General features: G+C 70.3%; 106 protein-coding genes, 5 tRNA genes, 2 pseudogenes and 1 riboswitch. Of the genes and pseudogenes, 39 read left to right on the top strand and 74 right to left on the bottom strand.

Annotation, left to right across the window (positions count from 1 at the left end):
• Positions 1-182: 182 nt before the first annotated feature.
• Complete coding sequence (locus tag RBJ65_RS24405) at positions 183-869, top strand: glycerophosphodiester phosphodiesterase (protein WP_306318685.1); 687 nt, start codon at positions 183-185, stop codon at positions 867-869.
• A 142-nt stretch (positions 870-1,011) separates the two neighbouring features.
• Positions 1,012-2,172, top strand: coding sequence for a serine hydrolase (locus RBJ65_RS24410; RefSeq protein WP_306318686.1), 1,161 nt, complete (start codon positions 1,012-1,014; stop codon positions 2,170-2,172).
• On the opposite strand, the gene RBJ65_RS24415 is transcribed toward RBJ65_RS24410, so the two are convergent.
• From RBJ65_RS24415 to RBJ65_RS24435, 5 genes and pseudogenes are all read right to left on the bottom strand, one after another.
• The gene (locus RBJ65_RS24415) at positions 2,152-2,700 is read right to left on the bottom strand and encodes an HXXEE domain-containing protein (protein WP_306318687.1); all 549 of its coding nucleotides are present in this window, start codon (positions 2,698-2,700) and stop codon (positions 2,152-2,154) included. The two genes, RBJ65_RS24410 and RBJ65_RS24415, sit on opposite strands and share 21 nt — an antisense overlap.
• A 106-nt stretch (positions 2,701-2,806) precedes the next feature.
• Positions 2,807-3,196, bottom strand: a pseudogene (locus RBJ65_RS24420) (hypothetical protein); the annotation flags it as partial.
• A gap of 192 nt (positions 3,197-3,388) precedes the next feature.
• The gene (locus RBJ65_RS24425) at positions 3,389-4,564 is read right to left on the bottom strand and encodes a spermidine/putrescine ABC transporter substrate-binding protein (RefSeq protein ID WP_372341253.1); all 1,176 of its coding nucleotides are present in this window, start codon (positions 4,562-4,564) and stop codon (positions 3,389-3,391) included.
• A 110-nt stretch (positions 4,565-4,674) separates the two neighbouring features.
• Complete coding sequence (locus RBJ65_RS24430) at positions 4,675-6,000, bottom strand: HAMP domain-containing sensor histidine kinase (protein ID WP_306318689.1); 1,326 nt, start codon at positions 5,998-6,000, stop codon at positions 4,675-4,677.
• A complete protein-coding gene (locus tag RBJ65_RS24435) occupies positions 5,997-6,650 on the bottom strand; it encodes a response regulator transcription factor (RefSeq protein ID WP_306318690.1) in 654 nt (217 codons plus the stop codon). Before RBJ65_RS24435 ends, RBJ65_RS24430 begins: the two co-directional genes overlap by 4 nt.
• Positions 6,651-6,783: 133 nt before the next feature.
• Between RBJ65_RS24435 and RBJ65_RS24440 the strand changes: the two genes are divergently transcribed.
• Positions 6,784-7,281: a hypothetical protein gene (locus tag RBJ65_RS24440; RefSeq protein ID WP_306318691.1), complete on the top strand. Its 498-nt coding sequence runs from the start codon at positions 6,784-6,786 to the stop codon at positions 7,279-7,281.
• Between the two features lie 86 nt (positions 7,282-7,367).
• On the opposite strand, the gene RBJ65_RS24445 is transcribed toward RBJ65_RS24440, so the two are convergent.
• Positions 7,368-7,859 (bottom strand): DUF1990 family protein, encoded by a 492-nt coding sequence (locus tag RBJ65_RS24445; RefSeq protein WP_306318692.1) that lies wholly within the window; start codon positions 7,857-7,859, stop codon positions 7,368-7,370.
• A gap of 16 nt (positions 7,860-7,875) precedes the next feature.
• On the bottom strand, positions 7,876-9,318 hold the full coding sequence (locus RBJ65_RS24450; protein WP_306318693.1) for a gamma-aminobutyraldehyde dehydrogenase: 1,443 nt from the start codon (positions 9,316-9,318) through the stop codon (positions 7,876-7,878).
• A 192-nt stretch (positions 9,319-9,510) separates the two neighbouring features.
• Here RBJ65_RS24450 and RBJ65_RS24455 point away from each other — a divergent pair, with 192 nt between their 5' ends.
• From RBJ65_RS24455 to RBJ65_RS24485, 7 genes are all read left to right on the top strand, one after another.
• The gene (locus RBJ65_RS24455; protein WP_306318694.1) at positions 9,511-10,026 is read left to right on the top strand and encodes an Lrp/AsnC family transcriptional regulator; all 516 of its coding nucleotides are present in this window, start codon (positions 9,511-9,513) and stop codon (positions 10,024-10,026) included.
• On the top strand, positions 10,011-11,390 hold the full coding sequence (locus tag RBJ65_RS24460; protein WP_306318695.1) for an aspartate aminotransferase family protein: 1,380 nt from the start codon (positions 10,011-10,013) through the stop codon (positions 11,388-11,390). Before RBJ65_RS24455 ends, RBJ65_RS24460 begins: the two co-directional genes overlap by 16 nt.
• Before the next feature lie 195 nt (positions 11,391-11,585).
• The gene (locus tag RBJ65_RS24465; protein ID WP_306318696.1) at positions 11,586-12,338 is read left to right on the top strand and encodes an ABC transporter ATP-binding protein; all 753 of its coding nucleotides are present in this window, start codon (positions 11,586-11,588) and stop codon (positions 12,336-12,338) included.
• Entirely contained in the window at positions 12,320-13,480 is a 1,161-nt protein-coding gene (locus RBJ65_RS24470) for a hypothetical protein (protein WP_306318697.1), read from the top strand. The genes RBJ65_RS24465 and RBJ65_RS24470 overlap by 19 nt, the downstream gene beginning before the upstream one ends.
• Positions 13,481-13,510: 30 nt before the next feature.
• Entirely contained in the window at positions 13,511-13,924 is a 414-nt protein-coding gene (locus RBJ65_RS24475; protein WP_306318698.1) for a VOC family protein, read from the top strand.
• Between the two features lie 395 nt (positions 13,925-14,319).
• Positions 14,320-15,501, top strand: a complete 1,182-nt coding sequence (locus RBJ65_RS24480; protein WP_306318699.1) for an LOG family protein — start codon at positions 14,320-14,322, stop codon at positions 15,499-15,501.
• A 139-nt stretch (positions 15,502-15,640) separates the two neighbouring features.
• Positions 15,641-16,306, top strand: a complete 666-nt coding sequence (locus RBJ65_RS24485) for an LAETG motif-containing sortase-dependent surface protein (RefSeq protein ID WP_306318700.1) — start codon at positions 15,641-15,643, stop codon at positions 16,304-16,306.
• Between the two features lie 264 nt (positions 16,307-16,570).
• Here the strand turns inward: RBJ65_RS24485 and RBJ65_RS24490 are convergent, their stop codons facing one another.
• The 5 genes from RBJ65_RS24490 to RBJ65_RS24510 all read right to left on the bottom strand — a co-directional run bounded on the left by RBJ65_RS24490 (position 16,571) and on the right by RBJ65_RS24510 (position 21,973).
• The gene (locus RBJ65_RS24490; protein WP_306318701.1) at positions 16,571-17,608 is read right to left on the bottom strand and encodes an ABC transporter ATP-binding protein; all 1,038 of its coding nucleotides are present in this window, start codon (positions 17,606-17,608) and stop codon (positions 16,571-16,573) included.
• Between the two features lie 5 nt (positions 17,609-17,613).
• Positions 17,614-19,311 carry an ABC transporter permease gene (locus tag RBJ65_RS24495; protein WP_372341254.1) on the bottom strand — a complete coding sequence of 566 codons (1,698 nt, stop codon included), beginning with the start codon at positions 19,309-19,311 and terminating at the stop codon, positions 17,614-17,616.
• Positions 19,287-20,345, bottom strand: a complete 1,059-nt coding sequence (locus RBJ65_RS24500) for a thiamine ABC transporter substrate binding subunit (RefSeq protein WP_306332171.1) — start codon at positions 20,343-20,345, stop codon at positions 19,287-19,289. The genes RBJ65_RS24495 and RBJ65_RS24500 overlap by 25 nt, the downstream gene beginning before the upstream one ends.
• Positions 20,346-20,456: 111 nt before the next feature.
• Positions 20,457-20,561, bottom strand: a riboswitch (TPP riboswitch).
• A 32-nt stretch (positions 20,562-20,593) separates the two neighbouring features.
• On the bottom strand, positions 20,594-21,700 hold the full coding sequence (gene rlmN, locus RBJ65_RS24505; RefSeq protein WP_306318910.1) for a 23S rRNA (adenine(2503)-C(2))-methyltransferase RlmN: 1,107 nt from the start codon (positions 21,698-21,700) through the stop codon (positions 20,594-20,596).
• A 69-nt stretch (positions 21,701-21,769) separates the two neighbouring features.
• Entirely contained in the window at positions 21,770-21,973 is a 204-nt protein-coding gene (locus RBJ65_RS24510; RefSeq protein ID WP_306318703.1) for a gamma-glutamylcyclotransferase, read from the bottom strand.
• 233 nt (positions 21,974-22,206) lie between these two features.
• On the opposite strand from RBJ65_RS24510, the gene RBJ65_RS24515 reads away from it, so the two are divergent.
• Together RBJ65_RS24515 and RBJ65_RS24520 are read left to right on the top strand one after the other, a co-directional pair.
• Complete coding sequence (locus tag RBJ65_RS24515; RefSeq protein WP_306318704.1) at positions 22,207-22,593, top strand: hypothetical protein; 387 nt, start codon at positions 22,207-22,209, stop codon at positions 22,591-22,593.
• 42 nt (positions 22,594-22,635) lie between these two features.
• Positions 22,636-23,346 carry a response regulator gene (locus RBJ65_RS24520; RefSeq protein WP_306318705.1) on the top strand — a complete coding sequence of 237 codons (711 nt, stop codon included), beginning with the start codon at positions 22,636-22,638 and terminating at the stop codon, positions 23,344-23,346.
• Here the strand turns inward: RBJ65_RS24520 and RBJ65_RS24525 are convergent.
• The 6 genes from RBJ65_RS24525 to rpsB all read right to left on the bottom strand — a co-directional run bounded on the left by RBJ65_RS24525 (position 23,338) and on the right by rpsB (position 29,185).
• Entirely contained in the window at positions 23,338-24,000 is a 663-nt protein-coding gene (locus RBJ65_RS24525; protein WP_306318706.1) for a YceI family protein, read from the bottom strand. The genes RBJ65_RS24520 and RBJ65_RS24525 overlap by 9 nt on opposite strands.
• A gap of 157 nt (positions 24,001-24,157) precedes the next feature.
• Entirely contained in the window at positions 24,158-25,384 is a 1,227-nt protein-coding gene (locus RBJ65_RS24530) for a phosphatidate cytidylyltransferase (RefSeq protein WP_372341264.1), read from the bottom strand.
• Between the two features lie 245 nt (positions 25,385-25,629).
• The gene (gene frr / locus RBJ65_RS24535; protein ID WP_306318708.1) at positions 25,630-26,187 is read right to left on the bottom strand and encodes a ribosome recycling factor; all 558 of its coding nucleotides are present in this window, start codon (positions 26,185-26,187) and stop codon (positions 25,630-25,632) included.
• Between the two features lie 147 nt (positions 26,188-26,334).
• Positions 26,335-27,132, bottom strand: coding sequence for a UMP kinase (gene pyrH, locus RBJ65_RS24540; protein WP_306318709.1), 798 nt, complete (start codon positions 27,130-27,132; stop codon positions 26,335-26,337).
• Between the two features lie 183 nt (positions 27,133-27,315).
• Positions 27,316-28,152 carry a translation elongation factor Ts gene (gene tsf / locus RBJ65_RS24545; RefSeq protein WP_306318710.1) on the bottom strand — a complete coding sequence of 279 codons (837 nt, stop codon included), beginning with the start codon at positions 28,150-28,152 and terminating at the stop codon, positions 27,316-27,318.
• Between the two features lie 121 nt (positions 28,153-28,273).
• Positions 28,274-29,185, bottom strand: a complete 912-nt coding sequence (rpsB, locus tag RBJ65_RS24550) for a 30S ribosomal protein S2 (protein WP_306318711.1) — start codon at positions 29,183-29,185, stop codon at positions 28,274-28,276.
• 311 nt (positions 29,186-29,496) lie between these two features.
• On the opposite strand from rpsB, the pseudogene RBJ65_RS24555 reads away from it, so the two are divergent.
• Positions 29,497-29,988, top strand: a pseudogene (locus RBJ65_RS24555) (murein hydrolase activator EnvC); the annotation flags it as partial.
• Between the two features lie 443 nt (positions 29,989-30,431).
• Here RBJ65_RS24555 and RBJ65_RS24560 read toward each other — a convergent pair.
• The 18 genes from RBJ65_RS24560 to proS all read right to left on the bottom strand — a co-directional run bounded on the left by RBJ65_RS24560 (position 30,432) and on the right by proS (position 45,238).
• Positions 30,432-30,989, bottom strand: a complete 558-nt coding sequence (locus RBJ65_RS24560) for a TetR/AcrR family transcriptional regulator (RefSeq protein ID WP_306318911.1) — start codon at positions 30,987-30,989, stop codon at positions 30,432-30,434.
• A 106-nt stretch (positions 30,990-31,095) separates the two neighbouring features.
• A complete protein-coding gene (gene whiG, locus RBJ65_RS24565; protein WP_306318712.1) occupies positions 31,096-31,938 on the bottom strand; it encodes an RNA polymerase sigma factor WhiG in 843 nt (280 codons plus the stop codon).
• Between the two features lie 366 nt (positions 31,939-32,304).
• Positions 32,305-33,462 (bottom strand): DNA-processing protein DprA, encoded by a 1,158-nt coding sequence (dprA, locus tag RBJ65_RS24570; RefSeq protein ID WP_306318713.1) that lies wholly within the window; start codon positions 33,460-33,462, stop codon positions 32,305-32,307.
• Positions 33,463-33,615: 153 nt separating this feature from the next.
• Positions 33,616-35,238: a YifB family Mg chelatase-like AAA ATPase gene (locus RBJ65_RS24575; protein ID WP_306318714.1), complete on the bottom strand. Its 1,623-nt coding sequence runs from the start codon at positions 35,236-35,238 to the stop codon at positions 33,616-33,618.
• Positions 35,238-35,615: a YraN family protein gene (locus tag RBJ65_RS24580; protein WP_306318715.1), complete on the bottom strand. Its 378-nt coding sequence runs from the start codon at positions 35,613-35,615 to the stop codon at positions 35,238-35,240. The genes RBJ65_RS24575 and RBJ65_RS24580 overlap by 1 nt, the downstream gene beginning before the upstream one ends.
• Positions 35,616-35,717: 102 nt before the next feature.
• Positions 35,718-36,026 (bottom strand): DUF2469 domain-containing protein, encoded by a 309-nt coding sequence (locus RBJ65_RS24585; RefSeq protein WP_005311352.1) that lies wholly within the window; start codon positions 36,024-36,026, stop codon positions 35,718-35,720.
• 55 nt (positions 36,027-36,081) lie between these two features.
• The gene (locus RBJ65_RS24590) at positions 36,082-36,600 is read right to left on the bottom strand and encodes an NUDIX hydrolase (protein ID WP_306318716.1); all 519 of its coding nucleotides are present in this window, start codon (positions 36,598-36,600) and stop codon (positions 36,082-36,084) included.
• A complete protein-coding gene (gene lepB, locus RBJ65_RS24595) occupies positions 36,593-37,330 on the bottom strand; it encodes a signal peptidase I (protein WP_306318717.1) in 738 nt (245 codons plus the stop codon). Before lepB (RBJ65_RS24595) ends, RBJ65_RS24590 begins: the two co-directional genes overlap by 8 nt.
• A 93-nt stretch (positions 37,331-37,423) precedes the next feature.
• Positions 37,424-38,389 carry a signal peptidase I gene (lepB, locus tag RBJ65_RS24600; RefSeq protein WP_306318718.1) on the bottom strand — a complete coding sequence of 322 codons (966 nt, stop codon included), beginning with the start codon at positions 38,387-38,389 and terminating at the stop codon, positions 37,424-37,426.
• Complete coding sequence (gene lepB / locus RBJ65_RS24605) at positions 38,271-39,398, bottom strand: signal peptidase I (RefSeq protein WP_306318719.1); 1,128 nt, start codon at positions 39,396-39,398, stop codon at positions 38,271-38,273. The genes lepB (RBJ65_RS24600) and lepB (RBJ65_RS24605) overlap by 119 nt, the downstream gene beginning before the upstream one ends.
• Positions 39,391-40,095 carry a signal peptidase I gene (gene lepB, locus RBJ65_RS24610; protein ID WP_306318720.1) on the bottom strand — a complete coding sequence of 235 codons (705 nt, stop codon included), beginning with the start codon at positions 40,093-40,095 and terminating at the stop codon, positions 39,391-39,393. The genes lepB (RBJ65_RS24605) and lepB (RBJ65_RS24610) overlap by 8 nt, the downstream gene beginning before the upstream one ends.
• A 78-nt stretch (positions 40,096-40,173) precedes the next feature.
• Positions 40,174-40,524: a 50S ribosomal protein L19 gene (rplS, locus tag RBJ65_RS24615; protein ID WP_018531094.1), complete on the bottom strand. Its 351-nt coding sequence runs from the start codon at positions 40,522-40,524 to the stop codon at positions 40,174-40,176.
• A gap of 169 nt (positions 40,525-40,693) precedes the next feature.
• Positions 40,694-41,515 carry a tRNA (guanosine(37)-N1)-methyltransferase TrmD gene (gene trmD / locus RBJ65_RS24620; RefSeq protein ID WP_306318721.1) on the bottom strand — a complete coding sequence of 274 codons (822 nt, stop codon included), beginning with the start codon at positions 41,513-41,515 and terminating at the stop codon, positions 40,694-40,696.
• Positions 41,512-42,069 (bottom strand): ribosome maturation factor RimM, encoded by a 558-nt coding sequence (gene rimM / locus RBJ65_RS24625; protein WP_306318722.1) that lies wholly within the window; start codon positions 42,067-42,069, stop codon positions 41,512-41,514. Before rimM ends, trmD begins: the two co-directional genes overlap by 4 nt.
• 98 nt (positions 42,070-42,167) lie before the next feature.
• A complete protein-coding gene (locus RBJ65_RS24630; protein ID WP_014176063.1) occupies positions 42,168-42,407 on the bottom strand; it encodes an RNA-binding protein in 240 nt (79 codons plus the stop codon).
• Between the two features lie 2 nt (positions 42,408-42,409).
• Entirely contained in the window at positions 42,410-42,829 is a 420-nt protein-coding gene (rpsP, locus tag RBJ65_RS24635; protein WP_306318723.1) for a 30S ribosomal protein S16, read from the bottom strand.
• 201 nt (positions 42,830-43,030) lie between these two features.
• Positions 43,031-43,627, bottom strand: a complete 597-nt coding sequence (locus RBJ65_RS24640; protein WP_306318724.1) for a hypothetical protein — start codon at positions 43,625-43,627, stop codon at positions 43,031-43,033.
• A gap of 195 nt (positions 43,628-43,822) precedes the next feature.
• Positions 43,823-45,238, bottom strand: a complete 1,416-nt coding sequence (proS, locus tag RBJ65_RS24645) for a proline--tRNA ligase (protein WP_306318725.1) — start codon at positions 45,236-45,238, stop codon at positions 43,823-43,825.
• Between the two features lie 286 nt (positions 45,239-45,524).
• Between proS and RBJ65_RS24650 the strand changes: the two genes are divergently transcribed.
• Entirely contained in the window at positions 45,525-46,388 is an 864-nt protein-coding gene (locus RBJ65_RS24650; protein ID WP_306318726.1) for an SAM-dependent methyltransferase, read from the top strand.
• A 92-nt stretch (positions 46,389-46,480) separates the two neighbouring features.
• Here the strand turns inward: RBJ65_RS24650 and ftsH are convergent, their stop codons facing one another.
• Positions 46,481-48,427 carry an ATP-dependent zinc metalloprotease FtsH gene (gene ftsH, locus RBJ65_RS24655; protein ID WP_306318727.1) on the bottom strand — a complete coding sequence of 649 codons (1,947 nt, stop codon included), beginning with the start codon at positions 48,425-48,427 and terminating at the stop codon, positions 46,481-46,483.
• A gap of 123 nt (positions 48,428-48,550) precedes the next feature.
• Here ftsH and yhfZ point away from each other — a divergent pair, with 123 nt between their 5' ends.
• From yhfZ to RBJ65_RS24695, 8 genes are all read left to right on the top strand, one after another.
• Positions 48,551-49,495, top strand: a complete 945-nt coding sequence (yhfZ, locus tag RBJ65_RS24660; RefSeq protein WP_306318728.1) for a GntR family transcriptional regulator YhfZ — start codon at positions 48,551-48,553, stop codon at positions 49,493-49,495.
• Positions 49,496-49,589: 94 nt separating this feature from the next.
• The gene (locus RBJ65_RS24665) at positions 49,590-49,967 is read left to right on the top strand and encodes a PRD domain-containing protein (RefSeq protein ID WP_306318729.1); all 378 of its coding nucleotides are present in this window, start codon (positions 49,590-49,592) and stop codon (positions 49,965-49,967) included.
• Positions 49,968-49,997: 30 nt separating this feature from the next.
• On the top strand, positions 49,998-50,354 hold the full coding sequence (locus RBJ65_RS24670; RefSeq protein WP_306318730.1) for a DUF2620 domain-containing protein: 357 nt from the start codon (positions 49,998-50,000) through the stop codon (positions 50,352-50,354).
• A gap of 16 nt (positions 50,355-50,370) precedes the next feature.
• Positions 50,371-51,717 carry a YhfT family protein gene (locus RBJ65_RS24675; RefSeq protein ID WP_306318731.1) on the top strand — a complete coding sequence of 449 codons (1,347 nt, stop codon included), beginning with the start codon at positions 50,371-50,373 and terminating at the stop codon, positions 51,715-51,717.
• 5 nt (positions 51,718-51,722) lie between these two features.
• Positions 51,723-52,679 carry a phosphotriesterase gene (locus tag RBJ65_RS24680; protein ID WP_306318732.1) on the top strand — a complete coding sequence of 319 codons (957 nt, stop codon included), beginning with the start codon at positions 51,723-51,725 and terminating at the stop codon, positions 52,677-52,679.
• A gap of 2 nt (positions 52,680-52,681) precedes the next feature.
• Positions 52,682-53,887, top strand: coding sequence for an aminotransferase class V-fold PLP-dependent enzyme (locus RBJ65_RS24685; RefSeq protein ID WP_306318733.1), 1,206 nt, complete (start codon positions 52,682-52,684; stop codon positions 53,885-53,887).
• A gap of 5 nt (positions 53,888-53,892) precedes the next feature.
• On the top strand, positions 53,893-55,068 hold the full coding sequence (locus RBJ65_RS24690) for an alanine racemase (protein WP_306318734.1): 1,176 nt from the start codon (positions 53,893-53,895) through the stop codon (positions 55,066-55,068).
• Between the two features lie 25 nt (positions 55,069-55,093).
• A complete protein-coding gene (locus tag RBJ65_RS24695; protein WP_306318735.1) occupies positions 55,094-56,443 on the top strand; it encodes a phosphopentomutase in 1,350 nt (449 codons plus the stop codon).
• A gap of 114 nt (positions 56,444-56,557) precedes the next feature.
• On the opposite strand, the gene ffh is transcribed toward RBJ65_RS24695, so the two are convergent.
• The gene (ffh, locus tag RBJ65_RS24700; protein ID WP_306318736.1) at positions 56,558-58,120 is read right to left on the bottom strand and encodes a signal recognition particle protein; all 1,563 of its coding nucleotides are present in this window, start codon (positions 58,118-58,120) and stop codon (positions 56,558-56,560) included.
• Positions 58,121-58,529: 409 nt separating this feature from the next.
• Here ffh and RBJ65_RS24705 point away from each other — a divergent pair, with 409 nt between their 5' ends.
• From RBJ65_RS24705 to RBJ65_RS24720, 4 genes are read left to right on the top strand one after another with little or no spacing between them, the layout of a single operon-like run.
• Positions 58,530-59,177, top strand: coding sequence for an ABC transporter permease (locus tag RBJ65_RS24705; RefSeq protein ID WP_306318737.1), 648 nt, complete (start codon positions 58,530-58,532; stop codon positions 59,175-59,177).
• Complete coding sequence (locus RBJ65_RS24710; protein WP_306318738.1) at positions 59,174-60,307, top strand: ABC transporter ATP-binding protein; 1,134 nt, start codon at positions 59,174-59,176, stop codon at positions 60,305-60,307. The genes RBJ65_RS24705 and RBJ65_RS24710 overlap by 4 nt, the downstream gene beginning before the upstream one ends.
• Entirely contained in the window at positions 60,304-61,128 is an 825-nt protein-coding gene (locus RBJ65_RS24715; protein WP_306318739.1) for an ABC transporter permease, read from the top strand. Before RBJ65_RS24710 ends, RBJ65_RS24715 begins: the two co-directional genes overlap by 4 nt.
• Positions 61,129-61,158: 30 nt before the next feature.
• Entirely contained in the window at positions 61,159-62,181 is a 1,023-nt protein-coding gene (locus RBJ65_RS24720; protein ID WP_306318740.1) for a glycine betaine ABC transporter substrate-binding protein, read from the top strand.
• 85 nt (positions 62,182-62,266) lie between these two features.
• Here the strand turns inward: RBJ65_RS24720 and RBJ65_RS24725 are convergent, their stop codons facing one another.
• The 4 genes from RBJ65_RS24725 to RBJ65_RS24740 all read right to left on the bottom strand — a co-directional run bounded on the left by RBJ65_RS24725 (position 62,267) and on the right by RBJ65_RS24740 (position 68,211).
• A complete protein-coding gene (locus RBJ65_RS24725) occupies positions 62,267-64,768 on the bottom strand; it encodes a [protein-PII] uridylyltransferase (protein WP_306318741.1) in 2,502 nt (833 codons plus the stop codon).
• 10 nt (positions 64,769-64,778) lie between these two features.
• Positions 64,779-65,117 carry a P-II family nitrogen regulator gene (locus RBJ65_RS24730; protein ID WP_306318742.1) on the bottom strand — a complete coding sequence of 113 codons (339 nt, stop codon included), beginning with the start codon at positions 65,115-65,117 and terminating at the stop codon, positions 64,779-64,781.
• The gene (locus RBJ65_RS24735) at positions 65,114-66,496 is read right to left on the bottom strand and encodes an ammonium transporter (protein WP_306318743.1); all 1,383 of its coding nucleotides are present in this window, start codon (positions 66,494-66,496) and stop codon (positions 65,114-65,116) included. The genes RBJ65_RS24730 and RBJ65_RS24735 overlap by 4 nt, the downstream gene beginning before the upstream one ends.
• A 239-nt stretch (positions 66,497-66,735) precedes the next feature.
• Positions 66,736-68,211, bottom strand: coding sequence for a hypothetical protein (locus RBJ65_RS24740; RefSeq protein WP_306318744.1), 1,476 nt, complete (start codon positions 68,209-68,211; stop codon positions 66,736-66,738).
• A 499-nt stretch (positions 68,212-68,710) separates the two neighbouring features.
• Here RBJ65_RS24740 and RBJ65_RS24745 point away from each other — a divergent pair, with 499 nt between their 5' ends.
• Positions 68,711-69,388, top strand: coding sequence for a bifunctional DNA primase/polymerase (locus RBJ65_RS24745; protein WP_306318745.1), 678 nt, complete (start codon positions 68,711-68,713; stop codon positions 69,386-69,388).
• Positions 69,389-69,517: 129 nt separating this feature from the next.
• On the opposite strand, the gene ftsY is transcribed toward RBJ65_RS24745, so the two are convergent.
• Positions 69,518-70,747 (bottom strand): signal recognition particle-docking protein FtsY, encoded by a 1,230-nt coding sequence (gene ftsY, locus RBJ65_RS24750; protein ID WP_306318746.1) that lies wholly within the window; start codon positions 70,745-70,747, stop codon positions 69,518-69,520.
• 242 nt (positions 70,748-70,989) lie between these two features.
• Here ftsY and RBJ65_RS24755 point away from each other — a divergent pair, with 242 nt between their 5' ends.
• Together RBJ65_RS24755 and RBJ65_RS24760 are read left to right on the top strand one after the other, a co-directional pair.
• A complete protein-coding gene (locus RBJ65_RS24755; RefSeq protein ID WP_306318747.1) occupies positions 70,990-72,444 on the top strand; it encodes a cytosine permease in 1,455 nt (484 codons plus the stop codon).
• A 76-nt stretch (positions 72,445-72,520) separates the two neighbouring features.
• Entirely contained in the window at positions 72,521-73,498 is a 978-nt protein-coding gene (locus tag RBJ65_RS24760) for an LLM class flavin-dependent oxidoreductase (protein ID WP_306318748.1), read from the top strand.
• Between the two features lie 96 nt (positions 73,499-73,594).
• Here RBJ65_RS24760 and RBJ65_RS24765 read toward each other — a convergent pair whose 3' ends face one another.
• The 4 genes from RBJ65_RS24765 to RBJ65_RS24780 all read right to left on the bottom strand — a co-directional run bounded on the left by RBJ65_RS24765 (position 73,595) and on the right by RBJ65_RS24780 (position 80,084).
• Positions 73,595-75,013, bottom strand: a complete 1,419-nt coding sequence (locus tag RBJ65_RS24765) for a sugar porter family MFS transporter (protein ID WP_306318749.1) — start codon at positions 75,011-75,013, stop codon at positions 73,595-73,597.
• A gap of 243 nt (positions 75,014-75,256) precedes the next feature.
• Positions 75,257-78,976 carry an AAA family ATPase gene (locus RBJ65_RS24770; RefSeq protein ID WP_306318750.1) on the bottom strand — a complete coding sequence of 1,240 codons (3,720 nt, stop codon included), beginning with the start codon at positions 78,974-78,976 and terminating at the stop codon, positions 75,257-75,259.
• A gap of 241 nt (positions 78,977-79,217) precedes the next feature.
• Positions 79,218-79,421 (bottom strand): hypothetical protein, encoded by a 204-nt coding sequence (locus RBJ65_RS24775; RefSeq protein WP_306318751.1) that lies wholly within the window; start codon positions 79,419-79,421, stop codon positions 79,218-79,220.
• A 381-nt stretch (positions 79,422-79,802) separates the two neighbouring features.
• Complete coding sequence (locus RBJ65_RS24780; protein WP_306318752.1) at positions 79,803-80,084, bottom strand: acylphosphatase; 282 nt, start codon at positions 80,082-80,084, stop codon at positions 79,803-79,805.
• A gap of 183 nt (positions 80,085-80,267) precedes the next feature.
• Between RBJ65_RS24780 and RBJ65_RS24785 the strand changes: the two genes are divergently transcribed.
• Positions 80,268-81,227 (top strand): CAP domain-containing protein, encoded by a 960-nt coding sequence (locus RBJ65_RS24785; RefSeq protein WP_306318753.1) that lies wholly within the window; start codon positions 80,268-80,270, stop codon positions 81,225-81,227.
• 240 nt (positions 81,228-81,467) lie between these two features.
• On the opposite strand, the gene mutM is transcribed toward RBJ65_RS24785, so the two are convergent.
• The 8 genes from mutM to RBJ65_RS24825 all read right to left on the bottom strand — a co-directional run bounded on the left by mutM (position 81,468) and on the right by RBJ65_RS24825 (position 90,017).
• A complete protein-coding gene (gene mutM, locus RBJ65_RS24790) occupies positions 81,468-82,331 on the bottom strand; it encodes a bifunctional DNA-formamidopyrimidine glycosylase/DNA-(apurinic or apyrimidinic site) lyase (protein WP_306318754.1) in 864 nt (287 codons plus the stop codon).
• A gap of 244 nt (positions 82,332-82,575) precedes the next feature.
• Positions 82,576-83,364: a ribonuclease III gene (rnc, locus tag RBJ65_RS24795; RefSeq protein WP_306318755.1), complete on the bottom strand. Its 789-nt coding sequence runs from the start codon at positions 83,362-83,364 to the stop codon at positions 82,576-82,578.
• A gap of 7 nt (positions 83,365-83,371) precedes the next feature.
• The gene (gene rpmF / locus RBJ65_RS24800) at positions 83,372-83,545 is read right to left on the bottom strand and encodes a 50S ribosomal protein L32 (RefSeq protein ID WP_030676011.1); all 174 of its coding nucleotides are present in this window, start codon (positions 83,543-83,545) and stop codon (positions 83,372-83,374) included.
• 2 nt (positions 83,546-83,547) lie between these two features.
• Positions 83,548-84,192, bottom strand: coding sequence for a DUF177 domain-containing protein (locus RBJ65_RS24805; RefSeq protein WP_306318912.1), 645 nt, complete (start codon positions 84,190-84,192; stop codon positions 83,548-83,550).
• 156 nt (positions 84,193-84,348) lie between these two features.
• Positions 84,349-85,446 (bottom strand): ATP synthase F0 subunit B, encoded by a 1,098-nt coding sequence (locus tag RBJ65_RS24810; protein ID WP_306318756.1) that lies wholly within the window; start codon positions 85,444-85,446, stop codon positions 84,349-84,351.
• A gap of 90 nt (positions 85,447-85,536) precedes the next feature.
• Entirely contained in the window at positions 85,537-86,016 is a 480-nt protein-coding gene (gene coaD / locus RBJ65_RS24815; RefSeq protein WP_306318757.1) for a pantetheine-phosphate adenylyltransferase, read from the bottom strand.
• Positions 86,017-86,042: 26 nt separating this feature from the next.
• On the bottom strand, positions 86,043-86,642 hold the full coding sequence (rsmD, locus tag RBJ65_RS24820; protein ID WP_306318758.1) for a 16S rRNA (guanine(966)-N(2))-methyltransferase RsmD: 600 nt from the start codon (positions 86,640-86,642) through the stop codon (positions 86,043-86,045).
• Between the two features lie 150 nt (positions 86,643-86,792).
• Positions 86,793-90,017 carry a helicase-related protein gene (locus tag RBJ65_RS24825; RefSeq protein ID WP_306318759.1) on the bottom strand — a complete coding sequence of 1,075 codons (3,225 nt, stop codon included), beginning with the start codon at positions 90,015-90,017 and terminating at the stop codon, positions 86,793-86,795.
• A 145-nt stretch (positions 90,018-90,162) separates the two neighbouring features.
• Here RBJ65_RS24825 and RBJ65_RS24830 point away from each other — a divergent pair, with 145 nt between their 5' ends.
• A complete protein-coding gene (locus RBJ65_RS24830; RefSeq protein WP_306318760.1) occupies positions 90,163-90,879 on the top strand; it encodes a sulfite exporter TauE/SafE family protein in 717 nt (238 codons plus the stop codon).
• An 18-nt stretch (positions 90,880-90,897) separates the two neighbouring features.
• Here the strand turns inward: RBJ65_RS24830 and RBJ65_RS24835 are convergent, their stop codons facing one another.
• Together RBJ65_RS24835 and RBJ65_RS24840 are read right to left on the bottom strand one after the other, a co-directional pair.
• Positions 90,898-92,214 (bottom strand): glucarate dehydratase family protein, encoded by a 1,317-nt coding sequence (locus tag RBJ65_RS24835; RefSeq protein ID WP_306318761.1) that lies wholly within the window; start codon positions 92,212-92,214, stop codon positions 90,898-90,900.
• Between the two features lie 105 nt (positions 92,215-92,319).
• Positions 92,320-94,026, bottom strand: coding sequence for a DAK2 domain-containing protein (locus RBJ65_RS24840; protein WP_306318762.1), 1,707 nt, complete (start codon positions 94,024-94,026; stop codon positions 92,320-92,322).
• Positions 94,027-94,319: 293 nt separating this feature from the next.
• Between RBJ65_RS24840 and rpmB the strand changes: the two genes are divergently transcribed.
• Positions 94,320-94,505, top strand: a complete 186-nt coding sequence (rpmB, locus tag RBJ65_RS24845; protein WP_030195073.1) for a 50S ribosomal protein L28 — start codon at positions 94,320-94,322, stop codon at positions 94,503-94,505.
• Between the two features lie 85 nt (positions 94,506-94,590).
• Here the strand turns inward: rpmB and RBJ65_RS24850 are convergent, their stop codons facing one another.
• Complete coding sequence (locus tag RBJ65_RS24850) at positions 94,591-95,571, bottom strand: thiamine-phosphate kinase (protein WP_306318763.1); 981 nt, start codon at positions 95,569-95,571, stop codon at positions 94,591-94,593.
• Positions 95,572-95,813: 242 nt separating this feature from the next.
• Between RBJ65_RS24850 and RBJ65_RS24855 the strand changes: the two genes are divergently transcribed.
• Positions 95,814-96,047 (top strand): Lrp/AsnC family transcriptional regulator, encoded by a 234-nt coding sequence (locus tag RBJ65_RS24855; RefSeq protein WP_016642988.1) that lies wholly within the window; start codon positions 95,814-95,816, stop codon positions 96,045-96,047.
• 20 nt (positions 96,048-96,067) lie between these two features.
• A complete protein-coding gene (locus RBJ65_RS24860; RefSeq protein WP_306318764.1) occupies positions 96,068-96,580 on the top strand; it encodes a DUF3515 domain-containing protein in 513 nt (170 codons plus the stop codon).
• A 16-nt stretch (positions 96,581-96,596) separates the two neighbouring features.
• Here the strand turns inward: RBJ65_RS24860 and RBJ65_RS24865 are convergent, their stop codons facing one another.
• The 3 genes from RBJ65_RS24865 to RBJ65_RS24875 form a co-directional block, all read right to left on the bottom strand.
• Positions 96,597-97,760 carry a D-alanine--D-alanine ligase family protein gene (locus tag RBJ65_RS24865; RefSeq protein WP_306318765.1) on the bottom strand — a complete coding sequence of 388 codons (1,164 nt, stop codon included), beginning with the start codon at positions 97,758-97,760 and terminating at the stop codon, positions 96,597-96,599.
• Positions 97,761-97,841: 81 nt separating this feature from the next.
• Positions 97,842-98,852: an NAD(P)H-dependent glycerol-3-phosphate dehydrogenase gene (locus RBJ65_RS24870; protein WP_306318766.1), complete on the bottom strand. Its 1,011-nt coding sequence runs from the start codon at positions 98,850-98,852 to the stop codon at positions 97,842-97,844.
• The gene (locus RBJ65_RS24875) at positions 98,849-99,634 is read right to left on the bottom strand and encodes a 1-acyl-sn-glycerol-3-phosphate acyltransferase (RefSeq protein ID WP_306318767.1); all 786 of its coding nucleotides are present in this window, start codon (positions 99,632-99,634) and stop codon (positions 98,849-98,851) included. The genes RBJ65_RS24870 and RBJ65_RS24875 overlap by 4 nt, the downstream gene beginning before the upstream one ends.
• 122 nt (positions 99,635-99,756) lie before the next feature.
• Between RBJ65_RS24875 and cofC the strand changes: the two genes are divergently transcribed.
• Positions 99,757-100,392, top strand: a complete 636-nt coding sequence (gene cofC, locus RBJ65_RS24880; protein ID WP_306318768.1) for a 2-phospho-L-lactate guanylyltransferase — start codon at positions 99,757-99,759, stop codon at positions 100,390-100,392.
• Positions 100,393-100,405: 13 nt separating this feature from the next.
• Positions 100,406-100,609: a hypothetical protein gene (locus RBJ65_RS24885; protein WP_306318769.1), complete on the top strand. Its 204-nt coding sequence runs from the start codon at positions 100,406-100,408 to the stop codon at positions 100,607-100,609.
• A gap of 102 nt (positions 100,610-100,711) precedes the next feature.
• On the opposite strand, the gene RBJ65_RS24890 is transcribed toward RBJ65_RS24885, so the two are convergent.
• The 4 genes from RBJ65_RS24890 to leuC all read right to left on the bottom strand — a co-directional run bounded on the left by RBJ65_RS24890 (position 100,712) and on the right by leuC (position 104,085).
• Entirely contained in the window at positions 100,712-101,371 is a 660-nt protein-coding gene (locus RBJ65_RS24890; protein ID WP_306318770.1) for an HU family DNA-binding protein, read from the bottom strand.
• Positions 101,372-101,503: 132 nt separating this feature from the next.
• Entirely contained in the window at positions 101,504-101,743 is a 240-nt protein-coding gene (locus RBJ65_RS24895; RefSeq protein ID WP_266714505.1) for a hypothetical protein, read from the bottom strand.
• 318 nt (positions 101,744-102,061) lie between these two features.
• Positions 102,062-102,655: a 3-isopropylmalate dehydratase small subunit gene (gene leuD, locus RBJ65_RS24900; RefSeq protein WP_306318771.1), complete on the bottom strand. Its 594-nt coding sequence runs from the start codon at positions 102,653-102,655 to the stop codon at positions 102,062-102,064.
• 5 nt (positions 102,656-102,660) lie between these two features.
• Entirely contained in the window at positions 102,661-104,085 is a 1,425-nt protein-coding gene (gene leuC, locus RBJ65_RS24905; protein ID WP_306318772.1) for a 3-isopropylmalate dehydratase large subunit, read from the bottom strand.
• A 191-nt stretch (positions 104,086-104,276) separates the two neighbouring features.
• Between leuC and ndgR the strand changes: the two genes are divergently transcribed.
• Positions 104,277-104,993, top strand: a complete 717-nt coding sequence (gene ndgR / locus RBJ65_RS24910) for an IclR family transcriptional regulator NdgR (protein ID WP_156721319.1) — start codon at positions 104,277-104,279, stop codon at positions 104,991-104,993.
• Positions 104,994-105,150: 157 nt separating this feature from the next.
• Here the strand turns inward: ndgR and RBJ65_RS24915 are convergent.
• The 9 genes from RBJ65_RS24915 to RBJ65_RS24955 form a co-directional block, all read right to left on the bottom strand.
• Positions 105,151-105,223: transfer RNA gene (locus RBJ65_RS24915), tRNA-Glu, on the bottom strand.
• Between the two features lie 4 nt (positions 105,224-105,227).
• Positions 105,228-105,299 (bottom strand) — tRNA-Gln (locus RBJ65_RS24920).
• Positions 105,300-105,337: 38 nt separating this feature from the next.
• Positions 105,338-105,410 (bottom strand) — tRNA-Glu (locus RBJ65_RS24925).
• Positions 105,411-105,441: 31 nt separating this feature from the next.
• Positions 105,442-105,514, bottom strand: a tRNA-Glu gene (locus tag RBJ65_RS24930).
• A 41-nt stretch (positions 105,515-105,555) separates the two neighbouring features.
• Positions 105,556-105,627 (bottom strand) — tRNA-Gln (locus RBJ65_RS24935).
• Positions 105,628-105,715: 88 nt separating this feature from the next.
• Positions 105,716-106,447: an HAD family hydrolase gene (locus RBJ65_RS24940; protein WP_306318773.1), complete on the bottom strand. Its 732-nt coding sequence runs from the start codon at positions 106,445-106,447 to the stop codon at positions 105,716-105,718.
• 79 nt (positions 106,448-106,526) lie between these two features.
• Positions 106,527-108,011 carry a glutamate--tRNA ligase gene (gltX, locus tag RBJ65_RS24945; protein ID WP_306318774.1) on the bottom strand — a complete coding sequence of 495 codons (1,485 nt, stop codon included), beginning with the start codon at positions 108,009-108,011 and terminating at the stop codon, positions 106,527-106,529.
• On the bottom strand, positions 108,004-108,789 hold the full coding sequence (locus RBJ65_RS24950; RefSeq protein WP_306318775.1) for a fumarylacetoacetate hydrolase family protein: 786 nt from the start codon (positions 108,787-108,789) through the stop codon (positions 108,004-108,006). Before RBJ65_RS24950 ends, gltX begins: the two co-directional genes overlap by 8 nt.
• Before the next feature lie 101 nt (positions 108,790-108,890).
• Positions 108,891-109,079, bottom strand: coding sequence for a hypothetical protein (locus RBJ65_RS24955; RefSeq protein WP_306318776.1), 189 nt, complete (start codon positions 109,077-109,079; stop codon positions 108,891-108,893).
• Positions 109,080-109,645: 566 nt separating this feature from the next.
• On the opposite strand from RBJ65_RS24955, the gene RBJ65_RS24960 reads away from it, so the two are divergent.
• Together RBJ65_RS24960 and RBJ65_RS24965 are read left to right on the top strand one after the other, a co-directional pair.
• On the top strand, positions 109,646-113,620 hold the full coding sequence (locus RBJ65_RS24960) for a nitrate- and nitrite sensing domain-containing protein (protein WP_306318777.1): 3,975 nt from the start codon (positions 109,646-109,648) through the stop codon (positions 113,618-113,620).
• Positions 113,621-113,629: 9 nt separating this feature from the next.
• A complete protein-coding gene (locus RBJ65_RS24965; RefSeq protein ID WP_306318913.1) occupies positions 113,630-114,043 on the top strand; it encodes a roadblock/LC7 domain-containing protein in 414 nt (137 codons plus the stop codon).
• Positions 114,044-114,168 lie beyond the last annotated feature (125 nt).

The following is a 114,168-nucleotide window of genomic DNA, read 5'->3' on the forward strand; positions in this document are numbered from 1 at the left end:
CGCCGGATGGGCAACTCAAGCCCCTCCAGCGACCGCCAGGTGGGCAACTCAAGCCCCTCCAGCGACCGCCAGGTGGGCAACTCAAGCCCCTCCGGCGATTGAGGAGCGGGGCCCGGGGCAGAGCCCCGCGACCGGGCACCGGGTGACGCCCACCCGCCCCGCCCCAGGCCACAATGGTGGCCATGCGCACCGTCACCGCCGTGGCCCACCGAGGCGACCCCTACCGCGTCCGCGAGAACACCCTCCCGTCCCTGCGCTCCGCGCTCGAACGGGGCGCGGACGCGGTCGAGATCGACGTCCGCCTGACCAGGGACGCCGTCCCGGCCCTCCTCCACGACGCCACCCTTGAACGCCTGTGGCAGCACGACCGCCCGCTGTCCGCGCTCTCCTACGACGAGGCGCACGGCCTCACGGACGGCGGCGTCCCCACACTGGTCGACGCCCTGGAGGCCTGCCGCGACGCCCGCGTCATGATCGACCTGCCGGGCGCCGACGCGAAGGCGATTCGCGCGGTCGTCGGCACGGTCCACGACTGCGGCGCCGACGACCGCGTCTACTACTGCGCGGGCGCCCGGACCATGCTCAAGGTCCGGGCCGCGGCCCCGTCCGCCGAGATCGCCCTCACCTGGACCTCACTCGCCCCACCCCGCCCCGGTCTCCTCGCCGCGATCACCCCCCGCTGGCTCAACTACCGTTTCCCGCTGGTGAGTCGGGACCTGGCGGCCCGGGTCCACCGCGAGGGCTACCTCCTCTCCGCATGGACCCCCGACACCAGACGCTCGATGCGCCGCCTCCTGGACCTGGGCGTGGACTCCCTCACGACGAACCGCATCGACGTCCTGACGTCCCTGCGCACGGACGAAGGCTGACGTACGCCCGCTTCCCCTAGGGGGAAGCCGGGGCAAGGCCCGGGGTCGGGATCATCCCGCAGGGCGAGCTGTCCGGCCGACGCGCGACCGAGGATGGTCGACGTCGGCCCACTCGGGCCAACTCCCGTACCAGGAGGCCCCCTTGAAGCGCCGTTCCGCCCTCACCCTGGCCCTGCCCACCGCCCTCGCACTCGCCTTCGGCGCCGTGGCCACAGCGGTACCGCCGGCCCAGGCCCACCCGGCCCGGGCCGGCGTGTCCCCCGCGCCCGGCGCCCCCGACGCCCAGGCCCTCACCGCGGCCCTCGCCGGCCTGCCGGACGACGACGCCACCGCCGCCCTCCTCCGGATCGGCGGCACCGGCGGCTCCTGGCACGGGACCGCGGGCGTACGGGATCTGCGGACGCGGGAGAAGGCCCTGGAGCACGCCCGGTTCCGGGCAGGCTCGACGACGAAGGTGGTGACGGCGGCGGCGGTGCTGCGCCTGGCCGCCGAACGAAGACTGGACCTGAACGCCCCCGTCCAGCAGTACCTCCCCGCCCTCTTCCGCGACACGGCCTTCAAACGCCCCGTCTCCGTACGGCAGTTGCTCGACCACACCAGCGGCATCCAGCCCGGGGACGGCTGGGGCGACGCGTTCGAGGACCAGTACGCGCACCGCTTCGACGTCATCACGCCCACCCAGGTCGTGACGTCGGCGCTCGCCAAGGGCCCCGCGTTCGCGCCGGGCACCCGCCAGCAGTACCTGAACATCAACTACACGCTGCTGGGCCTGCTGCTGGAAAGGGTCACGAGCCGCTCCTACGCGGAGGCGGCGAAGGAGCTGGTCCTGCGCCCGGCGGGCATGCGCGACACGTCGTTCCCCGGCACCGACCCCCGTATCCAGGGCCCGCACAACCGCGGCTACCAGTTGGTGGACGGCGAGTTCGTGGACGTCACGGATTGGGTGCAGGCGGACCGCTCGGCCGCGGGCGACATGATCTCGACGACCGCCGATCTGGAACGTCTGCTCACCGCCCTCTTCCAGGGCCGGATCGTGCCCGCCCCGCAGCTGAAGGAGATGTTCAGGCTCCCGGCCCGTATCAAGGGCGCCACGTTCAGCGCGGGCCTGCAACGGATCGAACTGAACGGCCAGGTGTACTGGGGGAAGACCGGCTCCCGCTACGGCTACAGCACGGCCGTCGCCGCCACCCGCGACCTGTCCCGCACGGTGGTCTACTCGGTCAACTCCACGGACGCGAAGGGCGAGCAGATGAACCCCGTCGCCCAGCGCATCATCGCGGCGTCAGTCAGGGACGCGTCCTGACTTCCTGACCAGTCGCCGCGCCACCCCGTGCGACACCGCCGTCGCCGCCCCCGCCCACAGCAGCCCGGCGGCGAGGTCCCGGCCCCGGGTCGGCCGCAGCACCCCGGCGCGGCGCAGCCGGTGGCGTGCCCACAGCGTGAACGGCACGACGAGGGTGGGCGTCGTGGCCACGCCCGGGGTGTAGCCGCGGACGGCGGCAGCCTGGGCCAGGTGCACGAGGCCGTGCAGGCCGAACCCGTCGAGCATCGCCTGGTACGTCGCGGAGCGGCCACCGCTCGCCCATCCGGCGAGGGCGCCGGCGCCGACGATCCCGGCCATCACACCGACGGCGGCGCGGAACTCCCGCTCGTCGACGCCCTCCAGGGACCGCCACACGCCCTCGGGCACCTCGGGCCACCGCTCGCGCAGCTCCGGCAGGTGCCGCCGCAGCCAGCGGGGCGCGGCGAGCACCTCCTCCGTGTCGTGCACCGCCCACGCGGCGAACAGTCCAAGCGTCACCGCCGCCCCGACCGAATCCTTGTTCCCCATGAGCCGATCCTAGAACGGCCTGCGCACACTCGACGCTCAGCGGATCAGCCGCCCGTCCTCGTCGAGGATGCCCGCGCACTCTTTCCGTATCGCCCCGTCCTCAACGCGCGTCCTGGATCGGCGTGGTGTTCCACGTGATGAAGGAGCGCGCGGTGCGCGCGGTGCCGTCGGCGTTCTTCGTGCCCGGGTTGCCGAAGTCGAGTTCGGTGTCGGTGTCGGTGGACCAGTCGACGGTCTCCCCCTGCTGCACGTACGTATCGAAGGTGTTCGACAGCGCCGAGGTGGAGGGGTCGACAGTGACCGAACCGTCCTTGTTCGCCTTGGCCTTGAGGCCCTTGGCCCGTACGGGGAGGGTATAGGCGTAGGGGCCGGCGGCCGGCCTCTTCGCGATCTCGACGAACTGCTCGAAGCCACTGCGGGTGGCCTCGACGATGACGTCGGCGCCGGGCACCGCGTCCGGGTAGCGGGCGCGGGTGCCGTCCAGTTCCGGGGCGGGCCTTGGGTACGACGGTGCCGTCGGCGCCCTCGGTGAGGGTGCCGTCCGGGTTGGCGACGGTGTGGGCGGTGGGCGTCGTCTCGTCGGTGGCGACGACCTTCTTCCCGCTCTTCTTCGCCTGGGCGATCGCCCGGGCCTTCGATCCCTTGGCGTGCTTCGCAGCCCAGGCCAGGTCGGATTCCCAGATCTCCTTCACAGCCCCGCGATCCTGTTCCACCGCTTCGAGAACTCCGTACGCTCCTTGGAGCTGATGTCCCGCGCGATCGCGAGCCGCGAGCGCATCCGGTCGTCCGGGAAGATCAGCGGGTCCTCGGCGAGCGCGGCGGTCTCCTTGTCCTTGGAGGAGGCGAGCACGTCCCGCGCCGCGGGCACCGGGCAGACGTAGTTGACCCACGCGGCGAGGTCGGCGGCGACCTCCGGCTGGTAGTAGTAGTCGATCAGGCGCTCGGCGTTGGCCTTGTGGTCGGCGAGGTTGGGGATCATCAGGGACTCGGCCCACAGTTCGGCGCCCTCCTCGGGGACGACGAACTCGATGTCGGGGTTGTCGGCCTTGAGTTGGATGATGTCGCCGCTGTACGCCTGGCAGGCGAGGACGTCCCCGCTGGACAGGTCCTTGATGTAGTCGTTGCCGGTGAAGCGGCGGATGTGCTTCGCCTTGACCAGCTTCTCGACCTGGTCGCAGACCTGGTCGAAGTCGGCGGCGGTCCACTTGGTGATGTCGACGCCGTTGCCCTGCATGAGCAGCGCGAAGGACTCGTCGAGGCCGGAGAGGAGCGTGACGCGCCCCGCCAGGTCGTCCGCCCAGAGGTCCGACACGTGCTTGATCTCGCGGCCCAGCTTGCGCTTGTTGTAGGCGATACCCGTGATCCCGGACTGCCACGGCACGGTGTACTTGCGGCCCGGGTCGAAGGCGGGCGAACGCAGCAGCGGATCGAGGTACTTCGTGACGTTCGGCTGGTGGGCGCGGTCCATCTCCTGGACCCAGCCGAGGCGCACGAAGCGCGAGCACATCCAGTCGGAGATGACGATGAGGTCGCGGTCGGTCTTCTGGTGGTTCATCAGCGAGGGACTGATCTTGCCGAAGAACTCGTCGTTGTCGTTGATCTCTTCGGTGTACTTGACCTGGATCCCGGTCCGCTTCTCGAACGCGTCGAGGGTGGGCCGCTTGGAGGGGTTGTTGTCGTCGACGTCGATGTAGAGCGGCCAGTTGGCCCAGGTGAGCCGCTTGTCGTCGGCGGACCGGTCCTTGGCGCCGCGGTCACCGGGCGAGACGTACGCGGCGGGCACCCCGCAGCCGGCGGCGAGCGCACCCACCGCCACGGCCGCGCCACCACCGCCCAGGGCGCGCAGCAGAGAACGGCGGGTCACATGGGGGGTTACCGGGTTCGATCTCACCGACTCAGCATGCGAGGGGGCGGGCCGGGCGTTCAATGGACGCTGCGTCGAGCGGGGCGGCCACCAACCGACACCTTGTCGATCTACGTCCGGTCCACGTCGCGGCGCCTCGCTCCACGTGCGGTCCACGTCGCCGGGAACGTCGCCTCGACGACGAGCCCGCCCTCCGCCCCGCCCGGCCGGGCCTGTACGTGTCCGCCGTGCGCCTCGGCGACGGCCTCGACGATCGACAGGCCGAGGCCGAGGCCCTCGCGGCGCCGGGTGCGTCGGGTGCGTTCGGTGCCGAGTCGGCGGAACGGTTCGAAGAGCGGGTCGACCTGGTCGGCGGGGACGTGCGGGCCGCTGTTGCGGACGCGCAGGACGGCGCGGCCTTCGTCCTGCCGCCCCACCCACACCGTGACCCAACCCCCTTCCTCTTCAGGCGAGTTGTGGCGTACGGCGTTGTCGAGCAGGTTGCCGACGAGGCGCTCGACCAGGCGCCGGTCACCGAGCAGCGGCGCCGCCGCCAACTCCGTACGGATGGCGACCGGCACGTCACCGGAGGGCGGCAGCGCCTCCCGTACGACTTCGGCGAGATCCACGTACTCCCGTGTCTCCAGGCCGCGTTGGCCGCGCGCGAGCATCAGCAGCGCCTCGATGATCCGCTCCTGTTCCTCGGCCGCCGTACGCACCCGGCGGCAGGCGTCGCGCAGGGTCTCGGCGTCCGCGTCGGGGTCGTCGAGCGCCACGTCGACGACGGCCTGCTGGAAGGTGATGGGGGTGCGCAGTTCGTGGGAGACGTTGGCGACGAACCTCTTCTGCGCCTCGAAGGCGCCCTGGAGGCGGGCGAGCACGCCGTCGAACGTGTCGGCCAGGTCCTTGAGTTCGTCGCGCGGGCCGCCACTCACCGCGAGCCGTTCGTGCAGGTCGTCGGCGGAGATCCGGCGGGCCTTGTGGGTCATGGTGCGCAGCGGCGCGAGGGCCCGCCCCGCGACCAGCCAGCCCAGGGCGAGGGAGGCGAGCGCCATCAGGGCGAGCGCGATGCCGGACTCGACGAGCAGCCAGTACAGCTGCTCGTCGCGCTGCGCTTCGAGGCTCCGCTCGACGACGGCCTTCACGGCGGGGGCGCCGACGGGCAGCGGCGCGTCCCTCGAAACGGATCCCACCTTGGTCCCGGCCCAGTTCGACGTATGGGCCACCATCGCGTACACGAAGGCCAGCAGCACCCCGGCAGCGAGTACGAACAGGCCGCTGTAGAGGAGGGTGAGCCGCCACCGGACACTGCCGCGCGGCAGCCGCCGGAACCACGGCACTCCGCGCACGGCCGGTGCGCCACTCCCGTCCGGCGCGACGCCCGCCGCACCACCAGCCGCACCACCAGCCGCATCACCCGGCATACCGCCCGATATGCCGCCCGGTATGCCGCTCACACCCGGTACCCCGCCCGGTCGATCGTCTCGATCAGCGGTGGGTCGCCGAGCTTGCGGCGCAGCCTGCTCACGGTCACCTTCACGGTCTGCGTGAACGGATCGGCGGCCTCGTCCCAGGCCCGCTCAAGCAGCTCCTCGGCCGACACGACGGCGCCGCCCGCCGCGAGCAGCAGCTCAAGCACGGCGAACTCCTTCGGGCTGAGCGGGAGTTGGCGCCCGGCGCGGACCGCCTCCCGGCGCCCCGGGTCGAGCCGCAGGTCCCCGTGGACCAGGACCGGCGGCAGTGCGGGTTGCGCGCGCCGCCCCAACGCCCGTACGCGTGCGACGAGTTCGGTGAACGCGAACGGCTTCGGCAGATAGTCGTCGGCGCCCATGCCGAGCCCGGCGACCCGGTCCGCGACGGCCCCGGACGCGGTGAGCATGAGCACGCGCTCCCGCCGCTCCCCGGCCGCGAGCGCCCGGCACACCTGGTCGCCGTGCACGCCCGGCAGGTCGCGGTCGAGCACGACGACGTCGTACCCGTGCACGGTGACCCGCTCCAGGGCGGCGTCCCCGGCGTGCACCACGTCCACGGCCATGCCCTGGCGACGCAGCCCCGCGGCGACGGTCTCGGCGAGCTCTTCGTGGTCCTCGACCACCAGCACACGCATGGCGTCAGTGTGGCGGCGAGCCGGTTACGCGGGGATAAGGGCGGGCGTTCCCGTGCCGTAACCGCCCTACCGGTGAGGTGGATCCGGCGCCGCGGCCCCGTGGCGCACGTACCACTGGAAGGACGAACCCACCATGCGTACACCCGCACTTCGCCGCCGCCACCGCGTGCTCGCGGCCTGCGCGATGATCTCGGCCGTCACGCTCGGCACGGTCGCCGCCTCGTCGGCCTCCGCCACGGCCGGCGGCCACACTCCGCCGGAGCCGCCCGGTAACGCGGGCCCCGCCATCGGCTACCACCCGACGGACGACGCGCCGGACGACCTCAACGCCGCCAACGACACGTACGCCGCCTGCATGCGCGAGCACGGCCGGGCGGTCTTCCCCACCTTCCACGCCGCGAAGGACTCCGGCGGCGGGATCAGCTTCATCGTGAAGGTGCGGGTGCCGCGCGGCGAGAAGCCCGACCTGAACTCGGGCGCCTTCAAGAAGGCGTTCGACGCGTGCAAGGGCCCCTTGGAGAAGGCCGGCGTGACCTTCCCGAAGCAGGGCTTCCCGCAACCGCCCCGGCACCCCGGCAAGCCGGGCATCCCCGAGCAACCCCACGCGAAGAAGGCCGCCCTGAGCATCTGAACCGCCGAACCGCCGAACCGCCGGGCCGCCGAGCACACGGAACGCGACCGGCGGAGAGAGGGAAAACGGCGCGGGAGCGGAGCCCCTCAGGCCCCGCCCCGCGCCGCGATCGCCCGCAAGTACCGCCCGGTCATCCACCTCTGCACGCCCCGCGTCACCGGCCCGCCGAGCCGCGCGTACCAGTTCCCCGGCCGCGAGAACGCCCGCACCCGGAACCACACGGATCCGTCCGGCTCCCGCTCGACGACGAACGCCTCCTCACCGCACTCCGGATGCCCCGGCAGCGTCCCGTACGCGAAGCCGATCCGGGTCTCGTCGCGCACGACCCGTACCACCCGGCAGGGAATCCGCAGGAACAGCAGCCACAGCACCGCGTCCGCGCCCTCCCGGACGTCGTCGCCCGGCGTCACCCGCATCCCCACACCGCGCTGCGCGCCCCACGCGAGAACCGCCGCGCCGGCCCGCTCGAAGCACTCCTGCCCCGAGCCGAGCCGGACACGGCGGTCCATGTGGGCGTACCCCGGCGGCAGTTCACCGTCCGCCAGGGTCGCGCCGACCTCCTCGTACGTAAGACTCACGTCGTACGCGAAAGGCTCACGCGTCCAGCGACGTCATCACGTGCTTGATCCGCGTGTAGTCGTCGAAGCCGTACGCCGACAGGTCCTTGCCGTAGCCGGACTTCTTGAAGCCGCCGTGCGGCATCTCGGCGACGAGCGGAATGTGGGTGTTGATCCACACGCAGCCGAAGTCGAGGGACTTGGAGAAGCGCATCGCGCGGCCGTGGTCCTTCGTCCAGACCGAGGAGGCGAGCGCGTACTCCACGCCGTTCGCCCACTCAAGGGCCTGGTCCTCGTCCGTGAAGGACTGGACCGTGATGACCGGGCCGAAGACCTCGTTCTGGATGATCTCGTCGTCCTGCTTGAGGCCGGAGACGACGGTCGGGGCCCAGAAGTAGCCCTTCTCGCCGACCTGGTGGCCACCGGCCTCGACCTTGGCGTGCGCCGGGAGGCGCTCGATGAAGCCGGAGACCTGCTTGAGCTGGTTCGCGTTGTTCAGCGGGCCGAGGGCCGCGTCCTCGTCGTCCGGCATGCCGGTCTTGGTGTCGGCGGCGGCCTTGGCGAGCGCCTGCACGAACTCGTCGTGGATGGACTCCTGGACGAGGACGCGGGTCGCGGCCGTGCAGTCCTGGCCGGCGTTGAAGTAACCGGCCTCCGCGATGGCCTCGACGGCCTTGGCGATGTCGGTGTCCTCGAAGACGACGACCGGGGCCTTGCCGCCGAGCTCCAGGTGGACCCGCTTGAGGTCCTTGGCGGCGGACTCGGCGACCTGCATGCCGGCGCGCACGGAGCCGGTGATGGAGGCCATCGCCGGGGTCTTGTGCTCGACCATCCCGCGGCCGGTGTCGCGGTCGCCGCACACCACGTTGAAGACACCCTTGGGCACGATCGAGCCGATGATCTCGGCCATCAGGACCGTCGAGGCGGGGGTGGTGTCCGAGGGCTTCAGCACGACGGTGTTACCGGCGGCGAGCGCGGGCGCGAACTTCCACACGCCCATCATCATCGGGTAGTTCCACGGCGCGACCTGCGCGCAGACGCCGATCGGCTCGCGGCGTACGAAGGAGGTGAGGCCCTCCATGTACTCGCCGCCGGAGCGCCCCTCCAGCATGCGGGCGGCGCCCGCGAAGAAGCGGATCTGGTCGAGCATCATCGGGATCTCTTCGCTGCGCGTGAGCCCGAGCGGCTTGCCGCAGTTCTCCGACTCGACGGCGATGAGCTCCTCGGCGCGCTCCTCGAACGCGTCGGCGATCTTCAGCAGGTACTTCTGGCGCTCGCCGGGCACCAGGTCGCGCCAGGCCGGGAAGGCGGCCTCGGCCGCGGCCATCGCCGCGTCGATGTCGGCCTGACCGGACAGCGGCGCGGTCGCGTACGCCTCGCCCGTGGCGGGGTTGACCACCTCGGTGGTCCGTCCGTCGGCGGCGTCCCGGAACTCACCGTCGATGTAGTTGCGCAGACGACGCAGCTCACTCGTGCTCACTGCCAGCCCTCCTGACTGTTCGTGACTGTTCGCTGTCCAAAGCTTGAGAGTCCAAAGCTTGAGACGCCCACCCTAGTCGGTAGACCGACGTTTTCGACACCCCCCACCCCCGCTGAACTACGGAATTAGTGAGTATGACGCTCGTAAACAACGAATTTCATCGGTCTGGGGTTGCGGAACAGACGAGTCCTCGTGCACAGTGAGGCCGTGGCCAGTCGCAGCGCAGACCCCAAGGGACCCAGTTCGAGGAACGGCAGCAATCCGCCGCTCGACTCCGTCTCCCTCGCCATCATCGAACAGCTCCAGGAAGACGGCAGGCGCCCGTACGCCGCCATCGGCAAGGCCGTCGGCCTGTCGGAGGCGGCCGTGCGCCAGCGCGTGCAGAAGCTGCTCGATCAGGGCGTGATGCAGATCGTCGCCGTCACCGACCCGCTCACCGTGGGCTTCAGACGGCAGGCGATGGTCGGCATCAACGTGGAGGGCGACCTGGATCCCGTGGCCGACGCGCTGACGGCCATGTCGGAGTGCGAGTACGTCGTGATGACCGCGGGCTCGTTCGACCTGATGGTGGAGATCGTCTGCGAGGACGACGACCACCTTCTCGAGGTCATCAACCGACGCATCCGGGCCATCCCCGGAGTGCGCTCCACCGAGAGCTTCGTCTACCTGAAGCTCAAGAAGCAGACCTATATGTGGGGAACCCGATAGCCGTGAGCAAGGACCTCAGCCAAACCGCGTACGACCACCTGTGGATGCACTTCACGCGCATGTCGTCGTACGAGAACGCGCCCGTTCCCACCATCGTGCGTGGCGAGGGCACCTACATCTACGACGACAAGGGCCAGAAGTACCTGGACGGCCTCTCCGGCCTGTTCGTGGTGCAGGCCGGTCACGGTCGCCGCGAGCTCGCCGAGGTCGCCGCCAAGCAGGCCTCCGAGCTGGCGTTCTTCCCGATCTGGTCGTACGCCCACCCCAAGGCGGTGGAGCTGGCCGAGCGCCTGGCCCACTACGCCCCGGGCGACCTCAACAAGGTCTTCTTCACCACCGGTGGCGGCGAGGCCGTCGAGACCGCGTGGAAGCTGGCGAAGCAGTACCACAAGCTCAAGGGCAACAACCTCAAGTACAAGGTCATCTCGCGCGCGGTCGCCTACCACGGCACCCCGCAGGGCGCCCTGTCGATCACGGGTCTGCCCGCCCTCAAGGCCCCCTTCGAGCCGCTGGTTCCCGGCGCGCACAAGGTGCCGAACACGAACATCTACCGCGCCCCGATCCACGGCGACGACCCGGAGGCCTTCGGCCGCTGGGCCGCCGACCAGATCGAGCAGCAGATCCTCTTCGAGGGCCCGGAGACGGTCGCGGCCGTCTTCCTCGAGCCGGTGCAGAACGCCGGCGGCTGCTTCCCGCCGCCGCCCGGATACTTCCAGCGCGTGCGCGAGATCTGCGACCAGTACGACGTGCTGCTCGTCTCCGACGAGGTCATCTGCGCCTTCGGCCGCCTCGGCACGATGTTCGCCTGCGACAAGTTCGGCTACGTCCCGGACATCATCACCTGCGCCAAGGGCATGACGTCCGGCTACTCCCCGATCGGCGCGGCCATCGTGTCGGACCGGATCGCGGAGCCGTTCTACCAGGGCGACAACACCTTCTTGCACGGCTACACCTTCGGTGGCCACCCGGTGTCCGCCGCGGTCGGCCTCGCCAACCTCGACATCTTCGAGCGCGAGGGCCTCAACCAGCACGTGCTGGACAACGAGGCGAACTTCCTCAACACGCTGCAGAAGCTGAACGACCTGCCGATCGTCGGCGACGTCCGCGGAAACGGCTACTTCTACGGCATCGAGCTCGTGAAGGACAAGGCCACCAAGGAGACCTTCACGGACGAGGAGTCGGAGCGCGTGCTCTACGGCTTCGTCTCGAAGAAGCTCTTCGAGTACGGCCTGTACTGCCGCGCCGACGACCGTGGCGACCCGGTCATCCAGCTCTCCCCGCCGCTGGTCTCCGACCAGTCCACCTTCGACGAGATCGAGGGCATCATCCGCCAGGTCCTCACGGAGGCCTGGGCGAAGATCTGAGCCCACCCCTTCGGGAAAGCTCAACTGGCTTGATACGCGGCCCGGTTGCACCCATCCGAGTGAGATGGGGGCGGCCGGGCCGCGTCCTTTCTCCGGCCCTCGCCCGGTCGTATCTACGGTGCCCAGTGACCGATCGGCCCCGCCTTCGTTCCCCCGTACGGGGGAAGGCAACTGATCTGAACCGAGGTGTACGCGATGGTGGCCCCACCGGACAACGACGTGCTGTGGGCGCGTGCCCTGCACTACGCGCACGACGGAGCGGAGAGCGGATCCCGCGCCCTCACCGGTGTCTCGCTCGGTGTCCGCGAGGGCGAGATCCTCGCCGTCACGGGCCCGCGCGGCAGCGGCAAGACGACGCTCCTTCGCTGCCTGTCCGGTCAACTCCTGCCGCAGCAGGGCGAGGTGTGGTTCAACAGCACGCCCGTGCACACGATGAGCCCGCTGGTCCGTGAGCGGCTGCGCCGCGACCGGTTCGGCTGGATCGACCCCGAGCCCGTCCTCGTACCCGAGCTGAACGTGTGGGAGAACGCGGCCCTGCCGCTGATGCTGCGCGGCACCCCGCGCCGCGCCGCCAAGGCCACCGCCCAGGAGTGGCTCGACCGGCTCGACGTCGGCCGCCTCGCCCGCAAGCGCCCGCACGCCCTGTCCGTCGCCGAACGGCAGCGCGTCGCCATCGCCCGCGCCCTCGCGCACGCCCCGAACGTGGTGTTCGCCGACGAGCCGACCGCGACCCTGCACCGCGCCGACCGCGCCCACATCCTGCGCACCCTCACCGCCGCCGCCCGCTCGCACGCCATCACCGTCGTCCTCGCCACCCACGACGCCGAGGTCGGCTCGCTCGCCGACCGCACGGAGTCGCTGCTCGACGGGCGGCGCGTGCACACGGTGCCGCTGCCCGAGAAGGCCACCGAAGGGGAAGGCCGGGCCGCGTGCTCGCTCTCCGTCTAGCGCGCGGCGCGCACCCGCTGGTCCAGCTGCGCAGACTCCTCGTCGCCGCCGCGTCCGCGGGCACCGGCTTCCTGCTCCTGTGCACGCTCGGCCACGCCCTCGCCCACCCCGACGGCGCCGCGCACTCCGTGCTGCGCCTGGCCTGGTGCGCGCTGCCGCTCGCCGCGACGGTGTACTTCGCGGTCGCCGTGGCCCGCTCCGACCCCGGTACGAAGCCGCGCGCGGGCCTGTCCGCGGTCGGCCTCGGCCCGGCCCGGCTCACGCTCCTCGCCGCGATCTCCACGGCGATCGCCTGCACGCTCGGCTCGATGCTGGCGCTGCTGTTCTTCCTGCATCTACGAGGCGACCTCTCGGGCCTCCCGTTCGACGGCGCAGCCCGACAACTGCTCGCCGCCGACGAGCCGTTGCCCCTCGCCGCCGTGCTCACGCTCCTGACCTGGGTGCCGCTCACGGCGTCCGCGGCCAGCGCCCTCGCCCTGCGCCCGCGGCTCGCGGCGCCGGTCAAGGACACGGCGGAACCAGCGCAGCCGGCCACGCCCCCGACCGGCCTCCCGTGGGGCTTCGCGCTGCTCGCCGCGGGCCTCGCCGTGGAGACGTACGCGGCGAGCGCGCGCGGCGCCGCCGGGTCCCGGCTGCCGGGCGGCCTCACCGGCAGCCCGACCGGGGTGCTCGCCGGGTGGACGCTGACGGCGCTCGGCCTGGCGCTCGCCGGCCCCGGGCTCACGTACCTGTGCGGCAGGGCGCTGCAGTCCGTACGCCCCTCCGCGGTGCGGCTGCTCGCGGGCCGGGGGCTCCAGGAGGAGGCGCGGCGCGTCGGCCGCCCGCTCGGCGTGGTCTGCGCGGTGGCGTCGGGGGCGTACGCGGCGGGCGTCCTCTACGAGGAGGCCGGGCCCGGAGCCGGACCGCTGGCGACGCTCGGCGCGGTCCTCGTCGTCGGCTGCGCCCTGGCGACCCTGGCGACCGCGTCCTTCGAGGCCCGCCAGGCGCGGCGGCACACGACGGAGGCGCTGCTGCGGATCGGGGCCCCGGCAACGGCGCTGCGCGGGGCGGTGGTGCTCAGGGCGGGCGCGCTGCTGGCCGTGTTCGGTCCACTGACCTGGCTCATCGCACAACTTTCGGCCGCGCCCCTGACATCGCGATGAGTTTCGCCGACACCGGCCGTCTAACCTTGCATGACTCAGTATCAGCAAATGATCTTTCCGAACCTGGCCGTGAACGACCTGGCCGCGTCCACCAAGTTCTTCACGGAGCTGGGGTACGAGCGCAACGCGCAGTTCTCGGACGACACCGCCACCTCCATCGTGATCAGCGACCACATCGTGCTCATGCTGCTCACGAAGGAGAAGTACGCGGCCTTCACGAAGAAGGCGATCGTCGACTCGACGAAGAGCAGTGAGGTGCTGCTCGCACTGAGCGCCGAAAGCCGCGAAAAGGTCGACGAACTCGTCGACCGCGCCATCGCCGCGGGCGGCACCGAAACCGGCGAGAAGCAGGACCACGGCTTCATGTACGGCCGCGCCTTCGACGACCTGGACGGCCACACCTTCGAGGTCATGTGGATGGACCCATCAGTCGTCGAGAACTGACCAGCGACTGCCACCGGGCCACCGGTTGCCGTCGGGGGCCGGACCACCGGTTGCCGTCAGGGGCCGGACCACCGGTTGCCGTCAGGGGCCGGACCACCGGTTGCCGTCGAGGGCCGGCCACCGGTTGTCGCCGAGGGCTGACCGCCAGCCGACGACGAGGGCTGGCCACCGGCCGTGGTCGGCAACCCACCGACGACCGTGGTCGAGAGCGGGCTACAGGCCGTAGTCGCGAGCCCGCCACCGGCCGCCGCCGACAGCCCACCACCGGCCGACGTCAACAGCTGGCCACCAGCCGAGGTCGGCAGTCGGCCACCGGCCGTCGTCGGGAGCCGGTCGCCTCGCGTCGTCGGGAGTCGGCCAACGGCCTTGCGCGGCGCCGTGCTTAGCATGGGCGGGTGCCGACTCCAGAACATTCATCCGACCCGGCCGTACCCGGCACCACCTCCGACCGCGAGATCGAGACGCTCGCGGAGTTCGACGAGGTGGTCGCCGCGCACGGCTCGCTCGCCGGGCACCGGGTGCAGGCCGTCGATCTGACGGCCCGCACCGAACGGCTGCTCGGCGCCGACGTCGAGGGCGCCATATTCCTCGGCTGCCCCATGGACGAGCGGGCCGCGGCCGAAGTCAGAGCGCGCGGCGCCCTGGTCTTCCCGCCGGTCCCCGGCCTCCCCTTCGACCCGTACCGCGGCCACCTCTACACCCCGGACGAGCTCTTCGACGGCCTGTCCGACGAGGGCGGCGGCTACGCGGCAACCCCGGACGCCCGCGCGTACGACTGGTTCCAGCGGACCAAGGCCGACGGCGACGTATTCGCGTCGATGCTGCGCGCCGTGCACGACGACTCCGTCTCCGACGCGCTCGACGAACTCCTCGTCGGCGCACGGGTGGTGGGCGTCATGGGCGGGCACGCGATGGCGCGCGGCACGGACGCGTACGCGGGCGCCGCCCGGCTCGGCCGTACGCTCGCCCGCTCCGGCCTCACGGTGGCGACGGGCGGCGGCCCCGGCGCCATGGAGGCGGCCAACCTGGGCGCGTACGCCGCGCCGCTCGCCGACCCGATGCTCGACGACGCGCTCCAACTCCTCGCGAAATCCCCCTCGTTCACGCCATCGATCACCGACTGGGCGGCGGCCGCCTTCGAGGTACGGGACCGCTGGCCGGACGGCGGCCCGTCGGTGGGCATCCCGACGTGGTTCTACGGCCACGAGCCGCCGAACGCCTTCGCCTCCCACCTCGCCAAGTACTTCGCCAACGCCACCCGCGAGGACGGCCTGCTGGCCCGCTCCAACGCGGGCGTGATCTTCCTGCCCGGCGCGGCGGGCACGGTCCAGGAGATCTTCGACAACGCGACCCCCAACTACTACGAGTCACGCGGCGAACCGACCCCCATGGTGCTCGTCGACCGCACCCACTGGACGGAACGCCTCCCCACCTGGCCCCTTCTCCAGGCCCTCGCCCGCGAGCGCTCCATGGCGGACCGCATCGCACTCGTGGACACGGTCGAGGAGGCGGCGGACACGGTGCTGCGGCTCTCCGGCGGAAGCGCGGGTTCCGGGTCAAGGGCAGGTCAAGCCTGACTCCCTTGGGGGGCTGGGTTATTGACGCTGCGTCACTGGCGCCGATAAACGTGAGGGGACCGTGGGGGTGTTGAGCATTCGAGGTGCCCAAGCACCGTGCCACTCCCCCTCCCTTACGGAATCCCTGTGAAGGACGAACGTGTCCGTAGCCCCCCGCATATCCCCGCGCCTCGCCAGATTCGCGCTCACGACCGGCGCCGCGGCGGCCCTCACCCTCGGCGTCGCCGGCCAGGCGCTCGCCTGCAACATCAGCGAGTTCTCCGCCGAGGCCACCTGCTCCGGTGAGCAGGGCGTCATCACCGTCACCGACAAGGACCCCTCGGGCACCAAGGCGACGGTCTCCGTGTTCCTCAGCACCGACGGCTCGGAGAAGCTCATCGGTACGCAGGACGTGACGGGAACCCGCGAGGGCGCCGTCGTCACGTTCAAGGAGAACTGGCAGCCGAACGCCACCTACCGCGTCCACGTCAAGGCCGGAAACCAGGTCGACGAGGACATCAAGCCGAACGTGACGGCGCCGGGCAAGGCCTGCGCCCCCGAGAAGCCGGCCCCCTCGACGACGCCGCCCAAGCCGGCCCCGTCGACGACCGCCCCCAAGCCGGCCGAGCCGGCCCCCAACAAGACCACCCCCGCGGCGGCGGCCCCGGCCCCGAGCAACTCGGCCTCCCCGGCCGGTAGTTCGGACCTCGCGGAGACGGGTTCGAGCAGCAACACCCCCGTCATCGCGGGCATCGCGGGCGCGCTGGTCATCGCGGGCGGCGCGATGGTGTTCGCGCTGCGCCGCAGGGGCTCGACGCAGAAGTAACCCCCGCACGACCATGTGGCGCCCGCCCGTTCACCTCGGGCGGGCGCCACGCTCCACGGGCCCCGGCCCCACCCCGTCCCACCTCGGGCAATCCGCCGCCAAAGGCGCATCGGCACGCCCCCACCCCACCCCACCCCGCCTTGGGCAATCTGCCGCCAAGGGCGGCAGGGTGGGCAAGGCGGCCCCCGGCGCAGCGCACCCATCACGCCAGGCGCCCACCCCGGCCAGGCCCCGCGCGCCCCGGCCAGACCCCGCGCGCCCCGGCTAGGGCCCGCCCACCCCCAACACCACAACCTCCGCCGCATCGAACACGACCCCAACCACATCCCCCACCCCCGGCGCCGCCCGCAACGCACACGCCGCCTCAAGCCGCACCGCACCCCCGCCCTGAAGGTGCACCGCCACATGCGTCCCCCGGAAGGTCCGCGCACTCACGGTGCAGGTCAACTGCCCCTCCTCGACGGGCACAAGACGTACCCCCGCGGGCCGCACCAGAACCTGCCCCGCCCCCTGCTCCGCCCCCTCCGGCACCGGCACCTTCCCCCAAGGCGTATCCGCGACCGCCCCGGTCACCGTCGCCTCCACCACATTGTCGAACCCGAGGAACCGGGCCACGAACTCGTCGGCCGGCCGCTGCCACACCTCAAGAGGCGTACCGCTCTGCGCGATCCGCCCGTCCCGCATCACCACGACCCGGTCGGCAAGCGCGAACGCCTCCCCCTGGTCGTGCGTGACCGCGAGCACGGTCGTCCCCAACTCACCGAACAGCTCCCGCAGTTCGACGACGAGCCGCTCCCGCAACGACCGGTCGAGCTGCCCCAACGGCTCGTCGAGCATCAGCAACCGCGGCCTCGGCGCCAGCGCCCGCGCCAGCGCGACCCGCTGCTGCTCCCCACCGGACAACGACCCGACGGCCCGCCCCTCGGCCCCGGGCAGCCCGACAAGCGCCAGCAACTCCCGTACCCGCTCGGCCTGTTCACCCTTCCCCACCCCATGCATCCGCAGCCCGAACCCGACGTTGCGCCCCACGTCCCGCTGCGGAAACAGCTGATGGTCCTGGAACATCAGCCCGACGCCCCGCTTGTGCGCGGGCACCCCCGCCTGGTCGACGCCCCCGAGCGACACCCGCCCACCATCGAGCGCCTGCAACCCGGCGACGGCTCTCAGCAGCGTCGACTTACCGCTTCCGCTCGGCCCGAGCACACACACGATCTCGTGCTCGGCGACCTCCAGGCCCACCCCGTCGAGCACGGCGCGCCCACCGAACCGTACGGTCGCGTCGTCCAGCTCCAGCAGCGACATGAGAATCAGAACTCCCCGGTCTGGGCCTTGGCCGGCCGCATACGTTCAAGCACCAGCAGCGCGGTCGCGCACACCACCATCAGTACGGTCGAAAGCGCCATCGCCTGCCCGTAGTTGAGCTCCCCGGCCCGCCCGAGCAGCCGCGCCACGGCCACCGGCAACGTCGGGTTGTCGGGCCGCGCGATGAACACCGTCGCCCCGAACTCACCGAGCGACACGGCGAACGCGAACCCGGCGGCGATCACCAGCGCCCGCCGCACCATCGGCAGATCGACCTCCCGCCACGCCCGCACCGGCGAGGCCCCGAGCACCGCCGCGGCCTCCCGCAACCGCCCGTCGACGGCCCGCAGCACGGGCAACATCGTCCGTACGACGAAGGGAACACCCACGAGCGCCTGCGCGAGCGGCACCAGAATCCACGAGGACCGCAGATCCAACGGCGGCTCGTCGAGCGTAATCAGAAACCCGAACCCGACCGTGACCGCCGAAACCCCCAACGGCAGCATCAACAACGCGTCGAACCCACGCACAAGCCGCCCCGCATGCCGGGTAAGCGCCGCAGCGGCAAGCCCCCCGATCACCACGGCAATGGCGGTGGCGGCCAACGCATACTCCACCGAATTCCATACGGCATCGATCGGCGGCACAAGAAAAGTCCCACCGTCAGCGTCGCCGAGCGCCCGGTAATACCCGAACCCATACCCGCCCGGCGCATCGAGCGACCGCTCCACAAGCACCCCGAGCGGCAACACGATGAGCACAGCGACGGTCAGCAACACGCCCCCCAACAACGCCCATTGCCCACCCCCACGCGGCCGCCGCGACGTATGCGCGGCATCGACGAGCCGCAACGCACTCTCGCGCCGCCGCACGGTCCACGCATGCACACCCAGAATCAGCCCGACAGCGACAAACTGCACAATGGTCAACACCGCGGCGGTGGACAGATCAAAGATCTGCGCGGTCTGCCGATAAATCTCGACCTCAAGCGTCGAGAACCCCGGCCCACCCAAGATCTGCACGACACCAAAAGAAGTGAACGTAAACAGAAAGACCATCAACGCGGCAGCGGCAACGGCCGGCCCGAGCGCCGGCAACGTCACCCGCCGCCACGCCGCGAACCGCGAGGCCCCGAGCATCCGCGCGGCCTCCTCCTGCCGAGGATCGAGCTGCGCCCAAAGCCCCCCGACAGTCCGCACGACAACGGCGTAATTGAAGAACACATGCGCAAGCAGAATCGCCCACACAGTGGTGTCGAGCCGCACCCCCCACACCTCGTCGAGCAATCCCCCGTTCCCGACGAGCGCGAGAAAAGCAGTCCCCACCACAACAGTCGGCAGCACGAACGGCACCGTCACAACGGCCCGCAACACCTGCTTCCCCGGAAACTCGAACCGCGCGAAGACATACGCCCCCGGCAGCGCGATCAGCAGCGTGAGCACGGTCGACGCGACCGCCTGCCACACGGTGAACCACAGCACGTGCCGCACATCGGCCTGCCCGAGCACATCGAGCACCCGCCCCACCTGCCAGCCACCGTCGACGTGCAGCCCACGCTCGACGATGGCGACGACGGGATACGCGAAGAAGACACCGAAGAACACGACGGGCAGAGCCATCAGCCCCAGCCGCGCCGCACTCCCCCCACGCTTCCCGCCGACTGCTCCAGTCACTCCAGTTACTTGAGTACGAGCGACGTCCACGACTTCACCCAGTCGTCACGGTTGTCCGCGATCTTGCGGGGACTCATGGTCTCGGGGTCGTCGACCTTCACCGCGTACTTGGTGTAATCGGCGGGCACGGCGGCATTCTTCGTCACCGGATCGACGAACATGTTCAGCGGCATGTCCTCCTGGAACTTCTTGGACACCAGGAAGTCGAGCAGCGCCTTGCCGCCCTTTTCGTTCTGCGCCCCGTTCAGCAGCCCCGCGAATTCGATCTGCTGGAAACAGGTCCCCTTGGCGACCCCGACCGGCGAAGTCTTCGGCTGCGGATCCGCGAACACGGCCTCGGCAGGCGGCGAGGAGGCGTACGAAACAACAAGCGGCCTCTCACCCCCGGCCTTCTTCCCCCCGGCGCTCCCACTGAACTCCTCGTTGTAGGCCTGGTCCCAACCATCCACGACCTTGACGCCGTTGGCCTTCAACTTCTTCCAGTACGCCTGCCAGCCGTCGTCCCCGTACTTCGCGGCGGACCCGAGCACAAAGCCGAGCCCCGGCGACGAGGTCGACGCGTTCTCGGTGACGAGCAAGTTCTTATAGGCGGGCTTGGCAAGATCAGCAAAAGACGACGGAGGAGCAATCTTGTGCTTCTCGAAATACGCCTTGTCGTAATTGACACAGAGCGCCCCGTTATCAACGGGGGTCACCCGATTCTTCCCGGCATCAAGCTGGTACTGGCTCTTCACCTCGTCCAAGCCCTTGGCCTTGTACGACGAGAAAATCCCATTGTCGAGTGCCCGCGAGAGCAGCGTGTTGTCGACGCCGAAGAGGACGTCGCCCTGCGGATTTCCCTTGGAAAGAATCGCCTTGTTGACGGCCTCCCCGGCATCCCCGTCCTTGAGCACGCGGACCTTGTACCCGGACTTCTTCTCGAAGTCCTTCAGCACGCCCTTCGAGACGGCCCACGAGTCGTGGCTCACCAGGGTCACGGTCTTGGAGTCCCCGCCGGCGGCCCCGGAGCCGCCCCCGGACGCCCCGCACGCGGACAGCGCGACAAGCCCGATCCCCACGCCCACGGCAACGTACGCGCGACCGGCCGGCTTCTTCCTACTTCTCACTACTTCATTCCTCCTGGAGCGGACCAGGAGAAGACGCGGCCCTGCCCGGTGCCGGGCAGGGCGCAACAGCTTGAGTGGTGTCCGAACTTCCTACCCGGAATGACCCGGGCAAGGTCCAGAGGGTCTGCGGCCGTGCCGCACTCTCAGCGCTGTGGCGCTCCCCTGTCGGAAATACAGATGCAGTTGTCGTGCTTACGACAGCCAGGCTACCGCTCGGTGGCCGCCAGCTGTCCACAGGCCCCGTCGATCTCCTGGCCACGGGTGTCCCGAATCGTCACCGGTACACCATGTGCGGCGATGGCCTCGACGAATGCCTTCTCGTCCTCGGGCCGCGAGGCGGTCCACTTCGAACCCGGCGTCGGGTTGAGCGGAATCAGATTCACATGCACGGGCTTCCCCTTGAGCATCCGCCCGAGCCGGTCACCCCGCCACGCCTGATCATTGATGTCCCGGATCAACGCGTACTCGATCGAAAGCCGACGCCCCGACCGGGCAGCGTACTCAAACCCGGCATCAAGCACCTCGCGCACCTTCCACCGCGTATTCACGGGTACGAGGGTGTCGCGCAGCTCGTCGTCCGGCGCGTGCAGCGAGATGGCGAGCCGGCACTTCAGCCCCTCATCGGTGAACCGGTTGATGGCGGGCACAAGCCCGACCGTCGACACGGTGATCCCCCGCTGACTGAGCCCGAGCCCGTCCGGCTCCGGGTCGGTGAGCGCGCGGATGGCCCGGATGACCCGCTTGTAGTTGGCGAGCGGCTCGCCCATCCCCATGAACACGATATTGCTGAGCCGCGCCGGCCCACCCGGGATCTCCCCGTCCCTGAGAGCCCGCATCCCATCCACGATCTGATGCACGATCTCAGCGGTCGACAGATTCCGGTCGAGCCCGGCCTGCCCGGTCGCACAGAACGGACAGTTCATCCCGCACCCGGCCTGCGACGAGATGCACATCGTCACGCGATCCGGATACCGCATCAGCACGCTCTCCACGAGCGTCCCGTCGAACAGCTTCCACAACGTCTTACGCGTGGTGTCACTGTCGGTCGACAGATGCCGCACCACGGTCATCAGCTCCGGCAGCAACGCCTCCCGCAGCTTCTCGCGCGACCCGGCGGGGATGTCGGTCCACTCCGCGGGGTCGTGCGCGAACCGCGCGAAGTAGTGCTGCGACAGCTGCTTGGCACGAAACGGCTTCTCACCGATCTCGGCAACAGCTTCCTTCCGCTCCGCAGGCGAAAGATCAGCAAGGTGCCGCGGCGGCTTCTTGGCCCCGCGGGGGGCGACGAACGTCAGTTCTCCGGGCTTAGGCATAGCGCTTCCAGTGTCGCAGACAAACGACGGTGCCCTGGATCCGTCACCTGGGACGCCTGTCACGGGCCGTCACGCGGGATCCCGCACAGCCTCCAGGTACGCCCACGCCCTCGCTCCCGACACCAGCGTCACTTCGACGCGCGCGTAGTCGTCCACCTCGTAGTCGTCCGCCGCCGCCAGCTCCTCATCGGTCAGCCCCAGCACGGCACCCTCGACCGCGTCGGCCGGGTCGTCCGACGGCACGACGAGCAGGTGTCGATCGGTGCCGCTCACCGCGATGACCTCGGGGTCCGTGATCCGGATCTCCGTCGTACGGAAACCGGGCAGCGCATCACGCCGCCTGAGTTCGTACCGACAGGGAAGACAGAGTGGGCGGCAGGATTAACAAGCCCGGCCACACGCCCAGTCACACGAGCACACGAGCCCGGGAGGACGAGCCCCTCGCCGCCCTGCAGCCCTCCAGCCCTGCAGCCCTGCAGCCCTGCAGCCCATGGCAATATCGCGTGATGCCAAACGAATACGTACGGTTCCAGTCGGCCACACCCGACCAACGAGGCCAGTTCAAGGGCGTGTTCGGGCTGGTCAACAATCTCGCCAGGGACGGACGGCTGACGGCCGAGGAGGACCGGTTCCGCAAGGCGAACAACGCCTGGTACGACGCCGCGTACACGGACCCCTCCACCGTCGACCCGAGCGTGTACGACCAGGTCGTGAACCCCGGAGCCACGGCCTGGTTCAAGCCCTCGGCCGCCCATCTCATCGATCGCGTAGCCGGCTACGTGGCGATTCTCGACGCGCACGGCGTGGACTGCCGCGCCGTGCGTTCGGCCGACCCGGGACGGGTCGTCTACGAGGACGACGTACAGGTCGTGGTCGTCCCTCACGCGCGATGACGAGCGGAAGCGTCCCGGACGAAGCACCCCAGGGTGAGTTGTGTGAACCACCTGCACCGCGACGCATCCACGTTCGATGATGTCGACGTGCAGGAAGCCTTATTGATCAAGCTCATCGGTACGGCTCCGGCCATCCTGTGGGTGGCCTTCGCCTCCGTCGTCTACTTCACGCTCCGCGGCACGATCGTGCAGCGCCTCGTCCCGCGCGTCACCGCCGTACGGGCGCTCGGTATCGAGGTGGAGATGGCCGGAGAGCTGCTGGCGGAGGCCGAGAGCCGCGCCGGTTCGCCCGGACAGGCCGAAGAGGAGCAGGCTCCCCCGGTCGCCCGTACGTCGACACGGCGCGCGGCCCTGGGGCGGCTCGAGCACGCCGCGGAGCTGCTGCAGGGCGGCAGGATCCTGTGGGTCGACGATCATCCGTCGAGCGTCGCCCCGCTCGTGGAGCTGTTCCGCGGCGTGGGAATGACCGTCGAACTCACGGTGTCCACCGACGAGGCCATGCCGCTGCTGCGAAGCCGGCCGTACGACATCTTGATCAGCGACATCGACCGGGGCGGGGATCCACAGGCCGGCATCAGGATGCTCAGGACGCTGGAGAACGACCGCGTCCGGGTTCCCGTGCTGTTCTACACGGGGAACTTCGACCCGGAGCGAGGTGTCGACCGCCGCATCTTCGCGGCCACCACCTCGCCCGTCGAGCTGGTCAACTACGTCATCGACCTCATGGAGCGAGCGCGACTCGCGTCACTGTGACCGCCCCGCCGGCGTACGAATCGCCGCGATGTCGAACTGAAGGCGGACCTTCTCGCTGACCATGTTGCCGCCCTGGGCGAGCCGGGCGTTGTACGTCAGGCCCCAGTCGGTGCGGTTGATGGTGGTCGTGCCGTCGAAGCCGACGCGTTCGTCACCGAAGGCGTCCGTGACGAAGCCGATGTAGGTGAGGTCGAGGGCGACGGGCCGGGCGACGTCCTTGATGGTGAGGTCGCCGTGCATCCGGTAGACGTCCTCGCCCACCAGTTCCACGGCACCGCTCTTGAAGGCCATCCGCGGGAACTGGGCGGCGTTCAGGAAGTCACGGCCCACCACGTGGGCGTCGCGCTGCTCGACTCCCGTATCGACGCTGGCGGTGGCGAGGACGAGTTCGGCGGACGAACGGGACGGGTCCCGGCCGTCGAAGTAGAGGCGGCTCTCGTACTGCGTGAAGGCGCCGCGCACCGTGGTCACCATGGCGTGCCGCACGGAGAACCCGATCCTGCTGTGCGCGGGGTCGACCATCCACTCGCCGGTGAGCGCCGACATGGAGGGGTCGAAACCGGCGGGATCGGGCAAAACCGCGGTGCCGGCGGCCCCCGGAGCAGCGGATCCCTCTGTACGCCGGGATGAGAAGCTGCGACCGAAAATGTTCATGAGGAACGTTGTTACTTCAGCGTAAAGAACGCCCGCAAGCCCCCCTCAACGAACCTGACCACCTTCGCGAACAGGTCTTCACAAGTTGCCGCAGGCACATATACGAAGAGCCCCCGCCCGGTTACGGACGGGGGCACTCGTACGAGTCGCCGTGGGTTCAGGAACCGACGAACAGCACCAGCAGCAGCCACACCACCGGCGCCGTGGGCAGCAGCGAGTCGAGCCGGTCCATGATTCCGCCGTGGCCCGGCAGCAGCGTCCCCATGTCCTTGATGCCGAGGTCCCGCTTGATCATGGACTCGCCGAGGTCACCGAGGGTCGCGCTGGCCGCGACGCAGGCGCCGATGACCAGGCCCTGCCACCACGTACCGCCGTCCACCAGGAACTGCATGCACAGCACGCCCGCCACCATGGCGAACGCCACCGCGCCGAGCAGGCCCTCACGCGTCTTGCCGGGGCTGATGCGCGGCGCGAGCTTGTGCTTGCCGAAGCGCCAGCCGACCGCGTACGCCCCGGTGTCACTGACGACCGTCAGGATCAGGAACGTAAGAACACGCCACGCCCCGTCGTCCGCGGTGAGCATCATCGCCACGAAGGTCGCGAGGAACGGTACGTAGAAGGCGGCGAAGACCCCCGCCGTGACGTCCTTCAGATAGCCCTCGGGCGGCTCGGTCATCCTCCACACGAGGACCGCGAGCGCGGTGAGCGCCATCGCCACCCAGGCGCCCTGGGCGCCGCGCACATACCCGGCCACCACCATGGCCGCGCCGCCGACCGCGAGCGGTACGAGCGGCGCCTTGATGCCCTTGCGCTCCTCGAGCCGCGAGGTCAGCTCCCACAGGCCGACAACGACGGCGACCGCTATCACGCCGACGAACACGGCCTTGACGATGAAGAGCGAGGTGATGATCACCGCACCGAGCCCGACGCCGACACCTATGGCCGCCCCGAGGTCCCGGCCCGCACTCTTCTTCTTGGGCGCGGGCGGCTCGGACTGCGAAGACGGCTGCGCGGACTGCGACGGCTGCACCGGCTGCGCGGGCTGCCGGCGCGGCGCGGCGGGCGCCGACTCCCGCGGCACCTCGTCGCGGAACAAGGGGCCACTCAGCCGAGCGGCCCCCCGGTCGTCCTGATCGTCGCCCCTTCCGTCACCAGAGGGCGTATCGGGCATATCGGGCACGATGGGCATGGGCCGAGTCTCATCGACCGCGTGCCGTTCGTACGCGGGACCCGCCGGAGCGGCCCCTTGCTCGTACGACGGCCGCGACTCGTACGAGCCGTCGTACGACCCTTCTTGACCGTACGGGGGCCGCTGACCGTACGGGGGCTCCTGCCCGTACGACGACGGGTCGTACGAGGCGTCACGCGAGGCGTCGTACGGCAGGCCTTGGCCGTACTCCGGCACCTGCCCGTACGCGGGATCCTGCCCATACGCCGGCGCCTGTCCGTACGCGGGGTCCCGTCCGTACGCGGCGTCCTGCCCGTACGCCGCGGGGTCCTGCCCATACGCGGGGTCCTGCCCATGGGCGGGCCCTCGGTCGTCGCTCGGGCCCCACTGTCCGGGCCCGGTCGGCGCCCCCCAGGAAGAGTCGTTCACGGATTCCTCGAACCTCGATCTTCCGCGCTCGCTCAGACTTCGAGCAGCTCGGCTTCCTTGTGCTTGAGCAGCTCGTCCACCTGGGCCACGTACTTCGAGGTGAGCTCGTCGAGCTCCTTCTCGGAGCGACGGCCCTCGTCCTCGCCGACCTCGCCGTCCTTGATCGCCTTGTCGATGGTGTCCTTGGCCTTGCGGCGCACGGAGCGGATGGAGACCTTGGCGTCCTCGGCCTTGGCCTTGGCGACCTTGATGTACTCCTTGCGGCGCTCCTCGGTCAGCTCCGGGAAGACCACTCGGATGATGCTGCCGTCGTTGCTCGGGTTGACGCCGAGGTCGGAGTCGCGGATCGCCTGCTCGATGTTGCGCAGCGCGCTCTTGTCGAACGGGGTCACCACGGCCATCCGCGGCTCGGGCACCGAGAACGAGGCCAGCTGGTTGATCGGCGTCAGCGCGCCGTAGTAGTCGGCCACGATCTTGTTGAACATCGCCGGGTGCGCACGCCCTGTGCGGATCGCGGCGAAGTCCTCCTTGGCGACGACGACGGCCTTCTCCATCTTCTCCTCGGCCTCGAGGAGGGTCTCTTCGATCACCACTTGCTCCTGCGTGTCTTGAGTGAGGCCCGGCCGGGCACGGGGGCGCGGTCGGCTGCGTCGCGTGTCTTTCCTGCACGGTGTCCGACCGGCAGGACATTGTCCATCCCCCTGGGAACCATCAAGGACCCAGGGGACGGGAGGGGGTCAGGCTCGGGTGCCCTGTTCGCCTACGAGGGTCCCGATCTTCTCACCCTTGACGGCACGGGCGATATTGCCCGACGTGATGAGCTCGAAGACGAGAATGGGGAGCTTGTTGTCGCGGCACAGGGTGATCGCGGTCATGTCGGCGACCTTCAGGTCGCGGGTGATGACCTCGCCATAGCTGAGCGCGTCGAACTTCACGGCCTCGGGGTTGGTCTTCGGGTCCGAGTCGTAGACGCCGTCGACACCGTTCTTGCCCATGAGCATGGCTTCGGCGTCGATCTCCAGGGCGCGCTGCGCGGCGGTCGTGTCGGTGGAGAAGTACGGCATGCCCATACCGGCGCCGAAGATGACGACGCGGCCCTTCTCCAGGTGACGTACGGCGCGCAGCGGGATGTACGGCTCGGCGACCTGTCCCATGGTGATGGCGGTCTGCACGCGGCAGTCGATGCCCTCCTTCTCCAGGAAGTCCTGGAGGGCCAGGCAGTTCATGACCGTGCCGAGCATGCCCATGTAGTCGGAGCGGGCGCGGTCCATGCCGCGCTGCTGCAGCTCCGCGCCGCGGAAGAAGTTACCGCCGCCGATGACGACGGCGATCTGCCAGCCCTCGCGTACGACGGCCGCGATCTCACGGGCGATGGCGTGCACCACGTCGGGGTCGACGCCCAGACCCCCGCCCCCGGCGAACGCCTCACCGGAAAGCTTCAGCAGAAAGCGCCCCGCGACTTTGTCGTCGTCGCGCTTGTCGCGCTTCTCGCTCTTGTCGCCTTTATCAGCAGTGTCGGCCTGGGTGGTGGTCATGGGAATCTCGCCTCTTTTACTTGGCACACATACGAAAGAGGCCACTGCCGGTGGGGTGGTTCGCATCCCATGCGCGGCAATGGCCTCCTCGTCACAACTGCGGTCGCCCTGCGTGTACTCGCGCGAGTACACGGACGACTGCTGTCGACCCTAGCGGGGTCTCGCGTCCGGCGCGGTACGGACTCAGATGCCGACCTTGATGCGCGAGAAGCGCTTCAGGGTGACACCGGCCTCCTGGAGGACCTTCTCGACGGACTTCTTGTTGTCGAGGGCGTACGGCTGACCGAGCAGCGTGGCCTCCTTGAAGAAGCCGTTGACGCGACCCTCGACGATCTTCGGGAGCGCGGCCTCCGGCTTGCCCTCGGCGCGCGTGGTCTCCTCGGCGACGCGGCGCTCGGACTCGACGACCTCGGCCGGGACGTCCTCGCGGGAGAGGTACTTCGGCGCGAAGGCGGCGATGTGCTGCGCGACGCCCTTGGCCAGCTCGGCGTCGGCCTTGTCCAGCTCGACCAGAACACCGATCTGCGGGGGCAGGTCGGGCATGGTGCGGTGCATGTACGCGGTGACGTAGGTGCCGGAGAACTGCGCGAAGCGGTCCAGGACGATCTTCTCGCCGAGCTGGGCGTTGGCCTCGTCGACGAACGCCTGGACGGTCTTGCCGGCCTCGATCTCGGAGGCGAGCAGCGCCTCGAGGTCCGCAGGGCTCGTCTTGGCGACGTGCGCGGCCAGCTCGTTCGCGACGGCCTGGAACTTCTCGCCCTTGGCGACGAAGTCCGTCTCGCACTTCAGCTCGACGATGACACCGGAGGTGTTGTCGTCGGCGATGAGGGAGACGACGGCGCCGTTCTCGGCGGAGCGGCCCTCGCGCTTGGCGACGCCCTTCTGGCCCTTGATGCGCAGCGCCTCGACGGCCTTGTCGACGTCGCCGTCGGCCTCGTCGAGCGCCTTCTTGCAGTCCATCATGCCGACGCCGGTGAGCTCGCGGAGCTTCTTGACGTCAGCGGCGGTGTAGTTCGCCATGATCCTGTTTTTCTCTCTACGAAGTCTGAAGCAGTGTGAGAACGAAGGTGACGGTTACGGGTGAAGGCGGGGGCCGCAGCCGACCCCCGCCGTCACTCGTGAAACGTCAAGCCCGCGCGGGTCAGGCCTTGTCGGCGTCCGCGGCCGGGGCCTCGGCGGGAGCGGCAGCCTCGGCGGCCGGGGCCTCCGCAGCCTTCTCCTCGACCTTGGCGTCGGCGTCGGCCGGCTTCGCCTCAGCCTTGTCGTCGGCCTTCTTCTCGCCCTCGAGCAGGTCGCGCTCCCACTCGGCGAGCGGCTCGCCCTGGGCCTTCTCGCCCGGCTTCTGGTCGCCGGCGGCCACGCCGGAGCGGGCGATGAGGCCCTCGGCGACGGCGTCGGCGATCACCCGGGTGAGCAGGGTGACGGAGCGGATCGCGTCGTCGTTGCCCGGGATCTTGTAGTCGACCTCGTCGGGGTCACAGTTCGTGTCGAGGATCGCGACGACCGGGATGTTGAGCTTCCGGGCCTCGCCGACAGCGATGTGCTCCTTCTTGGTGTCCACGATCCAGACGGCGCTGGGAACCTTGGACATCTCGCGGATACCGCCGAGGGTCTTCTCCAGCTTGGCCTTCTCGCGCGAGAGCACGAGAAGCTCCTTCTTGGTGAGACCGGACGCGGCGACGTCCTCGAAGTCGATCTGCTCGAGCTCCTTGAGGCGCTGCAGACGCTTGTAGACGGTCGAGAAGTTGGTGAGCATGCCGCCCAGCCAGCGCTGGTTCACGTAGGGCATGCCGACGCGGGTGGCCTGCTCCGCGATGGCCTCCTGCGCCTGCTTCTTCGTACCGACGAACATGACCGTGCCGCCGTGGGCGACGGTCTCCTTGACGAACTCGTAGGCGCGGTCGATGTACGACAGCGACTGGAGCAGGTCGATGATGTAGATGCCGTTGCGCTCCGTGAAGATGAAGCGCTTCATCTTCGGGTTCCAACGACGGGTCTGGTGACCGAAGTGGACGCCGCTCTCCAGCAGCTCCCGCATCGTGACGACGGCCATGGCCGTACTCCTCTGGTGTTCTCGGTTGTTTCCTGACGCCCACTGCGTGTGCCTGCCGCGTACGTATGTGCTCTTCGAGCCGTCCGTACGGGACCGATAGGCCACTGACACGAACCCGTGAGGGCCGGTGTCGGGGCGTGCGAAGTCGATCCGGTGGGCCGGATCGCCACATGAAGTGTACGGGACCCGCGAGGTAGCGGGTGACGCCGCTGTCCACAACCGATCGGTAGTCCACGTTTCCCGGCCATGATCCCCGCGGCGGCGCTCCGCGGTGGACGCTGAACGCCATGCGAAAACTACTCATGGTGACGATGGCGCTCGCCGTCGTCCTGCTGCTCGCCTCCCCGTCCTGGGCGGGGGACGCCCGTTTCTGGCCGGTGGGCGACCGGCCCCCGGTGGTCCGCGCCTGGGCCCCACCGGCGACGCCCTACGGCCCCGGCCACCGCGGCGTCGACCTCGCGGCCCCCATCGGCGCCCCCGTACGCGCGGTGGCCGACGGCCGGGTCTCGTTCGCGGGGGAGGTCGCGGGGCGGGGCGTGGTCTCGGTGGAACTCGCCGGCACGGGTGACCCACCTCTGCGCACGACGTACGAACCGGTGACGCCGTCGGTGCGCGCGGGCGCCACTGTCGCCTCCGGCGAGGTACTCGGCGTCCTCCAACTCCCCACGACCCACTGCCCGGCGACCTCCCGCTCCTGCCTCCACTGGGGCCTGCGCCGCGGCGCCACCTACCTGAACCCTTTGACCCTGCTGGATCCGTCGACCCTGGGCCGGGGCCCGTCGAGGTTGCTGCCGGTGTGGGGGTGGGCCCTACGCCCATTACGGCACCTCGCCCCCACCCCCGGGGCTCCGCCCCGGACCCCGCTCCTCAAACGCCGGAGGGGCTTATTTTCCCGACCCCATGACGGCCGACCACGTCCACCACCCCGCGACGGCAAGGCGCGTCCGGCCGTCGGCGCCACCCGCCTTGGGCAATCTGCCGCCTTGGGCGGCAGGGTGGGCAAGGCGGCCTCCCCCGGTGCGGCCGCGCGTCCGGCGGTCGGCGCCACCCGCCTTGGGCAATCTGCCGCCTTGGGCGGCAGGGTGGGCAAGGCGGCCCCCGGTGCGGCGCAACGGGAACGAGGGGCGCCGAGCACGGCGCGGCTCATCACCCCGCGGGCGCGCAACAAGAAGAACAGGGCCCGACCACGGCACGGCCACCACCACCCCGGCGCCGCGCACCACGAAAGACCCGCGCCAACCACGGCTCAGCCGTGAACGCCCCGCAGCACCATCCCCACGGCCGCATCCACAATCACGCCCGGCTCCTCCGCGGCACCCAGCTCAATCCTCCGCACGGCCGCATCCACAACCCCCTGCACCAACATCGCCGCGAGCCGAGGCTGCTCATGCCCCATCCGCTCAAGCGCCTCCACGATCATCGCCACAAGCCCACCGTGCGCGGCACGGATCTTCTCCCGCGCCCCGGCATCCAACTCACTCGCGGAAATGGCGACGACCGCCCGATGCCGTCGATCCCCCACCAGCGCCAACTGCTCCCGCACATACGCCTCGACCTTGCCCTCAGGCGTATCGGCCCGCGCCATCCCGGCCTCGACCTCCGCGGCCCACACCGGGAAATCGACCTCGCACAACTCCTCGACCACGGCCGCCCGCGATTTGAAGTACTCGTAGACGGACGAGCGCGCGAGCCCCGTCCGCTCCGCGAGCGCGGGGAACGTCAACGCCTCCGTCCCACCCTCGGACAGCAGGGAGCGCGCCGCGTCCAGAAGGGCGCCGCGCTGCATCGACCGGTGCTCGGCCACGGAGGCCGCTCGAATCCTAGGCACGTCTCCACTTTACGAAGATGCCGCCCGCGACGGGAGCCGCCGGCACCCCGTACCCCGACCGGAGCCGTACCGCGCCCGGCCCTCAGCGCCCGAAACTCGCCAGCTTCGCCCGCAACTGCAGCACGGACTTCGTATGGATCTGGCTGACCCGGCTCTCCGTGACCCCGAGCACATTGCCGATCTCGGCCAGCGTCAGACCTTCGTAGTAGTAGAGCGTGACGACGGTCTTCTCGCGCTCCGGCAGCGTATTGATCGCCCGCGCCAGGAACCTCCGCAGCTCCCGGTCCTCGGCGACCTCCACCGGATTGTCCGCGGCGTGGTCCTCGAGCGTGTCCAGGAGGCTGAGCCGGTCCCCGCCGCCCTCGCCGCCGACGTGCAGCAACTCCTCCAGCGCCACCACGTTCGCCAGCGACAACTGACTGAAAACCGCGTGCAGTTCCTCCAGCGCGACACCCATCTCCGCGGCCACCTCGCTCTCCGAAGGCGTGCGCCGCAACTGCGCTTCGAGCGTGGCGTAGGCGCGCTCCACGTTGCGCGCCTTCTGCCGCACGGAGCGGGGAATCCAGTCGAGCGCGCGCAGTTCGTCGATCATCGCGCCGCGGATCCGGGTGATCGCGTACGTCTCGAACTTGATCTCCCGCTCGATGTCGAACTTCTCGATCGCGTCGATGAGCCCGAAGACCCCCGACGAGACGAAGTCCGCCTGCTCGACATTGGGCGGCAGCCCCACACTGACCCGCCCCGCCACGTATTTCACCAGCGGCGAGTAGTGCAGGATCAGCTGCTCGCGCAGCCGCTCGTCGCCCGTCGCCTTGTACGACCTCCACAGCTCCTCGAGGGAGGAGGGAGCCGGAGGCCGCACGCTGGAGCCGCGCGCGGCGGGGGGTACCGCCGCTCGGTCGGATCCGGAGGTGTGTTGTGGCATGCGCCGCCTTGTGCCGTTCTGCTGCTGCGTACCCAGGAAACCGAGGGTGCTTGACGTACTGGTCGCTGACGTACTGGTCGCTGTGATCGCTCTGCCTGTGAAGATGCCGTGTTGCCCGTCTGGTGATGACTGGTACCGAGCTACCTGCCTGATCCCGGGTGGGAGGGGACGAACCCGGATCCTGGTGAGCGTAGCGTGACTGGAGCGTCGCAGTGTGCGAAGGGTGCGAGATCACCGTTGCGCAGATACGTTCCCTTCGTCGACTCGCGTGGCCGCTTCCGTCGCCACCGCCGACCGGGCCGGAGCGCCAACTGCCGGAATTGCCAAGGTCATCGGGGTGTCATCCGGACGGCGCAACGGACCGCGTCAGGGCACCTCCCTTCCGGGAAAGACCGATTCGATCGCCTGGCGTGTCAACTGCCAGCCGTCGCCGTGTCGTTCGACGAACCCCAACGAGCGCAGTTCGTACAGCCTCCCGATCGTCTCGTCCTCGCTCGTGCCCGCCTCCCGGCCGGCCTCGGCGACGCTGCACACCCCGCGCGCGGGGAGCGCGGCGAGCACCCGCGCCGCGGCGGGCGGCAGCAGGTCGCGGGGCAGGACAGGGCCGCGTCTCTCCGGCGCGAGCTCGCCCATCCGTCCGACCAGTTCGACGACGTCCTCCGCGTCCGTCACCAGAACCGCTTCCTTGCGCAGCAGGTCGTGCACGCCCGCGGAGACACCGCTGGTCACGGGTCCAGGAACGCCCATCGTGTGCCGCCCGAGGCGCTGCGCCCAGCGGGCCGTGCCGAGCGCTCCGCTGCGATGGGCCGCCTCGACGACGACGGTTCCTCTGGTGAGGGCCGCGATCACCCGGTTCCGGAGAATGAATCTGCTGGCCGTCGGGTGGTCGCCGAGCGGCAACTCCCCGATCACGAGTCCCTGTTCCGCGATCCGGTCGATCAACTGGGCGTGCCCGCGCGGATAGACCCGGTCGATTCCGCAGGCGAGCACGGCCACCGTCGCCCCGGTGGCCCCGAGCGCCCCACGGTGCGCGGCCGCGTCGACCCCGTAGGCCCCACCCGAGACCACGACCCAGCCCCGCTCGGCGAGCCCGGCCCCGAGACTCGCGCCCATCCGTACCCCGTAGTCCGTACAGGCCCGAGCACCCACCACGGCCACCGACCGCAGCGCCCACATCCGCAGACTGGGCCCACCGCGGACCCACAGCCCGACCGGCCGCCCGTCTCCCAGGTCGTCCAACTGCCCCGGCCACTCGCCGTCCCCCGGGCACACGAACCGCACCCCGCTCGCCGCCGCCCGCTCCAGATCCCGCTCGGCAGTCGGCGCGTCCCCGGCCCGCGCGACGAGTCCCGCCCAGCGCCCGGCGCTCACCCCGGGCAGCGGCTCGCCCGCCTCGATGCTCCGCACCGTCTCCACGGGCCCGAACTCCCGCAACCACCGCCCGGCGACCTCCCAGCCCGGCTCCACGATTCTCGCGATCCGCACCCGTGCGAGCCGCACCTCGTCGTCGATCCCGCCGCCCATCACACCCCGCCCTCCCTCAGCACCGCCATGCCGTACCCGTCCTCAGGACGCCCCGCCACCGGCCCTCCCGATCCCCACGACGCACTTCGCCCACGCCCCCGCGCAAAACCCCGGCCCTCGCCCACACGCCGACCGCCCCAACGACGCCCCCACTCACGCCACCGCCCCGATCGTCATCGGCACCCCGCGCGAGATCCCGGTCCGCAGTTGCAGCGCGAGCGCCACGTCCTGGGCGAACGGGCGGTCCCGTCCGGCGAGGTCGGCCACGGTCCACGCCACCCGTAGGACCCGGTCGAGCCCGCGCGCGGTGAGAAAGCCCCGCTCCAGGTCGAGTTCGGCCTCGTCCAGGGCTCCGGGCGCCGCGGGCCAGCGGGTGCGCAGCGCGTGCCCCGGCACCTCGCTGTTGGTGCGCCACGGGGTGTCCGCGTACCGGGCCGCCGCACGCTCCCTGGCCGTACGCACCCGGTCGGCGACGACTCTGGTGCTCTCGCCCCGCGGCCCGTTCCCCGCCAGTTCGTTGCGGGTGACGGCGTCCACCTCGACGCGGAGGTCGACCCGGTCGAGGAGGGGGCCCGAGAGCCTCGCCTGGTAGCGGCGGACCGTGGCCGGAGGGCAGTCGCACTCGCCGCCCAGGGCCCGGTACTGCCCACAGGGGCAGGGGTTCGCGGCGAGCGCCATCAGGAAGCGCGCGGGCAGCCGCACCACCCCCGCGCTGCGGGCGATGGTCACATGCCCCGCCTCCAGTGGCTGCCGCAGCGCGTCGAGCGCCTGGCCGCTGAACTCGGGGGCCTCGTCGAGGAAAAGCACGCCCCGGTGGGACAGCGAGACCGCCCCCGGTCGGGCCACCCCCGGTCCACCGCCCACCAGGGACTGCATGGTCGCCGAGTGGTGCGGTGCGCAGTACGGCGCGGTGTCGATCATCGACTTGCCGGGTGGCAGCATCCCGGCCACCGAGTGGATCGCCGTGACCTCCAGCGCCTCCTCACGGGTGAGCGGCGGCAGGACGGCGGGCAGCCGCTCGGCCAGCATCGTCTTGCCCGCGCCCGGTGGCCCCGACAGCATCACGTGGTGCCCGCCCGCCGCCGCGACCTCGATCGCCGTACGGGCGGAGGGCTGCCCGACGACATCGGCGAGGTCGAGCCCGGGTCCGTCGTGCGCGGGCCCGCCGAGCCCCGCGCCCATGCCGCTGCCGGGCATGCTCAGCCCGGCGAGCATCGGATCGGGGCGCCCCGGCTCTTCCACCGCGTCCTCCTGCGGCACCGGCTCGTCCGTGAGCACGGCGATGAGCTGGCGCAGGCTGCGTACGCCGAGGACGGACACGCCCGGCACGAGGGCCGCCTCCCCCGCCGTGCACTCGGGGACCACGACCTGTTCGTAACCGGCGTCGGCCGCGGCGAGCACGGCGGGCAGGACGCCCCGCACCGGCCGCACCCGCCCGTCCAGGCCCAGCTCCCCGATCATCACGATGTCGGCGAGGATCCGCGGGTCGATCCGCTCGGCCGCGCCGAGCACGGCGCAGGCAACGGCGAGATCGAAGCCCGAGCCGCCCTTGGGCACGGACGCCGGGCTGAGCCCCACCGTGAGCTTCTTCTGCGGCCAGTCGCCCCCGGAGTTCACCACCGCTGCCCTGACCCGGTCGCGGCTCTCCACCAGGCTCTTGTCCGGCAGCCCCACCAGCGTGAACGCGGCGACGCCCGGCTCCAGGCCCGCCTGCACCTCGACGACCACGCCCTCGACGCCCACGAGCGCCACGGAACACGTACGCGCGAAGCCCATCAGGACACCCCCCGCACATGCTCGACGCACGGCGCCCCGCGCTCCGGCAGCAGTACGCCGACGAGGTCGATGCGGACGCCGCCGGGCGGCGCTCCCCCGTGCTCCTGCACCCAGCGCTCGGCGAGATCGCGCAGCCGCGCCGCCTTGACCGGTGTGATCGCGGCCATCGGATGCTCGAAGGCGCCCGCGTCGCCGCTGTGTCCCCTGCGGGTCTTGACCTCGCACACGACGATCGCGTCGCCGTCCCGCGCCACGATGTCGATCTCGCCCGACCTGCCCGCGCGCCAGTTGCGCGCGAGCACCGTCATCCCTGCGTCGGTCAGCCGCCTCGCGGCCAGATCCTCGCCGTACTTCCCCAGTGCACCCCGTGCGTTCACGTCGGCACCACCTCCGGCACCCACGCTGAGGCCTCAGCGAGCAGGAAGTGGATCTTGGTGAACTACCGACGGGTTGTGGATAACTCCGTCACCCGCGGTGCATCAGCTACCGGGAAGCTCCAGGTCGCTCTTGTTGAGCTCCTCGATATTCACGTCCTTGAACGTGAGCACCCGCACCTGCTTCACGAAGCGCGCGGGCCGGTACATGTCCCAGACCCACGCGTCCGCCATCGACACCTCGAAGAAGACCTCACCCTGCACCGAGTGCACCTGCATCTCGTAGTCGTTGGTGAGGTAGAAACGCCGCTCGGTCTCGATCACGTATTTGAACAGACCGACGACGTCGCGGTACTCCCGGTAGAGCTTCAGCTCCATCTCGGTCTCGTACTTCTCGAGGTCCTCGGCGCTCATGGCATGTTCCCCTTCAGCCGTGCGTCCCCCTATTGTGCGCCAGCCCCGTGCGTCTCTAGACGATTTCCGTGTCCAGGACCTCGGGCCGGCTCGGGGGACCTTCGTCGAGCAGCCGCCTCAGCAGCTCGGCGAGTCTGGTCGGATACACCGTCTCATGCGCCTCGGCCAGTTCCCGGTACGTCCACCAGCGCGCTCCCGCGACGCTGCGCCGCTCCAGGTCGGTCAGGCCCGTCCCGTCGATCTCCACAAGCGCCGTCGAGACCGTCCTCGTACGGGCCAGGAAGTACCACTCGTCCTGATCCCAGCGTCGGCCGACGAAGGGGAAGGAACAGATCCGCTGCCACAGCACAGGCCCCAGTTCGACGTCGGTGATGCCGGTCTCCTCTGCCAGTTCCCGCAGGGCGGCCTCCTCACGCGTCTCGGCGCCCTCCAGGCCGCCGCCGGGCGTGAACCACCAGTCGTCGGCGGCATCGCCCGGCTCGTGCCCGTGCAGCAGCAGGATCCGGTCCTCCGGGTCGAGCAGCACGACACGGGCGACCCTGCGCAGCTCGCGGCCCGGTTCGGCCTCAGACACGGACCGGCTCCGGAGCCCGGTCGTGCGAGCGCCGCGAGCGCTTCGCGATCGGCCCGTACGCGGCTCCGCCGAGCACCAGCACGGCGCCCGCCACGACGGCCACGACCATCGGCTTCAGCGGCCCCGGCTGCGAGAGGCCGCCCGGCAGCGCCTCGAACCCGGTGGGCTTCGGCAGCCCGGCCATGGGCCACGCCAGGGCATCCACCCGGCCCTTCACAGCGCCGCGCTCCACCGAGCCGTTCTCGCTGTCGCCGATGTGCGCGCTGGAGTCCAGGGAGTCGGAGCGGTGGTCACCGAGGAGGAAGAGCCGGCCCTGCGGGACGGTCGTCGTCCTGATGCCGGTGAGGGAGGCGCTCTCGCCCTTCGGGAGGTACTGCTCGTCGATCTGCTTGCCGTTGACGGTCAGCTTGTTCTGCGTGCAGCAGGAGACCTTGTCGCCGCCGACACCGACCACGCGCTTCACCATCGGAACGTTTCCCCAGGAGTTCTCCTGGAAGACGACGACGTCACCGCGCTTGACCTCGCTGCCGTCGATCCGCTCCGCGAGCACGCGGTCACCGGCCTTGATCGTCGGGTCCATGGAGTCGGTGGGCACCGTGTACGGCTGGTACACGATGGCGCCCCAGATGAATCCGCCCAGGAAGAGCACACAGCCGAGGGCCACGGCTATGCCGGACAGCGCGCTGCCGACCTTGCCGTGGCCCTCATTCGTACGACGCGTCCTGCTCATCCCAGTTGCTCCCCCGGTTCGGAGAAATCGATCTCGTCGAACCGGCCCCGGAACGGCGCGGACCACGGAAGATCGGCGATCTGGGACGGCACACTACCCCGCGCTACGAGTCGCAGAAACCCTGGTGTTCCCCTCGGTAACGCGCTGATTGATCTTGCGCCGACGCCACAGCACCAGGGGCGCCGCACCCGCGAGCCCGAGCGCGCCCGGAGCCACGTTCGCGACGGCGTTGATGCCCGACTGGTCGAAGGTGTCCGGCACCGGCAGCGTCGACCAGTGGGTGGGCGGCCAGGCCACGACGATGGCGCGTCCTACGACGTTGTCGACCGGCACGAAGCCGTCGTTCTTGTCGTTCTGGTGGTAGCGCGAGTCCATGGAGTCCTGGCGGTGGTCACCCATGGCCCAAACTTTGCCTTCAGGAACCTTCACCTTGAACGTTCCACCGGCGTTGTCGTCGCTGCACGGGGTGTTGCCCGGGTAGACGTACGGCTCGTTGAGCGCCTTGCCGTTGACCTTGAGCGGGCCGGTGCCCTTGCACTCGATGGTGTCGCCGCCGACGCCGACGACGCGCTTGATGAGGTCCTTTTCGTCGGCGGACGGCATGAGGCCGATCCAGCTGAGGACCGTCTGCACGGCGTTCGGCTCCGGCGCGGGCTCGCCCGCCAGCCAGTCCGCCGGGTCGTGGAAGACGATGACCTCGCCGCGCTCGGGCTCCGAGCCGAACCACGGGGTGAGCTTGTCGACCAGGACCCGGTCACCGATCTTCAGCGTGTTCTCCATCGACGCCGACGGGATCGAGAACGCCTGGACCAGGAACGTCTTGATCAGCAGCGCCAGGACGAGCGCGATGCCGATGAGGAGCGGCAGCTCCTTCCAGAAGGAACGCTGCTTCTTGGGCCCGCCGCGCTCGGCGTCACCCGCTCCTGATTCGCCCGGGGGATCAACCGTCGAGGCCTCGTCCGCCTCGGGCGTCCGGCCCGTCGGCCCCGGACCCGCCGCGCCGTCGGATCGCCCGGGCTCCTCTTCGGGTCCATGCCCTGACCGTGCGCCGACCGCCAAGTCCCCCACATCCACTCCTCACTCCGTGCCGCTGCCTGATCCGTATCCGATGCAGGCCCACCACTCCCATAACGAGCGGGAGTTCCGCAGGGGTCGGGAGGGGGATAAATCCGTCCGAATCCGAAGCGTTCGAGCCCGGTCCGGCACCGTACGTGGAGGCCACCCTATGCGACGTTCCTGAGAGGGCGGACGACCCGTCTCCTTGCGCGTCGGCCACGGCGGCGAAGGTCGGCGGCTCCTCCAGCGAGGACCAGTGGCCGATCGGCCAGCCGATGAAGCGGGCCCGCCCCACGACGTTGTCCAGGGGCACGAAGCCGTTGTTCTTGTCGTTCATGTGGTAGCGCGAATCGGCCGAGTTGGCCCGGTGGTCGCCCATCACGAACAGCCGTCCCTTGGGGACCTTCACCGAGAAGTCGAACTTGGAGGGGGCGTTCCCCGGGTGGATGTAGGAGCGCTCTTCGAGCGGTGTCCCGTTGACGGTGACACGGCCCTTCTTGTCGCAGCACTTCACGGTGTCGCCGCCGACCCCCACGACCCGCTTGATGAGGTCCTGTTCGTTGTCGGACGGCAACAGCCCGATCCAGGTCAGGCCTTCCTTGACCTGCTTCACGCCGGCCGGGGGGTCCGCCTTCTGGACGGCCTCCTGCTTGAGCCAGTTGTCCGGGTCCTGGAAGACGACGACGTCGCCGCGCTGCACGTCCGCGCCGAACCAGGGGGTGAGCTTGTCGACCAGGACCCGGTCGCCGATCCGGATCGTCTGCTCCATGGATCCCGAAGGGATCACGAACGCCTGCACAAGGAACGTCTTCAGTACAAGGGCGATGGCCAGGGCCACGCCTATGAGGAGGGGTATCTCCTTGAGGACCGAGCGCCTTCGGCGCCGCTTCACCTTGCGGGCGAGCTTGCGGCGCTCGGCCCTTCCGGGCTGCGCGGGGCCGCTGGTGGGCCTGCTGCCGGTGGGCAGTCGCTCGTCGCCGTGGTGGCCGCGGGACTTGCCGCGCCTACCCATGGGCGCCGCCGGCCGCGGGCACGCGCGCGTAGACGTCCTCGCGCGACAGGGAGTGCCAGTGCCCGGTCGGCCAGGCGATCCACTCGGCCTTGCCGATCACCTGGTCCACGGGGACGAAGCCGCCGCCCGGCGCGCCCAGGTAGTCGCGGGAGTCACGGGAGTCGCTGCGGTGGTCGCCGAGGAGGAAGAGGGTCCCTTCGGGGACCACGATGTCGAAGGGCACCTTCGAAGGCGCGTCCTTGGCGTGCAGCACGGAGCGCTCGTCGACGGACTTCCCGTTCACCTCGATCCTCCCCTTGGTGTCGCAGCAGACCACCCGGTCTCCCCCGGTGCCGACGACGCGCTTGATGTAGTCGCCCTCCCCGAAGTATCCGCTGCCGTCGAAGACGACCACGTCGCCACGGGTCGGCTCGGCACCGAAACGGTACGCCAACTTATTTACGAGAACGCGGTCCCCGACCCTCAATGTGCTCTCCATGGAGCCGCTGGGGATCTGGAAGGGCTGCATCACGAAGACGGAGAAGGCCAGCAGCAGCGCCAGGCACAGCAGCAGGCTCAGGGTGACGCGGCCGCCGGGCAGCCAGTCGACCACCCCGGCAAGCAAAGAGGAGCGCGACCGGTCCTCCTCGCCCTGTGAGGTGTCCTCGTGGGGCTCGGAGGAGCGGTCGCGCTCCTCGTGCTGTGCTTCGGTGTCCATCGAGGCCAGATGCTATCCGGCCGCTCTGTGGACCCCGCAGGCGCGTGGCGCCGACGCCCCCTTGGGGCGCCGAGCGGCTCAGTTCTCGCGCTTCTCCTTGATCTTCGCGGCCTTGCCGCGCAGCTCACGGAGGTAGTACAGCTTGGCGCGGCGGACGTCACCCTTGGTGACGAGCTCGATCTTCTCGACGATCGGCGTGTGCACCGGGAAGGTGCGCTCGACGCCGACGGAGAAGGAGACCTTGCGGACCGTGAAGGTCTCGCGGACGCCGGCGCCCTGGCGGCGGATGACTACGCCCTTGAACTGCTGCACACGGGAGCGGTTGCCCTCGATGACGCGGACGTGGACGTTGACGGTGTCGCCGGGGCGGAAGGCCGGGACGTCGCTGCGCAGCGACGCGGCGTCGACGGAGTCGAGCAGGTGAGACATGATCGTCTGCTTTCTTCGCCGATGCCACAGGTCATCGGCGGGAGGTATGCGATGAGTTTCGGTAGCTGATCGCGTCGGGCCTTGCGTCTGGACCATCCCCGCTGGCGCGAGGAGCAATTCCGGTCGTTCCCCCTGTGGCAGGGGCGCAGGCTGGACGTACAGCAGCGGCCTATTCTTCCACGAGGTCGGGCGTGGGCCCAAATCGTCCGTCGGGGCGGGGGCCCCAGCCCAGGATCGAGAGCATTTCGCGGTCCTTCTTGTCGAAGGCCTTGGGGTCGGTGCGCTCGATCAGATCGGGCCGGTTGTCCACCGTGCGGCGCAGCGCCTCGTCGCGGCGCCACCGGGCGATCTTGCCGTGGTGGCCGCTGAGCAGCACGTCGGGAATGTCCCGGCCGCGCCACTCGGGGGGCTTGGTGTAGACGGGGCCTTCCAGGAGGTTGGCCATGGCGCCGGGCGCGAAGGAGTCGTCCTCGTGCGAGGCGGAGTTGCCGAGGACGCCGGGCAGCAGCCGCGCCACGGCCTCCGTGATGACCAGCACGGCGGCCTCTCCGCCCGCGAGGACGTAGTCGCCGATGGAGACCTCGTAGACGGGCATACGGGTCGCGTACTCGTCGATGACGCGGCGGTCGATGCCCTCGTAGCGGGCGGGCGTGAAGACCAGCCAGGGGCGCTCGGAGAGCTCTACCGCGAGTTCCTGGGTGAAGGGGCGCCCCGAGGGCGTGGGGACGACCAGGGCGGGCGCCTGGGCCCCGTTCTCGTACCCGTCGGCGAGTACGTCGTCGAGGCAGTCGCCCCACGGTTCGGTCTTCATGACCATGCCGGGGCCGCCGCCGTAGGGAGTGTCGTCGACCGTGTTGTGCCGGTCGTACGTCCACTGCCTCAGGTCGTGCGCGTGGACGTCGAGTTGGCCACGCGCGCGTGCCTTGCCGACGAGGGAGACGTTCAGCGGTTCCAGGTACTCGGGGAAGATCGTGACGACGTCGAGCCTCATGCGGACTCCCCCTCGGAGTCCTCGCGCGACGAAGCGATCTCCGCGCGGTCGTCGATGAGACCGGGCGGCGGGTCGATGACCGCCTTCTGCTCCTCAAGGTCGATCTCGGTGACGATCTCCTCGACGAACGGGATCATGACCTCACTGCCGTCGGGACGCTCCACGATGAACAGGTCCTGCGAGGGCAGGTGCGAGATCTCCGTGATCCGGCCGACCTCGGTGCCGTCGACCGTGACGACGTCGAGGTCCATGAGCTGGTGGTCGTAGAACTCGTCCTCTTCCTCGGGGAGTTCCTCGGGGTCCACCTCGGCGATCAGGAGGGTGTTGCGCAGCGCCTCGGCGCCGTTCCGGTCGCGTACGCCCTCGAAGCGCAACAGCAGCCGGCCGGAGTGCACCCGGCCGGACTCGATGGTGAGCGGTCCCGCGGACGCGGGGTCGGTGGCGAGCCGTGCGCCGGGGCCGAGCCGCAGCTCGGGCTCGTCGGTGCGCACCTCGATGGTGACCTCGCCCTTGATGCCGTGGGCGCGGCCGATGCGCCCCACTACCAACTGCACGTCGGAAACTCTCCTGTCAGCCCACCGAGGGGCACAAACGACTCGGGCCGGGGACGGCTCGTAAGCCCTCCCCGGCCCGAGCCGGTGTTCAACTTTTCTCAGCGAACCTGGTCGACGTCGACGAGGTCGACGCGGACACCACGGCCGCCGATGGCACCCACGACAGTGCGCAGCGCGCGTGCGGTGCGGCCGTTGCGGCCGATCACCTTGCCGAGGTCGTCGGGGTGGACCCGGACCTCGAGGACGCGCCCACGGCGCAGGTTGCGCGAGGCGACCTGCACGTCGTCGGGGTTGTCGACGATGCCCTTCACGAGGTGCTCAAGAGCCTCCTCGAGCATGCTCAGGCCTCAGACGACTCGGACGCGGCCTCGGCCTCGTCCTTCTTCTCAGCCTTCTTCTTCTGGGTGATGGCCTCACCCTTGGGCTCGTCCTCGGTGGCCAGCGCCTCGAAAGAGGGGCGGGTGGCCTTCGGCTCGGCGACCTTCATCGGCTCCGGGGCCGGCAGACCCTTGAACTTCTGCCAGTCACCGGTGACCTTGAGGATGGCCGCGACCGGCTCGGTCGGCTGCGCGCCGACACCCAGCCAGTACTGGACACGCTCGGAGTCGACCTCGATGCGCGACGGGTTCTGCACCGGGTGGTACAGGCCGATCTCCTCGATCGCACGGCCGTCACGGCGGGTGCGGGAGTCGGCGACGATGATGCGGTAGTGAGGCGAACGGATCTTGCCCAGACGCTTCAGCTTGATCTTGACTGCCACGGGAGTGGTGTCTCCTGGTCTTGACGTGGGTGGGCACGGCGAGATTGCCGCGTGGGGTTGCGGTACCCGAGTGCCCGATGGACGCGTCAGCCGGAGGAGAGAGGGGTCCTGTGCGACTGTCGAGTACAGCTAGCCATTGTGCCACAGGTCTCCGGAGCGGCCGAACCCGGTGCACGACCGCCCCCACCAGGAGCGGCGCGCTCACCCCACCGCGGCACCGACGACTTCCGGAATACGGAACGGCTTTCCGCAGCCGCCGCACATGATGGGGGCTTGCGCGAGCACCGACGGCACGACACGGACGTTGCGGCCGCAGTCGCAGACCGCCTTGACGCGGACGCCGCCCCCGGAGGAGCCGTGCCGCGCGGCGGGGCCGCGGAAGCTGCGCTTGGTGTCCGCGGCGGTCGCCACGGTGTGCGCCTTGAGGGCGCGCTGGATCCGCTCGATGGTCTGCCGGTAGCGCTGCTTCGCCTCCGGGTTGAGCGTGACCAGCGAGAAGCCGCTGCTGGGGTGCGGCTCCTCGGGATGGTCGAGGCCCAACTCCTCGGCGATGGCCAGGAATCTGCGGTTGTGATAGCGGCCGGCGCGCGAGGTGTCGCGGATTCCGCGCGCGGCTGCGATGCCGTGGACTGCCTCGTGAAGGAGTCGTTCGAAGGAGAGCTCGCGTCCGCAGGCGGACGAGGACTCGCCGATCAGGGATTCGGGCGCGGCAAGATCCGGCAGCTCGGGGTGGTGCCGCTGAATGTCGGCCCACGCCCCTGCCAGCTCTGCGGCGAGAACAGGTGGTGTCGTGCTCACGTCGTGACAACGAGCCGGGGTGCCTCCGTGTTCCTATTCCGGGGCATCCCAAATAATTTGCACGTACCAGTCAGTTGCCGCTGATGCGTCCCGACGAGGGCGGGTGCGCCGATCTATGGAGAAGACGCACAGCTCGCAACAAGGTGGTGCGTAGCACTACGTACGCCCATGAGGCGCGCCTCCCGGCAGCCGCGCCTAGTAGGCGCGGGCCACGACGGCGACGTTACCGGCCGCGTCGTCGGCGTCCGGCACCGCCCCTTCGGGAGTGAGCAGACACCGTACGGAGACGCCGTGTCCGGCGAGTTCGTTCTCGCCCGCCTCGCCGAGCGTCGCCCACGGGATGCGGGCCCAGCCGCCCGCGGAGGTCGCCTCCAGCGCCTCGGCGACCGTGGTCACGTCGGTGGTCCGCAGCTGTCGCCGCTCCCGTGACTGCGCGAGCAGCAGCGCCTGGTCCTCCTCCAGGATCCTGGGCAGCACCGCGGGCAGCGCCTCCAGGGCGACCGGGGTCTTGCCGCCGGGGATGCGCCGGGCGAGCATCGCGGTGCCGTTCTCCAGGTCGCGGGGCCCGACCTCGACGCGTACGGGGACGCCCTTCAGTTCCCAGTCGACGGCGCGGCGTCCGAAGGGGGTGTCGGTGCGGTCGTCCACGTGGACCCGGATTCCCGCCTTCTTAAGGAGGTCGCCGATTTCGCGGACCTCGCGGAGCACCGCTTCGTCGTCCTTGATGGCGAGCACGACGACCTGGGTGGCCGCGAGGCGGGGCGGTACGCGCAGCCCGCTGTCGTCGCCGTGCATCATCACGAGGGCGCCGATCATGCGGGTCGTGGAGCCCCAGGAGGTCTGCCAGACCAGTTCCTCCGTGCCGTCCTTGGACAGGTAGCGGGTGTTGAAGGCCTTGGCGAAGTTCTGGCCGAGTTCGTGGCTCGTGCCCATCTGGAGGGCCTTGCCGTCGCCCATCATCCCTTCGAGGGTGAGGGTGTTGATGGCGCCCGCGAAGCGCTCCCGGGGCGTCTTGCGTCCCAGGAGGACGTCCATCGCGAGGACGTCCTCCATGAAGTCCGCGTAGACGTGCCGGTGGATGCGGGCGGCGAAGTCGCGCGCCTCTTCGTAGGTGGCGTGTGCCGTGTGGCCCTCCTGCCAGAGGAACTCCGTCGTACGGAGGAAGAGGCGGGGCCGCAGCTCCCAACGGACCACGTTCGCCCACTGGTTGATGAGCAGCGGGAGGTCCCGGTAGCTCTGCACCCACTTGGCGAAGGAGGCGTTGACGATCATCTCGGAGGTGGGGCGGACGACGGCGGGCTCCTCCAGCTCCTTGCCGCCTCCGTGCGTGACCACGGCCAGTTCGGGCGCGAAGCCCTCGACGTGGTCGGCCTCCTTGATGAGGTACGACTGCGGGATCAGGAGGGGGAAGTACGCGTTCTGCGTGCCCGTCTCCTTGATGCGGTCGTCCATCTCCCGCTGCATCCGCTCCCACAGGCCGTAGCCGTACGGTCGGATGACCATGGTGCCGCGCACCGGACCGTTGTCGGCCAGTTCGGCCTTGGTGATCAGGTCCTGGTACCAGCGCGGAAAGTCTTCCGACCGGGGCGTGAGAACGCGGGTTTTGGCCATGTCGCGGATGCTACGACGCGGGCTGCGGGCCACTCGAATCCTTTTCGCCCGGATGCCGGAACGCGCCCGCGTGCACCCGTCATATGACCCTTTGGGGGCGCACGACGGTGCACACGCGCATTGTCGCCGCGCCTGCCAAACACCCCCTAGACGGGACCGACTGAGCGGAGTTCTCTGGCATACGGGGGGAGTGCGAGCGGCGCGCGAACACGGCCGGACGCCACGCAGACAAACACACGCCACAGCGACAACTCTCGACACCTCTCGGCGGATTGGGGCAGTTTCGATGACACCTACGCTCGTGCGGCGGCACCTCCCTCACGCGGCACCCGAGCCGCAGGCGGACTTGTGCGCACGCGCGCGTGACTGGGCGGAGATCCAGGAACGGATGCTGGTGCCGCTCTACGAAGCGGTGTACGAGCGCCTTGAGGTCGGTCCCGGTACGCGGCTCCTCGGACTCGACTGCGGCGCGGGGCTCGCCCTCCTGATGGCGGCGTCCCGCGGCGCGGCCGTGACCGGCGTCGAGCCCGCGGACCCGGAACGCCTCGCCCTCGCCCAGGAACGGCTGCTGCCCGACGCCTCGCAGGCCCGGGAGGCCGCGGACGCGCGGCTCACGACGGCCGACGCCACCGACCTCACCGCGACCGATCCCGGCGGAGCCCCGTACAACGTGATCACCGACTTCCAGCCGATCGGCTGTGTGGCCGGGGACTCCGAGGGGCTTTCGACGCGCCTGGAGAGCGTGGCCCCGCTGGCGGGCCGGGGCGCCGCGGTGGTGCTGGTCGGCTGGGGCCCTCCGGAGCGCTGCGCCACGTCGTCCGTCCTACGGGTGGCCACAAAACTCGCCGACCCACTCCGTAGTTCGGGCAGTTGGCGTCCGGCGCTCCGTGACGACCTGGAGGAGGTCGCCCAGCGGGCGGGGCTGCGGCCCGACGGTTCGGGCCGGGTGGCGTGCCCCTTCGGGTACGCGGACGCGGAGAGCGCGGTGCGCGGTCTGCTGTCGACGGGCCTTTTCGACGCCGCCGTGGGCGCGACGGATCCGACGCAGGTCGACAAGGAGGTGTCCGAGGCGCTGCAGACGTATGTGCGCGCCGACGGCACCGTATGGATGCCCAATGTCTTCCGGTACCTGATCGCGCGTACACCCTGAGGCCGCGTACACCCTGAGGCCACGCAATCCCTGAGGCCCCGCACGCCGAAGGCCCGCCCACCGCGCGGTGAGCGGGCCCGAAGGGTGCCGGTTCAGTCCTTGGTGAACCGTGTGACGCCGGCGATCCGGTACGCGTCCGACTCCTCCAGCGTCTCGCTCTCCAGGAGCGCGGACGCCAGGGCGTCGAGCTTGTCCATGTTGTCGCGCAGCTTGCGGCACGCCTCCTCGTAGCACTCGTCCACGATGCGGCGCATTTCGCCGTCGATCGTGTCGAGGGTGTCCGGGGCGGCGGACAGCCCGTAGGCCTGTTGGGCGTCGTTCGGGAGGGCGGACAGGCGGCCGACCTTCTCGCTCATGCCCCAGCGGCCGACCATGCCGCGGGCGATGTTGGTGACCTGCTCGAGGTCGTTCTCGGCGCCGGTCGTGATGACTCCGTAGACGACGTGTTCGGCGGCCATGCCACCGAGGGCGCCGATGATGCGGCCGCGCAGATACTCCTCCGTGTACGCGTACTTGTCGGAGTCCGGGGTGGAGAGCGTGACGCCGAGGGCCCGGCCGCGCGGCACGATCGTGATCTTGCGGACGGGGTCGGCGCCGGGCTGCAGCATGCCGAGAAGGGCGTGGCCGCTCTCGTGGTAAGCGGTGCGGCGGCGCTCCTCGTCGGGCATCACCAGGGGCCGCTCGGCGCCGAGTTGGACCTTCTCCAGCGCTTCGGAGAGGTCGTACTGGGTGATCTGCTTCTGTTTGCGCTTGACCGCGAGCAGGGCGGCCTCGTTGGCGAGGTTGGAGAGTTCGGCGCCGGTCATGCCCGGCGTCGTACGGGCGACTTGGGCGAGGTCGACGTCGGGGGCGAGCGGCATGCCACGGGTGTGGATCTTGAGGATGGACTCGCGGCCGTTTCGGTCGGGCGGGGAGACGTTGACGATGCGGTCGAAGCGGCCCGGGCGGGTCAGCGCCGGGTCGAGGACGTCGGCGCGGTTGGTGGCGGCGATGACGATGACGCCCTCCGAGCCGCTGAAGCCGTCCATCTCGGTGAGGATCTGGTTGAGGGTCTGCTCGCGCTCGTCGTGACCGCCGACGCTGCCACCGCCGCCGCGGGCCCGGCCGATGGTGTCGATCTCGTCGATGAAGATGATCGACGGGGCGACCTTGCGGGCCTCGGCGAACAGCTCGCGTACACGGGAGGCGCCGACGCCGACGATCATCTCGATGAACTCCGAGGCGGAGGCCGAGAAGAACGGCACCCCGGCCTCGCCCGCGACCGCGCGGGCGAGCAGCGTCTTGCCGGTGCCGGGCGGGCCCGCGAGGAGCACGCCGCGGGGCATCTTGGCGCCCATGGTGCGGTAGTCGTCGGGGTTCTTGAGGAAGTCGACGACATCGCTCAGCTCGCCCTCGACCTCGTCGATGCCGGCGACGTCCTCGAACGTGGTGCGCTTCTTGCCGGGTTCCAGCTCGACCGGCTTGGGGGGCTGCTTGCGGCCGCCGAGCATGCCGCCCGCGCCGCCGCCCATGCCCTGGCTCATGCGGCGCGCGATGAACACCCACAGCGCGACGAGGAGGAGCATCGGGGCGAGCGAGATGAGGAGGTTGGAGAGGAAGCTGCGTTCCTGGACGACGGGTTCGGCCGTCACCGTGACGTCGTGCTTCTCCAGGTTGGCCCAGAGGTCGTCGTCGGCGAAGGCGGGGCGCTGCGTCGTGAACTTGGTGTAGTTCTTGCGCTTGCTGTCGCTGTCGTCGGGGGTGGGCTTCTCCTTCTTGAGCTGGCCCTGGATCGCGTCGCCCTTGGAGTAGATCTTGGTGACGTTGTCGGCCTCGACCTGCTTGCTGAATTCCGTGTACGAGACCGTGGGCTCGTCGCCCTCGTTGAAGAACGACAGCACGAGGTTCGCGACGAGGTAGACGATCAGGGCCGTCAGGATGAGGCCGCCCCAGCCGCCGGGCATCTTGCGCTTGGGTCCCTGCGGGGGCGGCGGAGGGGGCGCTCCCTCGGACCGCCAGGGCTGATCCGTCCGATCACGCGGGGGTACGGGGTTCGCCACGCCTGCCTCTCCTCCTGCCGCCTGCCGTCGTCAAGCGCTTGTCCGGCCCGTGAGCCATGGGCCCATAAGCGCACAGATCCGACACCCTTGCCAGTATCCAGAATCCTGGTTACTGTCTTAGTCGTGAACGGTTTCGACGATCGCTTCCTCACGCGGAACGGCCTCGCGGCACGTCGGCTCGCGGTCCTCCTGATGGGACACGAGCCGGAGACCCGGCTGCCCCGCGTGAAGGACCTGGCCCAGGAGCTGGGCTGCGGGAACGGGACAGTGCAGGCCGCGCTGCGCCTGCTGGAGGAGTCCGGCGCCATCGAGACCTCGGCCCGGGGCCACCTCGGTACCTTCCTGACCCACGCGGAGCGCGCCATCCTGTGGCAGCTCTCCGGCCTCGGCACCTTGCTGGCCGCGATGCCGCTCCCCTATTCGCGCCGCTACGAAGGCCTCGCCACAGGACTGCGTGCCGCCTTCGAGGAGGCCGGCACACCGTTCGCCATCACTTTCATGCGCGGCGCGGGCGCGCGTACCTCCGCACTGCTCGAAGGCAAGGTCGACCTCGTGGTCCTGTCGCGGCTCGCGGCGGACGGCCTGGTCGAGCAGCACAAGGACGACCTGGCGCTCGTCGCCGACCTCGGACCGGCCACCTATGTGGGCGCGCACGGCTTCCTGGTGCGCAAGGGCGCCTCCCTGGACGCCGCCGGGCTGCGCGTCGCCGTCGACCACACGTCCGAGGACCACCGGATGCTGGCGGAGCGCGCCTTCGCCGGGCACAAGGACGTCCAGTGGGTCGAGTCCTCGTACATGCAGCTGCGTGACCTGTTCGCCCAGGACCAGGTCGACGCCACCGTCTGGAACCTCGACGAGGTGCAGGGGCGGCTCGGCATGGAGGTGGACGTACAGCCGCTGGGGGACGAGGTCACCCGTGATCTGTCGTTGCGCAATTCCAGCGCGGCGATCATAGGCAGGACCGAGGGCGCGAAGGCGCTGTCCGCGGTGCGCGACGCCCTCGATCTGTCGCAGGTGGCCCAGCTCCAGTCCGAGGTGCTGCGAGGCGATCGCATCCCCTCCTACTGACCGACCCTGCCGCGAGACCCCGACACGGGACCCGCGGCTCGGCTCAAAATCCAGAATCCCGGTTACTGTCTCACTGTCTTGTTCGGGAGGTCCGATGGACGACCAACTAGCCCTCCGCATCCAGCTGTTCCGTGAGGGCGGCCAAGTCAGGCCCGAGGTCGCCGACTTCGTGGCCTCCGAACTGGCCGCTCTGGAGGACGCGGGCCACTCCGTGACCGAGGAGAGCGCCGGGATGCTCACCAGCCATCTGATGATGGCGCTCACCCGGCTGCTCGACGGCGCGCCCATCGACCAGTTCCTCACGGACGAGCAGCTCGCCGCCGAACTGGCCGATCAGCCCGAGGCAGTCGAGCGCGCCCGCCGCGTCTCCGCGCGCGCCCATTCGGAACTCGGCGCCTCCCTGCCGGAGTCCGAGGTCAACTTCCTCGCCCTGCACCTCGCCGTCCTGGCGCGGCAGCACACCACCAACTGAGCCCACTGAGCCCAAGAGAAGGAACCAGCCATGACGAAGATCCTCACCGGCGGCGTCGGCAAGGTCGAAGCCGCGAACACGGTCAAGGAGTTGGGGCTCGACGGCGTCGAGGTCACCGTCTCCAGCGACATGGACGCCGCGATGAAGCTGCGCGCCGGACAGGCCGACTACTTCCTCGGCACCTGTCACACCGGCGCGGGCGCCTCCCTCGGCGTGCTCGTCGGCCTGATGGGGCAGGCCGCCTGCCACACCTTCGGCCGCTCCGTGCCGACAGCGGAGGAGGTCGAGGCCCTGCTGGCGGACGGCAAGAAGGTGTTCGGCTTCTCCATGGACCAGATCGAGCAGGTCGCGCCGCTGATCGCGCGCGCGGTCGCCGCCCGCTCGTGAGCCCCCGGTACAGGCCATGAACACCTCCCCCGGCACCGTCCTCGCCGCCGGCGCGAGCCTCGACTTCACGCTCGCGCAGCAGCTCACCGTGATCGCCCTGTGCGCGTTGACCGCGTTCATCTCGCACATGGCCCTGGCCGTCTTCAACGACGGCGTACGCCCCTTCATGCTCGACTTCATCCAGGGGCGGACCACCCGCAGCGCCACCACGGCGGTCTCCTTCGGGCTCTCCGCCGGATTCATCTTCGGGCTCGGCGCCCCGATGGCCCTGGCCTCGGGTGTCCTCAACCCGTGGCTGCTGTTCCTGCCGACCGACATCCTCGGCCTGCTGTCGCCCAAGAAGTGGCTCGCCCCGATCCTGGGCGCGGGCTGGGGCGCGGTCGTCGTCTTCGGTCTGAACGGCGCCAACAACGTGGCGCACGATCTGCCCGTCGACTTCCTGACGGCGATGCAGGAGATGTCGACGCCGATCCTGTTCCTGTTCACGCTGTTCCCGGTGCTCGCCATCACCAAGCAGTTCGGGCGCAAGTGGGGCGCGATCGCGGGCGTCGTGGAGCTCGCGCTCGTCGTGATGACGATGAAGCTGTGGCCCACCGTCTTCGCGGGCGCCATCGCCATGGCCGTCGGCGTCCTGATGCTGATCGGGCTCGCCATCGCCAAGGACCTCAAGCAGCGCAAGGCGGACAGGGCGAACGGGGTCGAGGAGCTCGCCCCGGCCGACGACCCGATGGCCTCCCTGTTCAGCGCGAGCGCGGCCCGGCTCCGGCGGTATCTGCCGCTGTTCATGGTGCTCGGCGCGGGCGTCTGTCTGCTGGCGCAGATGCACATATTCGGCGGCGGCGAGGCCACCAGCTTCCTGGTCGCCAAGGGGAACTACAGCGAGGCCGCGCAGGTCGACTTCTACCGCGTCTTCGGCTTCATCCCGCTGATCGCGACGACGGCCCTGGCCTCCGGCGCGTACGGCATCGCGGGCTTCACGCTCGTGTACCCCATCGGCTATCTGATGCCGAACCCGATCCTCGCGGTGATCGTCGGCGCGCTCGTCTTCGCGGTCGAAGTACTCGCCCTGTCGTACATCGGCAAGTTCCTCGGCAAGCTGCCGAGCGTGCGGGACTCCTCGGAGCACCTGCGCAGCGCGATCACCGACTCGTTGCAACTGGCGATCCTGTTCGGCTCGTTGATGGCGGCGAACGCGATGGGCGCGGGCCTCGGCATCCTCATCGTGGGCGGGCTGTACCTGCTCAACGAGGCGATGGGCCGGCCCGTCGTACGGATGGCGGCGGCTCCCGCCGCGGTGATCGTCGGCGGCATTCTGCTCAACGTCCTGTACTGGCTGGACCTGTTCACGCCGGTCAAGGGGTGACCACCATGCGCACCAACACCACCCTCCGCACCGTCAGCGGCCCGCTCTCCTACGAAGCCGTACGCGGCCCCGCTCTCGCCCATGAGCACCTCGTGCTCGACCTGGACCTCAAGGGCGACGGCGGCGCCGTCCTCGACGCGCGGCGGCACGGCCCCTCGGTCGCCTCCGAACTGGCCGCGCTGCGCGAGGAGTTCGGGCTCGCGCTCGTCGTGGAGCTGACCTGCCGCGGCATGGGCCGCGACCCGGGCGCGCTCGCCGCCCTCGCGCGCGAGACCGGAGTCGCGGTCGTGGCCGCCACCGGCTGGTACTACGAGCCGTTCCACACGCCCGAGTTGGCGGACACGAGCGTCGAGCGGCTCACCGAGACCCTCGTGCGGGAGATCGAGGACGGTTTCGACGATGGCGCTACGGGGATCAGGCCCGGCGTCCTCGGCGAGATCGGCAGCCACGGGGACGTGCCGAGCGAACCCGAGGTCCGGTCGCTGCGGGCCGCCGCGCGCGCCGCGAGCGCCACCGGGCTCTCCGTCGCGACCCACGCCCAGCTCGGGCACGGCGGCCTCGCCCAGCTGGAACTGCTGACCGCGGAGGGGCTGGCACCGGAGCGCGTCTCCGTCGGCCACCAGGACCTCCTGGACGACCCCGGCGTGCACAAGGAGCTGGCCGCGAGCGGCGCGTACGTCGCCTTCGACACGGTCGGCAAGGAGAGCTACCAGAGCGACGACACCCGGCTGCGGCTGCTGCTGAGCCTGATCGAGGCGGGGCACGCCGACCGGGCGCTGCTCAGCTGCGACATCTCCCGGCACGGCTATCTGCCGGCTGAGGGCGGCCAGGGCTACGGGCACCTGTTCCGGTCCTTCCTGCCGAGGCTGCGGGCGGCCGGGGTCGACGAGGACCTCATCGATCTGATGACGCGGCGCAATCCGCTGCGCTTCCTGACCGGTGCGAGCGTGGAGGAGATCTGACCATGACGACTTCGAGGAGCGGGCACACCACGGGAGACACTCCTGTGGACCCGCCGTCGCTGCCGACCACGTACCCGCTGGCCACCGTCCCCGTCGAGGACGCCGCCGCCCGCCAGTTCCGGCTCCTGGAGTGCACGGCCGCGCGCTTCGAGGGCCCCGAACTGTTCGCCGCCGACGCGGGCGTGGTGCCGGGCCTCGGCAGACCCCGCACCACCGCCCAGGTGGAGGCCGTGCTCGCCGAGTACTTCGGCGCCGAGGACGCGGCCCTCGTCCAGGGCGCGGGCACCGGCGCGATCCGGTCCGCGCTGAACGCGGCGGTGAGCGCGGGCGACCCGCTGCTGATCCACCGCGCGCCCGTCTACCGCACCACCGAGGTCACCCTGCGCGGCATCGGCGTGCGCACCCACGAGGTCGACTTCAACGACCTGGACGCGCTCCGCGCCGAGCTGGCCTCGGGCCGGTTCCGCTGGGCGTATGTGCAGCACACCCGGCAGCGGCTCGGCGACTCCTACGATCCCGGGGCGGTGCTCGCCGCCTGCCGCGAGGCCGGGGTGCGCACGATCGTCGACGACAACTACGCGGTCATGCGCGTGCCCGCCGCCGGGGTCGAGCTGGGCGCTGACGCCTCGTGCTTCTCGCTCTTCAAGCTGCACGGCCCGGAGGGCGTCGGCGCGGTCGTCGGCTCCCGCGACCTCGTCGAGCACGTGCGCGCCGACAACTACTCGGGCGGCGGCCAGGTCCAGGGCCACCAGGCGTTGGACGCGCTGCGCGCCCTGACCCACGTACCGGTGATGTGGGCCCTCCAGTCGCGGGTGGGCGCCGAGGTCGCGGAGCGGCTGGCGGCCGGTGAGGTGCCGGGCGTCGCCGAGGTCCGGATCGCCAACGCGCAGGACCGCTGCCTGCTGGTGCGGCTCGACCGGCCGGTGGCCCGCGAACTGCCCACCGTGGCGGCGCGCTTCGGGGCGGCGCCCTACCCGGTGGGCTCCAATTCCCGGTACGAGATCGCGCCGCTCTTCTACCGGATGTCCAGCTCGGCCCTCGACGACGCACCCGACCTCGCCGACTGGACGGTCCGGATCAACCCGATGCGCGCGGGCGCCGACCTCGTCGTCGACATCCTGCGCCGCTCACTGCACGAACTCAGCGGCACGAACAAGCCGCACAAGCCGCACAAGCCGAACAACCTGAACGAACTCAGCAAGGACTGACCGCCGTGTTCCTCGACAGTCTGCTCACCCGCAACCCCGAGCTGGCCGACGCCGCGGCGGACCTGCACCGACGGGGCGAGATCCCCCCGGACACGTACGTCATGGACCTCGACGCCATCGAGGCGAACGCCGCACTGCTGGCCGCCGAGGCGGACCGGCTCGGCCTGAGCCTGTGGTTCGTCGTCAAGCAGTTGGGCCGCAACCCCGAGTTGATCAGGGCGATCGCCCGCCACATCCCCCGCTACGCCGCCATCGACCCGCCCGAGGCCCGCACCCTGCACGCGGCGGGCGCGCAGGCCGGGAACCTCGGCCACCTGGTCCAGATCCCGTACCGCGCCCTGCCGGAGATGCTGGCCTGGCGCCCCGAGACGGTCACGGTGTACGACCTGGCCAACGCCCGCGCCGTATCGGACGCGGCCCGTGAACTGGGCTTCGTACAGGACGTGTTGATCAGGCTGGAGGGCGCGGAAGGTTCCGTCTACCCCGGGCAGGAGGGCGGGGTTCCGTTCGCCGGGATCGACGCCTTCGCGGCCGAGGCCGAGCGGCTGCCGGGGGTGCGGATCGCGGGCGTCACGGCGTTCCCGTGCGTGCTGTGCGACCCGGTAACCGGCGAGCCCTCCCCCACGCCGAACTTCGAACTCGCCGTCAAGGCGCGCCAGACGCTGGCCGCGCGCGGGCACACCGGCCTCAAGCTCAGCGCCCCCAGCGCCACCTCCATGGCCACGCTCCCGCTGCTCGCCGAACTCGGCGCCACGCACGGCGAGCCAGGACACTCCCTCACCGGCACCACACCGCTGCACGCCCACGACCTCACGCAGCCCGAGAAGCCCGCGTACGTGTACGTGTCCGAGGTCGCGCACACGCTGAGCGACGGCCGACCAGCCGTCTACGGCGGCGGCTTCTACCCGCGCTCGGGCATCAAGACGGCGCTGCTGCCCCGCACCGGCGAGCGCCTGCGGGTCCAGGACGCGCCCGCCGAGAACATCGACTACTACCGGCTGCTCGACGCCCCCGAGCCCGGAGTCGGCGGCGGCGCGGGCGTCGAGGTGGGCGACACCGCGCTCCTCGCGTTCCGTACGCAGATCTTCGTGACGCGCTCGACGGTCGCGGTGGTGGCGGGCCTGGCCGACGGGGCGCCGCGCCTCCTCGGCCTGTACGACGCGCAAGGAAGGGCCCTGTGATGAACGAGCAAGGGAAGGCCCTGTGATGAGCAAGACCGTGATCGTGGTGGTGGACGGGTTCGGGGTCGGCGCGATGCCGGACGCCGGGGCACTTCGCCCCGGTGACCTGGTGGCGGACACCTGTGGGCACGTGCTGGACCGGTGCCGGGAGGCGTTCGGCCGGCCGTTGCGGCTCCCGGTGCTCGGGGCGCTCGGCCTCGGCCTGGTGCACCCGCACCCGGACCTGGCGCGGCACACGCACCTGCCGGTCGCTGCGGGGCGGGCGGCGCTCGGCTACCCGGGCGCGGACACGTTCGCCGGGCACCAGACGATGATGGGCGCGGACTTCAGCCGGGTGACGGTGGCCCGGCTCGCGGACCACCTGGACGAGGTGACGCGGGCCCTCACGGACGCGGGTCACCGGGTCGAACTCCTCGACGGCAAGCCTCTGTTGGTGGTTGACGGCGTGGTCCTCGTGCACGACAACCTGGAGGCGGACCCCGGCATCAACTGGAACGCCTCGGGCCGCTTGGACGACGTCGACCTCGACCTCGACCTCGACTCCGGCGCGCCCTCCGGCTCCGGCCACGCCCCCGACACCGGCCCCAGCCACTCCCCCGCCTCCACCTCCACCTCCGCCCCCACCTCCACCTCCGGCTTCGACCGCATCCTCGCCATCGCCCGCACCGTACGGACCGTCGCCCCCGTCGCCCGCGTCATCGCGGTGGGCGGGCACGCGGACGGGCCGCTGCCCGGCTTCGTACGGGACGGGGACGGCGGCACGGTCGGCCTGGACACCCCGGCGACCGGGTTCTACCGCAACGGCGGGCTGCAAGTGCAGCACTTGGGCGCCGAGTTGGACCACACCCGGCAGCTGCCCGACCTCGCCGCCCGCGCCGGGATCCCGGTCACCCTCGTCGGCAAGGCCGCCGACATCCTCGCCTGCGAGGCGGCGGTGCGGCGGCCCGCCGTGGACACCGCCGAGGTGCTCGCACACACCCTGGAGGCGGTGCGGACCGACGGGGACGCGCTGGTGGTGGCGAACGTGCAGGAGTCGGACCTCGCCGGGCACCAACAGGACGTCGAGCGGTACGGCCGGATCCTGGAGCAGGTCGACGCGGGGCTCGCGGCGCTGCTGTCCCTGCTGACCGGGCCCGGCGACCGCCTGATCGTCACGGGCGACCACGGCAACGACCCGACGATCGGGCACGCCTTCCACACCCGCGAGTACGTGCCGGTGCTGATCCACCGGCCCGGGGCGCGGGGTGTGGAGCTGCTGCCGGACGCGTCGAGCCTGGCCGACGTGGGGGCCACCGCGGCGGCGGCGCTCGGCCTCGACCCGGCGGGCCTGGCCAACGGCACGGAGATCCGCGAGGCGGCGGCGCGGGCGGCCTGACCGCCGTACGCACAGCACATATACGCACAGCACATAAGGGCATGTGTAAGGGGCGCCCACCATTGGTGGGCGCCCCTTACACGCTCAAAGAACCCGCGGGCCTCTGCCTCAGCCTCAGCCCATGAACTTCTTGAACTCGTCGGGCAGTTCGAACTTGCCGTCCTGCTGGTCCGCGTCGGCGCCGGGCAGGCCGAGCGCGCCGCCGGCCTCGGCGGCGGCCGCACGCCGTGCGGCCTCCTCCTGCTCCTGCTGCTTGCGCTTCATCGGGTTGCCGGAGCGCTGCTTGCCCTTGGCCTTCTTCGGCTGCTTCTTCTGCCGGCCGGGGCCGCCGCCCGAGCCCGGCATCCCCGGCATCCCGGGCATGCCGCCGCCCTGGGCCATGCGGGACATCATCTTGCGGGCCTCGAAGAACCGCTCGACGAGGTTCTTGACCGCGCTGACCTCGACGCCGGAGCCCTTGGCGATACGGGCGCGGCGCGAGCCGTTGATGATCGTCGGCTCCGTGCGCTCGGCCGGGGTCATCGACTTGATGATGGCGGCCGTGCGGTCGACGTCACGCTCGTCGAGGTTGGCGATCTGGTCCTTCATCTGCCCCATGCCCGGCAGCATGCCGAGCAGCTTGGACATCGAACCCATCTTCCTGACCTGCTCCATCTGAGCCAGGAAGTCGTCGAGCGTGAAGTCCTGGCCCTTCTTGGAGGCCAGCTTGGAGGCCATCTTCTCGGCCTCTTGCTGCGAGAAGGTCTGCTCGGCCTTCTCGATCAGCGTGAGCATGTCGCCCATGCCGAGGATGCGGGACGCCATGCGGTCCGGGTGGAACGCGTCGAAGTCGTCCAGCTTCTCGCCGTTGGAGGCGAACATGATCTGCTTGCCGGTGACGTGGGCGATCGACAGGGCCGCACCACCGCGGGCGTCACCGTCGAGCTTGGAGAGCACCACGCCGTCGAAGCCGACGCCGTCGCGGAAGGCCTCGGCCGTGTTGACCGCGTCCTGACCGATCATGGCGTCGACGACGAAGAGGACCTCGTCCGGCGAGACCGCGTCGCGGATGTCCGCGGCCTGCTGCATCAGCTCCTGGTCGATGCCGAGACGTCCGGCGGTGTCGACCACGACGACGTCGTACACCTTGGACTTGGCGTACTCGATGGAGTCCTTGGCGACCTTCACCGGGTCGCCCACGCCGTTGCCCGGCTCCGGCGCGTAGATGCCGACGCCGGCGCGCTCGGCGACGACGCTCAGCTGGTTCACGGCGTTCGGGCGCTGGAGGTCACAGGCGACGAGCAGCGGCGAGTGGCCCTGGGACTTGAGCCAGCGGCCGAGCTTGCCCGCGAGGGTGGTCTTACCGGCACCCTGCAGACCCGCGAGCATGATCACGGTCGGGCCGGACTTGGCGAAGCGCAGCCGGCGGGTCTCGCCGCCGAGGATGCCGATGAGCTCCTCGTTGACGATCTTGATGACCTGCTGGGCGGGGTTCAGCGCCTGGGAGACCTCGGCGCCGAGGGCGCGCTCCTTGATCTGCTTGATGAACGCGCGGACGACGGGCAGCGCGACGTCGGCTTCAAGGAGGGCGATCCGGATCTCGCGCGCCGTGGCGTCGATGTCCGCCTCGCTGAGGCGCCCCTTGCCGCGGAGGTTCTTGAATGTCGCTGCGAGGCGATCGGAGAGAGTGTCGAACACGGCGGTCGCGAATCCTCGGGTCGGTGGCTTTACGGACAGGTCGCCCTCCAGGGTATCCGCCCGCACGGCCATGGTCAGTGGCCCGGTCCCGTAGCGGTTCGCGGACCCCTGGTCCGGCCGCCAATTACGATCCCTGCGGTTCCGGAAATCCGCACACATCAGTGGCGTCCGGCTGGGTAGACGCCTTCAGGTTTCGTCGCCGCCCCTCACCTTCGCCCCGTGCCGGGGCATGCCCGGTCGCGCCCGGAACCGTCGCACCACACGTACCCAAGGAGTCCCCACAGATGACCTCCCCGCGTAGTTACCGGCCGCCGCGGCCGGTCCGCAGGCCACCGGCACCACCGGCACCACCGGCACCACCCGCACCACCCGCACCACCAGCCACACCGGCCCCCCAGGGCAGGCCCGCGTGAACTTCTTCGACTACCTCCAGGGCAACTGGCCCGATGTGCTCGACGCCGCGCTCGCCCACATCCTGCTCGTCCTCGAAGGGCTCGCCCTCGCGGTGCTGATCGGCGTGCCGGTGGCGATCCTCACGTACCGCACGCGCGCGCCGCGCGCCGCCGTGCTCGGGGCGGCGGGGCTGCTTCTGACGATCCCGTCGTACGCGCTGTTCGGCCTGCTGATCACGCCGCTCGGCCTGGGCACGGGCCCCTCGATCGTGGCCCTGACGCTGTACGCGCTGCTGCCCGTTATACGTAACACCGTTGTCGGCCTGCGCGAGTTGGACCCGGCGGTCGTCGAGTCGGCGAACGCGATGGGCATGACCCGCCTGAAGGTCCTCGCCACCATCGAGTTCCCGCTGGCCTGGCCCGTCGTCCTGACCGGCCTGCGGCTCGCGACGCAGATGCTGCTCGGCATCGCCGCGATCGCCGCCGCCGTGAACGGCCCCGGTCTCGGCAAGCTCATCCTCGACGGGCTGAACGCCGCGGGCACCCCGTTCGCCATCTATCTGACGTTGGAGGGCGCGCTCGCCATCGTCGTCCTCGCGCTGCTCTTCGATCTGCTCTTCGCCCTGCTGAACCGTCTGACCACTCCGAAGGGGGTCACCCGATGATCCGGCTCGACCGGCTGACCAAGTCCTACCCCGGCCAGGAGCGTCCGGCGGTGGACGAGCTGACGTTGGAGATCCCCGAAGGGCAGATCGTCGTCTTCGTAGGCCCGTCGGGCTGCGGCAAGACCACGACGATGAAGCTGATCAACCGGCTGATCGAGCCGACGTCCGGCCGTATCCACCTCGCCGACGAGGACGTCACCTCGATCCCGGTGCACGAGCTGCGCCGCCGCATCGGCTACGCGATCCAGCAGTCGGGGCTCTTCCCGCACCAGACGGTCGCCCAGAACATAGCCACCGTGCCCGGCCTGCTCGGCTGGGACAAGAAACGCGTCCACGCGCGCGTGGACGAGCTGCTCGACATGGTGGGCCTGGACCCGGACACGTACCGCGGCCGCTACCCGAAGCAGCTCTCCGGCGGTCAGCAGCAGCGCGTCGGCGTCGCCCGCGCGCTCGGCGGCGACCCGCAGGTGATGCTGATGGACGAGCCGTTCGGCGCGATCGACCCGCTCAACCGCGAGGCGCTCCAGAACGAGTTCCTGAAGATCCAGGCCAAGCTGCGCAAGACGATCGTCTTCGTCACCCACGACATCGACGAGGCCGTGAAGATGGGCGACAGGATCGCCGTCTTCGCCGAGCACGGGAATGTCGTCCAGTACGACACCCCGGAGAAGATCCTCGCCGAGCCCGCAAGCGAGTTCGTCACGGACTTCATCGGCGCGGGCGCCGCCGTACGCCGCCTCTCCCTGACCCGGCTCGGGGACGTCGACGTACCGCTGTGGTCCACCGTCGCCGATTCGGCGAGCGCCGAGGAGCAGCGGGACGCCGCCGACCACTGCGACCGCGAGTTCGTCGTCGTACTCGACGAGGACCGCCGCCCGGTCGGCTGGCTGCCCGCCGACGGCGGCTCGCGGATGCCGCTGATCTCCCCGCTCGGCCCCGAAACCAGCCTGTACGACGCGCTCGACGAGCTGCTCGCCGTGAACGCGTCCGCGCTGGCGGTCGTGGACGACATGGGCCGCTATCGCGGGGTCGTCGCCCTGGACACGCTGCGCACGCTGATCCACGCCAACGGCGGCTCCGGTCTGGTGCCGAGGCAGGGACAGGGGCAGGGACAGGGGGCCCGGCCGTGACCCAGGCACTCGTCGAGGACGCCCACGACCCGTCCGCCGCGCAGACCGCACAGACCGCACAGACCGCACAGGCCACGGAACGCACCCGTACGCTGCCGCCCCTGTGGCGCCTCGCCCTCACCCCGCTCGCCCTCGCCGTGGTCCTCGGCCTCCTCGCCTGGTACGTCACCGGGCAGGACCTGGACCAGATCGAGCGGCGCAGCCTGAACGCGGACTACCTGCTCAGCCGCACCCTCACGCACCTCGAACTGACCGCCGCCGCCACGGTGTTGATCCTCGTGATCGCCATCCCGCTCGGCGTGCTGCTGACCCGCCGCAAGGCCCGCGCCCTCGCCGGGCCCGTCCTCGCGATCGCCAGCATCGGGCAGGCGCTGCCCTCGCTCGGCCTGATCGTGCTGCTCGCGGTGGCCTTCGTCAGCCTCGGCGTGACGCAGATCGCGCTGATCGCGTTCGTCGCGTACGGAGTGCTGCCGGTGCTGCGCAACACCATCGCGGGCCTCCAGCAGGTCGACGAGTCGATCCTGGAGTCCGCGCGGGGCATGGGCATGACGCCGTGGGAGGTGCTGCGCCGGATCGAGCTGCCGCTCGCGGTGCCGGTGATGCTCGCCGGTATCCGTACGGCACTGGTGGTCACGGTGGGCACGGTCGCGCTCGCGACGTTCATCGGGGCGGGCGGCCTCGGCGACGTGATCTCGAACGGGATCAACTCCAGCCGGGACCTGGTCCTGATCACCGGCAGCGTGCTCGTCGCCGTCCTCGCGCTGCTCGTGGACTGGGTCGCCGGGATCGTCGAGAACCTGCTGCGCCCGCGCGGTCTGTGAGAAGGGGCCAGAAGAAGAGTGAAGACATCCATGTCACCCAAGTCGTCCATGACCGCCGCGCTCTGCGCCGCCCTGCTCGCCGGCACCGCCCTGACCGGCTGCACGAGCACCGTCGGCGCTGGCGGCACCGGCGGATCCGCCGACAACCTGCCACGCAAAGCCAGCCGGCAGCAGCTCGACAGCGGCTCCATCGCCAAGGACGTCGACCTGAAGGGCGCGCGGTTCACGGTCGGCTCCAAGGAGTTCACCGAGCAGCAGATCCTCGGCAAGATCACGAAGTACGCCCTTGAGGCGGCCGGCGCCAAGACCAAGGACCAGACGGGCCTCCAGGGCACCACGATCGCGCGCGGCGCGCTGGAGAGCGGCGACATCGACATGTACTGGGACTACTCCGGCACCGGCTGGACCCAGTTCCTGCAGCACGACACGCCCGTCCAGGGCAGCGCCGCGCAGTTCGAGGCGACGTCGACCGAGGACCTGAAGAAGCACAAGATCAAGTGGCTGGGCCCGGCGAAGTTCGGCAACCAGTACGCGATGGCGCGCGCCGCCGACGCCCCGGGCCGCGCGGGCAAGGTCGACTCGATCAGCGACCTGGCGAAACTGGCGAAGGAGCACCCCGAGGACGCCACGCTCTGCGGCGCGTCGGAGTTCCTGGACCGCGAACTGTCGGCGATGGAGAAGAGCCCGTACAAGCTCAAGTTCCAGGCGCCGCAGGTCTACCAGAACGCGCTCGCGCTCGACTACGTGAACGTGGCGAAGAGCAGCCCCTGCTCGTTCGCCGAGGTGTTCACCACGGACGCCCGCCTGAAGTCCCTCGACCTGAAGGTCCTGGACGACGACAAGGGGCACTTCACGACGGAGCTGGCCGCGCTGACCGTGCGCGACGCGACCGCGAAGAAGTACCCGCAGCTCACGAAGCTGGCGAAGAAGCTCGGTGACGCGCTCACCGAGCAGGCCATCATCAAGCTCAACGGGATGGTCGACCTGGAGGGCAAGAGCGCCGACCAGGCCGCGCTGTACTTCCTGCGTACGAACGGTTTCATCGGCAAGTGACGCGGCCGGGGCCGGGGTCCACCTCCCCGGCCCCCGCTCCCCCTACTCCCTCCTCACCCACCCGCTCCCCCTACTCCGCCCCCACTCACCCCTGCAACACGGTCTCCACCCGCCGCGCCACCGCCACCGCGTCCTCCGAGGCCAGCGGCCCCCCATCGCCCCCGGCCACATAGAACGCGTCGACCGCATTGGCGCCCAGCGTCGACACATGCGCGGAGCGCACCCGCACCCCGGCCACCTCCAACGCCCGCCCGATCCGGTGCAGCAGCCCCGGCACATCGTGCGCCCGCACCTCGATCACCGTCGCCCGCCGCGACCCCGCCGACGCCACCGTCACCCGGGCCGGCGGCGCCACCACGCCCCGCCTGCGCGGATACGCGGCGTCCCGCTCGGCGAGCCGCGCCGCGATGTCGAGCGAGCCGTCGAGGGCCCGTACGAGATCGGCCCGCAGCCGCGCGGCCTGCGGCAGCGAACCGTACTCGGCGGCGACCCGCCAGTTGAGGACCAGCGCGTCCCCCTCCACCTCGCTCAGCCTGAGCGCCCGCAACTCCGCCGTCCGTACGGTCAGCCGATGCATGGCGAGCACCCCGGCGACGGCGGGCAGCACCCCGTCCTGCTCGGGCACCGCGATCACCAACTCGACGCCGAGCGGCTCCGGTTCACCGCCGTCCGCGCCCTCCGCCTCCGCCTCCGTCGGCACGGCATCCGTCTGCGCCCGCAGCGCGAGCACAGGCCCGCCCGTGCGCAACGCCTCCACCGCGAGCCGCTCCTGCTCGGCCGTCGGCTCGGCCTCGTCCGGGTCGACCGGCTCGTCCCCCGCGAGCACCGCCGAGGCCCGCTTGACCAGATCCGCCACCAACGAGCCCCGCCAGGACGACCACGCGGCGGGCCCGGTGGCCAGCGCGTCCGCCTCGGTCAGCGCGTGCAACAGCTCAAGCGTCCCGACCGACCCGACCGCATCGGCGACGGACCGCACGGTCGCCGGATCCTCCAGGTCACGCCGCGTCGCGGTCTCGATGAGCAGCAGATGGTGCCGTACGAGGGAGGCCAGCACGGCCACATCGGCCCGGTCGAAGCCGATCCGCGCGGCCACGTCCCGCGCGATGATCTCCCCGGCCACCGAGTGGTCCCCCGGCCACCCCTTGCCGATGTCGTGCAGCAGCGCCGCGACGAGCAACAGGTCGGGCCGCCCCACCCGCCGCGTCAACTCGGCTGCCCGCACGGCTGTTTCGACGAGGTGACGGTCAACGGTCCACGTGTGCACGGCATTTCGCTGCGGCCGGCACCGCACCCGCTCCCAGTCCGGGATCAGCCGGGTGATCAGCCCCTCCGCCTCCAGCGCCTCCCACACCTCGACGGTCGGGCGGCCCGCGCCGAGCAGCGTGACCAGCTGTTCCCTCGCCTCCGCGGGCCACGGCGCGGGCAGCGGCCGGGCGGCTGCCGCCAGCCTCCGCACGGCGTGCAGCGACAGCGGAAGCCCGGCCTGCGCGGCAGCGGCGGCGGCGCGCAGCGGAAGCACCGGGTCCCGGTCGGGCTTGGCGGCGCGGGCGAGCACCACCTCGCCGTCCATCTCCACGACCCCTTCGGCGAGCGGCGACCGCTCGACCGGCGCCGCCTTCCCGCCGCCGAGCAGGGACCGCAAACGGGGCCTGCCCGCACGGGACTTGAGCACCCGCCCCACCTCGCGCCAGGTGACGTCACTGGCGTACGCGACCGTGCGCGCGGCCTCGTACACCTGCCGCAGCAGCGTATCGGCGTCCAACAGGCCGATTTCCGCGGCGACTTGGTCCTGTTCCTGGAGCGCGAGCCGGTCGGTGGCGCGACCGGTGGTGAGGTGCAGGGCGTCCCGTACGTCGAGGAGGCGGCGCCGCGCCTCGTCAAGTCCCTCGCGCGGCGCGTCCGCGAGCCAGGAGGCGGCGACGGCGCGCAGCGCGGTGGCGTCACGGAGCCCGCCGCGCGCCTCCTTCAGATCGGGTTCGAGCAGGAACTGCAACTCGCCCTGCCGCGCGGCCCGTTCCTCGCACAGCTCGCGCAGCTCCGGGAGTCGTTTGGGCGCCTGATTCCGCCAGTCCGCGAGCACGGCGGTGCGCAGCCCCGCCGTCAGCCCGAGGTCACCCGCGATGTGCCGGGCGTCCAGCAGCCCCAACTGCACCTTGAGGTCGTCGCCCGCGGTCTTGCGCGCCTCCGTCGGCGTACGCACGGAGTGGTCGAGGGCGAGGCCGAGGTCCCAGACCGGGTACCAGATGCGGTCGGCGAGGGCCGCGACCTCGTCGGAGTCGGCCGAGCCGTCGTGCAGCAGGAGCAGGTCGAGGTCGCTGCGCGGGGAGAGTTCGCCGCGCCCGTAGCCGCCGACGGCGACGAGCGAGACGCCCGCCGCTCCGCCGCCGAAGAGGCCGGCGAGCCAGTCGTCGGTGAGTTCGGCGAGGGCGGTACGGCGCGGCGGCCCGGACCGCGCGTCCCCCTGGAGGAGGCGCAGCCGGGCCGCCGCGTAGCCGCCGGGTGCGGAGTCCTCGTTGTCGTCCGAGTCCTCTGATTCAGCACGTACGTCGTTCACACTCGTCACCCGGCGACTCCCGCCTACGTTCATGAATGATCGGTTACAGCGCGTCAGGCCCGCGTTCACCGGTGCGCACCCGCACGGCCGTCTCGACGGGGACCGCCCAGACCTTGCCGTCGCCGATCTTGCCGGTCCGCGCGGCCTTCACGACGACATCGAGCAGTTGCTCGGCGTCGTCGTCCTCGACCAGGACCTCGATACGGATCTTGGGCACCAGGTCGACGGTGTACTCGGCGCCACGGTAGACCTCGGTGTGCCCGCGCTGGCGGCCGTAGCCGCTGGCCTCGGTCACGGTCAGGCCCTGGACCCCGAAGGACTGGAGGGCTTCCTTGATCTCGTCGAGCCGGTGCGGCTTGACGACGGCGGTGATCAGCTTCATGCGTCGACCTTCTTGTCCTTCGTGCCCTGGGACTTGCCCTGGGACTTGTCCTGGGAGACCTGCGTGGCGGCCGGTGCGGGGACGGCCTGCCGGGCGAGGGCGCCGCCGCCCGCCCCGCTGTAGTCGTAGGCCGTCTCGGCGTGTTCGGCCTGGTCGATGCCGGAGACCTCGTCGTCCTCACTGACCCGCATGCCCATCGTCTTGTCGATGGCGAAGGCGAGCACCGCGGAGACGATCAGCGAGTAGGCGAGGACGCCGCCGACGCCGGCGCACTGCTTCCAGAACTGGTCGAGGCCGCCGCCGTAGAACAGGCCCGCCGCGTCGGACTGCCCGCCACCGGTGGCGAAGAAGCCGACGAGCAGCGACCCGACGACACCGCCGACCAGGTGGACACCGACGACGTCGAGCGAATCGTCGTACCCGAAGCGGTACTTGAGACCCACCGCCATCGCGCACAGCACGCCCGCGACGACACCGATACCGATCGCGCCGAGCGGCGAGCATGAACCACCGGAAGGAGTGATGGCCACAAGACCGGCGACGGCACCCGACGCGGCGCCGAGCGAGGTGAACGCGCCGTGCCGGATCTTCTCGTACGCCAGCCAGGCCAGCATCGCGGCGGCGGTCGCGACCTGCGTGTTCACGAACATCAGCGCGCCGACGCCGTCGTCGTTGCCGAGCCAGGACCCGGCGTTGAAGCCGAACCAGCCGAACCACAGCAGTCCGGCGCCGAGCATCGTCCACGGCAGCGAGTGCGGCCGCATCGGGTCCTTCTTGAAGCCGACGCGCTTGCCGATGACGAGGATCACGCCGAGGGCGGCGGCACCGGCGTTGATGTGCACGGCCGTACCACCGGCGAAGTCGATCACGCCGAGGTCGAAGGCCCAGCCGCCGGTCCCCCACACCCAGTGCGCGACCGGGAAGTAGACAATCGTCGCCCACAGCGCGATGAACAGCGCCCAGGCGCTGAACTTCACGCGGTCCGCGAGCGCGCCGCTGATCAGGGCGGGGGTAAGGACCGCGAACATCAGCTGGAACACGGCGAATACGTAGATCGGGATCGTGTAGCCGTCCCAGAGTTCGGTGAGGCCGATCCCGCTGAGCCCGACGAAGTCGCCGTCCCAGCCGATGACCGAGCCCTTGTCGGTGCCGAACGCGACGGAGAAGCCGTACAGCACCCACAGGATCGTCACGATCCCGAGGCTGATGAAGCTCATCATCAGCATGTTCAGGGTGCTCTTGACGCGGACCATGCCTCCGTAGAAGAAGGCCAGGCCCGGCGTCATGAGCATCACCAGGGCGGAACAGATCAACATGAAGCCTGTGTTGGCGGGCGACAGTGTGGGTGCGTCTGCCGCCAGCGTGATGGCTGCAGCCATCGGCGTCTCCTCGTCATGGGGCCGGTTATGCGCCATGACATTGGCGCAGCACCGTTTCCGTTCGGGCCCCTCGATGTTTCGCCGCAGTGACGAAGAGCGTCCGGGTGTTACGGGTGAATGAAATGCCGGAAACGGGCCGGCCACGGCCTCCGTCCGCGATGACCTGGCGTAGGGGAGCCGAGTCGGGCTGTTTCGGGACGGTGGCCGTGGCCGGGGTTTTCGGGGGTGCTCCCCCGCCGTCAGACCGCGGCTTCGGCGGTCTCGGGCAGGTGGAGCGCGAGCTGTTCGGTCAGATCGATGACCTCGGCGACGTCGCCGAAGTCCCGCGTCGCATTGTCGACAGTCTTACGGATCCGGGTGTTGACCCGCTCCGAGCGCACCTTCCTGGCGATTTCCAGCGCCTGCCCCGCGAGCACCGTGGACTGCTCGGGCTCCTTCTGCAGCAGGTGCACCGTGGCCATCCCGATCAGGTTCAGCGCGTACGAACGCTGGTGCTCGGCGTCCTTCCCGAACAGCTCGACGGCGCGCTGCATGACGGGCTCGGCCATCGACGCGTACGTGGGGCTGCGCCCGGCGACATAGGCGAGATCCCGGTACGAGTGGCTGTTCTCGCCGTGCAGTTCGGCCTCGGAGAAGAAGCGGATCCAGTCGGGGTCCGGGTCGTCCCAGTCGTCGGCGTCGGTGAAGGTGTCCTCGGCCATCCGCACGGCGCGCTTGCACTTGCCGGGCTGCCCCATGTTCGCGTACGCGCGGGCCTCCATCGCATACAGCATGGACTGGGTGCGCGGGCTGGCGCAGTCCCGGCTGCCGTACTGGGCGAGGTGGATGAGTTCGAGGGCGTCGTCCGGGCGGCCGAGGTGGATCATCTGGCGGCTCATGCTGCTCAGTACGTACGAGCCGAGGGGCTTGTCGCCCGCTTCCTTGGAGGCGTGCAGGGCGAGCACGAAGTACTTCTGGGCGGTGGGCTGGAGGCCGACGTCGTAGCTCATCCAGCCGGCCAGCTCGGCGAGTTCGGCGGCGACCTTGAACAGGCGGCGCGTGGTCTCCTCGGGCTGCGGCTCCTGCAACAGGTCGGTCACCTCGTGGAGTTGGCCGACGACGGCCTTGCGGCGCAGTCCGCCGCCGCACTGGGCGTCCCACTGGCGGAACATCACCGTGGTCGACTCCAGGAGGTCGAGCTCGGGCTTCGAGAGGCGGTTGCCGCGGCGGGCGACCGGCTCCGGTTCGGCCTTGGCGGCGGCGCCGGGGGTGGGCACAAGCCAGCGCTGCATCGGCTCGATGAGCGAGGGGCCCGCCGCGAGCGCGAGGGAGCTGCCGAGGAAGCCGCGGCGGGCGAGCATCAGGTCGCTGCGCGAGAACTCGCCGATGAGCGCCACGGTCTGGGGGGCGGTCCAGGGCAGGTCGACGCCGGACACGGAGGGCGCCTGGTGCGCGGCGCGCAGGCCGAGGTCCTCGACGGCGACGACACAGCCGAAGCGCTCGGAGAACAGCTCACTGAGGATCCTGGGGATCGGCTCGCGCGGGTTCTCCCCGTCGAGCCATCGGCGTACCCGCGAGGTGTCGGTGGAGATGTGGTTCGCACCCAACTGCCGGGCCCGCCGGTTCACTTGCCGTGCCAGCTCGCCCTTCGACCATCCGCTGCGCACGAACCACGAACCGAGCAGCTCGTTCGGGCGCTTCTCGGCGTTCGTGACGCCACCGCCGCTGCCGCCCACTGGAACGCCCCCATCCCTGAAGCCTTCTAAGACTGTGCCTTCTAAGACTGTGCGTGAACTTCCGTCGGCCACTTCCGCCGACCCTCTTGTCCACACTCTTGCCCGCAAGCCCTACCAGGATGCCGTCAAATACGGCTCCCCGTCCGGCAGTTGTCACTCCTCGAACAGGAAACCGACTTGCCTCCGGCATACCCACGAGTGCACACACCCTCAGAGCTCGTGCACTGAAAGTAATCCTACGATCACCCCTCCGGCGAGGGCGAACCCGGAAACGCCACCATTCGCCACCCCTTCGAATGAACTCAGTAGCGGCCCCACACGATTCACTTGACACAGGACAGCCGGAAGTAGGCGGACCAGGGTGGACGGGGGCGCGCGACACGGGGCGCACCACCCCTGGACGCGACTCGGCTCCGGCCGCGCCGGGGTAGCGTGCGCATCGGGTAACGATCCGATTCCGCCACGTAACCACCGGCGCGCAGGATGTGTTGGAGGGGGCATGGGCTTCACGATCGGCGGCATTCGCGAGATGCGCACCGGCTCACGTCGTCGCGGCCGCACGTCGGGCCGCACGTCGGACTGCACCACGGTGGCGGAGTTCACCGGCCTCTGGGGCTGGGACGTAGTACCCGGAGCCCGCGCCGCCGGCACGGCGGACCCCAGGTGCTCCTGCGGCAAGGCCGACTGCCCGGCCCCCGGAGCCCACCCCCTCGACCCGGCCGCGCTGGTGCCCGCGGGGGCCACGCTCGACGAAGTGACCGAGTCCTGGGGCCGGTTCCCCGGCGCGGCGGTGCTGCTTCCGGTGGGCCGGGCCTTCGATGTGATCGACGTTCCCGAGTCGGCGGGCCGCCGCGCCCTGATCCGCCTGGAGCGCATGGGCCTGCCGCTCGGCCCGGTCATCGCCACCCCACAGGGCCGCGCCCACTTCTTCGTGGCCCCGGGCGCCGCCACCGAACTCCCCACGCTGCTCTACCGCATGGGCTGGGACGACGCGGCCCTCGACCTCCACGCCCTGGGCACCGGCACCTACGTCACCGCCCCACCCTCGGACCGCGGCGGCCAGGGCCCGACGACATGGCTCCGCCCCCCATCCCTGGACACGGCGACCCAACCCCCACAGGCCCGCCTCCTGTTGGGAACTCTGGCGTACGTAGCGCATCGCTCAGCGAGCCTGTAAGGGGGCCTGGGCAGCAGCGCCCCATCAGGGCGCGGGGAACTGCGCGAACGCAACCACAAAAAAGACCGCAGCCGCGCCACTCACGAATGAGCAGCCACAGCCGCGGCCTCCCGCACCAAAGCGGAGCGTCTACTCCCCGATAAGCGCATCCACGAACGCCTCCGGCTCGAACGGCGCCAGATCATCCGGCCCCTCCCCGAGCCCGACCAACTTCACCGGCACACCCAGTTCCCGCTGCACGGCCACGACGATGCCGCCCTTGGCCGTACCGTCCAGCTTGGTCAGCACGATGCCCGTGATGTCGACGACCTCGGCGAACACACGGGCCTGAACGAGCCCGTTCTGCCCGGTCGTCGCGTCGAGCACAAGCAGCACCTCGTCCAGCGGCGCCTGCTTCTCGACGACCCGCTTGACCTTGCCGAGCTCGTCCATGAGCCCGGTCTTGGTGTGCAGCCGCCCGGCGGTGTCGATGAGGACGACGTCGGCGCCCGCCTCCACACCCTCCTTGACGGAGTCGAACGCGATGGAGGCCGGGTCACCGCCCTCGGGGCCGCGCACGGTGCGCGCGCCGACCCGCTCGCCCCAGGTCTGCAACTGGTCGGCGGCGGCGGCGCGGAAGGTGTCCGCGGCGCCGAGCACGACGTTCTTGCCGTCGGCGACGAGCACGCGGGCGAGCTTGCCGGTGGTGGTGGTCTTGCCGGTGCCGTTGACGCCGACGACCATCACGATGCCGGGAGTCGTGCCCTCGCCGGACAGGGACTCCGTCTTCACGGTGCGGTCGAACTCGGGCACGACGAGCTTGAGCAGCTCCTCGCGGAGCAGGGCGCGCAGCTCGTCCGGCGTGCGCGTGCCGAGCACCTTCACGCGCTCGCGCAGGTTGTCGACCAGCTCCTGGGTGGGCTGCACGCCGACGTCGGCGGTGAGCAGCGTGTCCTCGATCTCCTCCCACGTGTCCTCGTCGAGGTGCTCGCGGGACAGCAGGGTGAGCAGGCCCTTGCCGAGCGCGTTCTGCGAGCGGGACAGGCGGGCGCGCAGCCGCACCAGGCGGCCCGCGGTGGGTTCCGGAACCTCGACCTCGGGGGCGGCGGGCTCCTCGACGGCCTCCGGCTCGGCGGCCTCGGGCTCGGCCTCCGGCTCGGCGGCCGGGAGATCGACCTCCTCGATCGTGCGCCGCGCTTCGTCGCGCGGCGTCTCGGCCTCTTCGCCGACGTGCGGCTCGGTGGGCGGGGCGGCGGTGATGTCGGGCGTCGAGGGCGGGGGCGGGGGCAGCTGCTTCTTCTTGCGGCTGCCGACCACGAGCCCGCCGAGCGCGCCGATCACGACCACGGCGATGACTACAGCAAGGATGACGGTTTCCATAACCCGTCCAGTATCAGTCATGGGGCCCGCCCCGGCCGTGCTCGTACCTTCCTCCAAAGGACAAAGGGCTCTGACGGGTCGGACTCGGACTAAAGTACGATGGCAGTCGCCGCATCAACGCGCGTAGAGTCCAACGCGATCACGGCAACCGCCAGCTGGGCCCTCCTGCGGGCCCGTCACCCCCCACCGGCGCCCGTCGTCCCGCACGACGGAGCCGAGCGAGAGGCACGGAACCCCACCGCATGAGCAAGACCGCCGAAGCCGAAGGCGCGCTGGAGACACGCGGCATCGAGCCCGTCCCGGACGCCGAGCGCACCGCCAAGACCCGCGAGCTCTTCCCCACCTGGGTCGCCGCCAACATCAGCGTGCTGTTGCTCACGATGGGCGCGAGCCTCGTCGTGACGTACAAGCTGAACTTCTGGCAGGCGATCATCGTCGCCATCGCCGCGCCGATCGTGTCGTACGGCCTCGTGGGCCTGATCGGCATCGCGGGCAGGCGCGGTGGCGCACCCGGCATGGCGCTGTCCCGCGCGGTGTTCGGTCAGCGCGGCAATCTGCTGCCCGGTTCGCTGATCTGGATCGCGCGCTGGGGCTGGGAGACGATCAACGCGGTGACCGGCGCGTATGCCGTGCTCACCGTCCTGGACATCCTGTTCGGCATCAAGCAGAACAACTTCCTGGTGATCGTCACCCTGCTGCTGTTCGTGTGCGCCACGTTCGCGATCTCGGGCCTCGGCATCAACGTCGTACAGAAGTGCAACAAGTACGCGACGTACCTCTTCGGAATCTTCTCGGTCCTGGTCCTTGTCTACCTGATCATCAACACCGACTGGTCCGAGGTCTTCGGCCGGCCCGCCGGGCAGACGTCCCTGATGGTCGCGGGCATCGGCATGATCGCCGCGGGTGGCGTCAGCTGGATCCCGTCCTCGCCCGACTTCACGCGCTACCTGCCGCGCACCGCCTCGACGAAGGGCATCATCGGCAACTCGATCGGCGGCGCCGGCATCGTCGTGCTGCCGATGGTCCTGATGGGTGCCGTCATGGCGGTCTCCACCCCTGACCTGGCCTCCGCCCAGGACCCGGTCTCCTTCCTCGGCGAGATCCTGCCGATGTGGATCGCGGTGCCGTACCTGCTGATCGCCCTGGTCGGCATGCTGCTGATCAACGCGATGTCGATGTACTCGGCCGGCTTCACCGCGCAGACCCTCGGCTTCAAGGTGCCGCGGCACTGGGCCGTCTCGATCAACGCGATCATCTCGCTGGTCTTCGGCGCCGTCCTGATGCTGGTCGCGACGAGCTTCATGAGCTCGTTCATCTCCTTCCTCTCGCTGCTCGCCGTGGCCTTCTCCGCCTGGGTCGGTGTCTTCGGGGCGGACATGTTCACGCGCAAGCACTACGACGGCGAGGCCCTGATCGACACCAGCCGCGGCAGCGCCTACTGGTACAAGGCGGGCTTCTCCCCCGCCGCGTGCATCGCCTGGGCGGTCGGCCTGGTCGTCGGCCTGCTGTTCACGTCGTCGACGTGGTTCAGCGGACCGCTCGCCACCAACAACTTCATCGGCGAGTACGGCCTCGGCTGGGTCGTCACGATCGTCGTCTCCGGGCTGCTGTACCTGGCGCTGCCCAAGCCGGCCGACACCACGACGGCCCCCGAGGCCCCGGAAGAGCCCAACACTGCCGAGGCCATGGCCTCCTGACGCTCCGTCAGCTAACGTCCCCCTCCACGAAACCGGCTCCACACCGGCTCCACGCCTCGCGGAGGGGGACTTTTCCATGCCCGTGTCCGTCGTACGGTTCAACCTCGTCGACCCCGCCGGCACACCCGAGACGCTCGCCGCCCGCTATCAGGCGGCCGTCGAGATGGCGCGCTACGCCGACGACCAGGGCATCGACACGGTGCAGACCGAGGAGCACCACGGCGTCGCCAACAACTGGCTGTCCTCGCCGTTCACCTTCGCGGGAGCGGTCCTCGGCGCCACGAAGCGCATCGCGGTCACCGTCTCCGCGATCATCGGCCCGCTGCACGACCCGCTCCGCCTCGCGGAGGACATCGCCGTGCTCGACCTGGTCAGCGGCGGCCGCCTGGTGACGGTCTCCGGGATCGGGTACCGGCCCGAGGAGTACGCGCAGTTCGACGTGGAGTGGAAGCGGCGCGGCAAGCTCCAGGACGAACTCCTTGAGACCCTGCTCAAGGCATGGACCGGCGAGGAGTTCGAGTACCGGGGCCGCCGGGTCCGCGTCACGCCCCGCCCCTTCACCCAGCCCCACCCGCTGCTCCTGGTCGGCGGCTCCTCGCAGGCCGCCGCGCGCCGGGCGGCCCGCCTCGGCCTCCCGTTCTTCCCGAGCGCGCATCTGCCGGAGATCGAGGCGTACTACAAGGAGAAGCTGAAGGAGTACGGCACCGAGGGCTGGACCATGATGCCGGGCAAGGTGACCCCGCTCCTCCACCTGTCCGAGGACCCGGACCGCACCTGGGCCACGTACGGGAAGCACTTCCTGCACGAGGCGCGGACGTACGCGTCCTGGCAGTCGGGAGACATCAAGTCGGCGGTGAAGTCCGGCGCGGGAACGGTCGAGGAGCTGCGCGCGGAGGGCGTCTACCGGGTGCTCACGCCCGACGAGTGCGTGGCGCAGGGGCTCGACAACTACATCCTGCACCCGCTCTCCGGCGGCATGCCCCTGGACGAGGGCCGCCGCAGCCTCCAGCTGTACTGCGAAAACGTACTGCCCCGGCTGAAGGACCAGTCGTAGGTCGATCAGCCGGGGCAGTGACGGCAACGGGGAGATGGCAGCGGGGACTTGATATCCATCTCCCCGGGTCTTGGGGAGGAGGGGAAGGGGCGGTCGTCAGACGACCGTTTCCGCCTCCTCCAGGGTCTTGCCCTTGTACTCCTTCACGAACTTCAGGGTGAAGGGGATGGAGAGCGCCGCGAACACGGTGTAGATGATGTACGTGCCGCCCAGGTTCCAGTCGGACAGGGACGGGAACGTCGCGGTGATCAGGTAGTTCGCCAGCCAGTTGAACATCGAGGCGACGCCGATCGCGGTGGCTCGGATCTTGGGCGGGAACATCTCGCCGACCATGACCCAGAGGATGACGCCCCAGCTCATCGCGAAGAAGAAGACGAACCAGTGGGCGGCGATCAGGGCGACCCAGCCCTGCGTGGTCGGCAGCTGGCCGCCGACCAGGTCGGAGGAGAACGCCCAGGCCTCGCAGGCGAGACCGATGACCATGCCGACGGAGCCGATGAGGGCGAGCGGCCTGCGGCCGACCCGGTCGATCAGGAGCATCGCCACGACGGTACCGACGATGTTGATGATCGACGTCGTGAACGAGTAGAAGAACGAGTCCGTCGGGTCGACGCCGACCGACTGCCACAGCGTCGAGGAGTAGTAGAACGCGACGTTGATGCCGACGAACTGCTGGAAGACCGCGAGGCCGATGCCGACCCAGACGATCGGCTTGAAGATGAAGCTGCCCCTGAGGTCCTTGAACGTCGACAGGCGCTCGTTCTTCATGCCGTGCTCGATCTCGGCGATGCGGACCTCCGCGTCCGCGCCGTCGCCCTCGACCTGCCGGATGACCCTGCGGGCCTCGTCGACCCGGCCCTTGCCGAGCAGGTAGCGCGGCGACTCCGGGATCATGAACGTGAACAGGCCGTAGACCGCGGCCGGGATCACCATGATCCCGAGCATGACCTGCCAGGCCTCCAGGCCGAGCAGCGTGCCGCGCTGGTCACCGCCGGCCGCGTTCAGCAGGCCGTAGTTGACCAGCTGCGAGATCGCGATGCCGAGCACGATGGCGGCCTGCTGGAAGGAGCCGAGCCGGCCGCGGTACGCGGGCGGCGCCACCTCGGCGATGTACGTCGGGCCGAGGACCGAGGCCATGCCGATGGCGAAGCCACCGATGATGCGCCACAGCATCAGGTCCCAGAGCGCGAACGGGAGGGCCGAGCCGATGGAGCTGATGATGAAGAGCACGGACGCGATCTGCATGCACCGCACACGGCCGATCCGGTCGGCGATGCGCCCGGCGGTCGCGGCGCCGATCGCGGAGCCCAGCAGCGCGATGGCGATGACCTGGGCGAGCGTTCCGGAGCCGATGTCGTACCGGTCCCGGATCGCCTCGACGGCTCCGTTGATCACTGAGCTGTCGTAGCCGAAAAGGAAGCCACCCATGGCGGCACCCGCCGCGATGAAGGTGACACGTCGGAGATTGCCCGGCTCTTCCTGCCGGGCTCCCGCTACTGGTGCCGCACTGGTCACATGTACTCCTCGGGCCACCGGCTTCGCTGCCGGGGGTGGGGGCGAGCCCTTCAGATGTGATTCCAGTGGCGCACAACTTCACGCCACCCACCACCTGAAGGTAAAAGCAACGTTGCAGAGACTATGCCTTCATGTTTTGAAGTCAATACTTCGGGTGGTGTGAATTTGAGGCATGGGTGTGTCGCGATGCGTTCAAGACTTGAACGCTGATAGAGGGGGCGGGCCCGGAGCCTGGGCCTAGGCCTAGCTCAGCCGCTGGCTGATGACCTTCGACACCCCGTCGCCCTGCATCGAGACGCCGTACAGCGCGTCGGCGACCTCCATCGTGCGCTTCTGGTGCGTGATCACGATGAGCTGCGAGGCCTCCTGCAGCTCCTGCATGATGCGGATGAGCCGCTGCAGGTTGGTGTCGTCGAGGGCCGCCTCGACCTCGTCCATCACATAGAACGGGCTGGGCCGCGCCTTGAAGATGGAGACCAGGAGCGCCACCGCGGTCAGCGAGCGCTCGCCACCGGAGAGCAGGCTCAGCCGCTTGACCTTCTTGCCCGGCGGGCGGGCCTCGACGTCGACACCCGTCGTGAGCATGTTCTCGGGGTCGGTCAGGACGAGCCGTCCCTCGCCGCCCGGGAACAGCCGGCTGAAGACGCCCTCGAACTCGCGGGCCGTGTCCCGGTACGCCTCGGTGAAGACCTGCTCGACGCGCTCGTCGACCTCCTTCACCACTTGAAGCAGGTCCGCGCGGGTCTTCCGCAGGTCCTCCAGCTGCTCGCTGAGGAAGTTGTGCCGCTCCTCGAGGGCGGCGAACTCCTCCAGGGCGAGCGGATTGACCTTGCCGAGCTGCTGGTACGCGCGCTCCGCCGACTTCAGCCGCTTCTCCTGCTCCGAACGGACGAACGGGCGCGGCTTGTTCCGCGGGTGCTCGGGGTCCTCCGGCAGCTCCTCGCCCTCCGCGGGGAGCGAGGGCGGCACGAGCTGATCGGGACCGTAGTCCGCGACGAGCCCCGCCGGTTCCACACCGAGCTCCTCCAGCGCCTTGGTCTCCAGCTGCTCGATCCGCAGCCGCTTCTCGGCGCCGAGCACCTCGCCCTTGTGGACCGAGTCCGTCAGCTTGTCGAGCTCTTCCTTCAGCTCGCGGCCCCGGGCCCGCTCGGTGGCAAGGTCCTGCTCGCGCGCCGCCTTGGCCCGCTCGGCGAGGGTGCGCTCCTCGTCGGCGCGGGTGATGGACACCTCTACGTGCGCGAGCAACTGCCGGGCACCGGAGGCGACGGCCTCGGCGACGGCGGCCTCGTACTTGCGGCGGGCGCGCTGCCGCTCGGCACGCGCGCGTGCGTCGCGCTCGGCGCGGGCGGCGCGGTCGAGCGAGTCGGCGCGGCCCGCGAGTCCCTTGACCCGCTCCTCGTGCGTACGTACCTGGAGACGCGCCTCCATCTCCGTCTGCCGCGCGTTGGCGCCGTCGGCGGAGAGGCGGTCGCGTACGGAGGTGTCGGGTTCCTCGTCGGCGGGCTGTTCCTCGGCCACGGCGAGCCGCTCGGCGAGTTCTTCGGCGTCCTGTACGGCCTTCTCCAGGGCGTCCTGCGCCTTGGCCGCGGCGGCGGCGCTGCGCTCGGCCTCACCGGCGGCGCCGCGGGCCTGACCTGCGAGTCGGCCGAGCTGCTGGGCGCGGCCGGAGCGCTCCCGCTCTATGGCCCGCTGTTGCTGGCCCAACTCCTCGACGAGGGCGGCGCATTCGGTGCGGCGGTCGGCGGCGGTGTGCTGGGTCTCGGCCCACTCCTCGCACTGTGCGGCCAGCTCCTCCAGCTCGGCGGCGGCCTCGTCCACAGATGCCTGCACCTCGAGGAGGCTGGGGGCGCCGGCCGAGCCGCCGTGCGCGAAGTGCGCGCCGAGCAGGTCGCCTTCGGCGGTGACCGCGGTCAGCTCGGGGTGTGCGTATACGAGGTCCTCGGCGTCCTCGAGTGTTCCTACGACAACGATGCCGTGCAGCATCCGCTGGACGGCGGGGAGGAGTTCGGCGGGGCCGTGGATCAGGTCGGCGGCGGGGGGTGGGCCTTGAGGTTCAGGGTGCGCGGAGCCGCTGGGGCGCTGCCCCAGACCCCGCGCCTCAATCGCCGGCGAGGCTTGATTGGCCGGAGCCGCTTGATGGGCCGGCGAGGCTTGATTGGCCGGAGCCGCTTGATGGGCCGGAGCCGCTTGATGGGCCGGAGCCGCTTGATGGGCGGGGGCGTCCGTTGGCAGGCGGGTGTCGGTGTCGCCCGTGAGCAGCAGCGCCGCGCGGCCCGCGTCCTGTTTGCGCAGCAGGCGGATGGCGTCGGCCGCCGCCGTGGGGGTGGTCACGGCGATCGCGTCGGCCGCCGCGCCGAAGGCCGCCGCGACCGGGACCTCGAAGCCCGGCGCCACGGACAGCAACTCCGCCGCCGGGCCGAGCAGCCCGGTCAGCCGGTCCTTCGCGGCGAGCAGCGCGCCCGTGCCGTCCTTGCGCCGCAGTCCGAGCGCGAGCGCGTCGTGGCGGGCCGCGAGCGCCGCGCGCTTGCGTTCCCCTGACGTGGCGGCCTCCCGCGCGGCGGTGAGCGCGGCCTCCGCCTCGGCGAGCGCGGACTTGGCCTGCTCGTGCCGCGCGGACAGCTCCTCGTCACCGGCGTCGAGCCCGTCGACCTCGGCCTTGAGCTGCTCGTACTCCTCCCGCGCGGCGACGGCCCGCTGCTGCGCCTCGTCGCGGGAGGCGGCGAGGCGGTCGATCTCGGACTGCGCGGAAGCGGCCCGCGAACGGGCGGCGTTGACCTGGCCCTGGAGGCGGGCGAGGCCCTCGCGCCGGTCGGCGATGGCCCGCGCGACGTCCTTGAGCCGGCGCTCCTCGACGGCCAACTCCCGCTCAAGATCTGCCCGGTGGGAGACCGTCTCGTCCAGAGCCACCTGCGCCGCTTCGAGCGCGGCCTCCAACTCGGCCTCCTGCTCCCGCACCCGCGCCGCCTCGCGCTCCAGGTCCTCGGGGTCACGGCCGCGCCGCTCCTCTGCGGGCGCCGACGTGGCGCTCTTGACCCGCGCGTCGGCCAGCGAGACCGTGCCACGCACCCGCTCGGCCAGCTGCGACAGCTCGTACCAGGTCGTCTGCGCCCGCTGCAGCCGGGGCGTCAACTGCCGGACCGCGTCCTCCAGATGCCCCTCGCGCAACTGCGCCTTCTTCAGCTCCTCCTCGGCCGCGCCCTTGCGCCGCTTCAGCTCCGCCTCGTCGGCGACCTCGGCGCTGAGCGCCGCACGGTGCCGTACGAGATCGTCGGCGAGCAGCCGGAGGCGCGCGTCGCGCAGGTCGGCCTGGATGACGGCGGCCCGCCGCGCGACGGCGGCCTGCCTGCCGAGCGGCTTCAACTGCCGCCGCAGCTCTTCGGTGAGGTCCTGTACGCGGGAGAGGTTGGCCTGCATCGCGTCCAGCTTCCGCAGCGCCTTCTCCTTGCGCTTGCGGTGCTTGAGGACGCCCGCGGCCTCCTCGATGAAGGCGCGTCGCCCCATGGGATCGGCGTGCAGCACGCCGTCGAGCTGGCCCTGTCCGACGATGACGTGCATCTCGCGGCCGATGCCGGAGTCCGACAACAGCTCCTGGATGTCGAGGAGTCGACATGTGTCGCCGTTGATCTGGTACTCGCTGCCACCGTTGCGGAACATGATCCGCGTGATGGTGACCTCGGCGTACTCGATGGGCAGCGCGCCGTCGGAGTTGTCGATGGTGAGCGAGACCTCGGCGCGGCCCAGGGGCGGACGGCCCGTGGTGCCGGCGAAGATGACGTCCTCCATCTTGCCGCCGCGCAGCGATTTGGCACCCTGCTCGCCCATGACCCAGCTCAGCGCGTCCACGACATTGGACTTGCCGGAGCCGTTGGGACCCACGACACAGGTGATGCCCGGCTCGAACCGCAACGTGGTGGCCGAGGCGAACGATTTGAACCCGCGCAGGGTCATGGCCTTGAGGTGCACGCCGTCGGACTCTACCCGGCACCCATGTCTCACTCCATGAACCCACGGTTTCGCCCATGAACATGCAGGGCACATCAGACGTATAGAACGTCACGGATGTGGGTGCGCGGGGGCACCGGAGTAACGCGAAGCGAGAAGTAATAAGACGCGAAGTAAGAAGGGACGCCGAAGCGTCCCTTGCGTAACTCGGTCTAGCGGCTGGTTACGGGGGCGGCCCGACCACCTGCGTCGCTGGGGGTGGTCAGGTGAGCGCAGGCTCCGCCTGGGGTACGTCGATACCCTCGATGAGGGAGTCGTGAGAAGCGGCAGCCGCGAGCGCGTCGTTCTCGGCCTGAATGCGGCCGAGCTCGGATTCGAGATCCTGAACGCGCTGCTGGAGCCGTCGCATCTCGGCGAGAAGTCGCGGGTCGCTGCCGCCGACGTAACCGAGAAGCGCCTTTGCCATGATGGATGGTCCTCCACACTGAGTGACCGACCGAAGCGGTGTGGGTCGTGAGGGAATCGCACCCGCGGTGCTTGGCACTTCTTGTTTTGCTGCCGTTCTTACATGCCAAACAGCTAAGGTGCGCGGGGACTTCCAGAGTCTCACCAAAAAGTTTGACGGTCAACACGATCACGCCCCGTATTGGCGGGCAAACCGGGGGCCTCGCGCCGCAGAAACTGCGGGACGGGCTCGCCTTCGGCGCCCGGGGGCGTGGAGATCATCCGTTGCTCGGGAGCCTGCCACGACTCCCCGTTCTTGGCAACCACCAGGGCATTTCTGCCATCCGCAGTTGCCCGCGACACCTGCGTCACCCCTCACCACGCGCCCGCCTGCGGTGACGGCTCAGCGAATGGCAAACCCGTCGTAGCCGCCGCGGGGCGTGTCCCAGATCTCAGTCACACCGTCGACCCGGCCGGGTGTGTCGTCGCCGTGCAACCAGTCGAGCAATTCCTGGCATCCGCCGCGCGGTCCTTCGGCGACCACTTGGACACGCCCGTCGTCGAGATTGAGAGCAAAGCCACTCAGGCCGCCGATCTCCAGGGCACGTGCACGGGTGAACCACCGGAAACCCACACGTTGGACCCGCCCGCGCACCCAGGCGGTGAGCCGTACTTCTTCGTTCATGGGTGCACGCTAACCGGCCAAAACCACTCGGAGCACTTCGCCCCCTTGGGAGTTGGGGTACCGTCGCCGACCACAAAGTCTCACTCGTACGGGTGAGAAACATGCACAACTGTGACGACCACGTGAACCCGAGGACCCCAGGACCTGAGGACCCCAGGACCCGAGGACCAGGAAGGCCAGGACATGGGACGCCACCGCCGCTCCGCCGCCGGCCGCCCGCACGCGAGCGACTTCGCGCAGGGCTACGCGGAGTACCCGCCGCCCCCTTCGTCGCCGCCGCGCCCCGGCGCCTCCCACCACCGCAAGAAGCGCGACGGCGTCCCCCTGCGCACCGGTCTGCTCGGTGCCTCGGCGGCGGTCGCGATGGGCGCGGTCGCGGTGACCTCGGGCCTGATCCCGGGTGGCGGCGGCTTCAAGCTCGGCGGCGGTGGGGGCGGCGACAAGGTGCAGGCCGCCGACTCCCCCGACGTCACCGCGCAGGGCAGCACGGAGGGTTCGGTGAACGACCGGGCGCCGTCCTCGGCGAGCCGCGACAAGGACCGGTCCACGCCGTCCGCCTCCCCTTCGCGGTCGGCGTCGAGCGCCGCGCCCTCCGCCGAGCCGTCGAAGCCGCCGCGTACGTCCCGGTCCGCCGCCGGCTCCGGCGACGGCGCGGGCGACAGCGGTACGCGGACGAGGAGCGCGAGCCCGTCGACCTCCGCCCCGTCCTCGCCGACGAAGACGCGGGCGCCCGCCGGGAGTGGCGGCGGCTCCTCGACGGCGTCGGAGAAGGCGGCCCAGGCCCAGGTCCTCTCCCTCGTCAACCAGGAGCGCTCCAAGGCGGGTTGCTCGCCCGTGACGTCGGACAGCGGGCTCACCTCGCTCGCCACGGCGTTCAGCGACGACATGGCCGCGCGGGACTTCTTCGACCACACGGACCCGGACGGCGCGTCGCCCTGGGACCGCGCCAAGGAAGCGGGCATATCCGATCTCGGCGGTGAGAACATCGCCCGCGGCCAGGCCAACGCCCAGTCGGTCATGGACTCCTGGATGAACAGCCCCGGCCACAAGGCGAACATCCTGAACTGCGACTTCAAGACCTTGGGCGTCGGCGTGCACTTCGGCTCGGGCGGCCCGTGGTGGACGCAGGACTTCGGCTACTGAGCCCCTAGGTGTGCTGTTCCGACACGTTGGTGACGCGGCTGGCGGGTGTATGCAGCTGCAAGGCGGAGGAGGGCGTCAACGCGAGGGGGGCACCTCCCACCCGAGCCGTCGCGAAGCGCGGTTCGAGGGTGGGGGAGTTGGCAACCGACGACAACGCCGAGGGGGGTACCCCCTGCTCCTTAAGAGCTTGGGGGAGCGCGCACCAGGGCCCGCGACTCCGGCAAGATCCGTCAGAAGGCCCTAGGCCGGCACTGCGCGCGGCGGGCGCTGGCAGCGCGGGCAGTAGTAGCTGGACCGATTCATCCACGGGCGCCGCCGCATGGGCGTCCCGCATCGCCGGCACGGCAGCCCCTCACGCCCGTACGCGTCGAGCGACCGCTCGAAGTACCCAGACTCCCCGTTCACATTCACGTACAGGGAATCGAAGCTCGTCCCGCCGACACTCAGCGCCGCGTTCATCACATCCCGTACGTGGCCCAGGAGTTCGGCCGTACGGGGGCGGGTGAAGGTGCCCGTGGGGCGCTCGTAGTGCAGCTTCGCGCGCCACAGCGCCTCGTCCGCGTAGATGTTGCCCACGCCGCTGATGAGCGACTGGTCGAGCAGTGCCCGCTTGATCGTGGAGCGCTTGGCGCGCAGCGCGGTGTGGAACGCGGCGTCGTCGAAGAGCGGGTCGAGGGGGTCGCGGGCGATGTGCGCGATGACGTCGGGCAGGCCGTTGTCGTCCGTGTCGTGCAGCGAGAGCCCGCCGAAGGTGCGCTGGTCGACGAAGCGCAGCTCCGTCGCCAGGTCGTCGGCGAAGCGCACGCGGATGCGCAGGTGCTTCTCGTCGGGGGCGTCGTGCGGCTGCACGAGGAGCTGTCCGCTCATGCCGAGATGGGCGAGCACGGAGGCGTGTGCCCCCTCCAACGGCAGCCACAGATACTTCCCGCGCCGACTCGGCTCGCCGATGATCTGCCCCTTGAGCCGGGACGCGAAGTCCGCTCCGCCCGCCAGGTGCCGCCGCACGGCGCGCGGATGCAACACCTCGGCCTCGGCGACGGTCCGCCTCGCCACCCACCGGGCCAACCCCCGCCGCACAACCTCGACTTCGGGCAACTCTGGCACGGGTGACCTCCGGTCGTGTCAGTTCGATCCCCTGCGGCACTTGAGCAGCGGGGCCCGGGGCAGAACCCCAATCCTTCCAGCCCCACCGGCGCTTGAGGCACGGGGTCCGGGGCAGAGCCCCAATCCTTCCAGCCCCGCCGGCGTTTGAGGCGCGGGGTCCGGGGCGGAGCCCCGTGGCGTGGGGAAATGCGAAGCCCGCCCCCGCCGGGTGGACCGGCAAGGACGGGCTCAGGAAGCGGAGCGGTTACGCCGGGTCGGCGGCCTGCGCCGCCTCGGCCCGCTCGTCCGCGGCAGCGCGAATCGCACGCCACGCGGACTCAGCGGCCTGCTGCTCCGCTTCCTTCTTGCTGCGGCCGGTGCCGGTGCCGTACGAGACGCCTCCGACGCGGGCGGCAGCAGTGAAGGTCTTCTCGTGGTCGGGGCCGGTTTCGGTGACCAGGTACTCGGGCACGCCGAGTCCCTCCGTCGCCGTCAGCTCCTGGAGACTGGTCTTCCAGTCCAGGCCGGCACCCAGATTCGAGGACTTCTCGATCAACGGGTCGAACAGACGGTGGACGAGTTCGCCCGCCGCGTCCAGACCCTGGTCCAGGTACACCGCACCGATCACCGCTTCAAGGGTGTCGGCGAGGATCGACGCCTTGTCCCGGCCGCCCGTGCCCTCTTCACCCCGGCCGAGCCGGATGAAGGAGCCCAGGTCGAGCCCGCGGCTGACCTCCGCAAGCGCACGCGAATTGACCACCGCGGCCCGCAGCTTGGCCAGTTGGCCTTCCGGCAGGTCCGGGTGGGTGCGGTAGAGCGTGTCGGTGACCACCAGACCGAGCACCGAGTCCCCGAGGAACTCGAGCCGCTCATTGGTCGGCAGGCCGCCGTTCTCATACGCGTACGAACGGTGCGTCAGCGCGCGCACCAGAAGGGCGGACTCGAGCTTGTACCCGAGCCGCCCTTCCAGAAGCGTGTGGGACGAGGCTGTGGTGTCCACCTTTTTCTTGGCGTCGTCCGACGCCTTCTTGGGGCTCGACACTGTGCCTCTCACCAGCCGCTCAGACCTCGAGGACCTGGCGCTTGTTGTAGGTGCCGCAAGACGGGCACGCGATGTGCTGCTGCTTGGGCTCCTGGCACCGCTCACACGAAACCAGGGGGGTGACCGCAGCCTTCCACTGCGACCGGCGGTGGCGCGTGTTGCTGCGCGACATCTTCCGCTTCGGAACAGCCACGGCTACTTCTCCTGCTTCTCGTCGACGCCCGCTTCCGCTTCGGCGCCGCTCATCTCGTCCTTCTCGCCGTCCTGGATGGATTCAGCGAGTCCCTGCAAAGCCGCCCAACGGATGTCGACGGCGTCGTGGTGGTGGCCCGGTTCGTCCGCGAGGCGCACTCCGCACTGGGAGCACAGACCTTCGCAGTCTTCCTGGCACACCGGCTGCATCGGCAGTGCGAGCACCACCGCATCACGCAGCACCGGCTCGAGGTCGAAAAGACCGTCCTCGAGAAAGAGCCTGTCCTCGTCGTCCTCGGCGTCGTCGCCGGCGTCGTCCTTGGGACGGCCCCGGTCGTCGGCGTCAGGGTACGAGAACATCTCCTGGAAGTCCGCGTCGACCTCATGGTCGACCGGCTCCAGACACCTTACGCACTCCCCCTTCGCCGATGCACGGGCGGTGCCTGTGACAAGCACCCCTTCCATGACCGACTCCAGACGGAGCTCGAGCTCCACCGGGGCGCCTTCCGGCACCTCGATGACCCCCAGGAGACCGAACTCCTTGGGGGCGTCGATCGTGCGGGACAGCCGCTGCATGGCACCAGGACGCCGACCCAGCTCGTGCGTATCGAACACGAACGGGTTGCGGTGGTCGAGATGCGTGCTCAGGGCTGGTCCTGCTTTCGTTCTTCGAAGCTCATGGGGGGTTGCCGCCCCGATTTTCCGGGCAGCTCGGAACGCACGTGTACGCGCGACCGAAGAACCAGGGTACTGGACCTTTCGCTCACGGCCCAATCTGCCCCCTGGGCCTGCTCAGCGGCCCGCTCAGCGCCCCTGTTCGTACTGCCGCATCTGCTCCAGGCTGATCATGCTCGTGTCGAAGAGACTCGTCTCGTCGAGCGCGCTGTCCTGGGCCTGCTGTTGCTGCGGATCCTGCTGAGGCTGCTGGTACGCCGCGTACGGGTCCGGCTGCTGCTGGAGCTGCTGCTGATACGCGTACGGGTCCTGCTGGTACGCCGCCGCGTACGGGTCCTGCTGCTGGTAGGCGGCGTAGGGGTCCTGCTGGCCGTAGGGCTGCTGTTGGTAGGCGCCGTACGGGTCCTGGTCCTGCTGCGCGTATACGGGCTCGGGGGCCTGGGACGGGATCTGCGGGATCTGCGGGACCTGTGAGATCTGTTGGGCGGGCTGCGGCTGCTGGCCCTGGGCGCCGATCTCGGCGAGGCCCGCGAGGTAGTCGGCGTCGCTGGTGTGCGGCTGGCCCTCGTCGTCCATGGTCAGCGTGCCGAGGTCGTCGCTCGCGATGCGGCCGTGCAGCTTCTGGCGGCCCTTGCCGACGGCCTCCAGGGTCTTGGCGAGCACCGCCTCGAAGGCGCCGAGCTTGGTGTCCACATAGCTGTCGGCGTCGCGCCGCAGCGTCTCCGGGTCGTGGCTGCGCTCCGGGGCGTCCTCGTCCTCGTAGCCCTCCGCGTCGACGCCGGGCCCGGTGCCGAGGAGCTTTTCGCGGCCGCGGCCGACCGAGCCGAGCGTCTTGTTGAGGACGACCTCGAAGTTGGCCAGCTTGGAGTCGACGTAGTCGTCGGCCTCCGCGCGGACCTCCTCGGCCTCCTGGCGGGCCTCGGTGAGGATCCGGTCGGCCTCGGACTGGGCGCGGCGGGCGATCTCCGTGTCGGCGATCAGGGTGCCGCGCTCGGCCCGCGCGCTCTCGATGATGCGCTCGGCCTCGGCGTGGGCCTGCTCGACCATCTGCTCGCGGCCACCGAGCAGCTCCTGGGCCTGCGCGAGGGAGCCGGGCAGCGCCTGGCGCACCTCTTCGAGCATCGCGAGCAGGTCGGCGCGGTTGACCACGCACGAGGCCGACATGGGCATCGAGCGCGCGCCACCGACCGTGGCGACGATCTCGTCGAGCTTCTTCTGCACGTCCACCGTGTGCTCGCCACTCTCTCGTCTAGACGCCGGTTCGACCGGGTGTTGGTGCCGGACAAGGCGACTGTAAGCCCAACGAGCGCGTGCGTGTCACTTCTTGGGAAGGCGCTCCGTCAGTGCCTCGTGCACCCGCGGCGGAACCAGGTGCGAGACGTCGCCGCCCCAGGCCGCGACCTCCTTGACCAGGGAGGACGACAGGAAGCTGTACGTCGGGTTGGTCGGCACGAAGAGGGTTTCCACGCCGGACAGGCCGTTGTTCATCTGGGCCATCTGCAGCTCGTAGTCGAAGTCGCTGACGGCGCGCAGGCCCTTCACGATGGCCGGGATGTCGCGCTGCTTGCAGAAGTCGACGAGGAGTCCGTGGAAGGCCTCCACCTCTACGTTGCCGAACTCGGCCGTGACCTCGCGGATCAGCTCGATCCGCTCGTCGACCGCGAACAGGCCCTGCTTCGACTGGTTGATCATCACCGCGACGTGCACGACGTCGTAGAGCTTGGAGGCTCGGGCGATGATGTCGAGGTGGCCGTTGGTGATGGGGTCGAACGACCCCGGACAGACTGCGCGGCGCACGGGAAGTCCCTCGCTCTCCGGTCCGGTCATCGTGCGTCGTCGCACGTGAGGGTGGTGTTCAAGGCGGCGCGACCGTACCAAAACGTGCCTTCGCCGTAGCGACGGGACCTCAGGCCCTCGAAGCCGTCCGGCCACCGGAATTCGCCGCCTCTGGTGCTGCGTTCAACGGTGACGAGCGCTTCGTCCGCGAGCCAGCCCTCCGTACGGAGTGTGAGCAGTATCTCCCGAAGATCGTCGTCGGAGACGGCGTACGGGGGGTCCAGAAACACCAGGTCGTAGGGGGCAGTTGGGGCCGGGCCCGCGACGATTTGCTCCGCTTTTCCGGTACGTGCCTCGGCTCCGGGGAGGCCGAGGGTGCGGATGTTGTCGCGGATGGTGCGGGCGGCGCGGGCGTCGGCCTCGACGAGGAGGGCGTGGGCGGCGCCGCGGGAGAGGGCCTCCAGGGCGACGGCGCCGGAGCCGGCGTACAGGTCGGCGACGCGGGTGCCGGTGAGGCTGCCGCCGAGGAGCGCCTGCCAGGTGGAGAAGAGGCCTTCGCGTGCGCGGTCGGAGGTGGGTCGTGTGCCGTTGCCCGGGGGCACGGCCAGTCGTCTGCCTCCGGCGGTTCCGGCGATCACGCGGGTCATCGCGTTCCTACGTCCTTGTCTTCCGTACGTGCTGCGTTGTTGCGGGTCCAGTCTGTCAGGGCGGCGCCCGCCGGGCGCGGTCGGCCGTCCCTACGCCACGGGGCTCCGCCCCGGACCCCGCTCCTCAATCGCCGGAGGGGCTTGATTGGGTCAGCCCTTGTCGAGGTACTGTTCGCGGTCCTCGTCGAGGAGGGCGTCCAGGGCCGTGCGGAGGGCGGGGATGTGGTCGAGGTCGGGGTCGGCCGAAACCACCTTGGTCGCCTCGTCCCGCGCCTCCGCGATGATCTCCTCGTCCTCGATCACGGCGAGCATCCGCAGCGAGGAGCGCACACCGGACTGGGCCTGGCCGAGGACGTCGCCCTCGCGGCGCTGTTCCAGGTCGATGCGGGAGAGCTCGAACCCGTCGAGCGTGGACGCGACCGCGCCGAGACGGGCGCGGGCCGGGCTCGCCTCCGGCATCTCGGTGACCAGGAGGCACAGGCCCGCCGCCGAGCCGCGCCCCACCCGCCCCCGCAACTGATGGAGCTGCGAGACGCCGAAGCGGTCGGCGTCCATGATCACCATCGCCGTGGCGTTCGGCACGTTCACACCGACCTCGATGACGGTCGTCGCCACCAGGACGTCCGTCTCCCCCGCGGCGAAGCGACGCATCACGGCGTCCTTGTCGTCGGGCTGCATCCGCCCGTGCAGGACCTCCACCTTGAGCCCGCGCAGCGCCCCGTGCGTCAGCTCATCCGCCACGTCGAGCACCGCCAACGGCGGCCGCTTCTCCGCCTCGTCCTCGGCGGACTGCTTCTTCGCGGCGCCCTTCTTGGGCTTCTCGTCCTCGTCGTCGCCAATGCGGGGGCAGACGACGTACGCCTGGTGGCCGTTGCCGACCTCCTCCCGTACGCGCTCCCACGCGCGCGCGAGGAAGTGCGGTTTGTCGGCGGCCGGGACGACGTGGCTGGAGATCGGTGAGCGACCGGCCGGAAGCTGGTCGAGGACGGACGTCTCCAGGTCGCCGAAGACCGTCATGGCGACCGTGCGCGGAATCGGCGTCGCCGTCATGACCAGGAGGTGCGGCGGCTGTTTGCCCTTGGAGCGCAGGGCGTCGCGCTGTTCCACACCGAAGCGGTGCTGTTCGTCGACCACGACCAGGCCCAGGTCGTCGAACTGCACCTTGTCCTCGATCAGCGCGTGCGTACCGATGACGATGCCGGCCTCGGCGGTCGCCAGGTCGAGCAGCGCCTGGCGGCGGGCGGCCATGCCCATGGAGCCGGTCAACAGCACCACCTTGGTGGCGTGCTCGGACCCGCCCAGCATCCCGCCCTCGGCCAGCTCGCCCATCATCTCGGTGATGGACCGGTGGTGCTGCTGGGCCAGCACTTCGGTGGGCGCGAGCATCGCGGCCTGCCCGCCCGCGTCGACGACGGCGAGCATGGCGCGCAGGGCCACCATCGTGTTGTGGGTCACCGTGAAGTTGTCGGTCACGTAGGCACGGCTCTGATGAGCGACGCTGATGCACTGGACCGGCTTGCGCCCCACGAACTCAACTGACCGAATTCCCCGCCGGAACGTGTTGTACTTCGGCCGAGGCCGCACGCGTTCGGCTTTGCGCGTCAGCCTGAAGGGCGCGTACTCGTCGGGGAGAGCCACCGAAACGTTGAACGCGTCCCGCTTCGGCAGCACCCGTGCCCGCCCACCCAACGAGCGAACCAGCCAGGCAACGTCGTCCGCCAGCCTGCGCGAAGCCGAGCAGAGCGAGATGCTCATGCCATCCGCGTGAATCGTGCCGCCGGTGTCCAAGAGCCCCTGCAAGAGGGCCAGACGGTTCTTGATCGAAGTGTTCTTGAAGTCATCGGGCACGAACTTTCCATGTGACGTCGCACCCCAGAGATTCAGATCTCGTAGGACCTGGATGACGGGGTTGCGCATCCCTCCCGCACGGTGCGTCAGCTGAATCGTGAAATCGCAACCCTCGCCCTTCACCGGAACCAGTCGGCATTCGGGAGCCGCGGCCTGTGCCGCGGCATCTCGGATCTCCTCGTCGATCGTGGACAGGCGGAGGTTGTACCGAAATGAGCCGTCTCCCAAGAGAAGACCGAACAGATACGGATCAAGAGGCAGCGGCGCGTCCCCTCCGATGTCGACCGGAGTGGCTGCCGGCAGGTACCACTTGGAGGATCCGTTGGCCTTGAACAGGTCGAGGCGGATCTCTCTGGTGGTCATGACCTTGGGGGCCTGCCCTCGGTGCCATCCACAGCTCGTGCCGACGATCCACAGATGTTCGTCGTCACACTCGACGGAGCTTCCATCAGACAGGACCAGGCGCCAGACGTCCCGCTCCCCTTGTGGAAAGACTCCGTCGATCGCCGCGATCTCGCCGTTGGGCACCACAATGTGGTCTCCCACCCGGAGGTCACCCATGCGGCGAAAGCCGTCTGGAGCAAGGACGAGCGAATCGAGCGGCTGGGCTTTGCCCGAGCCCACCTCCCCCTGAAGCAGCCTGTGCATCGGATGCTCCGTGGCCAGGTCGTCGAAGATCTCCCGGGAGACCTTCTGCTGGCCGTCCGTGAGCGTGAACGGGAGCTTCGCGTCGAAGGCGGTCAACAGGCCGTCCTCCTTCGGCACCCGCGCGACCGCCGTCAGCTGTGTCTCCGCGAAACGGCGCCTGGCGAGGGCCACTTGGAGGACGAAGGCCTCGTCCCACTTGAGGCGGGCGCGGGCGTCGGCGATGTCGGCCTTCGTGTGCGGCCGGTGGATCTTGAGCAGGGCCTCGGGGAGCGGGACGAGGCCGCGCCCCTCGCGCAGCGACTCGGGCAGCGGGTCCTCGGCCTCGCGCGCGCTGGGCAGCACCAGGTCCACGGCCTTGGCGATCTTCCAGGACTCCAGCTTGGCCGTGGCGGGGTAGATCGGCAGCAGGGCGCCGGCCCACGAGCCGACGGCCTCGGCGGCGTCCTCGGAGGACTCGGCGTTGAGCAACTGGTAGGCGGGGTGCGCCAGTTGCATCTTCCGGTTGAAGACGGAGACCTTGCCCGCGAACATCGCGCGCGTACCCGGCAACAGGTCCTTGTGCGGCTTGTGGATGCCGCGGCCGAAGAAGACGAGCTGGAGCTGGCCGCTGCCGTCCGTGATGGTGACTTCGAGGCGCTGGCCCCTGCCGCCGTTGAACTTCAGGATGCGGGCGGTCGCGACCTGGGCGACGACCGTGACGTGCTCGTCGAGCGGCAGCTCCGCGAGCCGGGTCAGCTCGCCCCGCTCCGCGTATCTGCGCGGATAGTGGTGCAGCAGGTCACCGACGGTGTGCAGGCCGAGATGCTCGGCCATCACCTTCGCGGTGGCGGGTCCGAGCAGTTTCTTGAGCGGTTCTTCGAGCGCGGGCACGAGATCCATTGCACACCACGGCACTGACAATCACCTTGACCGCCTCCTCGACCCGATCTACGTTGCGTCCACAAATCGAAACGTGATCTACGTTTGTGGACGGCGCAGGGCTGCACGGGACAGCGCAGGACTGCACAGGACGGCGGAGGACCCCATGACGCTCACCGGCTATCTGGTCGTCGCGGGCGCCCTGACCGTGGCGGCCTGTCTCCAGGCCTCGATCGGCTTCGGCATGGCGATGCTCGCCGCTCCGGTGGTCGCCGTGATCGACCCGTCCCTCGTACCGGGAACTCTGATCGTCCAGGCGACCGTGCTGAGCCTGCTCGTGACCGTGGCCGACCGGCAGCACATAGACCTGCGGGGCACCGGCTGGGCACTGGTCGGACGGGTGCCGGGGACCGTCGCGGGGGCGCTGCTCGTGGCGACGCTGCCGCAACAGGGGCTCGCCCTGATGCTGTCCGCCGTGGTGCTCCTCGGCGTCGTACTGACCTGCTTCGGCTGGGCCCCGCGCCCGCACCGGCCCGCCCTGGTCCTCGCCGGTTCCGCGTCCGGCCTCTTCGGCACGGCCACCTCGATCGGCGGCCCGCCGATGGCGCTGGTGTGGCAGGGCAGGGACGCCCCGGTGGTGCGCTCCACCATGAGCGGGTTCTTCCTGGTCGGCTCGGTGCTCTCCATCGCGACGCTCGCGTCCACGGGCTCGATCGGTACGCACACCCTGGCGATGTCCGCCGCACTCGCCCCCGCGTCGGTCCTCGGCTACGTACTCTCGCGCTACGTCAACCGCTTCATGGACGCGCGACGGCTGCGCTGGGCCGCGATCGGGGTGTCCACGCTGGGGGCCGTACTCCTGATCGGCCAGCAACTGCTGTGAGGCGGGCGGCCGACCCGCTCACCACCTCGGTACCCCCGGGTCGAACTCCGGCCGGAAGCGCCGCATGTACGCCGTGTCGTCGCGCTCCCGGATGCCGCACGTGACGTACTGCTCGTGCAGCCGCGCGAGCGCGTCCCGGTCGAGTTCGACGCCGAGACCGGGGGCGGTGGGCACGGCGACGGCGCCGCCCTGGAAGGTGAGCGCGCCCGGCGCGACGACGTCCTCTGCGGGGTCCTTCCACGGCCAGTGCGTATCGCAGGCGTAGTCGAGGTTGGGGGTGGCGGCGGCGAGATGGGTCATGGCCGCGAGGCTGATGCCCAGGTGCGAGTTGGAGTGCATGGACAGGCCGAGGCCGAACGTCTCGCAGATCCCGCCGAGCCGCTGCGAGCGACGAAGCCCGCCCCAGAAGTGGTGGTCGGACAGCACCACTTGGACGGCGCCTTGCCGCACGGCGGGCGGCAGGTGGTGGAAGGCGACCACGCACATGTTGGTGGCGAGCGGCATCGGCACCTCGCGCGCGACGCGGGCCATGCCCTCGATGCCGGGCGTCGGGTCCTCCAGGTATTCGAGTACGCCGTCGAGCTCCTGCCCCACTTTGATGGAACTGGCCGTGTTCCAGGCCCCGTTGGGGTCGAGCCGCAGCGGGAGCTCCGGGAAGGCGGCGCGCAGCGCCCGTACCGCCTCGATCTCCTCCTCGGGCGGGAAGACGCCACCCTTGAGCTTGATCGCGCCGAACCCGTAGGCGTCGACGATCCGCCGCGCCTGCCGCACGAGCCCCTCCGGGTCGAGCGCCGCGCCCCACGCGTCGTCCTCCTGTCCGGGGTGGCCGGCCCACTTGTAGAAGAGGTACGCGCTGTAGGCGACGCGGTCGCGGACGGCGCCGCCCAGCAGGTCGCTCACCGGGCGACCGACGATCTTGCCCTGTAGGTCGAGCGCGGCCACCTCGAAGGGCGAGACGACCCGGTCGGCGAGCGAGCTGTCGGTCACCATCCCGCTCATCCCGTGCCCGCCCGCACCACTGTCGGAGACCAGCGACTCCCCGACCGCCCGCCAGACGCCGTTCAGGTCGAAGACGTCGACGCCGACCAGGTGCCGACCGGCGCGTTCAAGGCGGCGCAGATGCGGCAGGTCACCGTAGGACTCACCGAGCCCGCACAGCCCGCTGTCGGTCACCACCTCGACGACCGAGCGCAGCGCGAACGGCTCGTGCACGCCTACGGAGTTGAGGAGCGGAAGGTCACGGAAGGCCACCGGTGTCACGCGTACTTCGGTGATCCGGTGCTTCTCGGCTGCGGCGGCTGCGGGTGCGATGTCGGGCGCGGCGGGATCAGGCATGCCGGGATGCTGACACGATCTACGTATGTAGACAAGGCTTCCGTACGTGAATCAGGCCGAAGGCAGGCCCCGCCTCCGGCAACCGTGAGAACCGTGAGAACCGTCCTACTCGACGCCGATCAGCATCAGCGCCGACTGCCGCCCACCCCGGTACACCACGGTGTCCACGGCCAAGTGCGACTCGCGCACATGCTGTTCGAGCCCGGCCGCGACCTCGTCGGAGACCTCCTCGCCGAGGACGAGCGTGACGAGTTCGCCGCCCGCCGCGAGCATCCGGTCGAGGACGGTGCGCGCCGTGGCGGGGACCTCGCCGCCGATGACCGCCACGTCTCCGTCGATGAGGCCGAGCACGTCCCCGGCCTGGCAGATGCCCGCCATGGTCCACGACTGCCGCTCGGCGACGAGGAGTTCGCCGTACCGGGTCGCGCCCGCGGCCGACGTCATCGCCACGACGTCCTCGTCGAAGCGCCGGTCGGGCTCGTGGACGGCGAGCGCGGCGATGCCCTGGACCGCGGAGCGGGTCGGGATGAGCGCGATCCGGATGCCTTCGGAGCGGGCCTGCTCGGCCGCCGCCGCGGCGGTGTGCCGCAGCTCCGCGTCGTTCGGCAACAGCACCACCTCGCGCGCGTGGGCACGCCGTATCGCGTCGACGAGCTCCCCGCTGGCGGGCGGCTCACCGGGCCGGTCGGGCACCGTCGTGGCACCCGCCTCCGTGTAGAGGTCCGCGAGCCCGTCGCCCGGCACGACCGCTACGACGGCCCGCTGCGCGCGCTCGCGCGGCGGCGCCGAGCCGTGCCCCGCGTGCACGTCGCCGAGCCCGAAGTGCGTGATGCGGATGCGGTACGGGCGCCCGGCCTCGACGCCCGCCTCCACGGCCGCGCCCGCGTCGTCGACGTGCACGTGGACGTTCCACAGCCCGTCCCCGCCCACGACGACCAGCGAGTCCCCGAGGGCGTCGAGCCTGGTCCGCAGCCGGGCCACGGCCCGGTCGTCCGCCTCCAGCAGGTAGATGACCTCGAAGGCGGGCCCCGCGGCGCCGTCGTCCTCCGGGCATTCGAGCAGTACGCCCTCGGGGACGGCGTCCACGCGCGCGTGCCGGTCGTCCGCCGCTACGCGCGCGTGCCCGCCATCGCCACCTCGTCGTACCGGAGCCTCCCCGCACACGGCCTCGCTCAACGCGCCCAGGACGGCCACGAGCCCCCGCCCACCCGCGTCCACGACCCCTGCGCCGCCCAGGACGGCGAGCTGCCCCGGCGTCGCGTCGAGCGCCACGCACGCGCCTTCGTAGGCGGCACGGACGACGTCCCCGCAGTCCCCGTCGACCCCGGAGGCGGCCCGCGCGGCCGCCGTCGCCACGGTCAGGACGGTGCCCTCCACGGGATGCGCGACCGCCTCGCGCGCGGACTCGGCGGCCCGGCCGAGCGCGAGCCGCAGCGCGCCCGCGTCGACCCCGGCAGCGTGATCTCCCTCACCCGGTCCGCCGTCGGCGAGCACCTGCGCCATCCCCCGCAGCAGCTGCGCGAGGATCGTCCCGGAGTTGCCGCGGGCGCCGATGAGGGCACCGTGCGCCATGGCGCGCAGCACTTCCGGGAGCGCGGGGGCGGCCGGCTCGGGCCCCACCTCAAGGCCCGCGAAAACCGCCTCGACGGCCTGGTGCGCGGACTCCACGGTCAGATACAGATTGGTGCCGGTGTCCCCGTCCGCGACGGGATACACGTTGATCGCGTCGATCTCCGCGCGTTCGCGGCCGAGCGCCTCCAGAGCCAGTGAGCACCAGGCGCGCACCGCGATCACGTCGAGCACCTGCGGCACCTGTGCCTCCTTGAGCGGCTGGACTGGCACCGCAGAGTAGACCCCGGAAGGTGACCGTCCGGAAAGAGGGCCCGGTCACAAGCGGGGCCGGGGCAGGGCGCCCGGAGCCCGGGCAGGGGGCCCGACCAGCCATGGTAGTTTCGTTCTACCGACGCAGCCGTTGTATGCTGCTCGGGTTGCCCGATATCCGTCGGGACACCCCTGGCACCGCCACCCAGATCCTCGATCCTCCGATCTCGATCTCGGCATGCCGGGATCAACCGTAAGTGCATCTGAAGTCTTTGGAGTGACCCGTGGCTGCCAACTGCGACGTCTGCGGCAAGGGGCCGGGCTTCGGCAACAACATCTCGCACTCGCACCGCCGTACGCCCCGTCGCTGGAACCCGAACATCCAGCGTGTGCGTGCAGTGGTCGGCGGGACGCCGAAGCGCCTCAACGCCTGCACCTCGTGCATCAAGGCCGGCAAGGTCTCGCGCTGACGTAACGCTTAGCGCGGCCACCTCGCTGGTTGCTTGAAAGAGCCGGTCCCCTCGGGGACCGGCTCTTTTCTGTGCCCAGGCGTGCCTACTCGATCTCGCCTCCGGCGCCACCGGCCCCGAAGTGGTCCCAGCCACCCTGATTCGTCCAGGGCGCCCCGTCCACGGTCACCTGGGGCAGCGCGGAGGGGCCGAGGACCTCGCCGATCACCTTCCAGCGCGCGGGCAGCTTCACGTCCGGCGGGAAGGTCGCCACGATCGCGTGGTCCTCTCCCCCGCTCAGCACCCACTGCAGCGGGTCGACGCCGACGGCCTGGCCGATGTCGTTCATCTGCGAAGGCACGTCCACCTTCCCGGACTTGATGTCGATACGGACCTTGCTCGACTCGGCGATGTGGCCCAGGTCGGCGATGAGTCCGTCACTCACGTCACACATGGCGGTGGCACCGAGCCCGGCCGCGGCGGGACCCGCGTCGTACGGGGGCTCGGGACGGCGGTGCGCCTCCACGAAGGCGCGCGGCGAGCGGAAGCCACGGGAGAGCACCGCGTATCCGGCGGCGGACCAGCCGAGCCAGCCGGTCACCGCCACGACGTCACCGGGGCGGGCGCCGCCCCGGGTCACCGGGTCGTGGCCCTGCATGTCGCCGAGCGCGGTGATCGCCACGGTGATCGTGTCTCCGCGCACGACGTCGCCCCCGACCACGGCGGCGCCCGCCACCTGGCACTCGTCGCGCAGCCCGTCCATCAGCTCCGATGGCCAGGACGCGGGGAGTTCGGCGGGGACGACGAGGCCGAGCAGCAGCGCGGTCGGCACGGCGCCCATGGCCGCGATGTCGGCGAGGTTCTGCGCGGCGGCCTTGCGCCCGACGTCGTACGCGGTGGACCAGTCGCGCCTGAAGTGCCGGTTCTCCAGCAGGACGTCGGTGCTCGCGACGACCCTGCGGTCCGGCGCCGCGATCACGGCGGCGTCGTCTCCGGGGCCGATGCGTACGGCCGGGGTGGTGGTGAGCCGCGAGGTCAGCTCTCGGATGAGGCCGAACTCCCCCAACTCGCCGACGGTGCCCTTCATGCGCGTGCTGCCCTTTCTGCCCCGGTTCGCTGGCTCCCGCCAGGGCCGTCTGCCCCGGCCCGCTTGCGGTCGCGGGCCGTCTCTGTCATGGGTACGGTTCTTGTCACGGGCCTGCCTTCCACGTCCGTCGGGCGCCACAGCCGCCACCGGGTCTCCCCGCGACGAGCGGTGACGCGATAACGTGGCGTCCCTTCTCCCCACATGATCCTCGTGATGATCCTCGTGGCCGCCCTGGAGGTTCCGTGGTACAGGCGTACATCCTGATCCAGACCGAAGTAGGCAAGGCGTCGACCGTCGCCGAGCTGATCGGGAAGATTCCAGGAGTGATCCAGGCCGAGGACGTCACCGGCCCCTACGACGTGATCGTGCGCGCGCAGGCCGACACGGTCGACGAGCTGGGTCGCATGGTGGTCGCCAAGGTGCAGCAAGTGGACGGCATCACGCGCACCTTGACCTGCCCGGTCGTCCACCTGTAGCCCCCGTCTACCCTGTGCCGGTGAAGTCATATCGTCACCGGCTCCGTCATGGCCGACTCAGCCGCCTGTCCATAGTGGTGCCCTCGCTCTTCCTGCTGATCGCCACCGCGGGCTGCGCGGCGACGGACGACGCCCCCGAGGCACCGGTCCCCACTCCGGACGCGAAGGCCGCCAAGCTGTGCCGGAACCTGGACGAGGCCCTGCCGGAAAAGGTCGACGGACTCGAGCGCAACGATCCCGAACCCGGCTCGGAGCTCACCGCGGCATGGGGAAGCCCCGCGATCATACTGCGCTGCGGCGTGCCGTGGCCCGACGCGGCGGTGAAGGCGAAGAGCAACACGGCGACGATCGACGGCGTCGGCTGGGTCGCGGAGCAACTCGACAACGGCGCACAGCGCCTGACGACGGGCGGACGCCTCGCCTACGTAGAGGTGACGATCCCCAAGGACGAGGTCGCCAAGAGCGGGGCGGGCTCCCTGGTCGACCTCGCGAAGCCCATCAAGAAGGCGATCCCCGAAGGGATCGCCGACTAGAGGTGCCGCATGGTGCTCAGCGCAGCCCGGTCGAGCGCCGCAGCGCGGCCTCGATGAGCCGGTCCACCAGCTCCGGGTAGCCGACGCCGCTCTCCTGCCACATGCGCGGGTACATGGAGATCGGGGTGAAGCCCGGCAGCGTATTGATCTCGTTGATGACGAACTCCCCGTCCTCGTCGAGGAAGAAGTCCGCGCGGACCAGGCCCTCGCAGGACATGGCCTCGAAGGCGTCGACGGCGAGCTTGCGGACCTCGGCGGTCTGCTCCTCGGTCAGCGGCGCGGGCACGATGCCGGCGGCGGAGTCGATGTACTTCGCCTCGAAGTCGTAGAACGCGTGGGAGTCGGCCGGGGGGATCTCGGCCGGCACGGAGGCGCGCGGACCGTCCTCGAACTCCAGGACCCCGCACTCGATCTCGCGCCCGACGATGCCCGCCTCGACGATCACCTTCGGGTCGTGCTCGCGGGCCGTCTCCATCGCCTCGTCGAGCCCGTCGAAGGAGTCGACCTTCGTGATGCCGATCGAGGAACCCGCGCGCGCGGGCTTGATGAACAGCGGCCAGCCGTGGTCCCCGACGAAGTCGGCGATGCGCCGCCGGGCGCCGTCCCGGTCCTGCTCCCACTCGCGCGGACGCACGACTACGTACGGGCCGACCTTCAGCCCGAAGGACGTGAAGATCCGCTTCATGTACTCCTTGTCCTGGCCGACGGCCGAGGAGAGCACACCGCAGCCGACGTACGGGGTTCCGGAGAGGTCCAGGAGGCCCTGGATGGTGCCGTCCTCGCCGTACGGGCCGTGCAGCACGGGGAAGACCACGTCGACCTCGCCGAGGGCCTTGGGGACCGATCCCGGCTCGTTGTAGACGACTTCGCGGGAGCCGGGGTCGACCGGGAGCACCACGCCGCCCTCGGCCGACTCGGCGAGATCGGCGACGTCCGGCACCTGACGGTCGGTGATGGCCATCCGCTCCGGGTCGTCCGCCGTCAGCGCCCAACGCCCCTCACGCGTGATGCCGACCGGCAGCACGTCGTACTTGGAACGGTCGATGGCGCGCAGCACGGCACCCGCCGTGACCACGGAGACGCCGTGCTCGGAGCTGCGACCACCGAAGACGACGGCCACACGCGGCTTGGGCCCACCTGCGGTGGACGCCGGGCTCTGGGGGAGGTTCTCGCTGCTCATATCGCGTTGAGCGTACCTGCTGGTAGTACGAGAGTCAGCGCCCGCAGAGCCTGGGGCCTGTCGTCAAACTCCCGTCGTCGCTCAGCGTCGTTCCGGCTTGGCGGAGCGCGACATGAGCTCCTTCACCGCGACGACCGGGGACTTGCCCTCGTGGACGATCGCGACGACGGTCTCCGTGATCGGCATGTCGACGCCGTGCCGGCGCGCCAGATCGAGCACCGACTCGCAGGACTTGACGCCCTCCGCGGTCTGCTTGGTGACCGCGATCGTCTCCTGGAGGGTCATGCCCTTGCCGAGGTTCGTACCGAAGGTGTGGTTGCGCGAGAGCGGCGAGGAGCAGGTGGCCACCAGGTCGCCGAGGCCCGCGAGTCCGGAGAACGTCAGCGGGTCAGCGCCCATGGCGAGCCCGAGCCGGGTCGTCTCCGCGAGCCCGCGCGTGATGAGCGAGCCCTTCGTGTTGTCGCCGAGCCCCATGCCGTCCGCGATGCCGACGGCGAGCCCGATGACGTTCTTGACGGCGCCGCCGAGCTCGCAGCCGACCACGTCGGTGTTCGTGTACGGCCTGAAGTACGGGGTGTGGCTGGCGACTTGGAGGCGCTGGGCCACGGCCTCGTCGCGGCAGGCGACGACCGCGGCGGCGGGCTGCCGGGCGGCGATCTCGCGCGCGAGGTTGGGCCCGGTGACGATCGCGATGCGGTCCTCGCCGACCTTCGTGACGTCCTCGACGACCTCGCTCATGCGCATCGCCGAACCCAGCTCGACGCCCTTCATGAGCGATACGAGGACGGTGTCGGGGGCGAGCAGCGGGGCCCACTCCGCCAGGTTCTGGCGCAGCGTCTGAGAGGGCACGGCGAGCACCGTGAAGTCGGCGCCGGCGGCGGCCTCGGCCGGATCGCTGGTGGCCCGTACGTTCTCGGGGAGTTCGACGCCGGGCAGGTAATCCGGGTTCGTACGCGTGGAGTTGACGGCCTCGGCGAGTTCGGCGCGGCGGGCCCAGAGGGTGACGTCGCAGCCCGCGTCCGCGAGCACCATCGCGAAGGCGGTGCCCCAGGAGCCGGTGCCGAAGACGGCGGCCTTCACGGGTCGGGTCACTTGCTGTTCTCCTCGGTCGTACCGCCGGAAGGCGCTGAACTCTCCTTGCCCGCCTGCAACTTGCGGCGCTGCTCGATGCGCGCCTCACGCGGGTCGTAACGCTTCTGCGGGGCCTGCTCGCCGCGCAGCACCTCCACCTCGGCGGTGATCGCGGTCATGATGACCTCGGTCGCCTCCTTGAGCAGCTCCGGCGTGATCTCCCGGTCGTAGAACGCGGAGAGGTCGACGGGTTCACCGGCGAGCACGTGGTGCGTCTTGCGCGGGAAGAAGTGCGGCTTCTTGGAGTACGGCGCGAGCGCTTCCGTGGCGCCCCATTGGCCGACCGGAATCACCGGGCACTTGGTCTGCAGCGCCACGCGCGCGACGCCGGTCTTTCCGGTCATCGGCCACAGTTGGGGATCGCGGGTAAGCGTTCCTTCGGGATAGAAGGCGACGCACTCACCGCGCTCCACGGCGTCGATCGCGGCACGGAAGGCGCTCAGCGCGTTCGTGGACTCGCGATAGACGGGAATCTGTCCGGTGCCGCGCATCGCGGCGCCCACGAACCCCTTCTTGAAGAGGCCGTGCTTCGCGAGGAAACGCGGGACCCGTCCCGTGTTGTACTGAAAGTGGGCGTAGAGGAACGGGTCGAGATGCGAATTGTGGTTGACCGCGGTGATAAAGCCTCCGTCGGCCGGAATGTTCTCCATTCCACGCCAGTCCCGCTTGAACAGAACCACCAGCGGTGGTTTGCAGAGGACCGCGGCGAAGCGGTACCAGAAGCCGATTCTGCGGCGGGACACTCGGACACCTTCCTCTAGGGGGTCTACGGGCCGCACAAGTGTCGCCCCGGACCACCGGTCTGTCGAGAACACCGTACGCCCGCGCGGACAGCCGCACCTCATGCACAGGTCACAATGGGCGCGTGCAGTGGACCCTGGTGATACCGCTGAAACCGCTGGTGCGGGCCAAGAGCAGGCTGGCCCCGACAGCGGGACCCGCCCTGCGCCCGGGCCTGGCCCTGGCGTTCGCCCAGGACACCGTGGCCGCGGCGGGGGCCTGTGCGGCGGTGCGGGATGTGGTGGTCGTCACGGACGACGCCCGCGCGGAACGCGAACTCGGCGCCCTGGGCGCCCACGTCGTCCCGGACACCCCGCAGGCGGGCCTCAACGCCGCTCTCGCGCACGGAGCGGCGTCCGTACGCTCCGTGCGCCAGGACGCCGCCGTGGCCGCCCTGAACGCCGATCTGCCGGCGCTGCGCCCCTTGGAATTGGCCCGTGTTCTCGCGACGGCCGCCGCATTTCCCCGCGCATTTCTGCCCGATGCCGCCGGAATCGGCACAACACTCTTGTCCGCGACCCCCGGAACGGAATTGCGCCCCGCATTCGGCGGGGCCTCTCGCGCCCGCCATGCGGCGTCCGGCGCAGCGGAACTCCCCTGCGAAGGCGTCGACTCCGTACGCCAGGACGTCGACACCGGCGAGGACCTGCGCACGGCCCTGGCCCTTGGGGTGGGCCCGTACACCGCGAAGGCCGCGGCCGGGCTCCTGATCCCCGACTGAGTACGCTGCCCGTATGCAGGCCACCGCGTACACGTACGACTCCGAAACCCGTTCCGGGAGCGTCCTCCTGGACGACGGGACCCCCGTCCCCTTCGACGCCGCCGCCTTCGACGCGGGCGGCCTGCGGCTGCTGCGGCCGGGGCAGCGGGTGCGCATCGAGGTCCAGGGCGAGGGCGAGGCCCGGCAGATCACGCTCGTGACCCTGCAGACCTTCTGAATACGGGTTCCGTACAGGGTCTGCGGACACACCGCGGGCCGGTCTCCCCGGAGGGAGCCCGGCCCGACGCGTGAGCAACCTTGGCGTACGCCCAGAAGCGACTTACTTCTTGCGGGCGGTGGCCTTCTTGGCGGTGGTCTTGCGCGCCGTCGACTTCTTGGCGGGTGCCTTCTTGGCCGTGGCCTTCTTGGCGGGCGCCGTCTTCTTGGCCGTGGCCTTCTTGGCGGGGGCCGCCTTCTTGGCCGTGGCCTTCTTGGCGGTGGTCTTCTTCGCCGGAGCCGCCTTCTTGGCCGTGGTCTTCTTCGCCGTGGTCTTCTTGGCGGTGGTCTTCTTCGCCGTGGCCTTCTTCGCCGGCGTGGCCTTCTTCGCCGCCGCCTTCTTGGCCGTGGACTTCTTGGCCGCCGCCTTCTTGACCGTCGCCGAAGCGCCGCCGCTCAGGCTGCCCTTGGGCGCCTTCTTGACCGCGACGTCGTTCTTCGGGAGCTTCTTCGAACCCGCGACGAGGTCCTTGAAGCCCTGGCCGGCGCGGAAGCGCGGCACGGACGTCTTCTTGACCCGGACGCGCTCCCCGGTCTGCGGGTTGCGGGCGTAACGGGCCGGGCGGTCGACCTTCTCGAACGAACCGAAGCCCGTGACCGAGACGCGGTCACCGCTGACCACGGAACGGACGATGGCGTCGAGTACGGCGTCGACGGCGTCAGCGGCCTGCTGACGGCCACCGACCTTGTCGGCAATGGCTTCTACGAGCTGCGCCTTGTTCACGTCTTCCCCTTCGGAGACATTGCCGGAACGAATCTCTTTCGCACCGGCTTTTTCGCACGTTAGGCAGATATATACCGCAAATCAAACGCGAAACGGGCTAATCACCCTTGTGCCGCAACGAACTGGACAGTCTCAGAGTTCCTCTTCAGTGATGGAGCCCTCTTCGAAGTCGTCGAGGTCCGCCATGAATCGCTCCAGACGCCTTGCCGCACCGGCGAGATCGTGTTTGGCCGCGGCCGTGACGGCCAGCAGCTTCCGGGTCAGCGCCATCCGTACGCCCTCCGGGACTTGCAGTGTGCGCACTCGGGCGTGCGCTTCCTTGAGTTGGTCCGCGACTGCCGCGTACAGCTGGAGTTGGCCGTCGTGTTCCATGCACAGATTGTGCCATCTGGGGCGAGTTGTCGCCTCCGCAGGGTGCAACTCCCGCCCCACAAGCCACTTATGGAGCCTCGCACGACGGGCCCGCCGAGCGTGCCACCGACCCACGCGTACCCCAGGAACACCCTTGTCATTCAAGGGAGTTGAGGCCTCGCACCGACCACTCGCCGAGGGTGTCGGGCGGCCTCTGGACCCCGACACAGAAGTACCCCCAACCGGTGCACGATTGGGGGTACGGGCCCTGCTGATGTGGCTCGAATAAGCCTTGTCGAACTGCGGATCCGGTAGGGATCCGGCGGTGGTCCGCCGGGCTCAGACCTGGACGGTCTGCGGCTTGAAGGCCGGGCGCTTCGCCTCGTAGGCGGCGATGTCGGACTCGTTGCGCAGCGTGATGCTGATGTCGTCGAGGCCGTTCAGCAGCCGCCAGCGGGAGTTCTCGTCCAGTTCGAAGGACGCGGTGACGCCCTCGGCCCGAACTTCGCGCTCCTGCAGGTCGACCGTGATCTCGGCCTGCGGGTCCTTCTCCACCAGCTCCTGCAGCGCGTCCACGACCTTCTGGTCCAGAACGACGGTCAGCAGACCGTTCTTGAGGGAGTTGCCGCGGAAGATGTCCGCGAAGCGGGAGGAGATGACGGCCTTGAACCCGTAGTTCTGCAGCGCCCAGACGGCGTGCTCGCGGGACGAGCCGGTGCCGAAGTCGGGGCCGGCCACCAGGACCGTGGCGCCCTTGCGCTCGGGCTGGTTGAGCACGAACTCGGAGTCCTTGCGCCAGGCCTCGAAGAGCCCGTCCTCGAACCCGTCCCGCGTCACCTTCTTGAGCCAGTGGGCGGGGATGATCTGGTCGGTGTCGACGTTGCTGCGGCGCAGCGGGACGGCCCGGCCGGTGTGGGTGGTGAATGCTTCCATGACTCTCAGACTCCAGCGGCGACGGGAACGTCGGACAGGTCGGCCGGCGAGGCCAGGTGACCCAGGACGGCGGTGGCGGCGGCGACCTGGGGCGAGACCAGGTGCGTACGGCCGCCCTTGCCCTGCCGGCCCTCGAAGTTGCGGTTGGAGGTGGACGCGGAGCGCTCGCCGGGAGCGAGTTGGTCCGGGTTCATGCCCAGGCACATCGAGCAGCCCGCGTACCGCCATTCGGCGCCGGCCTCCTTGAAGACCTTGTCCAGGCCCTCCTCGACGGCCAGCAGGCCCACCCGGGCGGAGCCCGGCACGATCAGCGCCCGTACGCCGTCGGCGACTTTGCGGCCCTTGAGGATCTCGGCGACGGCGCGCAGGTCCTCCATGCGGCCGTTGGTGCAGGAGCCTACGAAGACCGTGTCGACCTTGATCTCGCGCAGCGGCTGCCCGGCGGTCAACCCCATGTATTCCAGGGCCTTTTCGGCGGCGTAGCGCTCCGAGGCGTCTTCGTACGAAGCCGGGTCGGGGACGCTCGCCGAAAGCGGCGCTCCCTGGCCGGGGTTGGTGCCCCAGGTGACGAACGGGGCCAGCTCGTCGGCCTTGATGAAGACCTCGGCGTCGAAGACCGCGTCGTCGTCCGTCTTCAGCGTCTTCCAGTACGCGACGGCCTCGTCCCACTCGGTGCCCTTCGGGGCGTGCGGACGGCCCTCCAGGTACGCGAAGGTGGTCTCGTCGGGGGCGATCATGCCCGCGCGGGCACCGGCCTCGATGGACATGTTGCAGATGGTCATCCGGGCTTCCATCGACAGCTTCTCGATGGCGGAGCCGCGGTACTCCAGGATGTAGCCCTGGCCGCCGCCGGTGCCGATCTTCGCGATGATGGCGAGGATCAGGTCCTTGGCCGTGACGCCCTCGGGCAGTTCGCCGTCGACGGTGATGGCCATCGTCTTCGGGCGGGCCATCGGCAGCGTCTGGGTGGCCAGCACGTGCTCGACCTGCGAGGTGCCGATGCCGAACGCCAGGCCGCCGAAGGCGCCGTGGGTGGAGGTGTGGGAGTCGCCGCAGACGACGGTGGTGCCGGGCTGGGTCAGGCCCAGCTGCGGGCCCACGACGTGCACGACGCCCTGCTCGACATCGCCCAGGGAGTGCAGGCGGACGCCGAACTCGGCGGCGTTCTTGCGCAGCGTCTCCAGCTGCACGCGCGAGACCGGGTCGGCGATCGGCTTGTCGATGTCGAGGGTCGGGGTGTTGTGATCCTCGGTGGCGATGGTGAGGTCGGTGCGCCGCACCTTGCGGCCCGCCTGCCGGAGGCCGTCGAAGGCCTGCGGGCTGGTGACCTCGTGCAGCAGGTGCAGATCGATGAAGAGGAGGTCGGGCTCGCCCTCGGCGCGCCGGACGACGTGGTCGTCCCAGACCTTCTCCGCGAGTGTCCTACCCATCGCTTTCCCTCCGGCCGGCTTGAGGAGCGCCGGCCCAACTAGAGATTTCGGGATCGCCGACGCCCGTACCCCTCGTACCGGACGTCAACGGCCGGGCCCGTTTCGTGCACGGGCCGGTGTGACGTACAGAGTGGCAAGTTCCACGGAAAATTGAACTTGCGTTTCACAGAGTGAGACGGGAGTATCGACGCATGGACAACAGTAGCGGCGTCGGCGTTCTGGACAAGGCAGCCCTTGTCCTGGGCGCCCTGGAGTCCGGACCCGCGACCCTCGCAGGCCTTGTCGCGGCCACCGGACTGGCAAGACCGACGGCCCACCGCCTGGCGGTGGCCCTTGAACACCACCGCATGGTGGCGCGTGACATGCAGGGCCGTTTCATTCTCGGCCCGCGCCTCGCGGAGCTCGCGGCGGCGGCGGGCGAGGACCGCCTCCTGGCGACGGCGGGGCCCGTGCTCACGCATCTGCGGGACGTCACGGGCGAGAGCGCGCAGCTCTATCGCCGCCAGGGCGACATGCGCATCTGCGTCGCCGCGGCGGAGCGCCTGTCCGGCCTTCGGGACACGGTCCCGGTCGGTTCGACGCTCACGATGAAGGCGGGCTCCTCCGCGCAGATCCTGATGGCCTGGGAGGAGCCGGAGCGCCTGCACCGCGGCCTCCAGGGCGCCCGCTTCACGGCGACGGCCCTGTCGGGCGTACGGCGCCGCGGCTGGGCCCAGTCGATCGGCGAGCGGGAGCCGGGCGTCGCGTCCGTCTCCGCGCCCGTCCGCGGCCCCTCGAACCGCGTGGTGGCGGCCGTGTCCGTCTCGGGCCCGATCGAGCGTCTGACGCGTCACCCGGGCCGGATGCACGCCCAGGCGATCATCGACGCCGCGGGCCGCCTCTCGGAGGCCCTGCGCCGCACCGGCTGATCCGGCCGCGCCCAACTCCCTTACGTTTCCTGCCCGTTCCCGGCCGGTCGCTCCAACGCCGCAGCGACCGGCCGGAGTTGTACGCACACGCTTCGGCCCTGCCTCGGTACACGAAAAAGGCCCTTCCCGACTTGGGGAAGGGCCTTGATCGTTCGCGTACCCCCGACCGGATTCGAACCGGCGCTACCGCCTTGAGAGGGCGGCGTGCTAGGCCGCTACACAACGGGGGCCAAGCTGGTCTACCAGGACTCGAACCTAGAATGACGGTACCAGAAACCGTAGTGTTGCCAATTACACCATAGACCACTGAAGTTCAAGACCTTGCGGCCTGCGAACTCAATGCGTACCCCCGACCGGATTCGAACCGGCGCTACCGCCTTGAGAGGGCGGCGTGCTAGGCCGCTACACAACGGGGGCCCTAGCGTGACCTCGGACTGGCCGAGATCAGTACCCCCGACCGGATTCGAACCGGCGCTACCGCCTTGAGAGGGCGGCGTGCTAGGCCGCTACACAACGGGGGCTTTGTGGACGCCATATCCACGATGCAGATGAGCTCTGCGAGCTGGCCTACCAGGACTCGAACCTAGACTAACGGAACCAGAAACCGTCGTGCTGCCAATTACACCATAGGCCACCGAAACTCAACCCCCGAAGGGATCTTGCTTGGCTTGCGCTTCCGGGTCCCGGGCTTTCGGCCCGCTCCCCTTGGCGCAGAAAGAACATTACCCGAAGGTGGACTGCGCTCCAAAACGGGTATCCCCCGCCAACAGCGCAGGCAGTTGCTCGAGCCCTGTGATGCGTACGAGTTCGGGTCGGCCGCCCAGTTCCGCGCGGTCCAGCCAGATCCCGCTCAGGCCCGCGTCGACGGCTCCGCGCGCGTCCGTGTCCGGCTGGTCACCGACGTACGCGATCTCGTGCGGCGCGAGGGCGAGCTGCTCGCAGACGGCGTGGAAGGCGGCCGCTTCGGGCTTGGCGACACCGAGTTCGGCGGCGCACAGGACGGCCTCGAAGCGGTCGCGTACGCCGAGGGCGCGCAGTTTGCGGTCCTGGTTGTGCAGCGAGGAGTTGGAGAGGACCGCGTGCCGGTAGCCGTCGGCGAGGGCGTCGAGGGTCGGGACTGTGTCGGGGAAGAGGCTCCACGCGGCCTCGTAGTGGGCGAGGTAGCGGGCGAACCAGCCGTCGGCCTCGTCGTCCTCCATCGCTCCCCCGACGAAGCTGCGTACGCGGTCCCTGCGCTGTCCCTCCCAGTCGGCCTCCCCCGCCTCGAAGCGCGCCCAGTGCTCGCGCGTGGCGGCCCGCCACCGCACGAGCGCCTCCTCGACGCTCCCGAAGCCGTCGAGCAGGCCCTCCACGGTGAGGTGCTCGCGCATGCCGACGGTGTCGGCGGTCGCGTAGTCGAAGATCGTGTCGTCGATGTCCCAGACCACGGCCTTGATCCCAGTGCTGTGCGGCATGCCTCGACCGTAATCGCGAAAGCCCCGGAAGCGGGTCGCTTCCGGGGCTTTCGCGTGGCTACGCGCGCGTGGTTAGTGGCTACGCGGCGAGCTTGGCCAGGGCCGCGTCGATGCGGGCGAAGGTCTTCTCCTTGCCCAGGATCTCCAGGGACTCGAAGAGGGGCAGGCCGATGGTGCGGCCGGTCACGGCGACGCGGACCGGGGCCTGGGCCTTGCCGAGCTTGAGGCCGTGGGCCTCGCCGGCGGCGAGGACGGCTTCCTTGAGGGACTCGGGGGACGACCAGTCGGCCGCGTCGAGCTTCTCGCGGGCCGTGGCGAGGAGGGCGTCGGAGCCCTCCTTCATGGCCTTGTTCCAGCTGGCCTCGTCGAAGACCGGCTCCGCGAGGAAGAGGAAGTCGACGTTGTCCGTGATCTCGGAGAGGACCTTGAGGCGGGTCTGCGCGTGCGGCGCGATGGCCGCCCACTTCGCCTCGTCGAAGTCCTCCGGGGCCCACGGCGCGAACGGGGCCTTCAGCCACGGGGCGCAGCGCTCGGCGAAGTCCTTCGGGTCGAGAAGCCGGATGTGGTCGGCGTTGATCGACTCGCACTTCTTGAGGTCGAAGCGGGCCGGGTTCGGCTGGACGTCCTTGACGTCGAACGCGGCCACCATCTCGTCGATGGAGAAGATGTCGCGGTCGGCGGAGAGGGACCAGCCGAGGAGGGAGAGGTAGTTGAGCAGTCCCTCGGGGAGGAAGCCGCGCTCCCTGTAGAGGTTGAGGCTGCTCTGCGGGTCGCGCTTGGAGAGCTTCTTGTTGCCCTCGCCCATCACGTACGGCAGGTGGCCGAACTCGGGCACCAGCTTGGCGATGCCCAGTTCCTGGAGCGCCCAGTAGAGGGCGATCTGGCGCGGGGTGGAGGAGAGCAGGTCCTCGCCGCGCAGGACGTGGGTGATCTCCATGAGGGCGTCGTCGACCGGGTTGACGAGCGTGTAGAGCGGGGCGCCGTTGGCGCGGACGATGCCGTAGTCCGGCACGTTCTCCGGCTCGTACGAGATCTCGCCGCGGACCAGGTCGTTGAACGTGATCCGCTCGTCCGGCATGCGGAAGCGGGTGATGGGCTTGCGGCCCTCCGCCTCGTACGCGGCCTTCTGCTCGGCGGTCAGGTCGCGGCAGTGGCCGTCGTAGCCGGACGGCTTGCCGGCGGCGCGGGCGGCCTCGCGGCGCTCGTCGAGCTCCTCCGTGGAGCAGTAGCAGGGGTACGCCTTGCCGGCCTCGACGAGCTTGTCGGCGACGTCCTTGTAGAGGTCCATCCGCTGGGACTGCCGGTACGGCGCGTGCGGGCCGCCGACCTCGGGGCCCTCGTCCCAGTCGAAGCCGAGCCAGCGCATCGCGTCGAGGAGCTGCTCGTACGACTCCTCGCTGTCGCGGGCCGCGTCGGTGTCCTCGATGCGGAAGACCAGGGTGCCCTGGTTGTGGCGCGCGAAGGCCCAGTTGAACAGGGCGGTGCGGACCAGGCCCACGTGCGGGTTACCGGTGGGCGAGGGGCAGAAACGGACGCGGACGGGGGACGAGGGTGCGCTAGCCACGCTTGACAACCTTGTTGGTGAGAGTGCCGATGCCTTCGATGCTGACGGCGACCTCGTCGCCGACGGCGAGCGGGCCGACCCCTTCCGGGGTGCCCGTGAGGATGACGTCGCCGGGGAGCAGCGTCATGGCCTCGGAGATGTTGACGACCAGGTCCTCGATGGACGTGATCATCTGCGACGTACGGCCGAGCTGGCGCTGCTGGCCGTTGACCGTGCACTGGATGGTGAGGTCGGAGGCCGCTTCGAGGGTCAGATCCGTCTCGACCCAGGGGCCGAGCGGGCAGGACGTGTCGAAGCCCTTGGCGCGGGCCCACTGCTTCTCGCGCTTCTGTACGTCGCGGGCGGTGACGTCGTTGGCGGCGGTGTAGCCGAAGATGACGTCCTTGACGCGCTCGCGCGGGACCTCGCGGCACATGCGGCCGATGACGACGGCGAGCTCCGCCTCGTGGTGCAGCTCCTGCGAGAAGCCCGGGTACTGGATCTCGCCGTCGGGGCCGATCACCGACGTGGAGGGCTTGAAGAAGGCGAAGGGGGTGTCCGGAACCTCGTTGCCCAGCTCCTTCGCGTGCTCCGCGTAGTTGCGGCCGAAGGCGATCACCTTGTTCGGGAGCACCGGGGGCAGCAGCCGCACCTTGTTGAGCGGGACCTTCGTGCCGCTCAGTTCGAAGTCCGCGAACGGGATGCCCTTGATGATGTCGAGGACGAGCTCGTCAGGCTTGTCGCCCTCGACCGCGCCGAAGGCGACGTTCCCGTCGATGGAGAATCTGGCGATGCGCACGGTTTGCTGCGCCCCTTATTTTCTGGATTTCCGGCGTTGGCCCGGGTGGGATGTGACCGACCCAGGCTAACGCGGTGGGGCCGACGCCGTCGGCCCGGTTGTTACGCCGCCGGGGCGGTCTCCGGGGCGACCATCAGGATGGTGCGCTTCGGGTTGGCGGTGTTCGTGGGGAGCGCGGCCGAGTGTTCCGGGACGGCGGGCGCGGCCTGGATCTCTTCGCCGTCCGCGAGGTGCGCCAGCGTCGTGCGCCGCGGGTTGGCAATGTTCTGGAACATCATCGTCTTCGTCATGACAGCGCTCTGGAACCTTCTCCGTAGTGTGTGAGGGGGGGCCATCCCTGTAATGCGTCAGGCTAAACATCTGATTCCCGCCGAAAGCCGGGAAGTTGCGATGGGCGGCGTGTGAGTTTCCTCACGGGAGCCTGTGCAAATGGGGCACTTCGGGCCTTCAACTCCCGCCCGTGAAACGGACATTGCGTAACTGAAGCCACTATTCCGCTCCCGATCATGGCGACTGGGACACCCCCCAGGCGTACGCGGAAAGTCCCGTATTGGGCGGGTTGGAGCAGGTCGGATTCGGCGTCTCGTGACTCTCCTCTTACGTCGCGTCACACTGGGTGCGGCAGCTCCCTCGGGCCTTGTTGGAGATCCTGCACTGTGCTGGAATCGCGTGGACCGCCGCGGGTACGAACCGGCGCGCACGGGCGCAACGCAGCGCCGAGCAGCGGCGGGAGGGGGTAGCCAGCGCCGGTCACTCACGACCACAGGGGGGCGTTTCAGGTCGCCCTCCGAACGACGCCGACACCGTCTTGTCCGCGCACGCGGGCGGGGCGCCTGGTCCAGAGGTTGCGACGCTAGTGCAGGGACGTAAGAACAGGGATGGCAGCGCTGCGGCGGAGCCGGAGCCGCGCGGCGGGACCGGCCCGACAGCCGGTGGCAGCCGGCCCCCGCACGCCCAGAACCCGGGACGCACCGCGTCCGTCGAGACCTCGGAGACCGACGGCCGCGGCGGTGCGTCGGGCTCGGCCGCGCCGTCTCCGGCGAAGCCCAAGGGCCCCACGGGCCCCGGTTCCCGGATGGCGCTGCGCAACTGGCGCATTTCGACGCGTCTCGTCTCGCTGCTCGCGCTGCCCGTGGTCGCGGCGACCTCGCTGGGCGCGCTGCGTATCGCCGAGTCCCTGAATGACATCCAGCAGCTCGACAACATGAAGCTGCTGACCGAGATGACCAAGCAGGCCACCGAGCTGGCCTCCGCGCTCCAGGAGGAGCGCGACCAGGCGGCGGGCCCGCTGTCCAACGGCGCGTCGGCGAGCGACTTCAGCGTCAAGTCGACGCGGGAGAAGACCACCCGCGCCAAGAACGCGTTCCTGCAGAGCACCACCGACATCAAGGCCGACGGCGACACCGGCGGCCTGAACGGTGTGCGCGAGCACGCGGTGCAGATCGCCAGCGAGCTGATCTCCCTCGGCAAGATCCGGCAGGAGGCGTACGCGGACAAGTCGAACGCGTCGCAGACCGTCGACTCCTACAGCCGCATCGTCAACGAGCTGCTCTCCCTGTCCACGGACATGGCGCAGGCGACCAGCAGCCCCGAGATGATCCAGCGCACCCGCGCGCTCGCGGCCTTCTCCTCCGCCAAGGAGTACGCCTCCGAGCAGCGCGCCATCATCGCGTCCGCCCTGCCGCCCAACAGCTCCCGCTTCGGCAAGCTCTCCGAGACCGACCGGCAGTACGGTCTCGCGGCGGCGGAGAACCAGAAGTCGCAGCTCCAGTCCTTCAAGGCCGTGTACGGACCCGTGCCCGCGCAGGAGCTGCTGAAGCCGATCGAGGAGAACAACTCCACGATCAAGGCCGCGGACAACTACGCGAACCGTGTGCTGGCGAAGACCGACGGCATCAGGACCCAGGACAAGCGCTCGTACAAGGACTGGGTGGACGCGGACACCACGCGCATCCAGGAAATGTCCAAGATCGAGCTGACGCTGCTCAACCAGATGGAGCAGCAGGCCCGCGAGCTGCGCAACGCCTCCGAGCAGTCGGCGATCATCAACGGTGCGCTGATCCTGCTCGTGCTCGGCGTCTCGCTCGTCGGCGCCTTCGTCGTGGCCCGGTCCATGATCCGTTCGCTGCGCCGCCTCCAGGACACCGCCACCAAGGTCGCCCAGGACCGGCTGCCCGAGCTGGTCAAGGAGCTCTCCGAGTCGGACCCGCAGGACGTCGACACGTCCGTGGAGTCGGTCGGTGTGCACTCGCGCGACGAGATCGGCAAGGTGGCCGCGGCCTTCGACGACGTGCACCGCGAGGCGGTCCGCCTGGCCGCCGAGCAGGCGCTGCTGCGAGGCAACGTCAACGCGATGTTCACCAACCTGTCGCGCCGTTCGCAGGGCCTCATCCAGCGTCAGCTTTCTCTTATTTCCGAGCTGGAGTCGCGTGAGGCTGATCCTGATCAGCTGTCGTCGCTCTTCAAGCTCGACCACCTCGCCACGCGTATGCGCCGTAACGGTGAGAACCTGCTCGTTCTCGCGGGTGAGGAGCCGGGTCGCCGGTGGACCAGGCCCGTTCCGCTCGTCGACGTGCTGCGTGCCGCCGCGTCCGAGGTGGAGCAGTACGAGCGTATTGAGCTGGCCGCCGTGCCCGCGACGGACGTCGCCGGTCGCGTCGTCAACGACCTCGTGCACCTGCTCGCCGAGCTGCTCGAGAACGCGACCTCGTTCTCGTCGCCGCAGACCAAGGTGAAGGTGACCGGTCACGCGCTGCCCGACGGGCGAGTGCTGATCGAGATCCACGACACGGGCATCGGCCTGTCGCCGGAGGACCTCGCCGCCATTAACGAGCGGCTCGCGTCCCCGCCGACCGTGGACGTGTCCGTCTCGCGGCGCATGGGTCTGTTCGTGGTCGGCCGTCTGTCGCAGCGCCACGGCATCCGCATCCAGCTCCGGCCCTCCGACTCCGGTGGTACGACCGCGCTGGTCATGCTGCCCGTGGATGTCGCGCAGGGCGGTAAGAAGCCTTCCGGCAAGGGCGGTCCCGGTGGTGGCGGTGGCCCCGCCGCAGCGCAGGCCGCGGCCGGTGTCGCCGCCGCGCGGCGCGGCCAGGCGCCCGGCAACGCCGGTGGCGCGGCCGGTCTCCTCGGTGGCGGTTCCGGTGCGCCCGGTGGCGGGCGTCCGCAGGTCGGTGCCGGGAGTGGGCCGCGTGCGGCGCTGCCCGGGCGTGGTGGCCCGCAGGGTCCGGCCGGGGCGGGTGCTGGTGCCGGTGCTGCCGGGTCCGGCGGTTCCGACATGTTCGGCAACCCGCAGGCGCCCAGCGGCCCCGTTCCGCCGCAGCAGCGCACCCACAGCGACCCGAACGAGCAGCAGGGCGGGCGCCCGGTGCTGCCCCCACGCGGCGGCCCCCGTGCCGAGCTGCCGGGCGGCAACCCGCAGCCCCGTACGCCGAGTTGGGGCGACGAGAACGCGCAGCCGAACCTCGACGCGCCGCGCCAGCACGACGAACCCGACTCCACGGCCCGCTTCCCGCGCGTCCGCGGCGACCGGCAGGGTCCGCCCGCCGGGCAGCCGGGGCAGCCGGGGCAGCCGGGGCAGGGCGGTCGTGGCCGCGGCCCGGCGCAGGACTCCGGCCAGTTCGTCCGCTCGGACGTCTTCGGGCCGCGCGACGGCAGCGGTGCGGGTGCGCCTGGCGCGGGTGCGCCGGGTGCCGGTGGACCGGGTGCGAACGGTTTCCGGGACGGCGGCCTCACGGGTCGTCAGGACCCGTCCGGTACGGGCCAGTTCGAGCGCCCGCAGGCCGACAGGACCGGCAACGACCGGTTCGGCAACGACATGCTCGGCAACGACCGGCCGCAGGACCCGGGCACCGCTCAGTTCCCGCGCGTCCAGGACCCGTCGTCCGCCACCGGTCAGTTCCCGCAGTCCCCGCAGCCTCAGCAGTCGCAGGGTGGTCCGGCGGACACCGGCGCGTTCCAGCGTCCGCAGGACCCGTCGTACGGCTCCGGCCAGTACAACCGGCCCCCGAGCGACCCGGCGAACACCGGGCAGTACGCGCAGCCCACGCAGCCGACACAGCCCGCGCAGCCCCAAGGCCGTTCGGCCACCGGCCAGTTCGAGTTCACGCCCCCGACGCCGCCCCGGCGCAACGGGATGCAGGACGCCCCCCGGCCCGGCGGCCAGGACCAGGGCATACCGGAGCAGCCCTCGCGCCAGGACTACCTGCCGCCGAGCCCGGCCGACACGTCGGGCGGCGACACTCGTACGCCGCTGTACGACACGTTGGAGACGAACTGGTTCCACGGCCAGAACCAGCACCAGAGCCAGAACCAGCACCAGAACCAGCACCAGAGCCAGAGCCAGGGACCGGGCCAGAACCAGAACCAGGGCCAGTACCAGAACGGTGCCGCCCAGAGCGGTCAGTCCCAGGGCCTGCGCTCCCCCTCCGGTGGGCGCCCCGACCAGGGCCTGCCGCAGCGCCCGCAGGCGCAGGCCCCGCAGGCACAAGCTCCGCAGGCACAGGCCCCCGCCACGCCCGCCGCCTCCCCCGACCCCACCGAGGTCAACTGGCGGCAGTCCCCGAACGACGACCTGATGCGTCAGGCCGAGCGGGTGCGCAAGCCCGCCGCGGGCGGCGTCACCCACTCCGGTCTGCCGCGGCGTGTGCCGAGGGCGAACCTGGTGGCGGGCACGGCGCAGGAGCAACAGACTCAGACCGGTCCCCAGGTCTCGCGCGCGCCGGACGAGGTGCGCGGTCGGCTGACCAATCTCCGTCGGGGCATCCAGCAGGGCCGGCAGGCCGGTAACACCGGTAGCTATCCCCGCCCCACTCACCAGCAGGAGCGTTAGTTGAGCCAGATGAGCCAGGCGGCACAGAACCTGAACTGGTTGATCACGAACTTCGTGGACAACACGCCGGGTGTCTCGCACACGGTCGTGGTGTCCGCGGACGGGCTGCTGCTCGCGATGTCCGAGGGGTTCCCGCGCGATCGCGCGGACCAGTTGGCGGCCGTGGCGTCGGGTCTGACCTCGCTCACGGCCGGCGCGTCCCGGATCTTCGAGGGCGGCCCGGTGAATCAGACGGTGGTGGAGATGGAGCGCGGCTTTCTCTTCATCATGTCCATCTCGGACGGCTCGTCGCTCGCCGTACTCGCGCACCCGGACTGCGACATCGGCCTCGTCGGCTACGAGATGGCGCTGATGGTCGACCGGGCGGGCTCCGTGCTCACCCCCGACCTGCGCGCAGAACTCCAGGGCAGCCTTTTGCACTGAGGCGGGTAACGGCCGGTAACCCCGGCCGCCCCCGCAGTCTGCTGCATCAGCGGCCCCGGAATCCAGTCAGCGCACGCAATCCGCACACCCGAAGCTCCGCCGTCACAATCCCCCCACCGGCCCAC

Origin of the sequence: Streptomyces sp. KL109B (assembly GCF_030766935.1) — a bacterium.
In the GTDB taxonomy this organism is placed as follows: domain Bacteria; phylum Actinomycetota; class Actinomycetes; order Streptomycetales; family Streptomycetaceae; genus Streptomyces.

Coding starts and splice junctions, on each gene's coding strand:
- RBJ65_RS24405 (WP_306318685.1), top strand. CDS start 183: ATGCGCACCGTCACCGCCGTGGCCCACCGAGGCGACCCCTACCGCGTC.
- RBJ65_RS24415 (WP_306318687.1), bottom strand. CDS start 2,700: ATGGGGAACAAGGATTCGGTCGGGGCGGCGGTGACGCTTGGACTGTTC.
- RBJ65_RS24435 (WP_306318690.1), bottom strand. CDS start 6,650: ATGCGTGTGCTGGTGGTCGAGGACCACGAAGAGCTCGCCGAGACCGTC.
- RBJ65_RS24440 (WP_306318691.1), top strand. CDS start 6,784: ATGCGTACACCCGCACTTCGCCGCCGCCACCGCGTGCTCGCGGCCTGC.
- RBJ65_RS24465 (WP_306318696.1), top strand. CDS start 11,586: ATGGTGGCCCCACCGGACAACGACGTGCTGTGGGCGCGTGCCCTGCAC.
- RBJ65_RS24475 (WP_306318698.1), top strand. CDS start 13,511: ATGACTCAGTATCAGCAAATGATCTTTCCGAACCTGGCCGTGAACGAC.
- RBJ65_RS24490 (WP_306318701.1), bottom strand. CDS start 17,608: ATGTCGCTGCTGGAGCTGGACGACGCGACCGTACGGTTCGGTGGGCGC.
- rlmN (WP_306318910.1), bottom strand. CDS start 21,700: ATGCCTAAGCCCGGAGAACTGACGTTCGTCGCCCCCCGCGGGGCCAAG.
- RBJ65_RS24515 (WP_306318704.1), top strand. CDS start 22,207: ATGCCAAACGAATACGTACGGTTCCAGTCGGCCACACCCGACCAACGA.
- RBJ65_RS24525 (WP_306318706.1), bottom strand. CDS start 24,000: ATGAACATTTTCGGTCGCAGCTTCTCATCCCGGCGTACAGAGGGATCC.
- pyrH (WP_306318709.1), bottom strand. CDS start 27,132: ATGACCACCACCCAGGCCGACACTGCTGATAAAGGCGACAAGAGCGAG.
- tsf (WP_306318710.1), bottom strand. CDS start 28,152: ATGGCGAACTACACCGCCGCTGACGTCAAGAAGCTCCGCGAGCTCACC.
- rpsB (WP_306318711.1), bottom strand. CDS start 29,185: ATGGCCGTCGTCACGATGCGGGAGCTGCTGGAGAGCGGCGTCCACTTC.
- whiG (WP_306318712.1), bottom strand. CDS start 31,938: ATGCCACAACACACCTCCGGATCCGACCGAGCGGCGGTACCCCCCGCC.
- dprA (WP_306318713.1), bottom strand. CDS start 33,462: ATGGGCGGCGGGATCGACGACGAGGTGCGGCTCGCACGGGTGCGGATC.
- RBJ65_RS24575 (WP_306318714.1), bottom strand. CDS start 35,238: ATGGGCTTCGCGCGTACGTGTTCCGTGGCGCTCGTGGGCGTCGAGGGC.
- RBJ65_RS24585 (WP_005311352.1), bottom strand. CDS start 36,026: ATGAGCGCCGAGGACCTCGAGAAGTACGAGACCGAGATGGAGCTGAAG.
- lepB (WP_306318717.1), bottom strand. CDS start 37,330: ATGAGCAGGACGCGTCGTACGAATGAGGGCCACGGCAAGGTCGGCAGC.
- lepB (WP_306318719.1), bottom strand. CDS start 39,398: ATGGGTAGGCGCGGCAAGTCCCGCGGCCACCACGGCGACGAGCGACTG.
- lepB (WP_306318720.1), bottom strand. CDS start 40,095: ATGGACACCGAAGCACAGCACGAGGAGCGCGACCGCTCCTCCGAGCCC.
- rplS (WP_018531094.1), bottom strand. CDS start 40,524: ATGTCTCACCTGCTCGACTCCGTCGACGCCGCGTCGCTGCGCAGCGAC.
- trmD (WP_306318721.1), bottom strand. CDS start 41,515: ATGAGGCTCGACGTCGTCACGATCTTCCCCGAGTACCTGGAACCGCTG.
- RBJ65_RS24630 (WP_014176063.1), bottom strand. CDS start 42,407: ATGCTCGAGGAGGCTCTTGAGCACCTCGTGAAGGGCATCGTCGACAAC.
- proS (WP_306318725.1), bottom strand. CDS start 45,238: ATGGCCAAAACCCGCGTTCTCACGCCCCGGTCGGAAGACTTTCCGCGC.
- RBJ65_RS24650 (WP_306318726.1), top strand. CDS start 45,525: ATGACACCTACGCTCGTGCGGCGGCACCTCCCTCACGCGGCACCCGAG.
- RBJ65_RS24665 (WP_306318729.1), top strand. CDS start 49,590: ATGGACGACCAACTAGCCCTCCGCATCCAGCTGTTCCGTGAGGGCGGC.
- RBJ65_RS24670 (WP_306318730.1), top strand. CDS start 49,998: ATGACGAAGATCCTCACCGGCGGCGTCGGCAAGGTCGAAGCCGCGAAC.
- RBJ65_RS24675 (WP_306318731.1), top strand. CDS start 50,371: ATGAACACCTCCCCCGGCACCGTCCTCGCCGCCGGCGCGAGCCTCGAC.
- RBJ65_RS24680 (WP_306318732.1), top strand. CDS start 51,723: ATGCGCACCAACACCACCCTCCGCACCGTCAGCGGCCCGCTCTCCTAC.
- RBJ65_RS24685 (WP_306318733.1), top strand. CDS start 52,682: ATGACGACTTCGAGGAGCGGGCACACCACGGGAGACACTCCTGTGGAC.
- RBJ65_RS24695 (WP_306318735.1), top strand. CDS start 55,094: ATGAGCAAGACCGTGATCGTGGTGGTGGACGGGTTCGGGGTCGGCGCG.
- RBJ65_RS24710 (WP_306318738.1), top strand. CDS start 59,174: ATGATCCGGCTCGACCGGCTGACCAAGTCCTACCCCGGCCAGGAGCGT.
- RBJ65_RS24720 (WP_306318740.1), top strand. CDS start 61,159: ATGTCACCCAAGTCGTCCATGACCGCCGCGCTCTGCGCCGCCCTGCTC.
- RBJ65_RS24725 (WP_306318741.1), bottom strand. CDS start 64,768: ATGAACGTAGGCGGGAGTCGCCGGGTGACGAGTGTGAACGACGTACGT.
- RBJ65_RS24730 (WP_306318742.1), bottom strand. CDS start 65,117: ATGAAGCTGATCACCGCCGTCGTCAAGCCGCACCGGCTCGACGAGATC.
- RBJ65_RS24735 (WP_306318743.1), bottom strand. CDS start 66,496: ATGGCTGCAGCCATCACGCTGGCGGCAGACGCACCCACACTGTCGCCC.
- RBJ65_RS24745 (WP_306318745.1), top strand. CDS start 68,711: ATGGGCTTCACGATCGGCGGCATTCGCGAGATGCGCACCGGCTCACGT.
- ftsY (WP_306318746.1), bottom strand. CDS start 70,747: ATGGAAACCGTCATCCTTGCTGTAGTCATCGCCGTGGTCGTGATCGGC.
- RBJ65_RS24755 (WP_306318747.1), top strand. CDS start 70,990: ATGAGCAAGACCGCCGAAGCCGAAGGCGCGCTGGAGACACGCGGCATC.
- RBJ65_RS24760 (WP_306318748.1), top strand. CDS start 72,521: ATGCCCGTGTCCGTCGTACGGTTCAACCTCGTCGACCCCGCCGGCACA.
- RBJ65_RS24775 (WP_306318751.1), bottom strand. CDS start 79,421: ATGGCAAAGGCGCTTCTCGGTTACGTCGGCGGCAGCGACCCGCGACTT.
- RBJ65_RS24780 (WP_306318752.1), bottom strand. CDS start 80,084: ATGAACGAAGAAGTACGGCTCACCGCCTGGGTGCGCGGGCGGGTCCAA.
- RBJ65_RS24785 (WP_306318753.1), top strand. CDS start 80,268: ATGGGACGCCACCGCCGCTCCGCCGCCGGCCGCCCGCACGCGAGCGAC.
- rsmD (WP_306318758.1), bottom strand. CDS start 86,642: ATGACCCGCGTGATCGCCGGAACCGCCGGAGGCAGACGACTGGCCGTG.
- RBJ65_RS24825 (WP_306318759.1), bottom strand. CDS start 90,017: ATGGATCTCGTGCCCGCGCTCGAAGAACCGCTCAAGAAACTGCTCGGA.
- RBJ65_RS24830 (WP_306318760.1), top strand. CDS start 90,163: ATGACGCTCACCGGCTATCTGGTCGTCGCGGGCGCCCTGACCGTGGCG.
- RBJ65_RS24835 (WP_306318761.1), bottom strand. CDS start 92,214: ATGCCTGATCCCGCCGCGCCCGACATCGCACCCGCAGCCGCCGCAGCC.
- RBJ65_RS24850 (WP_306318763.1), bottom strand. CDS start 95,571: ATGAAGGGCACCGTCGGCGAGTTGGGGGAGTTCGGCCTCATCCGAGAG.
- RBJ65_RS24865 (WP_306318765.1), bottom strand. CDS start 97,760: ATGAGCAGCGAGAACCTCCCCCAGAGCCCGGCGTCCACCGCAGGTGGG.
- RBJ65_RS24885 (WP_306318769.1), top strand. CDS start 100,406: ATGCAGGCCACCGCGTACACGTACGACTCCGAAACCCGTTCCGGGAGC.
- RBJ65_RS24895 (WP_266714505.1), bottom strand. CDS start 101,743: ATGGAACACGACGGCCAACTCCAGCTGTACGCGGCAGTCGCGGACCAA.
- leuD (WP_306318771.1), bottom strand. CDS start 102,655: ATGGAAGCATTCACCACCCACACCGGCCGGGCCGTCCCGCTGCGCCGC.
- leuC (WP_306318772.1), bottom strand. CDS start 104,085: ATGGGTAGGACACTCGCGGAGAAGGTCTGGGACGACCACGTCGTCCGG.
- ndgR (WP_156721319.1), top strand. CDS start 104,277: ATGGACAACAGTAGCGGCGTCGGCGTTCTGGACAAGGCAGCCCTTGTC.
- RBJ65_RS24940 (WP_306318773.1), bottom strand. CDS start 106,447: ATGCCGCACAGCACTGGGATCAAGGCCGTGGTCTGGGACATCGACGAC.
- RBJ65_RS24955 (WP_306318776.1), bottom strand. CDS start 109,079: ATGACGAAGACGATGATGTTCCAGAACATTGCCAACCCGCGGCGCACG.
- RBJ65_RS24965 (WP_306318913.1), top strand. CDS start 113,630: ATGAGCCAGGCGGCACAGAACCTGAACTGGTTGATCACGAACTTCGTG.